This is a genomic window from Pseudomonas abietaniphila (assembly GCF_900100795.1).
GTDB lineage: Bacteria > Pseudomonadota > Gammaproteobacteria > Pseudomonadales > Pseudomonadaceae > Aquipseudomonas > Aquipseudomonas abietaniphila.
The window spans coordinates 172,027-284,756 of record NZ_FNCO01000006.1; the positions used below are offsets into that span (position 1 = coordinate 172,027).

The 112,730-nt window shown below is 58.5% G+C and carries 107 protein-coding genes and 3 pseudogenes (1 of these 110 running past the window's edge); 42 read left to right on the plus strand and 68 right to left on the minus strand.

What is annotated here, in order from left to right; all coding sequences use genetic code 11:
- Positions 1-359 carry the 3' portion of a SprT family zinc-dependent metalloprotease gene (locus BLS87_RS13580; protein WP_074753004.1) on the plus strand. 136 nt of this gene lie to the left of the window's left edge, so only the last 359 of its 495 coding nucleotides appear in the window; the start codon falls outside the window, past its left edge; it ends in the stop codon at positions 357-359.
- 3 nt (positions 360-362) lie between these two features.
- On the opposite strand, the gene BLS87_RS13585 is transcribed toward BLS87_RS13580, so the two are convergent.
- Both BLS87_RS13585 and BLS87_RS13590 read right to left on the minus strand, forming a co-directional pair.
- Positions 363-1,544, minus strand: a complete 1,182-nt coding sequence (locus tag BLS87_RS13585; protein ID WP_074753005.1) for a CaiB/BaiF CoA transferase family protein — start codon at positions 1,542-1,544, stop codon at positions 363-365.
- A gap of 258 nt (positions 1,545-1,802) precedes the next feature.
- Positions 1,803-3,137, minus strand: a complete 1,335-nt coding sequence (locus BLS87_RS13590) for a dicarboxylate/amino acid:cation symporter (RefSeq protein WP_074753006.1) — start codon at positions 3,135-3,137, stop codon at positions 1,803-1,805.
- A gap of 342 nt (positions 3,138-3,479) precedes the next feature.
- Here BLS87_RS13590 and BLS87_RS13595 point away from each other — a divergent pair, with 342 nt between their 5' ends.
- Complete coding sequence (locus BLS87_RS13595) at positions 3,480-4,478, plus strand: AraC family transcriptional regulator (protein ID WP_074753007.1); 999 nt, start codon at positions 3,480-3,482, stop codon at positions 4,476-4,478.
- A 40-nt stretch (positions 4,479-4,518) separates the two neighbouring features.
- Here BLS87_RS13595 and BLS87_RS13600 read toward each other — a convergent pair whose 3' ends face one another.
- The 3 genes from BLS87_RS13600 to BLS87_RS13610 are packed head-to-tail and all read right to left on the minus strand — an operon-like array spanning position 4,519 to position 6,848.
- Entirely contained in the window at positions 4,519-5,862 is a 1,344-nt protein-coding gene (locus BLS87_RS13600) for an ATP-binding protein (protein ID WP_074753008.1), read from the minus strand.
- Positions 5,859-6,536 carry a response regulator transcription factor gene (locus tag BLS87_RS13605; RefSeq protein ID WP_074753009.1) on the minus strand — a complete coding sequence of 226 codons (678 nt, stop codon included), beginning with the start codon at positions 6,534-6,536 and terminating at the stop codon, positions 5,859-5,861. The genes BLS87_RS13600 and BLS87_RS13605 overlap by 4 nt, the downstream gene beginning before the upstream one ends.
- 57 nt (positions 6,537-6,593) lie before the next feature.
- Entirely contained in the window at positions 6,594-6,848 is a 255-nt protein-coding gene (locus BLS87_RS13610; protein WP_074753010.1) for a hypothetical protein, read from the minus strand.
- 186 nt (positions 6,849-7,034) lie between these two features.
- Between BLS87_RS13610 and BLS87_RS13615 the strand changes: the two genes are divergently transcribed.
- A complete protein-coding gene (locus BLS87_RS13615) occupies positions 7,035-7,841 on the plus strand; it encodes a dienelactone hydrolase family protein (protein WP_074753011.1) in 807 nt (268 codons plus the stop codon).
- Positions 7,842-8,394: 553 nt separating this feature from the next.
- A complete protein-coding gene (locus BLS87_RS13620; RefSeq protein ID WP_208605162.1) occupies positions 8,395-9,120 on the plus strand; it encodes a 4'-phosphopantetheinyl transferase family protein in 726 nt (241 codons plus the stop codon).
- Positions 9,121-9,375: 255 nt separating this feature from the next.
- Here BLS87_RS13620 and fhuF read toward each other — a convergent pair whose 3' ends face one another.
- The 3 genes from fhuF to BLS87_RS13635 are packed head-to-tail and all read right to left on the minus strand — an operon-like array spanning position 9,376 to position 12,467.
- On the minus strand, positions 9,376-10,089 hold the full coding sequence (gene fhuF / locus BLS87_RS13625) for a siderophore-iron reductase FhuF (protein ID WP_074753013.1): 714 nt from the start codon (positions 10,087-10,089) through the stop codon (positions 9,376-9,378).
- Positions 10,086-11,726 carry an ATP-binding protein gene (locus tag BLS87_RS13630; protein WP_074753014.1) on the minus strand — a complete coding sequence of 547 codons (1,641 nt, stop codon included), beginning with the start codon at positions 11,724-11,726 and terminating at the stop codon, positions 10,086-10,088. Before BLS87_RS13630 ends, fhuF begins: the two co-directional genes overlap by 4 nt.
- Positions 11,727-11,729: 3 nt before the next feature.
- Positions 11,730-12,467 carry a response regulator gene (locus tag BLS87_RS13635; protein WP_074753015.1) on the minus strand — a complete coding sequence of 246 codons (738 nt, stop codon included), beginning with the start codon at positions 12,465-12,467 and terminating at the stop codon, positions 11,730-11,732.
- 910 nt (positions 12,468-13,377) lie between these two features.
- On the opposite strand from BLS87_RS13635, the gene BLS87_RS13645 reads away from it, so the two are divergent.
- The 6 genes and pseudogenes from BLS87_RS13645 (at position 13,378) to BLS87_RS13665 (ending at position 22,705) form a co-directional block, all read left to right on the plus strand.
- Positions 13,378-16,290, plus strand: a complete 2,913-nt coding sequence (locus tag BLS87_RS13645) for a ribonucleoside-diphosphate reductase subunit alpha (RefSeq protein ID WP_074753017.1) — start codon at positions 13,378-13,380, stop codon at positions 16,288-16,290.
- A 368-nt stretch (positions 16,291-16,658) separates the two neighbouring features.
- The gene (locus BLS87_RS33735; RefSeq protein ID WP_143024372.1) at positions 16,659-16,829 is read left to right on the plus strand and encodes a YhfG family protein; all 171 of its coding nucleotides are present in this window, start codon (positions 16,659-16,661) and stop codon (positions 16,827-16,829) included.
- Positions 16,826-17,382: pseudogene (locus BLS87_RS13650) on the plus strand (Fic/DOC family protein). Before BLS87_RS33735 ends, BLS87_RS13650 begins: the two are co-directional and overlap by 4 nt.
- 686 nt (positions 17,383-18,068) lie before the next feature.
- Positions 18,069-19,316: a ribonucleotide-diphosphate reductase subunit beta gene (locus BLS87_RS13655; RefSeq protein WP_074753018.1), complete on the plus strand. Its 1,248-nt coding sequence runs from the start codon at positions 18,069-18,071 to the stop codon at positions 19,314-19,316.
- A 163-nt stretch (positions 19,317-19,479) separates the two neighbouring features.
- The gene (locus BLS87_RS13660) at positions 19,480-21,651 is read left to right on the plus strand and encodes a sensor histidine kinase (RefSeq protein WP_074753019.1); all 2,172 of its coding nucleotides are present in this window, start codon (positions 19,480-19,482) and stop codon (positions 21,649-21,651) included.
- Positions 21,644-22,705 (plus strand): DNA-binding transcriptional response regulator, encoded by a 1,062-nt coding sequence (locus BLS87_RS13665; RefSeq protein WP_074753020.1) that lies wholly within the window; start codon positions 21,644-21,646, stop codon positions 22,703-22,705. Before BLS87_RS13660 ends, BLS87_RS13665 begins: the two co-directional genes overlap by 8 nt.
- A 157-nt stretch (positions 22,706-22,862) precedes the next feature.
- Here the strand turns inward: BLS87_RS13665 and BLS87_RS13670 are convergent, their stop codons facing one another.
- Positions 22,863-24,533 carry a DNA cytosine methyltransferase gene (locus BLS87_RS13670; RefSeq protein WP_425262220.1) on the minus strand — a complete coding sequence of 557 codons (1,671 nt, stop codon included), beginning with the start codon at positions 24,531-24,533 and terminating at the stop codon, positions 22,863-22,865.
- Position 24,534: 1 nt separating this feature from the next.
- On the opposite strand from BLS87_RS13670, the gene BLS87_RS13675 reads away from it, so the two are divergent.
- Positions 24,535-24,978 (plus strand): very short patch repair endonuclease, encoded by a 444-nt coding sequence (locus tag BLS87_RS13675; protein ID WP_341845432.1) that lies wholly within the window; start codon positions 24,535-24,537, stop codon positions 24,976-24,978.
- A gap of 30 nt (positions 24,979-25,008) precedes the next feature.
- Here BLS87_RS13675 and BLS87_RS13680 read toward each other — a convergent pair whose 3' ends face one another.
- The 5 genes from BLS87_RS13680 to BLS87_RS13700 are packed head-to-tail and all read right to left on the minus strand — an operon-like array spanning position 25,009 to position 32,440.
- Complete coding sequence (locus BLS87_RS13680; protein ID WP_074753022.1) at positions 25,009-25,923, minus strand: PD-(D/E)XK motif protein; 915 nt, start codon at positions 25,921-25,923, stop codon at positions 25,009-25,011.
- On the minus strand, positions 25,916-26,614 hold the full coding sequence (locus BLS87_RS13685) for a DUF6339 family protein (RefSeq protein ID WP_074753023.1): 699 nt from the start codon (positions 26,612-26,614) through the stop codon (positions 25,916-25,918). The genes BLS87_RS13680 and BLS87_RS13685 overlap by 8 nt, the downstream gene beginning before the upstream one ends.
- Positions 26,611-27,570 (minus strand): hypothetical protein, encoded by a 960-nt coding sequence (locus BLS87_RS13690; protein ID WP_143024373.1) that lies wholly within the window; start codon positions 27,568-27,570, stop codon positions 26,611-26,613. The genes BLS87_RS13685 and BLS87_RS13690 overlap by 4 nt, the downstream gene beginning before the upstream one ends.
- Complete coding sequence (locus BLS87_RS13695) at positions 27,567-29,612, minus strand: hypothetical protein (RefSeq protein WP_074753025.1); 2,046 nt, start codon at positions 29,610-29,612, stop codon at positions 27,567-27,569. Before BLS87_RS13695 ends, BLS87_RS13690 begins: the two co-directional genes overlap by 4 nt.
- A complete protein-coding gene (locus tag BLS87_RS13700; RefSeq protein WP_074753026.1) occupies positions 29,609-32,440 on the minus strand; it encodes a Z1 domain-containing protein in 2,832 nt (943 codons plus the stop codon). Before BLS87_RS13700 ends, BLS87_RS13695 begins: the two co-directional genes overlap by 4 nt.
- Positions 32,441-32,828: 388 nt before the next feature.
- Here BLS87_RS13700 and BLS87_RS33740 point away from each other — a divergent pair, with 388 nt between their 5' ends.
- From BLS87_RS33740 to BLS87_RS13710, 3 genes are all read left to right on the plus strand, one after another.
- On the plus strand, positions 32,829-33,074 hold the full coding sequence (locus BLS87_RS33740) for a BRO-N domain-containing protein (RefSeq protein WP_143024374.1): 246 nt from the start codon (positions 32,829-32,831) through the stop codon (positions 33,072-33,074).
- Positions 33,075-33,278: 204 nt separating this feature from the next.
- Positions 33,279-33,773: a type VI secretion system amidase effector protein Tae4 gene (locus tag BLS87_RS13705; protein ID WP_074753027.1), complete on the plus strand. Its 495-nt coding sequence runs from the start codon at positions 33,279-33,281 to the stop codon at positions 33,771-33,773.
- 65 nt (positions 33,774-33,838) lie between these two features.
- The gene (locus tag BLS87_RS13710) at positions 33,839-34,228 is read left to right on the plus strand and encodes a type VI secretion system amidase immunity protein Tai4 (protein ID WP_083370677.1); all 390 of its coding nucleotides are present in this window, start codon (positions 33,839-33,841) and stop codon (positions 34,226-34,228) included.
- A gap of 106 nt (positions 34,229-34,334) precedes the next feature.
- On the opposite strand, the gene BLS87_RS13715 is transcribed toward BLS87_RS13710, so the two are convergent.
- From BLS87_RS13715 to BLS87_RS13725, 3 genes are read right to left on the minus strand one after another with little or no spacing between them, the layout of a single operon-like run.
- Positions 34,335-34,574 carry a hypothetical protein gene (locus BLS87_RS13715; RefSeq protein ID WP_074753029.1) on the minus strand — a complete coding sequence of 80 codons (240 nt, stop codon included), beginning with the start codon at positions 34,572-34,574 and terminating at the stop codon, positions 34,335-34,337.
- Positions 34,575-34,578: 4 nt separating this feature from the next.
- A complete protein-coding gene (locus tag BLS87_RS13720; RefSeq protein WP_143024375.1) occupies positions 34,579-34,815 on the minus strand; it encodes a hypothetical protein in 237 nt (78 codons plus the stop codon).
- On the minus strand, positions 34,812-35,231 hold the full coding sequence (locus BLS87_RS13725; RefSeq protein WP_143024376.1) for a hypothetical protein: 420 nt from the start codon (positions 35,229-35,231) through the stop codon (positions 34,812-34,814). The genes BLS87_RS13720 and BLS87_RS13725 overlap by 4 nt, the downstream gene beginning before the upstream one ends.
- Before the next feature lie 439 nt (positions 35,232-35,670).
- Between BLS87_RS13725 and BLS87_RS13730 the strand changes: the two genes are divergently transcribed.
- Positions 35,671-36,609, plus strand: a complete 939-nt coding sequence (locus BLS87_RS13730) for a restriction endonuclease (RefSeq protein ID WP_074753178.1) — start codon at positions 35,671-35,673, stop codon at positions 36,607-36,609.
- A gap of 1 nt (position 36,610) precedes the next feature.
- Here BLS87_RS13730 and BLS87_RS13735 read toward each other — a convergent pair whose 3' ends face one another.
- Genes BLS87_RS13735 through BLS87_RS13745 form a run of 3 tightly spaced genes read right to left on the minus strand, consistent with a single transcriptional unit; the run spans position 36,611 to position 38,732 of the window.
- Entirely contained in the window at positions 36,611-37,288 is a 678-nt protein-coding gene (locus BLS87_RS13735; RefSeq protein WP_074753032.1) for a PP2C family protein-serine/threonine phosphatase, read from the minus strand.
- The gene (locus BLS87_RS13740; RefSeq protein ID WP_074753033.1) at positions 37,285-37,989 is read right to left on the minus strand and encodes a hypothetical protein; all 705 of its coding nucleotides are present in this window, start codon (positions 37,987-37,989) and stop codon (positions 37,285-37,287) included. Before BLS87_RS13740 ends, BLS87_RS13735 begins: the two co-directional genes overlap by 4 nt.
- Complete coding sequence (locus BLS87_RS13745) at positions 37,986-38,732, minus strand: MarR family transcriptional regulator (protein ID WP_074753034.1); 747 nt, start codon at positions 38,730-38,732, stop codon at positions 37,986-37,988. Before BLS87_RS13745 ends, BLS87_RS13740 begins: the two co-directional genes overlap by 4 nt.
- A 327-nt stretch (positions 38,733-39,059) precedes the next feature.
- Here BLS87_RS13745 and BLS87_RS13750 point away from each other — a divergent pair, with 327 nt between their 5' ends.
- Positions 39,060-39,284: a hypothetical protein gene (locus BLS87_RS13750; RefSeq protein ID WP_074753035.1), complete on the plus strand. Its 225-nt coding sequence runs from the start codon at positions 39,060-39,062 to the stop codon at positions 39,282-39,284.
- A gap of 556 nt (positions 39,285-39,840) precedes the next feature.
- Here the strand turns inward: BLS87_RS13750 and BLS87_RS33360 are convergent.
- Positions 39,841-40,035, minus strand: coding sequence for a hypothetical protein (locus BLS87_RS33360; RefSeq protein WP_143024377.1), 195 nt, complete (start codon positions 40,033-40,035; stop codon positions 39,841-39,843).
- Positions 40,036-40,039: 4 nt separating this feature from the next.
- On the opposite strand from BLS87_RS33360, the gene BLS87_RS13760 reads away from it, so the two are divergent.
- On the plus strand, positions 40,040-40,531 hold the full coding sequence (locus tag BLS87_RS13760; protein WP_143024378.1) for a DcrB/PsbP domain-containing protein: 492 nt from the start codon (positions 40,040-40,042) through the stop codon (positions 40,529-40,531).
- Between the two features lie 56 nt (positions 40,532-40,587).
- Here BLS87_RS13760 and BLS87_RS13765 read toward each other — a convergent pair whose 3' ends face one another.
- From BLS87_RS13765 to BLS87_RS13775, 3 genes are all read right to left on the minus strand, one after another.
- A complete protein-coding gene (locus BLS87_RS13765; RefSeq protein WP_208605163.1) occupies positions 40,588-40,941 on the minus strand; it encodes a DNA-binding protein in 354 nt (117 codons plus the stop codon).
- A gap of 74 nt (positions 40,942-41,015) precedes the next feature.
- Positions 41,016-41,612, minus strand: a complete 597-nt coding sequence (locus BLS87_RS13770) for a nucleotidyltransferase domain-containing protein (RefSeq protein ID WP_074753037.1) — start codon at positions 41,610-41,612, stop codon at positions 41,016-41,018.
- A gap of 71 nt (positions 41,613-41,683) precedes the next feature.
- Complete coding sequence (locus BLS87_RS13775; protein ID WP_074753038.1) at positions 41,684-42,319, minus strand: LysE family translocator; 636 nt, start codon at positions 42,317-42,319, stop codon at positions 41,684-41,686.
- A gap of 331 nt (positions 42,320-42,650) precedes the next feature.
- On the opposite strand from BLS87_RS13775, the gene BLS87_RS13780 reads away from it, so the two are divergent.
- Entirely contained in the window at positions 42,651-43,730 is a 1,080-nt protein-coding gene (locus BLS87_RS13780) for a diguanylate cyclase (protein WP_074753039.1), read from the plus strand.
- Between the two features lies 1 nt (position 43,731).
- On the opposite strand, the gene BLS87_RS13785 is transcribed toward BLS87_RS13780, so the two are convergent.
- From BLS87_RS13785 to BLS87_RS13855, 16 genes are all read right to left on the minus strand, one after another.
- Entirely contained in the window at positions 43,732-44,616 is an 885-nt protein-coding gene (locus BLS87_RS13785; protein ID WP_074753040.1) for a hypothetical protein, read from the minus strand.
- Between the two features lie 57 nt (positions 44,617-44,673).
- Positions 44,674-45,105 carry a hypothetical protein gene (locus BLS87_RS33745; protein WP_143024379.1) on the minus strand — a complete coding sequence of 144 codons (432 nt, stop codon included), beginning with the start codon at positions 45,103-45,105 and terminating at the stop codon, positions 44,674-44,676.
- 109 nt (positions 45,106-45,214) lie between these two features.
- A complete protein-coding gene (locus BLS87_RS13790) occupies positions 45,215-46,426 on the minus strand; it encodes an efflux RND transporter periplasmic adaptor subunit (protein ID WP_167362061.1) in 1,212 nt (403 codons plus the stop codon).
- 46 nt (positions 46,427-46,472) lie between these two features.
- Positions 46,473-47,939, minus strand: coding sequence for a TolC family protein (locus BLS87_RS13795; RefSeq protein WP_425262222.1), 1,467 nt, complete (start codon positions 47,937-47,939; stop codon positions 46,473-46,475).
- 83 nt (positions 47,940-48,022) lie between these two features.
- Positions 48,023-48,742 (minus strand): hypothetical protein, encoded by a 720-nt coding sequence (locus BLS87_RS13800; protein WP_074753042.1) that lies wholly within the window; start codon positions 48,740-48,742, stop codon positions 48,023-48,025.
- A gap of 60 nt (positions 48,743-48,802) precedes the next feature.
- Positions 48,803-50,011, minus strand: a complete 1,209-nt coding sequence (locus BLS87_RS13805) for an ABC transporter permease (protein WP_244165834.1) — start codon at positions 50,009-50,011, stop codon at positions 48,803-48,805.
- Positions 49,998-50,717, minus strand: coding sequence for an ABC transporter ATP-binding protein (locus tag BLS87_RS13810; RefSeq protein ID WP_074753044.1), 720 nt, complete (start codon positions 50,715-50,717; stop codon positions 49,998-50,000). Before BLS87_RS13810 ends, BLS87_RS13805 begins: the two co-directional genes overlap by 14 nt.
- Before the next feature lie 156 nt (positions 50,718-50,873).
- On the minus strand, positions 50,874-51,140 hold the full coding sequence (locus tag BLS87_RS13815; RefSeq protein WP_074753045.1) for a LuxR C-terminal-related transcriptional regulator: 267 nt from the start codon (positions 51,138-51,140) through the stop codon (positions 50,874-50,876).
- A gap of 423 nt (positions 51,141-51,563) precedes the next feature.
- The gene (locus tag BLS87_RS13820) at positions 51,564-52,034 is read right to left on the minus strand and encodes a VOC family protein (RefSeq protein WP_074753046.1); all 471 of its coding nucleotides are present in this window, start codon (positions 52,032-52,034) and stop codon (positions 51,564-51,566) included.
- A gap of 37 nt (positions 52,035-52,071) precedes the next feature.
- On the minus strand, positions 52,072-52,518 hold the full coding sequence (locus BLS87_RS13825) for a YybH family protein (RefSeq protein WP_074753047.1): 447 nt from the start codon (positions 52,516-52,518) through the stop codon (positions 52,072-52,074).
- Positions 52,515-52,907, minus strand: a complete 393-nt coding sequence (locus BLS87_RS13830) for a YciI family protein (RefSeq protein WP_074753180.1) — start codon at positions 52,905-52,907, stop codon at positions 52,515-52,517. Before BLS87_RS13830 ends, BLS87_RS13825 begins: the two co-directional genes overlap by 4 nt.
- A 164-nt stretch (positions 52,908-53,071) precedes the next feature.
- Entirely contained in the window at positions 53,072-54,343 is a 1,272-nt protein-coding gene (locus BLS87_RS13835; protein ID WP_074753048.1) for an RNA polymerase sigma factor, read from the minus strand.
- An 83-nt stretch (positions 54,344-54,426) separates the two neighbouring features.
- Positions 54,427-55,746, minus strand: coding sequence for an MFS transporter (locus BLS87_RS13840; protein WP_074753049.1), 1,320 nt, complete (start codon positions 55,744-55,746; stop codon positions 54,427-54,429).
- A gap of 110 nt (positions 55,747-55,856) precedes the next feature.
- Entirely contained in the window at positions 55,857-56,642 is a 786-nt protein-coding gene (locus BLS87_RS13845; protein WP_074753050.1) for a helix-turn-helix transcriptional regulator, read from the minus strand.
- A 69-nt stretch (positions 56,643-56,711) separates the two neighbouring features.
- Positions 56,712-57,197, minus strand: coding sequence for a GNAT family N-acetyltransferase (locus BLS87_RS13850; RefSeq protein WP_208605164.1), 486 nt, complete (start codon positions 57,195-57,197; stop codon positions 56,712-56,714).
- Positions 57,198-57,754: 557 nt separating this feature from the next.
- Positions 57,755-59,926 (minus strand): TonB-dependent siderophore receptor, encoded by a 2,172-nt coding sequence (locus BLS87_RS13855; protein WP_074753051.1) that lies wholly within the window; start codon positions 59,924-59,926, stop codon positions 57,755-57,757.
- Positions 59,927-60,101: 175 nt separating this feature from the next.
- Between BLS87_RS13855 and BLS87_RS13860 the strand changes: the two genes are divergently transcribed.
- A complete protein-coding gene (locus BLS87_RS13860) occupies positions 60,102-60,740 on the plus strand; it encodes a LysE family translocator (RefSeq protein WP_074753052.1) in 639 nt (212 codons plus the stop codon).
- A 323-nt stretch (positions 60,741-61,063) separates the two neighbouring features.
- Here the strand turns inward: BLS87_RS13860 and BLS87_RS13865 are convergent, their stop codons facing one another.
- Together BLS87_RS13865 and BLS87_RS13870 are read right to left on the minus strand one after the other, a co-directional pair.
- Positions 61,064-62,224, minus strand: a complete 1,161-nt coding sequence (locus BLS87_RS13865) for a PQQ-dependent sugar dehydrogenase (protein WP_074753053.1) — start codon at positions 62,222-62,224, stop codon at positions 61,064-61,066.
- 50 nt (positions 62,225-62,274) lie between these two features.
- On the minus strand, positions 62,275-62,625 hold the full coding sequence (locus tag BLS87_RS13870; RefSeq protein WP_074753054.1) for a hypothetical protein: 351 nt from the start codon (positions 62,623-62,625) through the stop codon (positions 62,275-62,277).
- Positions 62,626-62,836: 211 nt separating this feature from the next.
- Between BLS87_RS13870 and BLS87_RS13875 the strand changes: the two genes are divergently transcribed.
- From BLS87_RS13875 to BLS87_RS35210, 6 genes and pseudogenes are all read left to right on the plus strand, one after another.
- Positions 62,837-63,928 carry a DNA alkylation repair protein gene (locus tag BLS87_RS13875; protein ID WP_074753055.1) on the plus strand — a complete coding sequence of 364 codons (1,092 nt, stop codon included), beginning with the start codon at positions 62,837-62,839 and terminating at the stop codon, positions 63,926-63,928.
- Between the two features lie 99 nt (positions 63,929-64,027).
- Complete coding sequence (locus BLS87_RS13880) at positions 64,028-64,864, plus strand: AraC family transcriptional regulator (protein WP_074753056.1); 837 nt, start codon at positions 64,028-64,030, stop codon at positions 64,862-64,864.
- 54 nt (positions 64,865-64,918) lie between these two features.
- The gene (locus tag BLS87_RS13885; RefSeq protein WP_074753057.1) at positions 64,919-65,521 is read left to right on the plus strand and encodes a LysE family translocator; all 603 of its coding nucleotides are present in this window, start codon (positions 64,919-64,921) and stop codon (positions 65,519-65,521) included.
- A gap of 179 nt (positions 65,522-65,700) precedes the next feature.
- Positions 65,701-66,702, plus strand: coding sequence for a diaminopimelate epimerase (locus tag BLS87_RS13890; RefSeq protein WP_074753058.1), 1,002 nt, complete (start codon positions 65,701-65,703; stop codon positions 66,700-66,702).
- Positions 66,703-67,182: 480 nt separating this feature from the next.
- Positions 67,183-67,962, plus strand: a pseudogene (locus tag BLS87_RS35205) (PAS domain-containing protein); the annotation flags it as partial.
- Positions 67,963-68,064: 102 nt separating this feature from the next.
- Positions 68,065-68,502: pseudogene (locus BLS87_RS35210) on the plus strand (methyl-accepting chemotaxis protein); the annotation flags it as partial.
- A gap of 134 nt (positions 68,503-68,636) precedes the next feature.
- On the opposite strand, the gene BLS87_RS13900 reads toward BLS87_RS35210, so the two are convergent.
- The 7 genes from BLS87_RS13900 to BLS87_RS13930 form a co-directional block, all read right to left on the minus strand.
- A complete protein-coding gene (locus tag BLS87_RS13900; protein WP_074753060.1) occupies positions 68,637-69,074 on the minus strand; it encodes a nucleoside deaminase in 438 nt (145 codons plus the stop codon).
- 58 nt (positions 69,075-69,132) lie between these two features.
- Complete coding sequence (locus BLS87_RS13905; protein ID WP_074753061.1) at positions 69,133-69,651, minus strand: hypothetical protein; 519 nt, start codon at positions 69,649-69,651, stop codon at positions 69,133-69,135.
- Between the two features lie 106 nt (positions 69,652-69,757).
- On the minus strand, positions 69,758-70,306 hold the full coding sequence (locus tag BLS87_RS13910) for a GNAT family N-acetyltransferase (protein ID WP_074753062.1): 549 nt from the start codon (positions 70,304-70,306) through the stop codon (positions 69,758-69,760).
- A gap of 527 nt (positions 70,307-70,833) precedes the next feature.
- Complete coding sequence (locus BLS87_RS13915) at positions 70,834-71,847, minus strand: ABC transporter substrate-binding protein (protein WP_074753063.1); 1,014 nt, start codon at positions 71,845-71,847, stop codon at positions 70,834-70,836.
- Between the two features lie 60 nt (positions 71,848-71,907).
- On the minus strand, positions 71,908-72,417 hold the full coding sequence (locus BLS87_RS13920; RefSeq protein WP_074753064.1) for a sigma-70 family RNA polymerase sigma factor: 510 nt from the start codon (positions 72,415-72,417) through the stop codon (positions 71,908-71,910).
- A 98-nt stretch (positions 72,418-72,515) separates the two neighbouring features.
- A complete protein-coding gene (locus BLS87_RS13925; RefSeq protein WP_074753065.1) occupies positions 72,516-73,292 on the minus strand; it encodes a phosphate/phosphite/phosphonate ABC transporter substrate-binding protein in 777 nt (258 codons plus the stop codon).
- Positions 73,293-73,307: 15 nt separating this feature from the next.
- Complete coding sequence (locus BLS87_RS13930; protein WP_074753066.1) at positions 73,308-74,249, minus strand: fatty acid desaturase; 942 nt, start codon at positions 74,247-74,249, stop codon at positions 73,308-73,310.
- 119 nt (positions 74,250-74,368) lie between these two features.
- On the opposite strand from BLS87_RS13930, the gene BLS87_RS13935 reads away from it, so the two are divergent.
- The gene (locus tag BLS87_RS13935) at positions 74,369-74,770 is read left to right on the plus strand and encodes a GNAT family N-acetyltransferase (protein WP_074753067.1); all 402 of its coding nucleotides are present in this window, start codon (positions 74,369-74,371) and stop codon (positions 74,768-74,770) included.
- Positions 74,771-74,935: 165 nt separating this feature from the next.
- On the opposite strand, the gene def is transcribed toward BLS87_RS13935, so the two are convergent.
- The 3 genes from def to BLS87_RS13950 form a co-directional block, all read right to left on the minus strand.
- The gene (def, locus tag BLS87_RS13940; RefSeq protein ID WP_074753068.1) at positions 74,936-75,475 is read right to left on the minus strand and encodes a peptide deformylase; all 540 of its coding nucleotides are present in this window, start codon (positions 75,473-75,475) and stop codon (positions 74,936-74,938) included.
- A gap of 60 nt (positions 75,476-75,535) precedes the next feature.
- Positions 75,536-76,585 carry a YihY/virulence factor BrkB family protein gene (locus BLS87_RS13945; protein ID WP_083370681.1) on the minus strand — a complete coding sequence of 350 codons (1,050 nt, stop codon included), beginning with the start codon at positions 76,583-76,585 and terminating at the stop codon, positions 75,536-75,538.
- A gap of 243 nt (positions 76,586-76,828) precedes the next feature.
- Positions 76,829-77,020 (minus strand): CsbD family protein, encoded by a 192-nt coding sequence (locus BLS87_RS13950; protein WP_062391020.1) that lies wholly within the window; start codon positions 77,018-77,020, stop codon positions 76,829-76,831.
- Positions 77,021-77,271: 251 nt separating this feature from the next.
- Between BLS87_RS13950 and BLS87_RS13955 the strand changes: the two genes are divergently transcribed.
- Positions 77,272-77,652: a hypothetical protein gene (locus tag BLS87_RS13955; RefSeq protein ID WP_074753069.1), complete on the plus strand. Its 381-nt coding sequence runs from the start codon at positions 77,272-77,274 to the stop codon at positions 77,650-77,652.
- Between the two features lie 111 nt (positions 77,653-77,763).
- On the opposite strand, the gene BLS87_RS13960 is transcribed toward BLS87_RS13955, so the two are convergent.
- Together BLS87_RS13960 and BLS87_RS13965 are read right to left on the minus strand one after the other, a co-directional pair.
- Positions 77,764-78,165 carry a DUF2177 family protein gene (locus tag BLS87_RS13960; protein WP_074753070.1) on the minus strand — a complete coding sequence of 134 codons (402 nt, stop codon included), beginning with the start codon at positions 78,163-78,165 and terminating at the stop codon, positions 77,764-77,766.
- Positions 78,166-78,303: 138 nt separating this feature from the next.
- On the minus strand, positions 78,304-79,140 hold the full coding sequence (locus BLS87_RS13965) for a CvfB family protein (RefSeq protein WP_074753071.1): 837 nt from the start codon (positions 79,138-79,140) through the stop codon (positions 78,304-78,306).
- 380 nt (positions 79,141-79,520) lie between these two features.
- Here BLS87_RS13965 and BLS87_RS13970 point away from each other — a divergent pair, with 380 nt between their 5' ends.
- The 4 genes from BLS87_RS13970 to BLS87_RS13985 all read left to right on the plus strand — a co-directional run bounded on the left by BLS87_RS13970 (position 79,521) and on the right by BLS87_RS13985 (position 82,211).
- Positions 79,521-79,700, plus strand: coding sequence for a hypothetical protein (locus tag BLS87_RS13970; protein ID WP_037012170.1), 180 nt, complete (start codon positions 79,521-79,523; stop codon positions 79,698-79,700).
- A gap of 189 nt (positions 79,701-79,889) precedes the next feature.
- Positions 79,890-80,375, plus strand: a complete 486-nt coding sequence (locus BLS87_RS13975; protein WP_074753072.1) for a hypothetical protein — start codon at positions 79,890-79,892, stop codon at positions 80,373-80,375.
- A 159-nt stretch (positions 80,376-80,534) separates the two neighbouring features.
- Complete coding sequence (locus tag BLS87_RS13980; RefSeq protein WP_074753073.1) at positions 80,535-81,278, plus strand: TorF family putative porin; 744 nt, start codon at positions 80,535-80,537, stop codon at positions 81,276-81,278.
- A gap of 63 nt (positions 81,279-81,341) precedes the next feature.
- Positions 81,342-82,211, plus strand: coding sequence for a DUF6279 family lipoprotein (locus tag BLS87_RS13985; RefSeq protein WP_074753074.1), 870 nt, complete (start codon positions 81,342-81,344; stop codon positions 82,209-82,211).
- A 156-nt stretch (positions 82,212-82,367) separates the two neighbouring features.
- Here BLS87_RS13985 and BLS87_RS13990 read toward each other — a convergent pair whose 3' ends face one another.
- A complete protein-coding gene (locus tag BLS87_RS13990) occupies positions 82,368-82,778 on the minus strand; it encodes a transcriptional regulator (RefSeq protein ID WP_074753075.1) in 411 nt (136 codons plus the stop codon).
- 182 nt (positions 82,779-82,960) lie between these two features.
- Here BLS87_RS13990 and BLS87_RS13995 point away from each other — a divergent pair, with 182 nt between their 5' ends.
- On the plus strand, positions 82,961-83,236 hold the full coding sequence (locus BLS87_RS13995; RefSeq protein WP_074753076.1) for a hypothetical protein: 276 nt from the start codon (positions 82,961-82,963) through the stop codon (positions 83,234-83,236).
- Positions 83,237-83,334: 98 nt separating this feature from the next.
- Here BLS87_RS13995 and BLS87_RS14000 read toward each other — a convergent pair whose 3' ends face one another.
- Positions 83,335-84,687, minus strand: coding sequence for a DEAD/DEAH box helicase (locus BLS87_RS14000; RefSeq protein WP_074753077.1), 1,353 nt, complete (start codon positions 84,685-84,687; stop codon positions 83,335-83,337).
- Between the two features lie 178 nt (positions 84,688-84,865).
- Between BLS87_RS14000 and BLS87_RS14005 the strand changes: the two genes are divergently transcribed.
- Positions 84,866-86,137, plus strand: a complete 1,272-nt coding sequence (locus BLS87_RS14005) for a mechanosensitive ion channel family protein (RefSeq protein WP_074753078.1) — start codon at positions 84,866-84,868, stop codon at positions 86,135-86,137.
- Positions 86,138-86,215: 78 nt separating this feature from the next.
- On the opposite strand, the gene BLS87_RS14010 is transcribed toward BLS87_RS14005, so the two are convergent.
- Complete coding sequence (locus BLS87_RS14010) at positions 86,216-86,452, minus strand: hypothetical protein (RefSeq protein WP_074753079.1); 237 nt, start codon at positions 86,450-86,452, stop codon at positions 86,216-86,218.
- 421 nt (positions 86,453-86,873) lie between these two features.
- Positions 86,874-87,110 (minus strand): hypothetical protein, encoded by a 237-nt coding sequence (locus BLS87_RS14015; protein ID WP_074753080.1) that lies wholly within the window; start codon positions 87,108-87,110, stop codon positions 86,874-86,876.
- Positions 87,111-87,404: 294 nt separating this feature from the next.
- Here BLS87_RS14015 and BLS87_RS14020 point away from each other — a divergent pair, with 294 nt between their 5' ends.
- A complete protein-coding gene (locus tag BLS87_RS14020; protein ID WP_074753081.1) occupies positions 87,405-87,620 on the plus strand; it encodes a hypothetical protein in 216 nt (71 codons plus the stop codon).
- Between the two features lie 30 nt (positions 87,621-87,650).
- Here the strand turns inward: BLS87_RS14020 and BLS87_RS14025 are convergent, their stop codons facing one another.
- Together BLS87_RS14025 and BLS87_RS14030 are read right to left on the minus strand one after the other, a co-directional pair.
- Positions 87,651-88,250, minus strand: coding sequence for an FMN-dependent NADH-azoreductase (locus BLS87_RS14025; protein ID WP_074753082.1), 600 nt, complete (start codon positions 88,248-88,250; stop codon positions 87,651-87,653).
- Between the two features lie 161 nt (positions 88,251-88,411).
- A complete protein-coding gene (locus BLS87_RS14030; RefSeq protein ID WP_074753083.1) occupies positions 88,412-88,726 on the minus strand; it encodes a 3-phosphoglycerate kinase in 315 nt (104 codons plus the stop codon).
- Positions 88,727-88,776: 50 nt separating this feature from the next.
- Here BLS87_RS14030 and BLS87_RS14035 point away from each other — a divergent pair, with 50 nt between their 5' ends.
- From BLS87_RS14035 to BLS87_RS14050, 4 genes are all read left to right on the plus strand, one after another.
- Complete coding sequence (locus tag BLS87_RS14035) at positions 88,777-89,703, plus strand: LysR family transcriptional regulator (protein ID WP_074753084.1); 927 nt, start codon at positions 88,777-88,779, stop codon at positions 89,701-89,703.
- A gap of 167 nt (positions 89,704-89,870) precedes the next feature.
- Positions 89,871-90,653 carry an alpha/beta fold hydrolase gene (locus tag BLS87_RS14040; protein WP_074753085.1) on the plus strand — a complete coding sequence of 261 codons (783 nt, stop codon included), beginning with the start codon at positions 89,871-89,873 and terminating at the stop codon, positions 90,651-90,653.
- 263 nt (positions 90,654-90,916) lie between these two features.
- Positions 90,917-91,474 carry a peptidylprolyl isomerase gene (locus BLS87_RS14045; protein ID WP_074753086.1) on the plus strand — a complete coding sequence of 186 codons (558 nt, stop codon included), beginning with the start codon at positions 90,917-90,919 and terminating at the stop codon, positions 91,472-91,474.
- 165 nt (positions 91,475-91,639) lie between these two features.
- Positions 91,640-93,499, plus strand: coding sequence for an ABC transporter ATP-binding protein (locus tag BLS87_RS14050; protein WP_074753087.1), 1,860 nt, complete (start codon positions 91,640-91,642; stop codon positions 93,497-93,499).
- Between the two features lie 173 nt (positions 93,500-93,672).
- Here BLS87_RS14050 and BLS87_RS14055 read toward each other — a convergent pair whose 3' ends face one another.
- Positions 93,673-94,800 carry a GNAT family N-acetyltransferase gene (locus BLS87_RS14055; RefSeq protein ID WP_074753088.1) on the minus strand — a complete coding sequence of 376 codons (1,128 nt, stop codon included), beginning with the start codon at positions 94,798-94,800 and terminating at the stop codon, positions 93,673-93,675.
- Positions 94,801-95,080: 280 nt separating this feature from the next.
- On the opposite strand from BLS87_RS14055, the gene BLS87_RS14060 reads away from it, so the two are divergent.
- On the plus strand, positions 95,081-96,400 hold the full coding sequence (locus BLS87_RS14060; RefSeq protein WP_074753089.1) for a putative porin: 1,320 nt from the start codon (positions 95,081-95,083) through the stop codon (positions 96,398-96,400).
- A gap of 300 nt (positions 96,401-96,700) precedes the next feature.
- Here the strand turns inward: BLS87_RS14060 and BLS87_RS14065 are convergent, their stop codons facing one another.
- The 4 genes from BLS87_RS14065 to fadD2 form a co-directional block, all read right to left on the minus strand.
- Complete coding sequence (locus BLS87_RS14065) at positions 96,701-97,822, minus strand: beta-ketoacyl-ACP synthase III (protein ID WP_074753090.1); 1,122 nt, start codon at positions 97,820-97,822, stop codon at positions 96,701-96,703.
- A gap of 390 nt (positions 97,823-98,212) precedes the next feature.
- Positions 98,213-102,124, minus strand: coding sequence for an ATP-dependent RNA helicase HrpA (gene hrpA / locus BLS87_RS14070; RefSeq protein WP_074753091.1), 3,912 nt, complete (start codon positions 102,122-102,124; stop codon positions 98,213-98,215).
- Positions 102,125-102,375: 251 nt separating this feature from the next.
- Positions 102,376-104,073, minus strand: coding sequence for a long-chain-fatty-acid--CoA ligase FadD1 (gene fadD1, locus BLS87_RS14075; protein ID WP_074753092.1), 1,698 nt, complete (start codon positions 104,071-104,073; stop codon positions 102,376-102,378).
- Positions 104,074-104,485: 412 nt separating this feature from the next.
- Positions 104,486-106,174: a long-chain-fatty-acid--CoA ligase FadD2 gene (gene fadD2 / locus BLS87_RS14080; RefSeq protein ID WP_074753093.1), complete on the minus strand. Its 1,689-nt coding sequence runs from the start codon at positions 106,172-106,174 to the stop codon at positions 104,486-104,488.
- A 212-nt stretch (positions 106,175-106,386) separates the two neighbouring features.
- Here fadD2 and BLS87_RS14085 point away from each other — a divergent pair, with 212 nt between their 5' ends.
- Both BLS87_RS14085 and BLS87_RS14090 read left to right on the plus strand, forming a co-directional pair.
- Positions 106,387-107,331 (plus strand): alpha/beta hydrolase, encoded by a 945-nt coding sequence (locus BLS87_RS14085; RefSeq protein WP_074753094.1) that lies wholly within the window; start codon positions 106,387-106,389, stop codon positions 107,329-107,331.
- 58 nt (positions 107,332-107,389) lie between these two features.
- Entirely contained in the window at positions 107,390-107,860 is a 471-nt protein-coding gene (locus BLS87_RS14090) for a MaoC family dehydratase (RefSeq protein ID WP_074753095.1), read from the plus strand.
- 863 nt (positions 107,861-108,723) lie between these two features.
- Here the strand turns inward: BLS87_RS14090 and ccoM are convergent.
- The 3 genes from ccoM to BLS87_RS14095 all read right to left on the minus strand — a co-directional run bounded on the left by ccoM (position 108,724) and on the right by BLS87_RS14095 (position 109,578).
- A complete protein-coding gene (gene ccoM / locus BLS87_RS34930; RefSeq protein ID WP_279616213.1) occupies positions 108,724-108,843 on the minus strand; it encodes a cytochrome c oxidase subunit CcoM in 120 nt (39 codons plus the stop codon).
- Positions 108,844-108,975: 132 nt separating this feature from the next.
- A complete protein-coding gene (locus BLS87_RS34165) occupies positions 108,976-109,137 on the minus strand; it encodes a hypothetical protein (protein WP_167362062.1) in 162 nt (53 codons plus the stop codon).
- Positions 109,138-109,203: 66 nt separating this feature from the next.
- Positions 109,204-109,578 (minus strand): aspartate-semialdehyde dehydrogenase, encoded by a 375-nt coding sequence (locus BLS87_RS14095; protein WP_074753096.1) that lies wholly within the window; start codon positions 109,576-109,578, stop codon positions 109,204-109,206.
- Between the two features lie 206 nt (positions 109,579-109,784).
- On the opposite strand from BLS87_RS14095, the gene rapA reads away from it, so the two are divergent.
- On the plus strand, positions 109,785-112,631 hold the full coding sequence (gene rapA, locus BLS87_RS14100) for an RNA polymerase-associated protein RapA (RefSeq protein WP_074753097.1): 2,847 nt from the start codon (positions 109,785-109,787) through the stop codon (positions 112,629-112,631).
- The last annotated feature ends 99 nt before the right edge of the window (positions 112,632-112,730 follow it).

Below are 112,730 nucleotides of genomic sequence, written 5' to 3' on the forward strand. Positions count from 1 at the left end.
ACATGCTGCGCTTCAATCCGCAGCTGTACCGCGAAAACAGTGAAGACTTCCTGCGCCAGACCGTGGCCCATGAGGTCGCGCATCTGGTCGCCCATCAATTGTTCGGCGACACCATTGCGCCCCATGGCGAAGAGTGGCAATTGATCATGCGCGGCGTGTACGAACTGCCGCCCAACCGCTGCCATACCTATGAAATTCAGCGCCGCCGCGTGACCCGCTACATCTACCGCTGCCCGTGCCCGGAAAGCGATTTCCCGTTCTCCGTGCAGCGGCACAAGCTGGTGCGCAAGGGACGGCGGTATCTGTGCCGTCGCTGTCGGGAGATTCTGGTGTTCAGTGGTGAGACGCGGGTGGAGTAAACGTCATCCCACCGCTCCCGACTCCCGCAGCGCCGCAATTTGATCTGCACTGAAGCCCACCTCCCTCAACACCTGCTCACTGTGGGCGCCCGCCGCGACGCCGATATGCCGTGGCGGCGGCAAGCCCTCCGAGAACTTCAGTGGGCAGGCCATCTGCGGCTGCGCGCTGCCGTCGCCTCTCGGCACTTGGGTAACCACCGCCCGAGCCTGGAGTTGCGGATGCTCGACGGCTTCTGAAAAACTCAGCACCGGCTCAACACAGGCGTCGATCTTCGCGAAACAGGCGTCAAGTTCCTCAAAGCTGCGGCGTTCGAACTCGATGATCAGTTCCTGCTTCAAGGCCATCTGGTCCACCGATGCCGGCGACAGACCTCGTTTGGCCAGCTCAGGCCGGTCCAATGCCTCGCACAGCGCCTGCATGAACGCCGGCTCAAGGCTGCCCACCGAAAACCAGCGCCCGTCGCGGCTACGGTAGTAGTCGTAAAAGCTGCCGCCGTTGAGCATTTGGCCTTCGGGTTGCGGTTCGACGCCTGCCGCCAGCCAACCTGCCCCCGACAGGGCATTCAGGCTGAACGCGCAGTCGGTCATGCTGACGTCGACGTACTGGCCCAGCCCGGTCTGAGTGCGCGCCACCACGGCTGCCAGCAGGCCAATCACGCCGTGCAGCGAACCGCCCGCCACGTCGGCGACCTGCACCCCCAATGGCAACGGCCCGCTGTCCTTGCGCCCGGTGTGGCTGGCCAGCCCCGCCAGCGCCAGGTAATTGATGTCATGCCCGGCGCGCTCACGGTAAGGGCCTGTCTGGCCGTACCCGGAGATCGCCACGTAGATAAGCCTCGGATTGATCGCCTTCAGCGCTTCATAACCGATCCCCAGACGGTCCATCACGCCGGGACGAAACTGCTCCAGCACGATGTCGTATTCCGCGACCAGCCGTTTGACCACCTCGATTGCCCGAGGCTGTTTGAGGTCCAGCGCCAGACTGCGCTTGTTGCGGTTGAGGTAGGCGTGGCTGGCCGACACACCTCGGTCATGGGGAGGGAGGACGCGAAGCAGGTCAAGTCGGGTCGCTGATTCAATGCGCAACACCTCGGCGCCCATGTCCGCGAGTAACAGGGAAGCGAACGGGCCAGGCAACAGCGTGGAGAAATCGAGGACTTTGAGCGAAGACAGCGGACCTTGCATGCGACGGCTTCCCTGATGATCGGCGAATGGGATCAGAGTAGGCAGTGGCGCGGCATGGGGCAATGACGCAAGACGCCATCCGCTTTGACGCCGATCAGATAATCGCGGGCAAGCGCGCGCCTACAGAGAATTGCGGGCATCTGTGGGAGCGCGCTTGCCCGCGAGACGTCGGCTCAGGCGCTAAAAATTCCAGCCAACAAAAAGCCCGCCCGAGGTTTCCCTGGGGCGGGCTTTTCACATCAGCCTGAAGCTAACCGATTACGAACGACCCACTGGTGCAGGGCCTTCGGCCACGCCCAGATCATCTTCATAACGGGTTTCTTCGATGGCACGACCGCCAGAGGCCAGTTCGGCTTCCATTTGCGGAACGTCCAGCTCTTTCACCCACTTGGCGACAACCAGCGTTGCCACGGCGTTACCGACCAGGTTGGTCAGTGCGCGGGCTTCCGACATGAAGCGGTCGATACCCAGGATCAGCGCCAGACCGGCCACCGGCAGGTGACCCACGGCCGACAGCGTGGCCGCCAGCACGATGAAGCCCGAACCGGTAACGCCCGCAGCGCCCTTGGAGGACAGCAGCAGCACCAGCAGCAGAGTGATCTGGTGGGTGATGTCCATGTGGGTGTTGGTCGCCTGAGCGATGAACACCGCCGCCATGGTCAGGTAGATCGAGGTGCCGTCCAGGTTGAACGAGTAACCGGTCGGGATCACCAGACCCACGACGGATTTCTTGGCGCCCAAGCGCTCCATCTTGATCAGCATGCGTGGCAGCGCCGATTCAGACGACGAGGTACCCAGCACGATCAGCAGTTCTTCGCGGATGTACTTGATCAGCTTCAGGATGCTGAAACCGTGCGCGCGGGCGATGCTGCCCAGCACCAGCAGCACGAACAGCAGGCAGGTGATGTAGAAGCACAGCATCAGTTGACCCAGCTGCACCAGCGAGCTCACGCCATAAGCACCGATGGTGAAGGCCATGGCACCCAGCGCACCCAGCGGCGCCAGTTTCATGATCATGTTGATGATGTTGAACATGACATGGGCGAAGCGATCGATGAAGTCCAGGACCGGCTTGCCGTAGGAGCCCAGGCGGTGAAGCGCGAAACCGAAAATCACCGAGAACATCAGCACTTGCAGGATGTCGCCGTTGGCGAAGGCGCCGACGATGGTGTTCGGGATCACGTTCAGGATGAAGCCGATCACGCTCTGGTCTTTACCTGCGGTGACGTAGGCAGCGATTTTGGAGGCGTCGAGGGTGGAGACGTCGACGTTCATGCCGGCGCCCGGCTGAACAACGTTGACCACGACCAGGCCGATGAGCAGCGAGATGGTGGAGACGATTTCGAAGTACAGCAGCGCGTAGCCACCGGTCTTGCCCACGGATTTCATGTTCTGCATGCCAGCGATGCCGCTGACCACGGTGCAGAAAATGATGGGGGCGATGACCATTTTGATCAGTTTGATGAACCCGTCACCCATCGGTTTGAGGGCTTTACCCGCGTCGGGGTACCAGTGACCGATGGCAATACCGATGATGATGGCAACGATCACCTGGGCATACAGGGATTTGTAGATTGGCTGACGAGTCGTCATTGCAGTTTCCTCAAGAGCATCGCTTGCATCATTCCTGATGTCACGACGCCTAAAGTGCGAACCCACCTGCTCGGAGGGATTTGTTTTTGTCGAGCTGCGCGGAGCAGACCTCTGCGCCTTGTATCGCAAGCCCCGTGCCATTTATCGAAAATCCCCTGAAAGCCCCGAACGGCATGGACTGCTCAGTTAATACCCGCTAAAAACCCCCTGGCGCGATGGCGGATTTCCGCCCATTCTCGACAAATTATCCCTTCCATTGGCGGGTATCCGCCTTGCCCCTGTGTCCGGCCACTGCCTACCATTCGTCTACGCACCCGCATCGACGCACACAACGAGCCCTCCATGCGCCATCGAACCATCGCCAGCCATTTCGCCCGCGCCGTCCTGCACGGTGCGGCGCGGTATGGCCTCGATATCCAGCCGATTCTGGCGCAGGTCGGCCTTCAGCCAGAACTGTTGAGCGAGCCCAAAGCCCGTATCGCGCCAGAACAGTTCGCGCAGCTGATTCAGCGGGTGTGGCGGGCGCTGGACGACGAGTACATGGGGTTCGGGCTTGCGCCGAGCAAGCGCGGCACCTTCGCCATGATGTGCCACGCCTTGATTCACTGCCGCACGCTGGACAAGGCCTTGCAGCGCGGCTTCCTGTTTTACGGGCTGTTTCCCGACTCGCCGCGCCTGAGCCTGCAACGTGATGGCGATTGGGTGCGCCTGTGCCTGGACGACTCAAGCCTGCGCGACCCGATGCATTTCCTGAGCGAGTCGCTGTTGGTGATCTGGCATCGCCTCGCCAGTTGGCTGATCGGCCAGCGCATTCGTCTGGAGCAGGCGACCTTCGCTTACGCCAGGCCCGCCCACAGCGCCGAGTACGACTTGCTGTTCGATTGCCCGATGCAGTTCGAGGCGCCACAGACCGCGCTGACGTTTCACTCGCGTTACCTGCAGCTGCCGCTGTTGCAGGATGAACGCACGCTCAAGCGCTTCCTCGAACGCTCCCCCGCCGACCTGCTGTCCCGACCGGATGACGGCGACAGCCTGAGCAGCCAGTTGCGTCGGCTGCTCAGTCGCGATTGCAACCAGTGGCCGGACCTGGAAACCGTGGCCGACCATCTGCACATCAGCCCACAAACCCTGCGCCGCCATTTGCGCGACGAGGGCACGAGTTTTCAGGGCCTGAAGGATGAGCTGCGACGGGACATGGCGATTTATCACCTGGGACAGGCAAACCTGTCGCTACAGGAGATCGCCGAGCAGCTGGGGTTTTCAGAGCCGTCGGCGTTTCATCGGGCGTTCAAGAAGTGGACGGGGCTGACGCCGGGGGCGTATCGGGCGCAGGAGGTGTGATGCGACACGATCACCTGTAGGAGCGCGCTTCAGAACACCCTCAAATCGCAAACTGAATCCTGAACGCCGCGCCGCCCAGTTCCGAATCCCCAAGCGTCAGCTGCGCGCCGTAGCTTTCGATGATGTCCTTGACCACCGCCAGCCCGATGCCCTGCCCCGGATTTTTCTGGTCCAGCCGCTCGCCGCGCTCCAGAATCCGCGCGCGCTGGTCATGGGGCACGCCGGGGCCGTCGTCTTCGATGCACAATTCGTCGCCCATGATCGACGGCTGCCAGCGGACCCGCACTTCGCTCAGGCACAGGCGATAGGCGTTTTCCAGCAAGTTGCCGAGCATTTCCAGCAACGCGCCCTCCTCCATCTGCACCTGACAATCGTCCGGCAGATCGAGCACCACCTTCACCTGCTTGTCGCGGTAAACCTTCTCCAGCGTGTTGCACAGGCTCTCCACCACCGGCTTCAACGCCACGTGATGCCGCACCAGCCCACTCTTGCGCAGGCTGGCCCGCTGCAATTGATAGCCGATCTGCTGACTCATGCGTTCGATCTGCGATTGCAGAATGCGCGCTTGCTCCAGGTCTTCAGGGCGCTTGGCGATCTTCTCGCTGACACCCTGCAACACCGCCAACGGGGTTTTCAGGCTGTGCGCCAGATCGCCCAGGGAATCGCGGTAGCGAATGCGCTGTTCACGCTCGCTGCGCAACAGCCGGTTGAGCGAGCCGGTCAGGCGCAACAGTTCGCTGGGGTGTTTCTCGCTGAGCCCTTCCCGGGACCCGGCTTCCACCTGGTCCAGCTCCTGAGTCATGCCTTTGAGCGCACGCAAACCCCAGGTCAGGCCGACCCACAGCAAAATCAGCAGCACCAGCAACGCACCGCCGAAGCCCAGATAAAGCTTCTCGCGCAGGCCGGAAATGGTTTCCTGATACTCACGCACCGGCTGCAAGGCCACGATGCTGTACGCCGCGTTGCGCCCGCCAAGGAGTTTGATCTCCACGTCGTAAACGAAGAACTCTTCGCCGTTGGGCTGGCGAATCTTGGCGAACTCAGTACCCCGGCCGTCATAACGAGGCTGGTAATCGATGGCTTCATCCTCGGTCGCCCGGGAACGCCACACCAGCTTGCCGGCGCGGTTATAGATGTAGCCGAGCAAACGGCTGTCAGGGAGGCTGAATTGTTCGCCGGGGAGCAACGCCGGCATCAGCAGCCGATCGTCTTCAACCCGCGCGGCGGAGATCAGCGTGGTCACGTCCGAGGCCAGACGTTTTTCGATGGAGCTTTCAAGCGCCAGACTGAAGGCGCTTTGCAAGGCAGGCAGCATCAACAACATGAAAATGACCGCCAGGGTGGCGGCGGCCAGCATCAACCGTACGCGAAGCGAACGAATCATCGACAGCGCTCAGTGAACAGGTAGCCCAGACCGCGCACGGTGTCGATCGGCTTGAATCCGTCGGGACCTTCCAGCTTGCGACGCAACCGGCCGACCAGCACCTCGATCACGTTCGGATCGCGCTCGTCGTCGTCCGGGTACAACTGTTCCATCAAGCGCTCTTTGGGCACCACTTGCTGATGGTGGCGCATCAGGTATTCCAGAATCCGGTACTCATAGGCCGTCAGCGCCAGCGGCTGTTCATCCAGCGACGCCTGCTTGCGGTTGAGGTCCAGCAACAGCGGACCGGCCACGATCGTCGACTGGGTAAACCCGCTGGAGCGACGCAGCAAAGCGTTCATGCGCGCTTCGAGCTCTTCGAACTGAAACGGTTTGACCACGTAATCGTCGGCCCCGGCGGCCAGGCCTTCGACCTTGTCCTGCCAGTTGCCGCGGGCGGTCAGGATCAGAATCGGGAACGCCTTGTTCTGCGCACGCAGCTGACGAATCAAGTCCAGACCACCCATGCCTGGCAAGCCCAGATCAATGACCGCCAGATCGTGATTGAACTGGCCGGCCTGATACAACGCCTCCTCGGCATTGCCCACTGCCTCGACCACATGACCGCTTTCGGTCAGACGGGTCTGCAAGTGATGACGCAACAGGGCTTCATCTTCGACAACCAGCAGTTTCATGACGCTCTCCCGGGCACAGGCATACCTCTCGATGGGTGATCCTTGGACGCTGACGACTTACAACCGGTGGTAGACGGGCAAATAGCTGTCGGGGCTTTCAGTCAGGCTCGTCGACTGCGCAGCATACGCCGCGCTCATCGCGGGCGCCGCGTCAGACAGTTTAGCCGTGCTTGCCATCATTATTCCTGTCAGTTTTTTATGGCTTCTGGCGAAGTCGGTGCGCGACACATCGACATTACTCTCCGCCGCCTGAGTCGCGGCGCTGCCGCCCAGAAACGCCAAGGCCAGAAAAAACTTGTTGAAATTCAGCATGTGCAGGTCCTCCGGCGCCAGGCGCCTTGTTGGGTACGGGACCGAGAATACGCAGCAGGCGCTGAACCCCTCCTGAACGCGGTCTGAACCCGCGCTGAACATCCGGGCAATGGGCGAGTCGGAACCTGAACAGCACAATCGTCTAGGCTCAATGCCAGACGCGTCCCTCAACAGAAGGAGAACACCATGCGGCTGCTGATAGCGTTCACCCTCATGTGCCTTGCGAGCATCGCTCAAGCCGAGGTCAAAACCCGCACCCTCGATTACCAGAGCGCCGACGGCACCAAGCTGGTCGGCTACTACGCCTATGACGACGCGATCAAGGGCCCGAGACCCGGCATCGTGGTGGTTCACGAATGGTGGGGCCTGAACGACTATGCCAAGCGCCGCGCCCGCGATCTGGCTGCGCTGGGATACAGCGCCATGGCCATCGACATGTATGGCGAAGGCAAGAACACCGAACACCCGAAAGACGCCATGGCCTTCATGCAGGCCGCAACCGCCGACGCGGGCGCCTCGAAGAAGCGCTTCGATGCCGGCCTTGAGCAGTTGAAAAAACAGCCCGAGACCAACCCACAGAAACTCGCGGCCATCGGCTATTGCTTCGGTGGCGCCGTGGTACTGGACGCCGCACGACGGGGCGAACCGCTGGACGCCGTCGTGAGTTTCCACGGCGCCCTGACCACCAAGACCCCAGCGAAGGAAGGGGTGACCAAAACGCCGATGCTGATCGAGCACGGCAATGGCGACACCATGGTGACCGCCCAGAACGTCGCCGACTTCAAGAAGGAAATGGACGCTGCCAAGGCTGACTACAAGTTCGTCGGCATCGACGGCGCCAAACACGGCTTCACCAACCCCGACGCCGACAAACTGAGCCACGGCGACCATGGCGGGCCGGACATTGGCTACAACAAAGCGGCTGACATGAGCTCGTGGGCGGACATGAAGGCGTTTCTGAAAGAGCAGTTTGCGAAGAACTCGACGATGTAATCGCTACAGCCCTTTATAGGAGCGTGGCTTGGTGCGGGCCGCGCTTGGATGAATGCGGTGGGCCAGCGTTATCTATGGCGACTAAAGCACCGCATTCGCTGCCCTCGTAACCTCGGACGTCTCCTACAGGTATTGGCGGTGTTCCGGAAATCTGAGGCAGGCATCGAACCAGTGGGAGCCGGCTTGGTGCGGGCCGCGTTCGGACGAATGCGGTGGGTCTGCAACATCAATTTTGGCTGACCCACCGCATTCGTCCGGATTGCGGCCCATACCCTCGTAACCTCGGACGTCTCCTACAGGGTTCGCGGCGCTCCCAAGGCTTGAGCATGACGCCGATACTGTAGGAGCCGGCTTGCTGGCGAATGCGGTGGGTCAGCCGCATTGATGCTGAATGACACACCGCATTCGCTGCCCTCGTAACCTCGGACGTCTCCTACAGGGACCGAGTTGATGCATAAATCTGTGCACCGACCTCAGACCTGTGCCGGCTTGCTGGCGATGCGGTACACGCGGTCATTGATGATGACCCCATTCCCCCGGCAAAATGCCGCCCATGACCCACTCCCACGACCTCCCGCCCTGCTGCCCCACCCTCACCCCTCACTGGCCACTGCCCCAGACATTGGCGAATGTGGTGTTGGTCAGCAGCCCGTTCGACCCGCAGAAACTCGCCGACGGCGATTTTCAGCGTTGCCTGATCGAGCCGCCCGCGAGCATTCAGCGCTCGGTCGCCAAACGTCAGACGGAATTCCTGGCCGGTCGTCTGTGCGCCCGGGAAGCCATGCGCCGGCTCGACGGCCGTCTGCATGTGCCCTTGATCGGAGATGACCGCGCACCGGTCTGGCCGCAAGACCTGTGCGGCTCGATCACCCACAGCACCGGCTGGGCCGCCGCCATCGTGGCCAACAAGCAGCATTGGCGCGGGCTGGGCATGGATGTGGAACAGGTGATGAGCAGCGAACGCGCTTCGCGGCTGGCGGGTGAAATCCTCACGGCCGATGAACTGCAGCGCATGGCGGACGGGCCTGAACATCAGGTTGCGTTGCGGGTCACGCTGACCTTCTCGCTGAAAGAAGCGCTGTTCAAGGCGCTGTACCCCATCGTGCTCAAACGCTTCTATTTCGAAGACGCCGAGTTGCTGGAATGGTCGGAAACCGGCCATGCACAGCTGCGCTTGAAGATCGACCTGTCGCAGGAATGGCACAGCGGCAAGGTGCTGGATGCGCAGTTCAGCGTGCAGGGTGGGCAGTTGTTGAGTCTGGTGGCGATCGCGAACTGATCCAAAGCTTAAGGCCACCGCCAATCCCCCTGTGGGAGCGAGCGGGACCGAACGAATGCTGAGGGCCAGACACATCACCGCTGAATGACACTCCGCGTTCGTCAGCAAGCTGACTCCCACCGGTTTGATGCACAGCCAGCCATGGATGCATTGAACTCAGATCTGTGGGAGCGAATTCATTCGCGATTGGCCGGCAGGGTCGACATCTGCAGGTCGTCTGCCAGATGCTTCGCGAATGAATTCGCTCCCACAGATTTATTCCCGTGGTCCGACCCCGCGATGCAATGGACAATGCTCACACCGCCCCACCCACTCGACCCGATGACTCAAACAGCAACTGCGCCGCTGCCTGACCGACTGCCCGTCTTTCCCTTCTCTATAGGTAACCGCGTTGAACAGCGGATTGCGCTGCCCGTCCGGCCGTAGCCTTTCGCGCAACAACCCGTAACCGGGTGCCAGCGACACGTCGCTGACCGCCGCCAACTCACGCAGGCAGGTTTCCAGATAATCCCCGGCATTGCCCCACAGCACGCCGGGCGCAACATTGCCGTAGGTGCTCAAGCGCTCAATGACCTGCTGCAAATTGTCGAGCAGCGGGGCAAAACGCTCGAACGGATCATCGGAGTTCGACGCCTCAAAGGGCGCGCCCTCAAAACGCACGCCATCGAGAAATCCTCGCTCATGCAGCGCGAACGACACCTGATCGACGGCTAACGGCCAACTGACGCCATGCACCAGACTCGCCACCGTCACCGGCGCAATCAGCTGCATGGCGTAGTACTTCATCCATTGCGACACCAGCACCGGTTGCTGCTCGGGCATCAATTCCGCGCCGTACACCTGCAATAACAGGCGATCCAGCGTCTGCTCACGCAGCAACTCAACCAAGGGCACCACCGGGCGTGCCTGGTCGAGCACCAGGGTTTTCGCAACGTCGGCCAACGGCCCTTCAAATAAAGCCCGACTCACGCTTCACCTTGCTGACGCGGCCAGGCCAGGCTGAAACACGCGCCGCCCAGTGCCTGGCTGCGCCCGATCAGCGCCCGCCCGGCGTGCCAGTGAATGATGCGTCGCACGATCGACAACCCCAGACCATGCCCGCCCGACGCCCGTGTACGGCTGTCGTCCAGACGCATGAACGGCGTGAAGATGCGGTCCCAGGCGCCTTCCGGCACGCCGGGGCCGTCGTCTTCGACATCGATGCGGCAGCGCTCCTGACTCAACTGGTAACCCACCCGCACCTCGGATTCGGCATGACGCATCGCATTGCTGACCAGATTCTGTAGCGCCCGATGCAAATAGCGCGGTTCGGCTTCCACCCACGCCTCATTCCCTGGCGAGGCATCGTCACTGACAGCGATGCACTGTCCGCGCGTCACCTTCACATTGGCCCGCAGCGGCGACAGTTCGGCGATGACCTGATTGATCAAGGCGTCCAGGTCAATGCGCTGGAAGTTCAGGTTCGGCGAGCCCTGCTCAAGCCGCGCGTAGGTCAGCATCTCGTCCACTAGCTTGTCGAGGTCCTGAATGTCATTGTCCATGCCGACCATGTACTTGTGCCGCGCCTCCGGGGTGCTGGCGTCGGCGATCATCTCCAGGCCGAAACGCAGGCGCGCCACCGGCGTGCGCAATTCGTGGGACACCGCGCGCACCAGTTCACGCTGAATGGTCAGCGAGCGCTGCAGATGCTCGGCCATGCCGTTGAACGCCTGCGCCAGCCGCCCCACCGAGTCAGTGCCCGTGCTCGGCACGCGGGTTTCCAGGCTGCCCTGAGCGATCTGCGTCGCGGCGGCTTCCAGGCCGCGCAAGCGATGCTCCAGACGGCGCACCAGCAAATACACCACCAACCCGATCAGGCACAGGCCAAGGAAGGCAATCAGCACCAGTAATTCAGGTGGATAGAGGTTGAACTGGTACAGCGGGCCAATCTCCAGCACCCACGGGGTTTCACCCACGCCGGACAGCACGCGGATCGAGTCGCCGCCCTTGCCCAGCGCCATCACCGTGTCGCCTTCATCGATACGCCGACGCTGGTCATCGTCGACATCGACCTTATCCAGCGTAATCAGGTGCATGTCGAAGCCGAAACCCTTGCTCAGGCGCAGGGTTTCCAGCCTCACCGGCTGTTCATCGACGGGATAGCGCACCAGCTCATCGAGCAGCAGGAAAATCGTCGCGCGGGCCAGTTGTTCGCTGATCTGCTGCACTTCGCCGGTCAATAACACCGCGCTGCCCGGTTTGTCGGACGCGGCAGGCTCCACTTCACGAAACACCCGCGCGGCGTGAGGGCCGGTCTGTTCCACCACCACCTGGCCACGGCTCAGGCGATTGCGCGCGCCGCCGTCCAGATGCGCCTGCTCGGCGGTTTCCAGCGCCAGCGGAATGCCCAGCAAACGTTCCCACACCGCCAACGCCCGGGTGCGCTCAATGCTGTCCATCAATTTCAGGTTGTCGGCCATCAACGTGAAGGTGCCTTGCGCCAGATGCTCGCGGTACTGCTCGCCACGCACTTTGTTCGCCAGGTGCAATGTCAGCACGCCGAGCAGCGCCACCAGCACCAACACGCCGAGCATGCCGCCGTAGATCCGCAGGAAGATGGAATGCATGGGTCAGCCGTTGAGCATGAAGTTGTTCATGTCCCTGGCGGCTTCCGGCACAAAGAGATAGCCCTTGCTGCGCACGGTCTTGATCAGGCGTGGGTGAATCGGGTCATCGCCGATCCTGGGGCGGATTTTCGAGATGCGCACATCAATGGAGCGGTCCTGGCCGTCGTAGCCCACCCCTCTCAGCGCCGTGAAGATTTCTTCGCGGGACAGAATCCGGCCGGCATTGGCGACCAGCAGCCACAACAGGTCGAATTCGGCGCTGGTCAGGTCGATGCTCTTTTCATTGAGCCACGCCTCGCGCAACGCGTTATCCACCACCAGCGGACCGAACACCAGTCGACGCTGCTCCCGCGCTGGCGCCTCGGCCGCTTCGCTGCGCCTCAACAACGCATGAATACGCGCCAGCAGCACGCGCGGATGCACGGGTTTACAGACGAAATCATCGGCGCCCATGTCCAGCCCCTGAACCTGGTCGCTGTCGTCGGTGCGCGCGGTGAGCATCAGGATCGGGCCATCGTATCGATTGCGCACCTTGCGGCAAATGCTCAGACCGTCCTCGCCGGGCAGCATGAGGTCGAGAATCACCAGATCCGGCTGCTCCTCGATGATCCGCTGCGCCGCTTGCGCGCCATCACTCTCGACACCGACGCGCAGGCCGTTGCTCTCAAGGTAATCGCGGGTCAGTTCGGCGAGTCGTTGATCGTCCTCGACGATCAGCACCTGCCAGGGTTCTTGCTGCACGGTGCGTGTCTCCTGATGATTGTTCTTATTAATAGCAGCGCGGGATATCCATTGTAGGAGCGTGGCTTGTCCCGCGATCTGTTGCGCAGCAACAGTCAAACCGGAGAATGCGTTGTGTCAGACAACACCACTGGCCGGTTTTACGACCGGTTCCCGGCCGATCGCGGGACAAGCCACGCTCCTACAGGTACAGCGTTCAAAAGGTATAGCGTCGTTCAAGAGGTACAGTGTCGATCCGTCGCAATAGTACCCACTCGCCCAACATGACACACGACATGCCAAACCACCCGTCCGTCGCCCTTGCCAGCCCTATATTTTGTGATAGGGTTCGCGCCCGCAAAAAACCGGGAAATTGATTTTCACCCTCGAAAAAACACGCGCCGGCAGCTCATCCCAGTCCCCATGCGGCCTACACGCGATTTCGCCGTTTCGCACACAAATTACACACAGCTTTATCCACAGGTTGAGCCTGTCAGGAACGTTGCAATTGTTGTCCGAAACGCATTATCTTGTACCCCGTCGCTCGTGGAGACCCTACATGTAGGGGTTGGATCGAAAAACCAAACACAAGTGACCGAGAGATTTCAAGCACTTTTTCTCGCATCAAACGGGTTGAAATGCCCCGGTTTTACCGCCTGACCGCTCACACGCGAATGGCAGATACTCAGGCTTCATGATCTGCGCGTAACGGTACAAGTGTTGCAACATTAAATGTGCATTCTGCATCGAATTTTTACAGGGCGACGGGCTCAGAACCGCGCCCTTTTGGACTTCAAAGCCAGGGTCGGCCTCCTTCAGCCTTCCCATCCGTTTTGAAGTCATTGGACTGGCGTTTGTCAGTCAACTGCCTCAAGACGGAACGGTGGACGCCCCCAGCGTCCAAATAAACATAGAGAACGTGGAGACACCCATGCAAACAGACACAACTCGCGAGAATCCGCAGGCCATTGCGCCGCAGACAGGTGCGACCCAGCAGGACCTGTCCGCGACCGCACCGGGTCAGCTGCGCGTGATCAAGCGTAACGGCACCGTTGTTCCGTACACCGATGACAAGATCACCGTCGCCATCACCAAGGCTTTCCTCGCAGTTGAAGGCGGTACCGCCGCCGCGTCGTCGCGCATCCACGACACCGTTGCACGCCTGACCGAACAAGTCACCGCGACCTTCAAGCGTCGCATGCCGTCGGGCGGCACCATCCACATCGAAGAAATTCAGGATCAGGTAGAACTGGCGCTGATGCGCGCTGGCGAGCAAAAAGTGGCTCGCGACTACGTGATCTACCGTAACGACCGCTCCAAAGAGCGTGCCGGTCGTGGCGGCGAAGCCCCTGTGCAGGCTCACCCGTCGATCCGTATCACCGCCAAAGACGGCAGCCTCGCGCCGCTGGACATGGGCCGCCTGAACACCATCATCACAGAAGCGTGTGAAGGCCTGGCCGAGGTTGATGCCAACCTGATCCAGAACGAAACCCTGAAAAACCTGTACGACGGCGTTGCGCTGACCGACGTCAACACCGCGCTGGTGATGACCGCGCGTACCCTCGTGGAACGTGAGCCGAACTACTCGTTCGTGACCGCGCGCCTGCTGATGGACACCCTGCGTGCCGAAGGCCTGGGCTTCCTGAACGTTGCCGAAAGCGCCACTCACCACGAAATGGCCGACCTGTACGCCAAGGCACTGCCGGCCTACGTCGCCAAAGGTATCGAGTTCGAACTGCTGAACCCTGTGCTGGCCGAATTCGACCTGGAAAAACTGGGCAAGGCGATCAACCACGAGCGCGACCAGCAATTCACCTACCTGGGCCTGCAGACCCTGTACGACCGTTACTTCATCCACAAGGATGGCGTGCGTTTCGAACTGCCGCAGATCTTCTTCATGCGTGTGGCCATGGGCCTGGCAATCGAAGAGAAAGCCCGTGAAGACCGCGCCATCGAGTTCTACAACCTGTTGTCGTCCTTCGACTACATGGCCTCGACCCCGACACTGTTCAACGCCGGCACCCTGCGTCCACAGCTGTCGAGCTGCTACCTGACCACCGTTCCGGATGACCTGTCGGGCATTTACCACGCCATCCACGACAACGCCATGCTGTCCAAATTCGCAGGCGGTCTGGGCAACGACTGGACACCGGTTCGCGCGCTGGGCTCGTACATCAAGGGCACCAACGGCAAATCGCAGGGCGTTGTGCCGTTCCTGAAAGTGGTCAACGACACCGCTGTGGCAGTGAACCAGGGCGGCAAGCGCAAAGGCGCTGTCTGTGCCTACCTGGAAACCTGGCACATGGACATCGAAGAGTTCATCGAGCTGCGCAAGAACACCGGTGATGACCGTCGTCGTACCCACGACATGAACACCGCCAACTGGATCCCTGACCTGTTCATGAAGCGTGTCTTCGACGACGGCAAATGGACCCTGTTCTCGCCGTCCGAAGTGCCTGATCTGCACGACCTGACCGGTAAAGCCTTCGAAGAGCGCTACGAGTACTACGAAGCGCTGACCGAGTACCCAGGCAAGGTCAAGCTGTTCAAGACCATCCAGGCCAAAGACCTGTGGCGCAAGATGCTGTCCATGCTGTTTGAAACCGGCCACCCATGGCTGACCTTCAAAGACCCGTGCAACCTGCGTTCGCCGCAGCAGCACGTGGGCGTGGTTCACAGCTCGAACCTGTGCACCGAGATCACCTTGAACACCAACAAGGACGAGATCGCGGTCTGCAACCTGGGCTCGATCAACCTGCCGAACCACATCGTCAACGGCAAGCTGGACACCGACAAGCTCAAGCGCACCATCGACGTAGCCGTTCGCATGCTCGATAACGTCATCGACATCAACTACTACTCCGTGCCGCAAGCCAAGAACTCCAACTTCCGTCACCGTCCGGTCGGTCTGGGCATCATGGGCTTCCAGGACGCGCTGTACCTGCAGCACATCGCCTACGGTTCCGACGCGGCGGTGGAATTCGCCGACCGCTCGATGGAAGCCGTCAGCTACTACGCGATCCAGGCTTCCTGCGATCTGGCGGACGAGCGCGGTGCCTACGAGACGTTCCAGGGTTCGCTGTGGTCCAAAGGCATTCTGCCGTTGGATTCGCAACAGATCCTGATCGAAGCCCGTGGCCAGAAGTACATCGACGTCGACCTGGAAGAGACCCTGGACTGGGCGCCTGTGCGTGCTCGCGTTCAGAAAGGCATTCGTAACTCGAACATCATGGCCATCGCACCGACCGCGACCATCGCCAACATCACCGGCGTGTCGCAGTCGATCGAACCGACCTACCAGAACCTGTACGTGAAATCGAACCTCTCGGGCGAATTCACCGTGATCAACCCGTACCTGGTTCGCGACCTCAAGGCACGCGATCTGTGGGACTCGGTCATGATCAACGACCTGAAGTACTACGACGGTTCGGTACAACAGATCGAGCGCATCCCGCAGGAACTCAAAGACCTGTACGCCACTGCGTTCGAAGTGGACACCAAGTGGATCGTTGACGCCGCCAGCCGTCGTCAGAAGTGGATCGACCAGGCTCAGTCCCTGAACCTGTACATCGCAGGCGCTTCGGGCAAGAAACTGGACGTGACCTACCGCATGGCCTGGTACCGTGGTCTGAAAACCACCTACTACCTCCGTGCCCTGGCCGCGACCAGCACCGAGAAGTCGACCATCAACACCGGCAAGCTCAACGCCGTTTCCAGCGGCGGCCACGGCCCGGACGACTCGGCGATCACCGCCCCGCGTCCAGCCGAAGCAGCGCCAGCCGGTCCAGCGCCAGTGCCTAAAGCCTGCGCGATCGACGAGCCGGACTGCGAAGCCTGCCAGTAAGGCATACGCGCTCCTCTTGCAGGAGCGCGCTTGCCCGCGAAAGGGCCAGTCAATTCACGCAACATTGACGGCCCCAACGCAGCCCCTTTCGTAGCGGTCCGGCTTGCCGGCGACATCGCCCCCAAGCCGAACCGCTACAAACGGCCCTACACCGCAGACCTGTAGGCGTGAGCGTGCTCACGAAGAGGCCCGCACAATCACCAAAGATTGCCGCCAAAGCCTCCAGCTGAAGCTCAACCCGCTTCAGTCATAAAGAAACACCGAGGGCCACCCCTCACCTATTCATGTGCTTTGCGTGCAATGCCCAGCGACACCATCCCCCGCATCGAATCCGCTACAATTGCCTCATCGCAAAACGAGGCCTGTTTATGCCAACCCCCTCTCTCGAAGCCAAAAAGGCCTATTGCGCCAAAACGCGCAAATCCAACTACGCTGCCAGCCTGCGCCTGGAAGGTTTCCCCAGCACACCCGCTGATGCTGAACGGCCCCTCCCCAGTCGAGAAGAACTGTTGAACATCTACAGTGGCAAAAAGGCGTGACGCTCGACAAATACGGCACCGGCCAAGATCCCTATTGCTTTCCCGATACAGCGCTCCTGCGTAACCGTTTCGGAATCCATGACGAACAGATCCTGGCTGAAGCTGAACGCGCGCTGTCAGAAGTAGCAGCCGATTCCATCGACTTTGCACCGCCGCCCTACGATCTCGCCTACCTCCAGCAAATCATCACAGGCTGTTTTCAGACCTGTACGATTGGGCCGGCCAACTGCGCACCGTCGACATTTCCAAGAATGACACCCACTTCTGCGTCACCGGCCGCATCGAGCCCGAAGCCAACAAACTGTTCAAGATGCTTGCCGACGCCAACGGTTTTCAGGGCATGGACCGCGGCAATCTGATCAACGCCAGCGCGGAACTGTTCGGCGACCTGAACGTGGTTCATCCCTTCCGCGAAGGCAACGGCCGTGCACAACGCATCCTGTTCGAACACATCATCGTCAACGCAGGGTATGAAATCAGTTGGTGGCCGGTAGAGCCCGTCGAATGGATACAGGCCAATATCGACGCCGTGGGGTGTGATTATGAGGGGTAGTACGGCTGTCTGAGGGGTGTATGGGAAAACGATTGGAGTTGCGGCTTGATGAAGATGTTCGCTTGAAACATCCGAGTGTGAGCACCTTTTGTCAGGTCGATCTTCATCGAAATGAGGTGCGTGAGAACTCGCGCTTCCATGGACGTCAGGCTTCTTGGGCGTTTTCAGGCTCAAGCAGCATTCATCAGTCGTAGACCTGCGTCACAAACACCGAAACATGAAGAAATACGCAGTTTCATAAACACCATATCGTGTGTATTCTTACGCCTCAGACCACAACATAGACGATTCGCAATCAGTGAATCCGTAATAGGTCAAGAAGAACTCAGCGCGCTTTCATAATCTTGAGCTGCGGCTGAAAAATGATGGATAGCCGGGTCGCAACACTGACGTACGGAGCAAATTTCCGTATACTCGCGCCCCCCAATCAAGGACAACGCTATGACGACCTGCGCAGCCAAAGCCGACCGGATTTCCATGGTCATCACGCGTCTGCCGTGTCAGCGTTCTGCTCCTCTCCCGGAAGACGGCCCTCGCGCCTGACAGCCTGTACCGGACCCCAAACACACAGATTTCCGAGAGCCTTCTCTCGACCGCTGCATGCCCCGAATGTGTGGCAACAGCCAAACGACTACTCAAATCCACAGGCCGCTTAAAACCGGTCCTCAAGCAGGAGCCTCATCACCATGCTGAGCTGGGACGAATTCGACAAAGAAGACGCCGCTGAACCCGCCAAAGGCGCCAACGCAGGCCACGCTTCTGAAGCCGCCATGGACAAACTCGACAGCGCCGGTGGTGCTGCCGCGCTGGAAGCACGCGCTGCCAACGCCAACGACTCCGCCGCCGTGGCCCGCGCCAAGGCTGCCCTGAACAAACTCGACGTCGCCGAAGGTCTGGCCGAACTCGAAGGCTCCGCTGCCCGCGTTGCCGTCGACGAAAAGCGCATGATCAACTGCCGCGCCGACCTCAACCAACTCGTACCCTTCAAGTACGACTGGGCCTGGCAGAAGTACCTCGACGGCTGCGCAAACCACTGGATGCCGCAAGAAGTCAACATGACCGCCGACATCGCCGTATGGCGTAACCCGGAAGGCCTGACCGACGACGAACGCCGCATCGTCATGCGCAACCTCGGCTTCTTCTCCACCGCCGACTCCCTGGTTGCCAACAACCTCGCGCTGGCAGTGTATCGCCTCATCACCAACCCTGAATGCCGCCAGTACATCCTGCGCCAGGCCTTCGAGGAAGCGATCCACACCCACGCCTACCAGTACTGCATCGAATCGCTGGGCATGGACGAAGGCGAGATCTTCAACATGTACCACGAGATTCCGTCGGTCGCGAAGAAGGCCGCCTGGGGCCTCAAATACACCCGCGCCATCTCCGACCCGGAATTCAACACCGGCACCGTCGAGACCGACAAAGAACTGCTGCGCAACCTGATCGCCTACTACTGCGTTCTGGAAGGCATCTTCTTCTACTGCGGCTTCACCCAGATCCTCTCCATGGGCCGCCGCAACAAAATGACCGGCGTCGCAGAACAGTTCCAATACATCCTGCGCGACGAGTCCATGCACCTGAACTTCGGCATCGACGTGATCAACCAGATCAAAATCGAAAACCCGCACCTGTGGGACGCCGAACTGAAGGAAGAAGCCTCGCAGATGATCCTGCAAGGCACCCAGCTCGAGATCGAATACGCCCGCGACACCATGCCTCGCGGCGTACTGGGCATGAACGCAGCGATGATGGAGGACTACCTCAAATTCATCGCCAACCGTCGCCTGTCGCAGATTGGTCTGAAGGAAGAGTACCCAGGGACCACCAACCCGTTCCCTTGGATGAGCGAGATCATGGACTTGAAAAAGGAGAAGAACTTCTTTGAGACGCGAGTGATTGAGTATCAGACGGGTGGGGCGTTGAGCTGGGATTGATGTATTGAAACGCACCTAAAGCCCAGCTTACGCTGGGCTTTTTTTTGCGTGAACAATAAGAGCCACCGCGAACCAATCAAATTATTTGCATATAAAAAGTCAAAGATGGCAAAATAACATATGTGATGTGATCCAATCTCAAAACTTGTCAAAAGAAGGATTTATGGCGAAGATAAAACCTAGGGCTCGTATTGTAAGAACTATCGGAGACCAGCTAATCAGTGGCCCAGACGCCGCACTCATTGAGCTTGTAAAAAACGCCTATGACGCAGACTCCCAGTCAGTCACAATAAAAATAACTCCACCCGTATCGAATCACCAGCAAGGGGAGATTATCGTTAGCGATCAGGGACATGGTATGTCCTATTCAGACCTGCTAGATAAGTGGCTAGAGCCAGCTACGACAGATAAGGTTCATCGCAAGATTAGTCCTACCAAAAATAGAAAAATGCTCGGAGCCAAGGGTGTAGGCCGATTTGCTACAGCTAGACTCGGAAAAAGGCTTCAACTCTTCAGCACAACTATGTTTGACGGCGCACTTGAATCGTCGCTTATGATTGTAGACTGGGAGTGCTTTGAAAAGGTGAAGTATCTTGAGGATGTTGAAATAGACATCAAAAAGATAGCAACAGAGAAGAACACAGGCGTTAGACTAGTTATAAATGAACTCAATGACACTTGGACAAAAAGCCGACTAATCAACCTAATAAAAGAACTGAGAAGAATAGCCTCACCTATAAAATCACAAGATGAAAATTTCAAAATTTATCTTGACCTCTCAGACTTCAAGCCTTCTGAATGTGGTTTCAGCGGTGAAGAACTTCTCGTCAATCCATTTGAAAAAAACACCTTTGACACCATACAAGAAATAATACCCCTGACAATCGAAAACCTATTTCACTATTGTGTAGAAGGTAATTTTGACGAAAGTGGAGCGTTCAGAGGCACATTCATAAATAAACGTGGAGAGAATATAAAGCACGAGCTCCAGATGCCAGCAACCAAGTTAGATCCCGACGAGGATCCTTGCGGGCGAGTCGAAGTAAGACTTAATATTTATGATAGAGAGCCGGATGCTATCCAACAGCTGTTCTCCAACCTTGGATTTGGAGCACTGGGCAGAATGGAGTCTCGCAAGCTTCTCAATGAAAATATAGGTGTGGGCATTTACCGCGACGGTTTTAGGATCAGGCCTTATGGAGATGCGGAAACTGACTGGCTGGAAATGGAGCGTAAACGCGTACAAGACCCATCACGAAAGCTCGGCCTGAATCAACTTGCAGGTATAATTTCTATAAGTGATGAGACAGAATCCGGACTAGTAGAGCGAAGTAGCCGCGAAGGCCTAGAACATAATGGCTCATTTTTAAGACTAAAGCGTCAAATTTCAAATCTTCTAAGTCATGTCGAGGCGCTCAGACAAGACTTTAGAGAAAAAGCCGGATTAAGCAGAAAAAAACCAGGCGGGACGATCGATGTCCACAATACATCAGCATTGGAAGAAACGGCGAAAGCAATTTCCGAACTGCCAGATGCCTTTAGAGACAAGGTACAGAAAGCCTTTATAAAGGAAACAACAGCATTAAAGACAGCCATTGAAGATTTGGAAACCTATCAACAAGCATTGATTTCTCACTCTTCCCTAGGCCTAGTAATCACACAAGTTTTACATGATGGCCGTCACTTCCTGTCACATATAACTACCCGCTCGACAGAGTTAGCCAAGGACTCACCGCGCATTCTAGAGAATTCGAAATTTGGTGACTACATCCGCAAAAACTTGCCAGGAAGCGCTCAAGAAATTCTAAACTCTGCAACCGACCTAGCATCATTATTCAGCGCACTAAACCCAGTATCAGGGAAAAAGAAAGTTGCAGCCACAAAGCAAAATATCACAGCCACAATACATCGGTGCATCAAGCTCTTTGAAAAAGAATTAGCCACATCCAACATTGCTGTCGAATTTAGCCCAACCAGAGAAGATATCTTTTTCCTAGGTCATGACGGGGACTTGATGGCAGCAGTCCTAAATCTTATGGACAACGCAATCCATTGGCTATCCCTAGCGAACATTGATAACCGGCGGATATCAATACGAATTGAGGAACCGGAACAGTATATACAAATTATAATCTCGAACAACGGCCCTACTATCGACGCAAAATATATAGATAAACTTTTCGATGCTGGCTTTACTTTAAAACAGGGTGGATCAGGAATTGGTCTTGCTATAGCAAGAGAAGCGCTCAGGGCAAGCAAGGCCGATTTAGCATTCGATGACAGCGCAACTGAAACAAGCTTTATTATTGAAATGGTGAACGCCAAAAATGACTAAAAAAGAAACCCCGTCACTTAACATTCTAATAGTCGAAGATGAAGAAAAGCTCCTTGCAGAATGGGCTCGAGTCATCGAGCGCCACAATATGGATATCGAAAACATTGGCTACGAGATAACGTTCAGCACATCTAGTACTGTAGAAGCCACCCTGAAAACTTTAAAAAACGGTCATTTTGATGCTGTGGTAGTAGACTTGGGCCTGAAGCGTGACAATAATGAAATAAATGACGACGGCAACAAAATCGTTGAAACAATATTGAACAATCACCCCATTGGGGTGGTTATTTTTACGGGACAACCCCAACATGCTAACGTAGATTTTCCCAAAGCCCTGGTCCGAGTCATCGACAAGTCTGCTGGGCTCCCTACAGTAATCGAATGGTTATCTGAGAACAAAAGCCTATTCCTAGGAATTAAAGCAGCCGAATCAGTCTTTCGAGTTGAAACTGCAAAAGTATTCTTTAGTCAAATATGGAACAGATGGAAGTATTGGACCGAGGGAGCAGAAACATCGGGAACTGACATTTCAACTTCAGTTGCTCGTCATATTATGGCTCACGTGCATGATTCCCTACTAAGCGCCGACGGGGACTTCGCACATCCTGAAGAAGCATATTTTGTGCCTCCCCTAAAGTCGCGGCTTGATACAGGAGACATTGTAGAGATAGAAAACGAAAAATGGATTGTGGTCAGCCCAAGATGCGATCTTGCGAACCCTCAAAAAGTCGACACAATACTATTGGCAAAATGCCAAGATTTCACTTCGGAATGGGAAGCCGCTAACGACAAGGTGAGGAAAAAGCAGATACAGCATGATGGCTCACCTAAACAGCATTTTCTCTTTCCGCTACGGGATAACTCAGGTCACGCTCACGGACCTTGGATGGTACAATTTCACAACATAAAGAGCACTTCACGTGATTATGCCATCGAAAACTACCCTAGATGTCGATTTGCGTCTCTATCTCCCCTATATGTTCCGTCACTTGTAGAGCGCTTCGGCAGCTACTTCAGCCGGATCGGAACTCCTGGCTATTCGGCTGCGCAATAATAGAAATGGGGCTGCATTAGTAATATGAACAGCCCCTGTTCAAAATGAGTAAAACGCATATAGATTGTGAAAATGAGTCGCAGCTAGCCTGCTTGAAATTCCAGAAACACATCCTCTAAATTTTTACCACTACAGCCAACTACAAATACAGGCCTCGTTAAATAACTGGCTTTGATTTACAAACTATAGCGTATACAATCGAGGCTATTTTACTAGCGAGTAGTGGTGGTACAGCATTCCCAACTTGGTGAAACTGCTGTGTACGATTACCTTGAAAAAAATAATTATCAGGAAAAGTTTGCAGTCGTGCCGCTTCCCTGACTGTCAAGCTACGGCATTGCTTCGGGTCATAGTGAATAAAATAATGGCCATCTTTTGAAATATGGCTAGTCACCGTTGTCGCCGGAATCTGCTCCAACTGCACCCTGAAGCGATCACTAAACTTACCCGTCTCCCAATTCTTATGAGCCGGCGCAAGGCCCGATAGCCCGAACTGCTGATGCCCTTTAGGAGATACGTGATACGCGCGAGCATAGACACTCGCAAAAATATACCGACGAAGATCCGAGGCCATATGCCCACGTGCATCATGGTTTAGCCAATAATCAAGCTTCTCGTCTCGATACCACTGATCCAAATCTTCACTTCCAGTTTTTCCGTCTGATCCTTTGCGCAGGACTCGAATCCCTCCGACCTCCAAAGATGTCGACAACAGCGAGTCTCTCGCGATCTTCATCGCCGCGGCTAGTTTCGGCTCAGCCTTGGCATCAACCTCTGACTTGAGCCCATCCAAATGATTGGCAACCTCGCGATACCAAGCCAGGCGGTCATCACTCTGTTTGGTCAAACGACTTCTCAACTCTGGAAGCGTACCGATGACCTCTTTAGTGCTAATCTTTCTGACGACTTCAAGCAAGCTTCCATGCACGGGGATATTTCCATCCTCATCTAGGGCGATGCCCAAGAGGATGACTCGGTGCCTAGCTTGAGGAATGCCATGGTTTTCAGCTCTGATGATGAACCCACGCGGATCAACTTTGTTTACATCATCACCAGGGCCGAAAGACTGGTCACTCACCAACGAGCAAATTCGGTATTTGACTCCAGGCGAGGCATCCCCCAAAGCCTTATTTGGATCCGTGAGATCTTGCAGGATCTGAGAGAAAATGCTCTCGCCTGCGACCTTCGATGAAAGAATACCCTTCACGTTTTCCATCACGAAGACGGTCGGCTTTCGCTCCTTGATGATTCTCAAGTATTCCTTGTAGAGAAAATGACGATGATCATTTTCGGCGCTGTAGTCAGCTTTTCCCTTGTTTCGGGAACGACCGACGATCGAATAGGCTTGGCACGGTGGCCCACCAATCAGTACCCAAGGCCGGTCCTTCAGCCGTTTTTTGAGAGCTTCATCAAGCGCCAAATTGCCTTCTTTGGACCCTAGCGTGATGCATTTCGCCTCTTCATCCGCCTCATCCCACTGCGGCTTGCTCTCATTGCTATATGGGATGTCCCTCAGCCCGTTGCAGAAGTCGTAGTAATCGCATAACCGGGTGGGGTTTTTCTGTTTGAGCAGCCGAAAAAATGCTCTCAGCTTGAGCGTTTGCCTAGCCGAGGGGTCCATTTCTGCAGAAACCACAATTTCAAAACGGTTGCCATCACCGGATGACGAAAATCCTTCTCCAAGCCCACCGGGGCCAGCGAAGAGATCGACGATCTGGATCGGCTCCGAGAGCTCAACAGGGCAATCAACAGCAATTTCTCGGCCTAACGGCAAATTCATCTGGGGTTCAGTCATGGACATAGTCAGTAAAGAGGTCAGGTCTCGCATGATGGCCGCCATTCGTGGCAGCAACACATCTCCCGAGATGAAGGTCCGGAAGCTCTTGCACAAGCATGGCTTCAGGTATCGCCTGCATCCTCGTGAGCTTCCAGGTAAGCCAGATGTCGTACTACCGCGCTACAACGTCTGCATTTTCATTCACGGCTGCTTCTGGCATCGCCATCCAAGGTGCAGGTATGCCACAAACCCGCGTACTCGCGAAGAGTTCTGGCGCACGAAATTTGACCAGAACGTGAGGCGCGATCTCAGAAACAAGACAGCGCTACTCGAGCTAGGCTGGCGGGTCTTTGAGCTTTGGGAGTGCGGGATACGCAAGCCGGAGGTAGAGATGACATGGCTCTTGGAGGCCGTGCAGGATTTTAATCAAAAATGTATCTCGTGGCCCGAGTTTTCTACGCCCTCGCCCCGACTGAGTACTACTGTCGGACCGTAGGGCAGATGACCCGGTACAGGCAACCAGTTTCTATAGCCCTTGAGACGCCAAGCCAGAAAGATCAACCTTGTACTCCAACTGAACAACGCCTGCCGGCAGCGTCCCATCTACGAAACTTTCAGGTACGACTCTCGGAAAACTGCCATCAACTACATAGCATCTGGCCTCCAGCACGTTGTACTCTTCTTTCCGGGCAGAGCATCCTGCCTCCATTCCAAGCTGCTGGAGTCCGTTTTCAAGCATAGAGGCATCGATACCGAGTGTTACGAGGCGATCACAAACCAGATCGATCGACGTTCCATCATCGACAGGCTCAAACCTGAAATGAATCAATTGCAAAGGTTTGCCAGTCGAAGCGGCCAACTGAAACTGTCCGGAGATGTTGATCACTGAGCCGTACCGACTGATCGTCGATTTCACTTCATAATCACCCGTCGGAGTCTTGATATCGACCACGCCCCCGAAGGGACCACTCCATTCGACAATTGCCCCATTGATAACCAGCGCTTCTAGGGCCAACAGCTCAGCGAGCACGTCATAGCCATGCTTGTCGACCAGTGCGTTACCCAACAAGTGTCGCCACCGCTGCCACCATACCAGCGGGTCAGCCACAAGCGCTTCGCGTGTGGCAGTACCAGATACGACGGTCACCATGTGCTCGCAGATTATTCCGAACTCATTGCGCAGCCATCCCATGGATGACTCCAGTCTTAGGAAGTGTCTCTCTCGGCCCTCGACCACCCGCCTCAGCGTCCGAAGCCTAGCGCCAGCGAAGCCCTCTGAGACCTGCAATGATTCGGAGCACTCGACAGCAACTCCAAACTTGTCATCCTCCCGGAAGACCCATGCTGGATAGCCTGAAGGCATCTGCTTGATAGGTAGCATCCGACCACTCTGACCAAGGTTCGCAAAACCTCGTTGAATTTCTTTCAGCAAATCAGTCATGGTTGGCATTCCTAGCTATCGGCGGGCATCCCACGTCAGTGAATAGCGCATCGACGTATCCAGCCATACCGCCATGACACAACATAGGTTCCTTCAAAACGATCTGAGCCGTGTTGAGTTTCATGATTGCTCTGAACTGATCCTGAGAAGGCTTGCGCAACCTTCTGACCCTGAAAATCTGCCGCGTTAGGTCGATTCTGAATCCCCCCTTGCCTGGGCGTTCAACTAGTTGCACGACCGTATCTGTGGTCACATCTTCTAGTACTTTCTGGGTATTCTCCTCAGACTCCTGCCATGTCAAGTGAACAGTCCACCACAGCGCCCGTAGCCAGATTCGACTTCGCCCCACCCAGAAGCGCACTGGAGGTGCAGCTTCCCAACGGCTCTTCACTAGGTCCGGCAGAACGCGTAAGGAAAGAAAGCGCCACCAGCCATCGTCAGCTGCTGTTCGAATATCCATCCCGGCATCTCTCAAAAGCTTGTAGAGAGCGAGGCCCACTTTGATGTCGTAAACGCCAGGCCCTGACGCGTTGCTTCCTGCTGTGGAGTCATACAGCGGCACGATTCCAAGCATTTTGTTACGTAAATCCTCCATTTCCGGATTGAGTATGTCAGGGCGAAACTCGCCTTTTTTGACCATTGCGTCGAATTGGCGCTGCGAAAGTTTGAGATTCAATGTCGGGAACGTCATTCCAATGTCTCCAATTCCCGAACTCGACGATCAAGCCAGCATTGAGTGGATACGAACAACTCTGGCAGTGAGGCTGTATTCAAGCCACCCAATCTAATGAATGAACTCACGGCGTCAGCAATGCTTCCAACCCCGTCATCGGAATTCAGCACGCCCAGAAAGGTGTCGAACTGAGCCCCCATATCCTCTTTCACCTTGGATATTACTAAAGAAAGCCAAGCAGCGAACACCTGCCTCATCAAGGGCGACTGCTCTAGATTCAAGCCTCGCCGGTCACGAAGTTGATCGAAATGCGGGTGATTGTTGTTCAGTACAAGAGCAACGTAGTCGCTAGTGAATGGTTCATCCTGTGGATCGCTCCAGAATGCTTTTAACTCCCACAGTGGCCCGTTGGCACCTAGCGGCTCTTCCAGTACAGGGAAAAGCGAACCGTCGCCGTCAATAACAATTTCAATTGCTGATGCCAGCGGACCCAATCGCGCGCCTAGTTGATGCGCAAATCCGGGAACGAATGCGCCTTGATGCTGGCCCAGAAAGGCTTGGATCGATAAGAAACCGCTACCTCTGACTGTCCCAGGCTCTAGTTCGATATCTAATAAAACTGGCCCAATTTTATCTGAGGTTCTCATGGAAATAACCGGCCCAAGCGTTCTCCAGCAAGAGTCTGCGGATGTCCACTCCAGCGCAATCAACACCTCAGCATCAATTCCCGCCACACCGTCGGCGCCAAAAATAGCCTCCAAGAGCAGGGCCCGATCAGTCGAGCATTGAATCACCAAAGGGTGTTCGGCAGGGTTCCAGTCGCTATCCTTGCCTAAGGAAAATTGATCGCGACTCAACGGTAGCGCGCCCGGATCAAGGCCATCATGCGATCGAAATCCATAGCTTACTTGCGCTTCGTTTCCACGCCCCATTGGCGCATCCAGCATTCGATACAGTGGCAGGCGAGTGCTCACAACGCCGCTCCGTACTTATCTGAAATCCGTACATCAATCACCGGCCGCAACAACTTGCTCCCATCAGAATCAGCCATTCTCACGCGAAGGTCACCCTCCAGAACCAACCCCAGTTGCTCAACCGTGCCCTTAGGAAGGCTGATAACTATTCTTTCGGACGCTTCCTCGATCTTCACTGAAGCCGAGGCACTGCTGATGGTCGGTGACTGCAACTGAAATGGAAACGCGCCAAGCTTGCTTTCTGCCCATTTGGCAGGAGTGATCGGCCCAGCTTCAGAATCAACACAAAGGGTAATCTCCCTAGGTAAATCTGGCTGTACCATGCCCCATCTCAAGCGCCACTTCATGACGATGGTGGACGCTTCGTACCGTAGATCCAACACCTCCAAATCAGGAGAAGGTACCGCACTCCCCCTAGAGGCCGAGCCAACCGTTGAACGCCGAGATGCCTTGCCAAAGCGCCCATCACCACCAAACCCACGGTTGGGCAGCACAAGCTCGGCAAGTTTGCGCGACATCCGCATTGAAGGCTTGACAGTGATACTTGGCTGCGGTGGCACCCCGAACTCCTTCAAAGCCCTGCCGCACTGGGCACGAATCTTCTCAACAACTCTCCCACCGCTTATGTCCACCCAAGCGGCATGATCCGCACGCTCACAACTCCTCAAATATCCTTCGAGGCTCTGCACGGTCGAGCGTAATCCCCGAGCTTCCGATGGCTGAAGTTCCTGACTAGACTCCGGAAGAAACAGGGCCACAACATATCGGCCATCTACAAAGCCGGCAAACCCGCCAGCCCAGCCTCGCGAATCTATACTGTCCTCCCAGCAGATATTCATTCCTGGAGAGCGCATGAATGTCACGATCGGTCGATGGGGCGCAGCGCTGTCAACTTTGCCAAATATGCAGAGTTCCGGGTTAGGTGCGTTATCTGGGGCATCCATATGCAACTGGCTCGGAGTGATTGCCACGGCACGGAGTTCACCTGCCGAGCCATTGCCGACAAACTCATTACGTAACTGGATGGATCTGCAGAGCACGTCGTCATCTTTGACGCCCCTAGTTGCCAAGTAATCCCCAGCCTTAGGCACTTCCCCTACTGCCCGGTCGTACAAGCACTGACTCACTCGGAAGATCGGCAACATGTCCTCGCAGGCTATTTCCTTACCGTTAACCGATGCTTGCAGATACCTCCCTCCAGCGAAGAACGGGTTATCCAGCCGCGCGCTGAACCAGCGCTGGATCGCGACATTGACGTAATCTTCGTAACTACTGAACCACCACGGTGCGCGGGCGCTATCTTCATCGAATATTGGTAGAAGGTTGTCCTTGAGCAACGGGATTATAATTGCCGTTCCGGTTGAGCCACCTGTAAATGGCTGAGCACCCAATGCAGCGAGGATTTCATGAATGCGCTCGGGCGCCGTGATTGCTTGCTGGCAATCGCTTGCCCCCCACCAAGCGATGCCGGTCTGAGTCTTGAGCTGCAAGCGGTCGGGACGGCTTTCGTCTTCCACCAGTGAACCCACCAGCCGCTCTTCATATCCTTCAGCCGTCTTGATCCGACTGTAGTAAATGACCAGGCCAGCCCCCATACGGAAGTAACAGGTTTTCCCCAGCCCCCAAGAACCGCCAGCGCCATCGTCCGAGCGCGTTCGGCCGATCTCGAACACAAGCTTCAGGAAGTTGCCATGTTGGCCATTGGCTCCAACGCTATCGAAAGTCATCGGCCCCGTTAAACCCTCGGTCCCGGAATCGCGAATCTCAAGAAGCTTCGGAGTACGCGGATAGCGCTTCGAAAGCATTTGCAAGTTCAGTCCTTCACCAAACGTGGATGCAATAGCCTCAAGCGGATGTTCGCGAATGTGGAAATCTACCGAGACCGCGCTCCCCTTGTTACCGTTGCGCCCTGCATCGAGCGCATTCTGAACGGATTCGCGTACCAGAAGGTCCAGCAACGGTGTTTCTTCGTTCTGCAACGCGCGAAGTAGGAATGCACCGGATTCCTGCATGGGTTGGAGTGGCAGGCTGTAATAATTCATGGGTTAATCAAGCCTACCGTTTCTTCAAGACTCTCTTCCGCCCCTGAAAAGGTTTCCGGGACATGGACCGTCACGTGAGTGACGTAGTGTTTCTGCTTACCATGTGAGCCCGGCAGATAAAGGCTCAAGCCTACGATGTCTGCCTTCGCTTTGAGCGGTGCTCTTGCTCTACGTGGTGCTGCGGCAACTTTGGGTTCACGCGGTTTACTGTCCTTATCGATCAGATAAATCAGCAGTTGAGGTATTGTCCCAACCTCACCATCGCGACGAAGCCTCGCCACCGCTTCATTACTAAATCCTGCCTTAGGAATATCATCCTCTCCAAGTCCCCGAGCGTCCGCGAGTAGATCTCTCGGATCTCTCAGCGCACCGATTGAAACTCCCTCATCAGAACGTCTATCACCCAATCGGCTACGGTTGACTCGACCAACCGCCTTATCTGAAATCTCCCAGCGGTTGTCTGGCTTCGGCGCGCTGCCCGCCACTACCACGTTCCATTTCATGTAGCCGGCGTTCTGAGCGTGCTCACCAAGCCATTTCAGAAATGCTTCCATGTCTGAGAAGAACTGGTTTCCAGCATGAAATGACATGCTGGCGAGATAATCCGCAATCTGGTCAACATCAACATTTCGCCAGACAAGGCTATTAGCCCCCTTCATCTCGGACGGCTCGAGGTTGGCTCCTGCCGAACCGAGAAACTTCTCCGTCGAAGCTAAGTTGGCGCCAAGCACCTCAAACGCATCGTCGCCGTCATGGAAAACGGTTGTTTGCCGGCTGATACCTGAGAAATCGAATTCCGCCTTGATCGCTTGCTGCATCTTGTTCGCGCCTGTCGGACGAATCCAGGCAAGCCTCGAATGCACTCGGACGCGAGGCCCGAACTCTTCGGGCCTCGCGCCGCCATACATGAAACGCTGGAGATCGTCACGAAGCTCCTCTTCAGCCACTGTCATGAATTCGTACTTTTCCCTCGTGTCATCAGACATCCAGATGCGAGGTAACAATTCATAGCCTTTGCGGTAACCAAACCAGCGTCCCATTTGCATCAGGGAATCTGCTTGCGCGGAGCCACGCAGAAAAAAGGTGCTGACTAGATTTTCTATCGTCAATCCACGAGAAAGCGTCCCGCCACCAATGACGATGAAGGCAGTGCAGAAATCCAATTGTTGCTGTGAATCGGGATAGAACAGCCGACGAACTTCGTTCTCATTAGTCACCCCGTTATTCGCACAGTTGTCGACGCACACGTGAATACCGCGGTGATACCTGCGCTCAAATTGTTCGTCCAGCTGGATAGCCGTCACCGTGTCGAGAAGCGTGCGTATTTCTGCGAAAAAACTCTCGAAGGCAGGCAGCTCATGGAGCTCTGACAACCGCCCATACTTGGGGAAACGCTCGGAAAACTGCGCGACGTTCAGATCTGATGAAATCTTGTCCCACACAGGCTTCAAAGTAGCTATCAGTTGGTCATCTCTCAACTGTGCCCACGCCTCAAGCGCTGCCTGGACCGCGTCGCTCATGGCTTCGTGGTGAAGCTGCCTTGCACTCGTATGGATTAACATACTCACAGGCTTCGCTGCTCCAGATAAACGCATAACAGCAACGCAGCACAGGTACCAGATTAAGCTTTCCCTTAACGCGTGGGGGAGTGCGAGCGCTTCACCGCTGTGAAGACTGCCAACCTGCTCCAGGTCTTGGTCCGAGACCTCACGAATGATACCCAGAGGCTCCATCTCATTTTCTGGATAACCGAAAATCTGCACAGGCCCGAAATGTTCGTCTGCTTGCGGCAGGGCAGCGATGAAATCACTTGGATACAGGGTATCTCCTGGTCCTTCATTGAGAAAGTTAGCGGCAGGTGTGGCGGTGAAGGCGACATAGTTAACACTTTGCAGCGGCAACTTGGTCAACTGGAGAATAAGGCCGTTGATGACCGTACGTTCTGCCGTTGAAACGTCATTAGAGTTGATCCCTGCCTGATCAGCCTCATCGTCAATCACCACGAGCCGCATCTGTGCCATCCCAAGCTTATGCGCCTCGACCCAAGCGATCAGATGTCTCAGGCGAGCAGGATTTTTCAAACAAACAACAAGATGCCGGTCTCTGCGGCCAGCATCAAACTGCATGTCCTGGGCTCGCGCTCCGTAGGGGCTGTTCCGCGACGGATGCTCAATCGACTTCCAACTGAGATTACCGTCATGCTGAAACAAGTCGCCAATCAAGCGCCTGCTGGTTTGTACTCGTAGGTTTTCGAGGGTTCCAGTGAGCACTACGAACAGGTTCCAGCGGTAATCGGCTGCCATGGAAATCAGGCCAGCCATATTGGCTGTCTTGCCGGACTGAACATGCCCGACCACAAGCCCTTTTACGGCTGATCGGTCTTTTGTGTTCTGGCGAAGATGCTTGAGGATCCGCAACGCTGAAGCTTGAATATTGTCGACTGAAGCTTCCTTCCAGCCTTGCGCGACAAGATGCTTTCTGTATAGCTGCCAAGCACTGCGCGTGTCCTGCGGTACAGCCAATCCCGGATCAGCCTCTTCAGGACCGACAACGATCAATGGCCTGCCAGCAGCGACAGAGTGTTGTTCCGCTCGTTCCTTATGACGAACGATCTCTTTCCACCGCTCGAAACGCTCTTCCGGGCTTTCGCCAAGCGATGGCCAGTCAGACATTTCCTCTTGTGAGACGAGCCACTCATTAGCCGTTTCGAGTGATTCTCCTTTTCGGCCAAGCATGGCTACAAATTCCCAACTCCTACCTTGCGCACGCCATTCATCAATAAAAGCGCGGCATTTGTCATACGCTGGGTCAATGCTGTAATCAACCATTAGTATCCCTACTGTTCGGAGAAAGACTCGGAGCAGGAAATGAAAAAATCCAAGTCAGGGATGGAAATAGTGGCATAGCGCTGGCAACCTTGCAAAAAACCATTATCAGGCTTCTGCGACTTATAGCCTTGCGGCCTTGCCACATAACCCTACTTTCCCAAGCGCCTAAGAAACGCAGACAAAAAAGTACAAAGCAGCGGCAGTTGTGTTCCCGACAGATGCAGTATTTTAGGCCTACGTCCTCCGGCTGCGCTTCCCAAAATCTCAGCTAATTCGGGAGTAGTCTAATAGACCGGTGAGGGGAATGCGTCCCGCTCGTTTACTACTTTGGGGTTTCTTAGCTTCCGAAACCCTTAGCCATGAAAGGTCATCAAGAAGATATACGGACATGGACAAGTCCGCCTCTCCCACCCCTTTCCACCGCCAACCGTCCCCTACGCACTTTCCTCCTGGATTCCGGAGTCTGATTCTGCCCCGTGATCTTGGCCGGCTCATGGGCTGGCTGCTGAACGAGCGCACAACGCGCAAGCTGGATGCGGATCAGCATATGGTGGTGACGCTGGTCGATGGGCAGGGTGAGGAAGAGGCATTGGTGATGAGCGAATCGGCGGTGTATGCGCTGATGAAGGGATAGCGCCAGAATCGATCAGCCCTTGTTTGAGCTTTTTGCAGTTTGCTCTCTCGCTGCAACGTCGTGTTAGCGCTCAAACCACGATTATGTAGGAATGATGCTTGGCTATAGGTAGGGCGAATCCGGATTTTTTTGAAGACGGTTGGGCATTCAAAAACGCTGGTAGGGTCGCGACTTTCAAGTCAAAACCCAAATCAAGGATGTGGAATGAACCGGCCGCTATTCAGTTTCGCTTGGTCTGCTTCGCAGCGCATATACGATCCTTCTAATTCCGGCGCCAAGGTTGCCAAAATCATTGGGGGCTTCGTTGAGAAAAACATCAACAACCCTGACCCGGCGCAGCGCTGGAGCAATACCTGCGCTGTTCGTATGAGCTACATATTCAATGAGGCTGGGCTGGTCATTCCCGCTATTGCCGGGCAAACCGTCTCTGGCGCGGACAAACGACAGTATTTTTTCCGCGTTAGAAACCTGATTACCTTTTTGCGTCAACGATGGGGTGAGCCGGACGTTGTGCAGTATCCGCCTTCGGGAGAGTTCTCCGGTAGGAGAGGCGTGATCCTTTTTGAGGTTTCGGGCTGGTCTGATGCGCAAGGCCATGCGACGTTGTTCGATGGAGGTCGATGCTACGACCAGTGCTACTTCAACTCACCCGAATCGCACTACCGGACTGATCGAGCCAATTTCTGGAGTTTGCCGTGAATTTGCACTTATCTCCCTCTCTCGCCTTTTCAAGCGCTTTCGTATTTTTGTCGCTTTGCTGCTCGATGGCAGGCGCAGTTGATTCTCCACAAGCTGGCGCCCGTACCAACGCGCAGAACTTCAAAGACATGGTGCTGGCCACTTGCGTAGCGAATGCCTACAAAGGCGACAAACCTGCAGCCACTGATGCGGGGAGCAGCGTCAGTGCGTTACGGGATTGGACTGAGTACGACCTGGAGAAGGCGCCTGATGAGATCAAGCGCTTGGTGGATGAGTATCTGGCGAAGGACTATCAGAATCCGTTGGTTGAGGCGGAAATCAAGGGCGTTCGTTTCGATCTGTTGAAGTGCCTGGATCTGTATCACAGCGATGAGTTGGACAGCCAGGTCGAGCGCTTGGTTATTGATCCCGTGAAGACCTACCGGCAAGACAGCCCATCGTCTGCGCAGCCCTAGCCCATTCGCTGAGTGTGGCGGAACATTGGTCGGTGTTATGGCAGTCCGTCGGGCTGTGCCGGGGTGCGAGAGCAACGCAAGCCTACGGGCAGTCCCTTCTTATGCCCTACCAGTAATAGTCTTTGTATTTTTCACAGTTGAAGAACAGTTCGAGACCTATAACCCACGCGACGACAAAGCCCCAGATGAAGAAGTCGTCGATGTGTGTGTCGAGGGTGAAGGTTGCTGTGGCACCGACGATGATGAGGGCGAGGCCAGTCCATTTGCGGGGGCGTTTGTGTATGAGTTTGCGGTTGAGCACGAAGTAGGCGGTGTAGGAGAGGAATATCCCCAAGATGAAGAGCATGGGATCAGTCCTCTTCCTTCGTGAATTGATCGCGGGCAGAGAACAGGCTGTAGCCAGAATTGAACAGCATTAGAAGCGCTGCGAACAGTTCGTGACTTTTATCGAAGAGCTTGAAAAAGGCAATAACGCCGGTGGTCAGCATCATCAACCCCAACCACTTCCGCCAGAATCTCGGTTTGAGTTTGTAGATGAGCGCTAGGCTGATGGTCATACCCAGACCAACGATCATGGGCACTGTCACTGAGCGCCTCCTGTGTTTTTGATGAGCATGGTCCGCGATGAATGCTGTTGGCCGATACCGCCTTCCACCCATGCTTGAACCGCGACGATGACGTCACCGGCGTGTCGCGTATCGAGCGCAAACTTAAGAGAAAATCCCGACGCAGCTCCGGTCGCTTTCCTCTGCCAGGGCTTCAGTACCGGAAATGCCTTTCCTATGATGCCGGCTGTCGCGAGCGCTAAAGCGTCGTTCTGATCATTGAACAATTGCGCTTGATCCCGCGTTAATGGCCTCGATACTGCGACGACCATTTCACACGGCCGCTTTTGCGCGAGCATGCGGTCGTAGGTTTCGGTGATGAAGTCTTGGACTCGCCAGTAGTCGCATCCAGCGTCGCAGAAGTGCAGCGTTCGAAGTGCCAGGCGGTCTTCGGGCATGACGGTGAATCGTGTGACGGAGAAGTACACGCCGAAGTGGCCGCGGTAGTGAGTCCTTTCCTGTTTCACTGAATGCGTTCCGGGATGTAGGCGGACGCGGAGTTTGCGCGAGGAATCGGCGTTCAGGAATGTGGGTTGGGATGAAACAGACAAGACCTACCAGAAGCACGGATGAGTCCTACGAACGCCGAAATCAAAGCTTTTGGAAACACCCTGATCATTCTCGCTCTGGAGAGCTGAGCGTAACCTTCTCTCTGCGCTACGGATCGTCCCCACGCTCAGGGGTGAGGCGGCTTAAAGACTTTTCGTTTGCGTCCGACTTATTTGGGGTATCGAGATTACGATCGCTGCCGTCGGCAAGCCGGACTGCTACGGCGTGGATTTTGCGGCATATGTTGACTTACTTTTCCCCTCACGGATTACGAAACAGACCACGGACATGGCTAAGAAAACCTCTGCTCTTGAAGGCTTCATCTACCTCGCCAGCAAGCTCCCTTGGTGGGTTTGTCTTGCCCTCGCAATTGCATCGGGGCTTTATCTGCATTCGGTCGCCAGCACACCGATGCCGACCACGGTCGATGTGCGGCATATGGATACGGTACTGACGACGTCGGCGTTTCGGGGAATGGCGACGTTTGGACAGTTCTTTGTGCCGCTGATCTTTATCGGCGGCGCGGTTGCTTCGATCTTCAAGCGCCGAAAACGCCGACATCTTCTGGATTCAGTCACCACGCCCGGAGGCAATACGCTGCTGAGCATCAGCTGGCATGACTTTGAACTGCTGGTCGGTGAGGCGTTGCGGCGCCGGGGTTATGCCGTGCAGGAAACGGGTGCTAACGGGCCAGATGGCGGTATGGATCTGATTGCACGAAAGGACGGCGAGACGTACCTGGTGCAGTGCAAGCAGTGGCGTTCGGTGCAGGTGGGTGTGCCGGTGGTGCGTGAGTTGTATGGGGCGATGGCGGCTGAGGGCGCTGTCGGCGGTTTCGTGGTGACCAGTGGGACGTTTACCCAACCGGCGCGGGCGTTTGCGTCGGGGCGCAATGTGCAGTTGGTGGATGGCGCGGTGTTAAGGCAGTGGATTGCGGAGATGAAGAAACCGGGTCCGCGGCCGACGGTTGAGGTGGTTGCAGAGCGGGTTGAGCAGCCAGTGGTTGCGCCGGATATTAAAGCCCCCGTGGTGAAAGATAGGGTTCCGCAGGCAGTGCCTGAGGTGAAGGTTGAGCCCAAGGCGCCGGCCTGCCCGTTCTGTAAAAAACCGATGGTGACGAAGCTGGCACGAACTGGGAAGAACGCTGGCGGGAATTTCTGGGGCTGCGTGGATTATCCGAAGTGTCGGGGGATTCGGCCGATTTTTGCGGCGATGAAGGTGCGGTGAATCAACTGTGCAGTCTCAGGTCGATCCAGGTCAGGTCATCTTCCGCCCCCGGAGACTCTGATTCAGGGAAGGCCAGTAAAGTTGCCTGATGGACGTCGCTCAACTCCGCCCAGAAACCATCTGTGGCCAGAATAATCCTGGCATCGGGCTCGTTCTGTTGGCTCATGGTGTCCGGCTCGGGCTTTCTACCAACGCGCAAGCTTCGAGTCAGACGATGCCGCCCGCGATCTGACGCTATATCGCTGTGTGTTCGGTTCCGCCGCCAGTTCGCCATGCAATGTGGAGAATTCAGCCATTCAATTTGCCCTCCGGCTCGCACAAGACCCGCGCAGCAGTCGCCCTCATACGCGAGCGTCAGCACCTCATTTTCAATGAGTGCTACTAGATAACTTGCCGAACCTTGGCACGGGTCGGTGAATAACTCAGCATGTGTGTCATTCAGCATCGTTTCGAGGTATTGGGCGGCCGTTTCGAGGGTGGCGCCTTCGCTATGTGCGCGCCCTTTTTCATAATGAGCGATGACATGGCGCACAAATGCCTCGGCCAATAGCGTGCTGTGGGGCCTCGAAGTGCCATCAGCAATGACGAACAACCCTGTGGAGCCTTCATACGAAGCACCTACATGGTCACTGGTCACTTCGCATTTGCGTCCCTGGATGGAGCGTGTGAAGTGGATCATGAGAGGTCAGCCAGCGCCTTGAAGCGGTCGAAGATCAATTTCCCGCGCCCAGGGTTGGCTCTTACCGAACTTGAACTCTCGATGGCATACGACGCCGTTTTCAGCCCCACTAATTCGAGCATTCCCTGAGCGATATACGACCGCAGCTCGGGCTCCGCCAGCCTGACCTCATTCAGCAACTCTTCACGCCCGTCCACCAAAACTAGAATGTCCTCGAAGTCCTTGTGATACGCGGTTCCGCACCCTCGCCCTCTGAACGCTTCCAGCTTCGTCGCCAGGAAATAGGTTGGCTTGAAGATCTGAATCCTGTGTCCGCCTGGAAGCTGAAATTGCTCAGCTTGCGCCAAGCCATCCACGAACCACCGATTCGCATAGCCCAATATTTCAGGAATCGATGGCATGACATCGACGATCAGCTCGTGGAATCGGAATCTGCAGGTGTAATCGCTGTCTTCCCGGGTGATCTTGAAGCCCTTGGTCGCCAGCCGCTCGGTGAGAGCCTTCCAGTCCGCTATCCCCGCGAGTTCGATCACCAGATCGACGTCTTCGGTATAACGGATGTCATCCAGTACGGCATCATCCGTGCAAAGCAGCCATGTCGTGGCCCCACCCACGAAAGCAACTTCCTTAAGAAGCTCCTCCCCCAAACCGTCCGCCACGTGGCCGAGCATGTCGAAATTGTGATTCGCCGCCTCGCTCATATCCTCATCCCTGCTTTCAATAGTTTGACTGCTACGGCCGTTTCCCTCGGCCCGCCGAGTCGAATAGCATCAACCAGAGCCAGATAGTGATACAAGGTTCGATCCTGTTTCACCGCATGAGCGACGGTTTTGTAAAGAGGCTCGACGGCCTGTCCTTTTTCTTTTCCGTGAGGATCCGGCCAGACGATGATCTGATTACCGGCACTTTTCAGGTGTTTCGTGAGTACAGGCGAGGCAAAACCCGTCGGAATGCCTCTCGTCAATGCGCCCGGTTTCACAGGGAAAAAGTATTTCAGTGCGTATTCGGTGATATTAAGCAGCTCATCCCGATTCACCTTGGGCAAGGAGGTCTGGTAGTCGCTCGTCAACAACCCAGCCGTGCGGCAACGGTTGATCGAATTTGAAATCTCGCTTTTGCTGATCCCTAGTGAATCTGACAGAGACCTGAGGGAATAGCTGTCGGACCAGCGCTCAGGTACAGGCGAAACCTGCTCATCGTTCCCCTCCCATCCTGTCCATTCGGCCGATACAGCCTCCCCTAGACGGTTGATGGTGCTAACAAGATCTTCCGGCTCCGCTGAAACAGCCGTAAACCGAGAGCCCGTTGTGAAGCGACGATCCAGTAAATCAATCTCCGAAAGATTGCCGAAAAGGCTGTTCCCCCCAGGCCCTTCCGGTCTCATCTCCTCCTGCGCATGGAGGCTCGCCATTTTGAACAGAAGCAATACGTCCTGGCCCTTCATATTGACCGACCTCCAGAGTGTCCACATTCCATGAAACGTGGACACATGACGCTTGGTTTTTTTAGCCTTGTCAAGGAAGGATCTGAGCGAACTGCCGCGGAGCTGTTCGACGCACGAGCCTGCCACCAGGAAGCTCAACCTGTACTCAGCATTCTAGAAAGCAATCAAAAGCAGACAGGATGAATCTGCACGGTTAATTAATTCCCACCTCTGTACATAACATTTTCGCTAACCAATATTTACCCGGGTTTCATTTGATCCGTGAGGCCATGGTTCTTAAAGTGGCCTCACCTAATCGAACTTGCACGAGCAAGAAGGTTTATTCAGATGTTCAAATCCATTGGTATTGCCAGCGCTCTTATTGTTTCTTTGTTCTTAACGGCACCTTTTGCAATGGCGGAAGAGTCGCCAGCGTTTGTTGCCCGTAATGATGTGATTCATGCAAACCTGGAGCAGTACGAGGAAGCCCTCACCGCCCAGGCGAGGGAACAGAGCAGGAATCAGCAAGCCTCAACCTATAACCCTCAAGCGGAGAATGCCAAGCACACCTGACCTGTACGCCGTTTCAGCCTCTGTCCGTTTCACGTTGTTGTTTCATCCAGTTCCGCGTTGCTCCCGACGTGGGGTCTCAAAGCTCCAAACTTCAGCCGCTGTCCCCAGCGGCTTTTTTTTGAGCGCGAGAAAGTTGAAACAGTATGAGAAGTAATGAGCGCTTCTCTATCAAGCCACTGTCATTCACCAATACAGTCTGCGAGGAATAGTTAACAGTGAACGACTCTTTCAGACACAGCGCGTTATTCATTGCGATGGCGGCAACGCTGTCGACGACAGCGCCGAACCTGAACAAGGGCAACCTGTAAGGCGTCCGGCGAAACCAACCGTCACCGAGATGCACGGCGTCTGAATGTTGGACATGAACCTATCTACGGCTTCTCTGCGTCAGGCAAAATGCCGACCCTCTGTAGGAATTGGCTTTTAACGAGGTAGGAATGCGCTCGCTCAATCTGAAAACTGTCGTGGTCAGTGGTGTTCTGGCTCTGTGCCTGGGCATGACCGGTGCGCAGGCGGCGACTGACACTGCGCAGCCCGCCACCTCGACCAAAACCACTCAGTCGTCCAAGACCTCGAAGACCTCAACCCCTTCGAAGACCGCCAAAACCTCGAAGACGTCCACAACGTCAAAAACCGCCAAAAGCTCAAAGACATCAAAAACCTCAAAGACGACCAAGACCTCCGCGACCTCCAAGACGTCCAAAACCTCGAAGACATCGAAGACGTCGAAGTCCGCCAAGACCGTGCCCAAGCCCGTGCCCGCGCCATCCGCGACGCAGCAGGTCACGATGCTTGGCGGCAAGTACGTTTTCGCCCTGCCGAAAGATTACGTCGAAGGGCCGATGGAAGAGATTGACGACAAGGCCCGCGCCGCTGGCGTCACCGGTTCGCTGTACATGAACAAACCTGAGAAACGCGTGGTGATCGTGACCGAAACACCGTTGCCGGATGGGCAGAACGCTCCGTCCAACGACTCCCAGACCCTGGACAACATCATCGCGGAGACCCTCGTCCAGCAGCAGTCCAGCTACAAGGACTTCAGCAAGCTGGGCGAGAAAAAGATCGTCCGCCAAGGCCTCGATCTGCGCCAGCTCGACATTTCCGGCAGCGTTGAAGGCGGCAAGGTGCTGAGCACCACCATTGCCGCGATCTCAGGCAATCGCACTGCCGTGGTTAACGTGATTTCGCTGGAAAAAGACGTCAAATCGCATGAAGCGCTGGTGAACAGCTTGACGGGCGGCAGGTGAGGGTTGCTGCTTTTTTGGCAGCGATTGCAGCCTTAAAAGCAGCGTAAAATCGAGCGTTATTGGTTACTTTTCATCCAGACCGTTATGTCATTCATGAGGGCTCGGGCCTGGTCTAGAGCGTCTTGCGCCATCGATTCGCTTACGGGATCGCCGGAGTAATCGCTGAGATTGCGCTGTTTACGCAGCCCATCCAGGGTAATCATCCGAGTCCTCTCCAAACCAATCGTCAACGGTAATGTCTGGATCATCGTCTGGTGATGCCCGGGTTTGCTGGTTAATGTGCGAAAGCCGTTCGCCTGCAATACAGCGTTGGCGGCTTGCATGATCGACTTGTACGCCATGTCGAACCGCCCCTCAGAACTCATTCCCGGAAGCTGCGCGTCTTCAAGACTTCTCTTCGCGACCGCCATGAGTCGCTCTACATTTCCAACATCTTTGGGAATGCTTTCCAAGCCCTGCCAAGCAGGTTATCCAGTGTCATTGCTCACTCCATGTGATGGGTCAGATTGTCCTCCGAACCTATGACGAACATCTTAGGCTTGGCCATCAGATCGCGCACGAAGCCACCTTGCTCTGTTAACAATTGGAACCACTCTTGCTGTTGGTACTGCTTTGGATTGATCTCCCGTCCCACGCGGTCCTGCAATGAATACAGGTGCGTCACCAGCTCGCTAAAACCGACGTTGCCGATGACCATCAGATCAATATCACTTTCGGAGGTCGCTCTGCCGTTCGCCATCGAGCCGAACACGAATGCGCAGGCAATTCGATCTGACAACGGAGCGAGCGCTTGAGCCAGTGCTTCGACCACCCCGTCGGTCTTGAGCAAGATGCTGACGAGCTCGGGGAAAATAGGGCATTGCCGGTTCGCCCGATACTGCACCTGGTTGCCGACACGCTCCTTTAGCAGCACCCCCACCTCTACCATTTTGGTCAGCTCGCGACTCAGCGTTCCGGACAGGGTGTCAGTCAGTCGTGCAATTTCTCGCAGGTGATATTGCGTTTCAGGGTGCAGCAATAGCAGTGCCAGCACTTTTCTGCGGTACTCAGAGAACAGAAATGTAGACAGCACGTTAATCACCTGACTGCTGCTTTAAAGGCAGCAATTGAAGCCTTAAAAGCATCACTTTTCAAGCTTGGCACCCACGCCCCTCACCTACGCCCCTCCACCGCCATCCGTACTGCAAATCCAAACAACACCGTTCCCATCAGATAGCGCTGAACGTTGGCCCAAGTCGGCTTGGTGGAGAGGAAGACTGCGATCGAGCCTGCGGCCATGGCGACCATCGCGTTCACGGTCAGGCTGACGCCGATCTGCGCGCTGCCCAGCACCAGCGACTGGCTGAGGACGCTGGTGCCGTTGCCGACCGTGATGAACTGCGGCAGCAGTGACAGGTAGAGCACCGCGACTTTCGGGTTGAACAGGTTGGTCATCAAGCCCATGAGGAACAGTTGTTTGGGGCTGTCCTGCGGCAGGTTTTTGACCTGAAAAGGCGAGCGGCCGCCCGGTTTGACGGCTTGCCAGGCGAGGTAGAGCAGGTACAGGGCGCCCGCGATGCGCAAGGTGTCGTAGGCGTAGGGCACGGCCATGACCAGGCCGGTGATGCCGAATGCGGCGCAGAGCATATAGAAGATGAAACCGATGCCGACGCCGCCAAGGGAGATCAGACCGGCCTTGCGACCTTGTGAGATGGATCGCGAAATCACGTAAATCATGTTCGGCCCCGGTGTCAGGACCATTCCGAGTGAGATGAGGGCAAAGGCAACGAGGTTGGCGAGTTCTGGCATGAGGAGGTCCGGCGGCAGGTTCGGAGAGCCGGCGAACGGCGCTCGGCGGGTCGCGCCATTGCATCGCACCACCGGCAGCCATAAAAGACACAGATCACGGAAAAATCGACCCTGACAGATGAGCTGCCCGGTGGTGTACCCACCAATACCGACTACGCTTGGCGCATTCGACTGGGCGCTCGGGGCTGAACAGAGCGACAGCCGGTGTCGATTATTTGGTTAATAGTGGCAAATGGCTCTTCCCAGCATCCAGCAGGCAAGCGACACTCTGAATCGTTGGTGTGGCCGATGTTTCAGTCGGGATGCGGCGTCATGAACCCGGTGAAGAGCTATGAACACCTCACGTCATAAAGGTCTCTCGTTTGCTCGGCGAATGTACGTGCCGCGCACGGTCGGGCTGGGCATCGGCTTCTTCACGGTCGCCGCCGCGCTGTACCCTTCACACCCACCTGCGTGGGTATGGGTCGCGCTGGTTCTGCACGGATACGGCTGGTCACACATGGCGTACCTGCTGGCCAAACACTCAAAAAAGCCCTACGCGGCCGAGCGCCGTAACCTTATTTACGATTCGCTGTTAGGCGGATTCTGGGCCGGGGCAATGGGCCTCAATCCCTTGCCTACGGTCACGGCGCTGTCGATGCTGGCGATGAATAACATTGCGGCGGGCGGCCCACGATTGTTTCTGGTTGGCTGCGGGGCGCAAATAGCCGGCGCGCTGGTGGGCTGGTTCATGCTCCTGCCGGCACTGTTTCCGGCGATCACCCAAGTGCAGGTGTACGCCTGCCTGCCGATGCTGGTGATTTACCCGATGGCGATCGGCCTGGTCTGCTATCGCGTGGCGGTGCAATTGTCCAAAAGCAAGAAAGCACTGGAAAAGCTCAGCACCACAGACAGCCTGACCGGCCTCATGAACCACGGCGCATGGAAAGACCTGCTGACCGTCGAGTTCAACAACTGCCAGACCCTGAACCGGCAGAACAGCGTGGCGCTGATCGACATCGATCATTTCAAGACCATCAACGACACGTACGGCCACATCATCGGCGACAACGTGCTCAAACAACTGAGCGGCGTCCTTACCGCCGGCCTGCGCGAAACCGATCTGGCGGGTCGCTACGGGGGCGACGAATTCTGCGTGATCCTCCCCGACACCACACTGGCCCAGGCAACCGATATTCTCGAACGCTTGCGGCGCACGGTCCACGAGCACACCCACTCAGCCCTCCCCGACCTGAAGCTCAGCCTGAGTATCGGCATCGCGCCCTACGCCTCGCACCTCACCGACGCGGGCATGTGGCTGCATGAAGCCGACATGGCGCTGTACGACGCCAAGAGCACCGGGCGAAACCGAGTGACCTCGGCCAAGCCCGGTGTGAGGGCGTGTGAGACATTGAGTCCGGAGCTTGAGTGAGTCAGCATCGGAGACGAGCGATCATGTCAAAGAGTGTAGGGATACCGCTTTTTTGCAGGTACTTCTGAATGACTTGTCGCAAAGTGGTTGATAGATCCTGAGGGATGTTTACGTAGCCTAACGGGTCCGGCTTTTGGGAGGCTTTACCAATATCCGTTTTTGATCCATTCGCGATTCGCCTGGATGTACAAATGTCGTACACCTCCTTGGAAACATGCTTGATGTAATTTTTCTCGCCGCGCTGAAAATGAGAAAAGCGATTGCCTAAGTCAGTGACCGTCGCGCCCACGTCCGAAAATCGGTTCACGACCTGCTCAAGAAAATCGAAGTTGAGGGTGCTCATCGGACTATAAGCAACATCGAGCGCAAATCGCAAAAAGCCTTTGTCAAACCCCGTACTTTTGATGCCTTCTCCGGCCATGATGCGGTTCGCCGTGGCAGCGGCCTTCTCATTGAACGTGTAAGTCACTTCATGCCCCTCCATGTCGAATCGCATAAGGGGTCGTTGAGGCAAAACTTCTTTTCCATTATCGGCTCGGCGGTAATGGGCAATCCCCCCAGCAAGATCATCGACGTACGCGAGATCGATACCTTCGCCCTGTGCAAACTCATAGACACTGCCCAGAAGCTCTCGATCACCTTGAGTCAGAAAGTACGTGGGAAACATCGAATCCAGCCCAGGCGCATAGTGGACAACCGCAGGTTCAAGAACATGCCCCTCAAACAGCCGCGCCATAACGAAGGCTTTGCCGCTGATGGAGACAGGAGACGCCGGTGCTGCCCCGGAGCTCGTTGCTTCCGGAGTAGGTCTGGAAGTGCTGAGCCGCTCCTTATTCGATACGGGTAGAGGTACGGCGGGATTTTGTTCCGATGTGGAAATGCGCATAACGACTCCCTGAAAAAACGAGTGCCCGTCCTCGCACTCCGAGGACGGGCTATTCGATTAATAACTAATATTAAATCGCACCGTATCCTGCCCAGAGGGCTGACTATTTCGGGCGCTTCCTGCGGTGGTAGTGTGTCGAATATTTACACCAGCACCTGGATAGAAAGACTCGTCATTAAAGTCGTAACTAACGCCATAAGAGTTAGGGGCAATAGGAACACATCGAGTGCCTGCCCCATAAGTACGGAAGCACAGTTCTACAGCTTCACCAATGCTTCGCGGATAACCTGTGGTACTCCATTCAATCGAATCAATTTTAGCGATGGTCTGGCCCTGCATATCCCGAGAGCCGATAGTATAAACAGAAAGGCCCGTCCCTCCTGGTAGCACGATTCTATTGGGTGTATCAACTTTAGTGACGGACGCCTGGCCTGCCATCCCCGACACCGACACGAACAACAATGCAAACGGCAATAACTTTTTATTCATGAATAATTTCCAAAATTTTTATTTTACAGGCAAAGGAAACCCTTTAAGCGAAGCTCAATAAAAAACTCCAAGCCTATTTATTACGGGTGAAAAACTTCCACGCGAATAACTAATTCATACTCACCTCCCTTCTTACAAAACCGGCTTCCAAGCCAAACACTTCAACGCCTTGTGCGGTCGTTTTGCCCAAGGTGACGGAACGACGCACACCGGGTTGATCTAAAGCAGGTCGATGAAACACATAGTGCTTGCCGCCCTCTTCGCCGATTGCATCAGCAGGCAGCACCACGGCGTCGGGGTTCTGGTAGCTGAGAATCGACAGGCGGGCGCTCATACCCAAACGCAATCCAGAGGCGCTTGGCGGCTCATGCGCCGCCATCGCGACGGTGACGTGATAGGACGCGCCATCGCCGTGCAGGTCGGAGCCGACAGCGTGTGCGCCGACCGAGCTGATGGTGCCGCGCAACGCGCCTTCAAAGCCGTCACCGCTGATATCGACAGCCATGCCCTCCCGCAGCTGGTTGATGTCCATCTCATCGACTTTGGCGATCACGCTCAGGTGTTCGACGCTGGCAATGCCGAACAATGCCTGCCCTTGGTTCAAGCGCACGCCGGGTTCGACCGGCTTGTCAGCACTGCCCGAAGGGCCTTGCGGCAGGCGCACGATGATGCCTGCGAACGGTGCCCGAACTTCGCCACGCTGCGCCAAAACCAGCAATGACTCATGGCGCGCACGAGCGTTGGCCAGTTGCATGTCGGCGATTTGTCGATGCTCGCCTTGCCCGCGCTTGCTTGTCTGGAGCAACTCGGCCTGAGCGGCCTTCACATCGAGACGCTGGGTGTTCAACTGCTGCTCGAGACTGTCGACCTCCATCCGCGGGACGATGCCTTGCTCCAGCAATCCCTGGGTTTCGACAAGCTTGCGTCGGGTGTCGGCCAGCCCCAGCTGGCTGCTGCTCAATGCCCTGCGCGCTCGCGCCATTTCCTCTCCATCAGCCCAGTTTACAAGCGCATTCACTGCGCTTTCGGCTTTGAGACGTTCGGCCAACGCGTCGCGAATCTGCATGCCCAGCAGGTCGGTGTTGAGTCTGAGCAGCAATTGCCCCCTGGCCACTCGTTGGTCGTCGGAAAACAGTTTTTCCTCGACGGTCCCCTCGAAGGGCGCGCTCAGGGTGATCGATGAAGCGGGCACAATTCGCCCGATCAGGCCGATCCTGTGTTCGAGCGGTGCCGCCACGACCGGCAGCCAGCCGCGATCCGAAGCAGGTTCAGAGGACGTGGTCAATCCCGTGAACGCAACGGCGCCGAACATAAGGATCATCAGGGGGATCCCAATGAAAAACACCCCGGACCTGAAACGAGACCGATCAGTCATTGAGGGCGATCTCCCAGCTGTCCAGCGTCGTGCCCAGGCGTTCATCCAACTGAGTCTGTGCATTGAGGTAGGCGATCAGCGCGTTGAGCACAGCATTCTCCGAGCGCCGCAAATCCTCTTCGAAACTGAGCACCTGGAAGTTGCTGGTGCGACCGGCCTGCAGCTTCTGTTGCTCCACGGCCAGTTTCCGCTGTGACAGGCTGCGGCTGCGCAAGGCGATCTCGTACTGCCGCCAGTGTGCCTGCAAGGTACGGATAGCATCGCCAACCTCACGCTCCAGCGATTGCTGTGCTTCAGCGTGCAGAAGGTCCTGACTGTCCACCGCGACCTGAGCGCTGACCAGCCGTTGACGCTGCCCGGGATCGCCGATAGGAACCTCAAGCTGCACCCCGGCATAGGTGCTCCAGCGTCGGTCGACGCCGCGTTTCGCGTCGGAGGACCAGGCATCACGAGCCTGCTCCGCGCCTGCGACCAGTGAGAGATCCCACAACTGCTGGCTTTTTGCGACCAGCAGATCGACCTCTGCGAGCTCTAGCGCAATACGCTGTTGAAGGAAGCCGGGCTGCCGCTGGCGCGCGATCTCGAGCGCCTGATCCCGGTCGATCTCGACAGAGGTGGCGGTCAGCTCTTCGCTGGCACGCAGTGGCGTTGAAAGATCGAGCGCCAGCAATTGCAATAAAGCCCGGCGGCTGGACGCCAGATGATGAGCAGCCTGCTCCGCGTTGAGCTCCTGATACGCAAGGTCCGCTTCGTTCTGAAGACGGTCCACACGCGCCATGCGCCCTGCTGCAATCAGTGCATCGTTGACCTTCAATTGCTCGCGGGATCGCCCAAGTGCATCGCTGACGATACGCAATTGCTCCTGCGCCTTGAGCAACTCGCGGTAAGCGGAAACGATCTGCGTGACGCTTTGCGCCACAGACGCCTGTAAGCCAAGCCGATGGCTGTGCTCGCTTAACCGGGCTCGACGCCGAGGCGCAGTGACGACGTCGTGCCCGGCGTTTCTCAACAATGGCTGAATGACTTCGAACGTCAATCCGCGTTGCTGTTTGTGACCGCCTTTTTGCGCCTGATTGAAACGCTGCGCCCAAGACAAGCTGAACATCGTGCCCCATTCGTTGTTCAGCGTGACCTTGGGCGCTACGCTCAGTTCACGCCCACGGTCATGGGAGCTCCGCTGCTCGCGGTGCTGGCTGCCCAGCACCAGCCTGGGCGAGAAAAACGCCTCCGCCACCTGTAAGTCGAATTTCTGCGCCACACGTTGCAGATAAGAACGACGAATGTCCCGGTTGCGGCGCAAGCCCAGCGCCACTGCATCGGCAAGGCTCACGTTCACACTCGTTGCCTGCGCTGCACGCGGCATTGAAGGCTGATGGGCCATGGTCGGCCGACTAGCCGCCGACAGCGGCGCGGTATCACCTCGTGCCTGTCCCACGGCCACTGCATTCATCAACACCATCAACGGTGCAGCGCATCCCAGCCAGCGCACCGAGCGAGGATGACGGACTGCGGACGATCCGGATGACTTGCCAGCCATCGTGTTCACAGCAATGGGTCTATCGGGCTTTGTATCTGCTTGAGGAGATCGAGTGGCGTGACCGTTTCAAGCAGCGTCACCAGGCTTTCCTCAAGCTTCAGTGGACCGTACAGCCCCTCTTCACGCTCCAGGTGAGCCAACTGTACCTCTCGGTAAGCACCGGGATAGATGCTCTGTTCAATGGGCAGCAGACGATCGAAATGCTCCAGCAACCCTTGAAAAACAATGCGCCGCTCCACCACGCCGCGCGTGGTCGCGATCAGTTTTATAAAGAACTCTGAATCACCCTGGCGCATGGCTTCATAGGCTGCGTATCGCTCGACGAGCGTGTAGGCACCCGACTCATCGAAAATGACGCAGCAAAGCGCTTCGCGTGTACGCCCGTTGAACGGGTTGTGCGCTGCAACACGGCGGTTGCTCTGGGCAAGCGCAAAGGCAACGGCGAGCTCAGCCTCTTGCCGCCGCCGTGCGCTGCCGAGACGAGTCAGGTCATCCAGTGAAGGCGCCTGCCGCCCCAACCGCTCGATTTCGGCGCAAAACGTGGCAAACAACCCTTGCGGGCCGAACCACTTTCGATGGATGGCTTGAAGCTGATCCCTGGACATTGCGCCTTGGCGGTCCAGCAATCGCCGGAAATCACGGGTTAATTCCCTATTACCCTGTTCTTGCGCATGTCGCGGCGTGTCTTTCGCCCTGTCGCCTTGAATTGAGCTGTATGCAGTCATTTTTATCGTTCCTTGTTGTTTTCAATTTATTGTTTGGGCATCACTGCACCGAACGGTCCATTAGTCATCCCGAAGCGCGGTAGCTGGAGAAAGGCGCGCAGCCACCACGGCGGGGTAGCTGCCAAAAAACAGTCCGATCAGCAGCGAACTGCCAACGCCCAGCAACAGCGCGTCGAAGGACAGGCTCAAAGGCCAGCCACTGCACCGGGAGAAGCCCCACGCGACGACGCTGCCCAAGAGCGCGCCTGACAAGGCGCCCACCACGGAAAGATGCGAGGCTTCCAGCAAAAACAGGGCGCGAATATCGCGAGGACGGGCGCCTAGCGCCATGCGCACGCCAATCTCTCGCCGACGCTCACGAACACTCATCAGCATCACGTTCATCACCCCGACACCCGCAACGATGAGGGAGATGCCCCCCAACCCCGCCAGTAACCAGGCAAAGGTTTGCGCCTGATGCTTGAGGCTTTCAATCAGTTGTCGAGGGATCTGCACCGCCACGTCACGACCGCCCAGTTGCGCGCTCAGGCGCGCTTCAAGGGAATCCGCCACCGATTGCAGGTCTGCCTGTGGCGACGCCCTGGCCACGACATTGCCGATGCGAGCCGTTGACGACAGCCGCCTCATGCCAGGTGCCGGAATAAACACCGACGAATCCACGGACACCGGGATCAGGGGGTTATGGGGTTTGGGCGCCAGCACACCGATGACCTGATATTGGTAATCACCCATCGTCAGCAGGTCCCCCGGATGCGCTGCACGGCCTGAAACGGTGAGGGATTTCGCAACCTCTGCGCCCAGCACAACGACCAACGCGTGGCCGTCCATCGGCGAAAGGAAACGTCCGGAAGCAGGATGCAGGTCGATGATCATCGCCAGCGCGGCCGTGGTCCCGATCACTGAAGCGTCGTAACGGACACCCTGACGACCGATACGTGTGCCGTACTGACTGACCGAAGTAATGTGCATGAGATGCGGAACCGAATGCATCAATGCCGGCGTGTCCACGGTTTGGGGCAACAACATTTTGCGCCCGGAAAAACCAGGAAAATTCGCCACCAGCGTCTCCGTGCCCATGCCCTTGAACGTGCGCATCGTGTCCTCGGAGGCGCTTCGTCCGATGTCCAGCAGTGCGACCACAGAAGCACTGCCTACAACGATTCCCAGCAACGCCAGCCAGGACCGCTGCCCCATCGAGCGCAAATTTTCCAACGACTCGGCCCAGTGCATCCGCCACCTGCGGCACGCCGCGAACTCAAGCGGTGACATGCTCGACACGCTCTTGAAGCCGACCCTCGGTGACCTCGATCCTACGGGCAAAACGCTGCACCAGGCTCGCATCATGGGTGACCATGACCAGTGTGACCCGATGGTGATGGTTGAGCCCCAGCAACAGCTCGAGAATGTCGTTGGCGCAATGCTGGTCGAGATTGCCGGTGGGCTCGTCGGCCAGAATCAACGTCGGTTTTCCGACCAGTGCCCTGGCAATCGCCACGCGCTGGCGCTGGCCGCCCGACAGGTCGGCGGGCCGGTGTTGTGCACGATGAGCCAAACCCACCGCCTGCAAGTGTTCTGCAGCCAGCGCCCGCGCCGCGTCACGGGTGTGATTGCGGTAAAGAAGCGGTAACGCGACGTTGTCCAACGCGCTCAATCGCGGCAATAAATTAAAGGACTGGAAAATGAACCCCAGGTAACGATTGCGCCACTGCGCAAGGCTGTCTGCGGAGGCGGTCATGACATCGTGGCCGAAAAACTCAACCTGCCCACCTGCCGGACGCTCGAGCAGCCCCAGGATATTCAGCAGCGTGCTTTTGCCTGACCCGGATGCGCCGACCACTGCACAGGTGTCGCCCCGGTGGAGGGTAAAGTCGACCGAGTCGAGACCACACACGGCCGAAGCACGCTGAGCGTAATGCTGATGGACGCCTCTCAATTTAAACAAAGCCGATAAACAATCACCCGACACTTCACCCATAGCCACTCCCTGGCACCCGCCTCGTAAAACGCATTATTAATATTCGATCAACTACTTTTCACACACGCACAGAGTCACTCCCGAAAAACCATTCCCGAGGCACAATCCATTCTCACAAAAACGAAAAACTCAGAGCGCTTATTATGCGCATATCAATCAGCGATACAATCCGTCAAATGTAGGGGGTGTGGGTGTTTTTTTCTTACGGGATGACGCGACGTGTAATGCCAAGAGTTGTGCGCGATTCTTTACCTCGTTCTTCTTCAAAAGCGCCGACACATGGTCGCGAGCCGTGTAATCGCTGATGCCCAGCTGCTGGGCGATGTCCTTGTTGGTGTAGCCCAATAACACCAGTTGCAGCACCTCACACTCCCGTGGTGTGGCCCGGGTTAATCGTTTCCGCTTGCGCTCTTGTCCCAGCATTGCCGTGTACCGACCTCGATTAGTTATCTGCCGTGGCTTAAACAACCATCGGCTTCGGAAGATTTTTATTGAGATTATCTTCGTGTTTTTTTGACGTATTAATACCAAGAGCTCACAAGGTTAATATGAGCACCTAAAGAAGTAATTATTCCTACAGCAATGAAAGAAACTTCACAGGGCCAGTCTTACAAATAGGACGATCGCGCACACAACGTCACCTGCGAACGATAAGTTCACGTGATCATGGGCTGGATAGTTGTATAGACAGGAACGATATACGTCGCAAATGATAATTACAATCATCTGTTACAAATGAGCTGTCGGTGCATCAGGCAGGGTGTGGGCCGCGGCGGGAATGCAGCCACGGCCTGCGCCCGAAAAAGCGCGGACCGTGGGATCGGAACGGATGTGTCTGACAGGGTTTCAGGACGCCGGCTGGCCAAACATCTCCATCGCACGCTCGCGAATCTCATCCGGCGAAAGGTCTTCCTTGTGCGTGCCAATGAACCAGAGGTGCCCGAACGGATCGCGTACGCTGCCACTGCGATCCCCGTAAAACATGTCCTGCACCTCGGTCACGACGCTGGCGCCCGCCTCCACTGCGCGCTTGAACTGTTCGTCGACATCGGGCACGTACAGGTGCATCGCGAACGAGGTCTTGCTGCCCGGTGGCGGGCTGACAAATCCGCCTTGATCACAGGGCTCGGCCAGCATCAGCCGTGAATCGCCGATCTGCAGTTCGGCGTGGCCGACGCGCCCGCCGGGGGCGTCCAGACGAAACATTTCCTGGGCACCGAAGGCTTTCTTGTAAAACTCGATGGCCTCGGCTGCGGGTGAAACACCCATGTAGACGGTCAGGCTGTGCTGACCTTCGGGGATCGGTTTAACGCTCATGACAGGTCTCCTCTAGCGTGTCTTATCGGATCAGGTATCAGGGCTGAAGGTCGAACAGCGCCTTGCTGGTCGCCATGTCAAAGGGCGCGGAAAAGTGTTCGTGGACGGCCTTCCAGCCGTCGGAGGTTTTGCGGTAGCCCGCCGTGGCGCGCATCCAGGACGACTTCACCTCGCCCTGCTCGTCTGTGCCGCCGCACTTGTTTAGCCAGTGCGCGAATGCGACGTCGCCGTCGGCGTGAATCGTCAACTGATGGGTTTCGAACAACATCGCGCCCTCACACATGCCCAGACAGAACGCCCAGTGCTGGCGGTAGGCATCCGCGCCCTTGAATTGCAGCTGGATGATCGCGTCGTAGGCCACGATGTCGGGCGCGTAGTAACGCATGATCGCGTCGAGATCCTTGTCGCGGACCGCTGCGCACCAGCGCTCCAGCAGCGCCTGAATCTGTTGCGGGTCGGTACTGACAGGGGATGACTGGCTCATGACTGACCTCCCGCGGCAAGGGCCGGCGTTGGTTGTTCGTCGTGCTGCAGGTTCAACGTCCTCACGGGGCGTACTTCCACACTGCCGACCCGTGCGGCCGGAATGTGCGCCGCGACCTGTAAGGCCTCGTTCAGGTCGCGCGCCTCGATCAGGTAGAAGCCCGCAAGCTGCTCTTTGGTTTCGGCGAAAGGACCGTCGGTGATCGACACTTTGCCGTTGCGCATTCTGACGGTGGTCGCGGTTTCCACCGACTCCAGCGGTTCGGCGGCGAGCATGCGGCCGCTGGCCTGCACGGACTGCGCGTACGCCAGGCACTCGTCATCCCGAGGGCTGTCCGGGTGCGAATGCAGGGTGTGCTCGTTGCTGTAGATCAGACACAGGTATTTCATGACGACCTCCATCAGGCGCGTAAAGCCGCCCTCAATGAATGTATGGCTCATGACGCTGGACTGCTCAGGGGTATTGTCTGCCCTGTTACAGAGCTAGTCGTTTGACGATCAGGCAGATCGACATCGGTGAACACGTTTTTCCTGCGGCTGACCAACGGTCATGCTTAAGTCGGCAGATCGTTCAGGCAGCGCTGCAGAAACCGTCGATCTACGCCCTGTTGTGCCAGTCCGATGGCCTTGAGGTAAGCGATGCGGGCGTCGTCATAACGCCCAAGCCTGCGGCACATATCAGCGCGCGCGGCCCACGCCAGGTGGTAACCCTCTAGTTCGCCACTGGCCAGCAATGCATCCACCCGCGTCAACGCCACTTCAGGGCCCTGCACCATCGCCAAGGCAACGGCCCGGTTGAGTTGCACCACGGCCGAATCGTTGAAACGCAGCAACACGTCATACAGCCCGACGATCTGCGGCCAGTCGGTGTCTTCGGCCCGGCGGGCCTGTGCATGCACCGCGGCAATGGCGGCTTGCACGCTGTAGGCCCCGCCCCTGCCGGAACGCAGCGCCTGTTCCACCAACCCTTCCCCCTCCTTGATCAACGGGCGGTGCCACAGGCTTCGGTCCTGCTGATCGAGCATCACCGGTTCGCCGTCGGAGGACAGCCGCGCTGGACGCCGGGACTCGACCAACAGCATCAAACCGAGTAAACCCGCGACTTCAGGTTCTGGCAGCAGATCGAGCAACAGGCGACCCAACCGAATGGCCTCAGCTGACAGATCGCTGCGGGTCAAATGCTCACCGGACGACGCGAAATAGCCTTCGTTGAACACCAGATAAATCACCCGCAGCACCGCCTCCAGCCGTTCGGGCAACTCGCTGTGGGTGGGCACTTCGTAGGGGATGTGCGCGTCGCGAATCTTGTTCTTGGCGCGCACGATGCGCTGGGCAACGGTCGATGGGGTGATGAGAAAGGCGCGGGCAATTTCTTCGGTCGTGAGGTCGCACACTTCACGCAAGGTCAGTGCGACCTGGGCATCGGGGCTCAAGGCCGGGTGACAACAGACGAAGATCAACCGCAGTCGGTCATCCTCCACGCTGTCGAGGTCGGCGCGATCATCGTGCAACTGGTCTTCGAGTTGGTGCGCCAGCTCGCTGAGGGAGGCGTCGAAACGCGCGCGACGACGCAGGCTGTCGATGGCCTTGAAGCGGCCCGCCGACACCAGCCAGGCGCGCGGGTTGTCGGGCATTCCCGCGTGCGGCCATTGCTCGACGGCCGCGATGAAGGCGTCCTGCAACGCCTCTTCGGCCCGTTCAAAATTGCCCAGCAGACGAATCAGGGTGGCGAGGACACGCCGCGACTCCTGACGATAGAGGTTATCGACATGCGCACGAATGACTGCCGTGGTGCCGAGATCGTTCTTATTAGGGTTGTCGCTCATGCCCACACTCGCCGACGACTGTTCCGATAGTGGTCGGCCAAGCGTAGTAGGGGATCGGGCGTCGCTCAACGACGCCCCGACGGTCAGTGACCGCAGTGCGCCGCTGCGGTGTCGTCCACCTGCATGCCTTTGCGCAGGCCGAAGAACAGCGCGGTCATCAGCCCCACTGCGCCCATGATCACGCAGTAGCCCACGCACACCCACGGGCTCCACGGCATCAGTGCGATCAGCGCCAGCGGCGTGGTGCTGGCCCACAGCGCGTAACTGATGTTGTAGGTCAACGAGATGCCCGACACGCGAATCGTCGCCGGGAACAGTCCGACCATGACTGACGGCACGACGCCGACGATGCCACAGGCCAGCCCCGCCAACGCGTACGCCAGACTGATCGGCAACCACTGAATCACCAGACTGGCGTACAACAGGCCGACGCCGAGCGGCAGCAGCAGGCTGTACAGGATCACGCCGCGCCAGGCACCGATGCGGTCCACCAGCATGCCCGCCAGCACACACCCGATATTGAGAAAGACAATGCCGACGCTGCTCAGCGCAAACGTGTCGCTGGCGCTCATGCCGAATCGCTGCTGCATGACGGTTGGCGTGATCACCACCAGGGTGACGACCGCCGAAGTCAGCACGCAGGTCAGCAACGCCGCCGGCAGCAAAGACTGGCGATGCCCGCGCACGACGGCGCGCAACGGCAGCTCGGTCATGCCTTCGCGTTGCGCGTGCAACGCCATGAACACCGGCGTTTCGCTCAGCCAGCGACGCAACCAGACGCCGATCACGCCAAAGACCCCGCCCAGCAGAAACGGGATGCGCCAGGCGAAATCGAGGATTTCCGCGTGGCTGTACACGTTTGCCAGCCAGGTCGCGGTCAGCGCACCGATCAGGTAACCGAAGGTCAGGCCCGCTTGCAGCACACCCAGGGCGTAGCCGCGATGACCTTTGGGCGCGTGTTCGGCGACGAACACCCAGGCGCTCGGCACTTCACCGCCCACCGCCGCGCCTTGCAGGATGCGCAGCGCCAGCAGGATCAACGGCGCCCAGTAGCCGATGTCGGCGTAGGTCGGCATGACGCCAATCAGCAGACACGGCAACGCCATCATCAGGATGCTCAGGCTGAACACCCGTTTGCGGCCCAGTTTGTCGGCAAAGTGCGCCATCAGGATGCCGCCCAGCGGGCGCGCCAGATACCCGGTGACGAAGATCCCGAAGCTTTGCAGCAAGCGCAGCCACTCGGGCATTTCCGGCGGAAAGAACAGCTGGCTGAGGGTCAGCGCGAAGAACACGAAGATGATGAAATCGTAGATTTCCAGCGCCCCGCCCAATGCCGCCAGGCCCAGGGTCTTATAGTCGCCCCGGCTGATCGGTTGTGGACGTGGTCGAAGAATGGCTGTCATGAAAGACCCCATTTGGCAGGTGAGAACGGCAGTTAGGTGCGACAAAGGCGCGCAGGATAACAAAGCTGGCGACAGGAGGGTGGCTGGCAGACCACTGGACTTGCGTCACTTCACACGGCATACACGCCGGGGGTCATGCCGAACTGCGCGCTGAAGGCACTGATAAACGTACTGACGCTGTCGTAACCCAACCGCTGGGCCACGCGATTGACGTTGTCCCCCTGTGAGAGCAGTTCCAGCGCCCGCTTCATCCGCGCGAGGATGCGCCACTGCATGAGCGACATGCCGGTTTCGGCCCGAAAATGGCGGGTCAGGCCGCGTCGGGACATGCCCACGCGACGTGCCCAGTCGTCCAGGCTCAATTTGTTGGCCGGGTCGGCGACGATAGTCAGGGTCATGCCGACCAGGTGCGGACTGCTGGGCATGGGCAGGAATAACGGCGTTGCCGGGGAGATCTTCAGTTCATCGAACAGCACATCGAGTTGGCGATGCTGGGGCGCGGTGAACTCAGCCGGGCGTTCACGGCCGGCATCGTTGCCCCAGGCGGCAATGCGCTCGAGCAAGGCGCTGGACAGCGCAGTCATGTCGAACACCGTGGGCGTGACGGGAAACAACGGGCACATGTCGGGACGCAGGTAGATCATCCAGCCCTTCGCCGCCTCATGCACGCGCGCGGCATGGGCAACACCCGGCGGAATCCAGCCGATGTGCCGCGCGGGGACCACCCAACTGCCGGTGTCCAGCTCAGCCGTGATCACGCCCTGCCTGACCGCCCATAACTGCCCTTCGCGATACCGGTGCAACGTGTCATCACTGCCCGACTGCAACGGCTCGGCGTTGATCAGCAGCGGGCGTCCATCCTGGATACGGCGTTGCAACGGGTACTCTGCTGGCATGGCCCGGTTTCCCTGTTGAGAGGCCAGCCGACGGTACCAAGCCAACGTGATCGCCGCAAACCCGTTCGATCAATGCACGGAGTCCGCAGGCATCGCCCGCTCCATGTACAGGCTGCGCAGGGTGATCCCGCTCGGGTGTTGATAGGCTTCGTCGCGGACCGCCACAAAGCCCATGGCCCGGTAGAAGTCGGCGGCGTTGAGCGAAGAATAGAGATACAGCCGGGAGAAATGCTCTTCGATGGCCATGGCTTCAAGCCCTTCCATCAATCGCTTGCCGATGCCTTTGCCCGCCTGGGCGGGTTCGACGAACAGCGCGATCAACTCGCCGCTCTGCCGGTCCAGAATCCCGTAGCCGAGCCGCTGACCGTCTTCCTCCGCGACCAGCGCGCAGCGGGTGGCGAACAACCGCAGATAGGATTCCGGCGGCGGTGATTCGCTCCAGATCCCGATCTGCTCGGGGGAATAGTGGCTCGCGCAGAGCTGCCGCACCGCGCGCGTACGCAGCGACCACAGCAGAGGAATCTCAGGGACATCGCCCGTTCTCAGTTCAATCATCTTGCCGCTCCAGCCCTCAAAAACGCACGGACAGCCGTGTCCGCGTACTGCCATTGGCTCAGGGCGACAGGATGCGCTTTTGAGCTCATGGGTGAAAGGTGCGGGCGCGTTTGGACGAATGCGGTGGGTCTGCAACATCAATGGTGGATGACCGACCGCATTCGCTGCCCTCGTAACCTCGGACGTCTCCCACAGGGACCGGGTTGATGCATGAGCCTGTGTCCTACCTCAGACCTGTGGGAGCCGGCTTGCTGGCGAATGCGATGGGTCTGCAACATCAATGTTGAATGACCGACCGCATTCGCTGCCCTCGTAACCTCGGACGTCTCCCACAGGGACCGGGTTCCTACCTCAGACCTGTGGGAGCCGGCTTGCTGGCGAATGCGGTGGGTCTGCAACATCAATGGTGGATGAGCGACCGCATTCGCTGCCCTCGTAACCTCGGACGTCTCCTACAGGGACCGGGTTGATGCATGAGCCTGTGTCCAGGTCGAAGACCTGTGAGAGCCGGCCTGCAGCAAGCCGACCCCAACCCTTCAACAATGCAGGGTTGTTGCCTAGAAACTCACCGTCGCTGACAAACGTGCCGTGCGTGGCGCGCCGAGGAAGATGTAGTCGTCGCCCAGGTATTCACCGACGTCGCGCCAGTAGCGTTTGTCGAACAGGTTATCGACGGTCAGGCGGAACACCGTGTCATAGCCTTCCAGCTTCGTGCTGTACCGACTGCCTGCGTTGAACACGGTGTAGTCGTCGACCTTCACCGAGCCTTCGCGGTTGGCGTATTTGCTGGCGCTGTATTGCATGCCGCCCAACAACGCCAGCCCCGGAATCGGCAGGCTGTAGTCGGCGGACAGGCTGCCGCGATACTTCGGCACGTTGATCGCCTGGTGGTCTTCATAGGCCGCTGTGCCGCTGTCTTCTACCCGCGCACGAATCGCCGCGACACTGGCGGCGATTTGCAGTTGTGAGGTCAGCCAGCCATTGGCGCTCAGCTCCAGACCGGTGTTTTTCTGCTGGCCCTGCTGGACGAAGGTGAGGCTGCCGTCGTCGTTGGGTCTGGAGTATTGATAGGCCTGACGCGTCTGGAACACCGCAGCGGTGAAGCTCATGCGGCGCCAGTCGTACTTCATGCCTGCCTCCAGCTGGCGAGAGAGCGTCGGTGCCAGAATCTCGCCCACGTTGGTGTCGAACACCGACGCCGTGCCACCCAGCGACAAGCCTTTGCTGTAGCTGGTGTAAAGCGAAACGTTGTCGATCGGCTTGTAGATCAGCGCTGCCTGCGGCAGGAAGATCGAGCGTTGGGTGTGACGATTGTCGCTGCCGTCTTCGTTGTACGCTTTCTCGTCCAGACGCACCTGACGCCCGCCAATCACGGTCTGCCATTGATCGTTAAAGCGGATGCGGTCAGTGGCGAACAACCCGTACTGACGGCTGTCCAGTCGCCGCTCGGTATGACCCACTGGCAGATCGGACGGCGCGAAGGCGTCCGGCGTCTCATGGATGTTGCCCGAACCAACGTATTCGCTGAAATACGGACGGGTGTCGACCGTGCGGCGGAACGCGCTGGTGCCGAAGGTCAGCTCGTGTTTAAGCCAGCCCGTGTCGAACAGGCCGGTCATCGCCGCCTCGACTTCATCGTTGCGTCGGGTGTCGTCAGGGCTGCGGAAGTCGTAGATGTCATACCCGCCGTCGGGCGTGAAATGCCCGGTGACCGGTGTGCTTGGGCAATCGGCCTGGTAATAGCAGCCGTACGCGAACGAACTGTAATCGTCGATCACCACGCGACTGCGAGAAGCGCTCAGGCTGGCTTTCCAGTCATCGCTGAAGCGGTACTCATAGCGGCCGTTCATGTTGAGCGAATCAATGCCCACCGGGTCCGACCCGCTCTGATAACCCAGCAATTTGCGGGGCGAGGCATCGTGCGGCAGCGCGGTGCCGCCGAGCAACTGATAGCCCGGCACCGAGCGCTGCTCTTTGGTCTGGTACTCGACGTCCAGTTGCAGGGTCGATTGCTCATTGATGTTCCAGTCGAACGCCAGCGATGCAAAATCGCGCTTGCCATCGGCGTGATCAACGTAGGAACGAATGTCTTCGTGGGCGACGTTGGCGCGCAGGCCGAACTGTTTCTCGCTGCCGAACCAGCCGCCGACGTCGGTGGCGATGTAGCGCTCGCCATGTTCGTTGGTCGACACGGTCACCGAGCGCACGTCTTCCGGGCGTTTGGTCTTGTAATTGACCACGCCAGAAGGCTCCGAAACGCCGCTTTGCAGACCGGACAGCCCCTTGAGCAGCTCGACCTGCTCCTTGTTTTCCAGCGCGACGTTCTGTTCGCCGGTGATGCTGCGGCCGTTGATGCGATAGCTGTTGGCGGCGTTGAGCGAGAACCCGCGCACCACGAAGTTTTCGTAGTAACCGACCGGCGCATAACTGTCGCCCACCGAAGCATCGTTGCGCAGCACATCGCTGAGCAGTTTGGCCTGCTCGTTCTTGAGCCTCTCTTCGCTGAACACCGAGATCGAGGCAGGCGTGTCGAGTAGCGGCGCTTCGCTGAAGCCACCCACCGACGCGCTGCTGGACTGGTAGCTCGACGGCTGCTCACCCGACACCCTCACTGCCTCCAGGGTCAGCGGCTCGGCTTCCTGCGCGGCCAGCCAGGGCGAGGCAAACGCAATGCTCAGCGGCAACAGGCGTCGCGAGAAGCCTGCGGCGGGTCGGTGTGGGGTGGTCATCAGGGGTGAAGCTCCAGGCGGGATTTTTTGTCGGCGCCTCTTTTACGTTCTGCGCCGATTTTTTACAACCTCGACACACCCCCGATAAATGCAGGAAACATCTCGCCGCTTGCCCCTCGAAAAACAGGCGGCGGCTCATCTACACTCCAGCGCTCACCTTTCAGGAAGTCTTCCGATGACGCCCTCGCTGCTCATGGCCGTGCTCGCTTCAGGATTTATCTACGCCATTTCTCCGGGCCCCGGCGTGCTGGCGGTGTTCGGCATCGGCGCGTCGAAAGGGCGCCGAGCTGGCGCCGCGTTTCTTTGCGGGCATCTGTTGGGGGATGTGATCTGGTGCAGCACGGCGCTGGCCGCGATCATTGGCGCCAGGGTCATCGGCACCACGGCGTTCGACGTGCTCGGCCTCATCAGCGGAATGTTTCTGTTCTGGCTCGGCTGGCGCGCGATTCGCGCCAAGCGCAGCAACGAAGACGAGCCAAAAGCGCCAGGCCGTCATCCGTTCTGGCACGGGATCATGTTCGGCCTGACCAACCCGAAAGCCTATCCGGTGGCGGTCGCCACCTTCACGGCCCTGCTCTCCAGCCGCGCCGACATGCTCAACTGGTCGATGCTGCCGCTGTTGATTCTGGTCAGCACCCTGGGCGGAATCGCGGCCTACGGCATCATCATCGGCGTCGTCGGCGCCCGCCACGTACGCACGGTGTATCAACGCCACGAGCTGACGATCACCCGCCTGTGCGGGGTGATGTTCATCGGCTTCGCGATCAATGCCTTGATGCACGCAGTGCCGAGCCTGCTGCCGCGCAAGCCTTGATAAGCAGCCAGCAGGATGTCGATGCGCGTGAGGCTGGCGTCAACGCAAGGCACGCTGCAGCATCTTGGGGGAGCGAATTCATTCGCGAGACGTCCGTAAGGTCGACACAGCACCTTCGCCTGAACGATTTTTCGCGAATGAATTCGCTCCCACAATGCGGCATCAAACCGTCAGGACGTCAAACCATCCGGGTGGCAGCAGCTCTGCGGTGACCCGGGAGCGCTTGCCCACGAAGACTTGTGTACATCCGACATCAATGTGTGAACCCTTGGTTCGTCTTCGCGGGCAAGCGCGCTCCTACACAGGCACTGCGTTCCGTGGGCTTACTGCGCCAACCCCACTTTCAGCAATTTGCCATTGTCCTCGTCGGTGAGCACGTACAGGTAACCATCGGGCCCCTGGCGTACATCACGGATGCGCGATTTCAGTTCGCCCAGCAGGCGCTCTTCATGCACCACCTTGTCGTCTTTAAGCTCCAGGCGGATCAACACCTGAGCCGATAGCGCGCCGATGAACACGTTGTGGTCCCACTGCTTGAATGTGTCCGAGCTGTAGAACGTCATGCCGCTGATGCCCGGGGACTTTTCCCAGACGTGGAACGGATTTTTCACACCGTCGACGATCTTGCCTTTGGACTCGGAAATCGGCTGGCCGCTGTAGTCGATGCCGAAGGTCGAGATCGGCCAGCCGTAATTCGCGCCACGCTCGATGATGTTGATTTCGTCACCGCCCATGGGCCCGTGTTCGTTGGTCCACAGGGTCCCGGTCCACGGATTGAGCGCCGCGCCCTGCTGGTTGCGATGGCCGTAGCTCCAGATCTCCGGACGCACGTTTTTCTGACCGACGAAGGGGTTGTCCTTGGGCACGGTGCCGTCGGGGTACAGGCGCACGACCTTGCCTTGCAGCTTGTCGAGGTCCTGCGCGGTCGGGCGATTGTTGTTTTCGCCGAGCGCAATGAACATGTAGCCATCACGGTCGAAAACGATGCGCGAACCGAAGTGATTGCCCACCGACAATTTTGGTTGCTGCTGGAAGATCCGTGTGAAGCCTTCCAGCCGGGTCATGTCATCCGACAGCCGCCCGCGCCCTGCGGCGGTTCCGCCGGTTTTGCCGTCGCTGCCGGCTTCGGCGTACGTCAGGTACACCATGCGGTCCTTGGCAAAGTCCGGCGACAGCTCGACGTCCAGCAGACCGCCCTGCCCTTGCACCCAGACTTGTGGCACACCCGAGATCGGTGCCGACAGTTTGCCGTCAGGGCCTACGCGCCGCAGGTTACCGGTGCGTTCGGTCACGAGCATGCCTTTGTTGTCGGGCAAAAACGCCACGGCCCACGGGTGCTGCAAACCGCCGACCACCTCGTCCACGGTCAGCGTCCCTTCCTCACTCTGGTAAGTGGCGGCGAGGCTCTGGAACGACAGGCTGAGCAATGCCGAAGCACACAGGCTGGCGAGCAGGGTCTTGCGGATCGTCGGTTTACGCAACATAGGCGGTTCCTTTTGGCGAAAAAATGGACTCTGGCTGTCGTGTTGCCGGTTCAGTTGCTGCGGCGTTCGGTGCCGCTTGAAGGTCGCGAAGCGGGTTGTCTTGAAGGGTAGCCGTTACCGATGCCGCCGTTTTCCAGCGTGGGCGGACGTGGCTGGGTCGGCCCGAGATTGGGCCCGCGCATCGTGGGGGAAATGGACTGCGTGCCTTGGCGGCTATTGGGATTGGCCCGGCGTATGGCGCCGTTGTCGCTATTGCTCGGACGGTTGGGGTAGCTCGCCGAAGCCAGCAACTGCGGGGAAAGCGTGACAGCTGAACGCACGCTGTCGTGCGCCTGCGCTGCGTTGAGACTGAGCGCGCCGCAGAACGAGACAAGCGCGAGGTGTCGCAGAAAACTGTTCATCATTTACCTTCTGAAGAATGGGTAACGATTCCGGTCTTTGATGGCGATCAGGCGCTTAGGTTCGCGCTGTGAGGGTGGATGAGCAACGTGTAGGACGATTCGCTTTGTAACAAGAATAGTCGAGCAGCCGTCCGGAAAAACGGCTGCCCCGCGCTTATCTGGCCGACGATTGTGTACTCTGCGTGCACTCACTTTTTGTCAGAGCGCCTTCATGTCCGACTCCCCCGCCCTCAAGGAAATCTTCAACCGCGACCGCTTGCAGCACATCGCCGATGAAACGTGGGCGGTGTACCCGGCGTTTGATCGCAACGGGTTCATGGCCCGGGCGTCGCAGGGCCTGGACGGGCTGTCGGTGATGCAACGCCTGAACCGGGTCAGCCAGAGCCTGCATGCTGACTTGCCTGAGGACTACGCCGTCGCACTGGAGATTCTGTACGCACTGGCACCGCGGCTGAACAGCGCGTTCGTCAGCATGATTCTGCCGGAGTACGTTGCGTTGTTTGGCCAGGACAACTTTGCGCGGTCCATGGATGCACTGAAGTTCTTCACCTCGTTTGGCTCATCGGAGTTTGCCGTCCGGCACTTTCTGCGCAAAGACTTTGCGCGGGCCATCGAGGTGATGCACGGCTGGTCACTGGATGAAAATCCGCACGTTCGGCGGCTGGCCAGCGAAGGCTGTCGGCCGCGATTGCCGTGGTCGTTCCGGCTGGAGAACCTGATGGTCGATCCGACGCCGGTGCTCGACATCCTCGATAACCTCAAGGCCGATGACAGCCTCTACGTGCGCAAATCGGTGGCGAACCATTTCAACGACATCACCAAGGACAACCCCGAGTGGGTGCTCGACCAACTGGAAGGCTGGTCGCTGGACAACCCCAACAGCGCGTGGATTGCCCGCCATGCGTTGCGCTCGCTGATCAAGCAAGGCAATGTCCGGGCGCTGACGTTGATGGGCGCAGGCCAGAAAGCGCAAGTCACGCTGGAAAACCTTAAAGTGACGCCCGACGTGATCAGTCTGGGCGACAGGATCAACCTGTCGTTCACGCTGAAGTCGACCTCCGACAAGGCGCAGCGCCTGATCGTCGATTACACAGTCCATTACGTGAAGAAATCCGGCGGCACCTCCGCGAAGGTGTTCAAGCTCAAGACGTTTGAGCTCGGTGCCGGTGAGTCGGTCAACATCAGTCGCGAGCAGCAGGTGCGCAACTTCACCACCCGGGTGCATTACGCCGGTCGCCATGAGGTCGATGTTTTGATCAACGGCGAGTGCCTGGGCCGCAGCGGTTTTGATTTGAACGCGTGACTCGACGCTGGTCGGTTGCTGCACAAATCTTCCAGACCCGGCGTTAGTCTGCACGGTAACGTAGATCAGCCTGATGCAACGCCTGTCACGAGGAACCCCATGCCCGAACGCCACTGGATCGATCTCAAGCAGGACGCGACGTCCGGCATTGAGACGATGCGCGCGCATTTCGAGGGGCATGCGTACGATCCGCACTGGCATGACACTTACCTGGTAGGCATCACCGAGCAAGGCCTGCAGCAGTTCAATTGCCGTCGACAGCAGCACAACAGCACACCCGGCAAGGTGTTCCTGCTCGAACCGGGCGATATCCATGACGGCAACGCTCCGCACGCCGACGGTTTCACCTACCGTACGCTTTACCTGGACCCGCACTGGCTGGACCGTGAGCTGCACGCCCAGTTCGAGGAAGCGCCGCACAACGCGCAACTGGGTTTCGCCGCGACCCTCGCGGACGACAGCCGTCTGGCGATCGCCACTGCCAACGCCTTCGAAGCCCTGCACAACGATGAACTGCGCATCGTGCGACAGACCGCGTTGGACAATCTGCTGTCGAACCTCACCCGCCACTTACACTGGCGTGCCCTGATCAGCCCCGATCCGCGCCTGCCGCTGGTGGCGCAGCGCGCACGGGATTACCTGCACAGTCATCTGCATCAGGACATCGGCCTGGACGATCTGGCGGCGGTGACCGGTGTGGACCGTTTTCGCCTGAGTCGCGCGTTCAAGGCGGCGTTCGGTCTGGCGCCGCACGCCTATCTGATCCAACTGCGCCTGGCCCGCGCCCGGCGTCTGCTGGCCCGCGGCGAACTGCCCGTCACGGTCGCGGCCGCGCTGGGGTTTGCCGACCAGAGCCACCTTGGCCGCTGGTTCCAGCGTGCCTACCGGATGACGCCTGCCGACTACCGCAGACGCTGCTCAATTCTTCCAGACTGACACCTGCCTGCGCCGCGATCATCTCTGCATGTTCACTGCCTGCCGAGACGTCCCATGCACACCTTTCTGCCGTTCCTGCTGTTCGCTTTCGTGGCTTCCATCACGCCCGGCCCGACCAACATTCTGGTGCTGACCAACAGCTCGCGGTATGGCCTGCTGCGCACGGCACCCATCGTATTGGGCGCCTGTGGCGGGGCGGCGTTGCTGGTGCTGATGGTGGGGACCGGGCTGGGCGATGTGCTGGCGCGTCACCTGCAGGTCCAGACGTTCATGTCGTGGATCGGCATCGCCTGGCTGACCTGGCTCGCGTGGCAGATCTTCAGTGCGCCGGCCGAAGCGGTCGATCCTTCTCAGGCGAAAAGCGGCCCACGGCTGGGGCTTTGGGGGGCGGCCAGCCTGCAACTGGTCAACCCGAAAACCTGGATGATGGCGCTGGCAGTGGTCAGCGTGTTCGCCGGCACCGACGCCGACCGCCTGTTAAGGGTGGCGTGGTTGTCGCTGATGTTCTTCCTGGTGTCGATCCCGTGCATGAGCGCCTGGGCGTATCTGGGTGTCAGCGCGGCGAAGTTTTGCCGCTCGGCACAGAGCATGAAGCGGTTCAATCAGGCCATGGCGGTGCTGTTGCTGGTGTCTGCGTGGTTGACGTTGGTGGTGTGAGCGACGGCGCTCATTGATCATCTGATCCGGGTTGACGCGGAGCATCAGTGGCTGCATTACCACGCGGAGCGTGGGCAAGATCAACCTGTGGGTCCGAGGCTCGTCAAAGAGATGGGTTCAAACCAGGATGCAAAGCCTGATTTAATACCGGTTTTCTACCTGCTGCCCCGGACCCCGCCATGGCCCCTGTCTACGACGCACGCGGCAATATCTACGCCGTGATTTCTCCGGATGCCTTGCGCGCATTGGGCATCGACGTCCCCGCATCCGCCGCCGACGCCGCGCTGACCCGGCAAGCCTGGACCGCCAGCGCCGTTGCGGCCATTTGCGACTGGCCCGAAGGTCAACGCCCTGCCGGCAGCAAAACGCATCGATCGGACGGCTTGCTGGTCGGGCCGTTTCAGGACGCGGCGCCCTTCGACGTGCTGATCGTCAACACCGACGGCACCCTCGCCGAACGCAGCGGCAACGGTTTGACCATCTTCGCCCAGTCGTTGACCGACGCTCGCCGCTCCTTGAGTGACGAAGGCTTCACCCTGAGGGTTCATCACGACAACGACGACTCGGCCAGCCCGGTCCCGACTGACGTCGTCCCGGCTGTGATCGACGGTGTTTCAGGGTTCTGGCTGGACATCGGCACACCGGGTTTCGGTGCGGCGGCAGTCGGCGCGAAGGGTTCGGGCGTAAGCGACACCACACTCCATCAGCACCCGGTCAACAGGGTGGAGCGTCTGGCCCGATTGCATCCCGACTGGCAGACCAGCGTGTTTGTCCGGGTCGGTAATCCACACTGCGTGACGCTGGTCGGCGACGCGGCCTCGCTCCCGGAATTTGCACACCTGCACCAACAGCCGCTGAACGATGCACTGACCCGAGTCGCGTTTGCCGCCGGAGCCTTGGGCGAAGGCGATCCGTGCGCCGCCGGCATCAACCTGCAATGGGCGGCGAAGGCTGCACCGAACCGCATCCTGGCCCGTGTCTTCGAGCGCGGCGAAGGGCCGACGGCGTCTTCCGGCACCAGCGCCAGCGCGGTTGCTTCTGCTGCGTGGCTATGCGGGTGGGTTCAGGCAGGTCTTGTGGAAGTGGTCATGCCCGGCGGGACGGCGCCGGTCCGCCTGATTGAACAGGACGGACGATTGCAGCAGGTTCAGCTGTTCGGCGCGGCACACCTTCAGCACTGAAGTGCGCAAGACTGACATTTCGGGCCATAGCGCTGTCTTCGTCACAGACAGCGCATGTCGTTTTTGATGTTTTGCGAACACCCACGCAAATGAGTGTGAAATTGCCACTACAGAGATTGCATCTGTCTTGCCCTTGTCTATGATCTGATCATTCGCCGCCGCACTCGAACAGAAGAGCGCGCGTGCGGCGTTAGTCACCGACAATGGAAGTCAGGCGCCCCTTATGGATTTCCCGGCACACTTCGCTCATCCGCAACCATTTATCGCTTCGACAACCATCAGACGATCGGCCCGTCTGTTGTCGAAACGCCCGTACCCGCTCTGCCACACTGCATTGAGCACTTTGCGCCACTGCACCCTGCCAACCGATGTCATACCGCCATGACTCAAGCTCGCCTTTAAACAGTCGACTCTTGTAACAGCCCATCAAGGAAGACGGTCACTTTGACCGCGCTTCGCAATCAGTGAGGTAGGTGGCAGATGTTCAATTCACACCGCAAAGCCGTCGAAGCCGAATTGCAGGTCTCCACCGCTGCTTTGTGCCAATCGAAGGCCAAGCTGGCGGCGATCAGCCGTTCGATGGCGATGATCGAGTTCTCGCCCGACGGCATCATCCTGGATGCCAACGAAAAGTTCTGCCTCGCCATGGGCTACCAGCCCGGCGAACTGGCGGGCAAACATCACCGCATCTTTTGCGAAAAAGCGTTCTGCGACAGCGAAGCGTACGGCAAATTATGGCGTGATCTGGCCCGGGGTGAACCCCTGTGCGGGACGTTCATGCGCCTGGATAAATCAGGGCGCGAGATCTGGCTGGAAGCGAGTTACATGCCGGTCTTCGACACTGACGGCAAGGTACAGAGCGTGATCAAGGTCGCCGCCGACATCACCGTTCGCTCGCAGAGGGATCACGAAAACCAGAGCATGATCGATGCGATCAGTCGCTCCATGGCAATGATTGAATTCAGCCCGGACGGCCGGATCATGACCGCTAACGAGAACTTCCTGAAGACCATGCATTACTCGCTTAGCGAGGTCGTCGGCCAGCACCACAGTCTGTTCTGCACGCGAGCTGAAGTCGAGTCGCCGTCCTACAAGGCATTCTGGGCGTCGCTCAACCGCGGCGAATACCACTCTCATCGCTTCGAGCGGGTGAACAAACTGGGCGAGACGGTTTACCTGGAAGCCACCTACAACCCGTTATTCGATGCCAAAGGCCGTTTGTACAAAGTGGTGAAGTTCGCCAGTGACATCACCGAGCAAGTGACGGTGCAGCGTTGTGCCGCCACCACCGCCCACGACACGTCGGTGCGCACCGACGCCTGCGCACAGAAAGGCTCCAGCGTGGTGCAGCAAACGGTGGAAGTGATCGAGCAGATTTCCGTCGACCTCAACGAAGCGGCCCGCAGTATTGATGCCGTGAACAAACAGTCGGAAATCATCGCGACCATCGTGCAGACCATTCGCGGGATTGCCGACCAAACCAACCTGCTGGCCCTCAACGCCGCCATCGAGGCCGCGCGCGCAGGCGAACATGGACGCGGTTTCGCGGTGGTTGCCGACGAAGTGCGAGGCTTGGCAGCGCGAACCAGCAAGGCCACGGTCGAAATCGTCGACGTGGTCAGGCAGAACAACGAACTGGCGAAAAGTGCGGTGTCGAGCATGCAATCCAGCCTGAGCCGAACGGGCACCGGGGTGGAACTCGCCAACGAGGCCGGCGAGGTGATCCTGGAGATTCAGCAAGGCTCACGGCATGTGGTAGACGCGATCAGCCAGTTCAACTCAACGTTGCGGATTGATTAAGCGTCGATAAACACAACCACTGTGGGAGCGAATTCATTCGCGAGAGGCAGGTATACACGACACACCTCTATCGTCTGAACCACCGCATCGCGAATGAATTCGCTCCCACGGAACCTGAGCCAATATTTCAGGGGTTACTCCCCGATGTCCTCATTCCACAGCTCGGGCTTGTCGGCGATGAACTGCTTCATCAGGCCGATGCAGGTCGCGTTGTGCAGCACGTCCACCTGCACACCGCGCGAGCGCAGCAGGTCTTCTTCGCCCATGAACGTCTGGTTTTCACCGACGATGATCTTGCGAATGCCGTACAGCAGGATGGCGCCGCTGCACATTGCGCAGGGAGAAAGCGTGGTGTACAGCGTGGCTTCGCGGTAGACCTTCGCGGGCTGGCGGCCAGCGTTCTCGAAGGCGTCCATCTCACCGTGCTTGATCGCACTGCCTTCCTGAACCCGGCGGTTATGCCCGCGGCCGATGATCTTGCCGTCGTGCACGATCACCGAACCAATGGGAATCCCGCCCTCGGCCAATCCCTTCTGCGCTTCTTCAATGGCGGCCTGCATGAATGGGTCCATGGTCTCTCCTTCCCGTTGGTTCACAAAATTCAGCCCCGAATCCACGGGGCGTGCGGCGCTAAGGCTTGGCTTTTTTCAGCGCATTGTCCAGTGCCGTGGACACATAGACCTTGAGCAGCTCGCTGGAGCGGCCCTTCATGTCCATGCCGACGTCACGTTGTTTGCTGCGAAATTTATTCGCGATGTCCTGCGGGGGATCACCGACGTTGAGCGCGGTGAGTTCTTCAGGCGTAAACGATGCTGCATAGGCCGCCGCCAGGTTGCGGTCCCACTCTTGCTGATACTGAGGCTGCAAATACTGCAGCTCCTCCTGAACGATTTCCTGGGCCTTGGTACGCCCCACGGTCTCGACGATCGTGGTGAACGTCACGGTGCGCGACGCCACCTGATAGCCCAGCCAGCCGAGGCTCTCACCCAAATGCCGATCCTGCACGAACGCAAGCGCGCTGGGCGGAACCGGCGGGACCGGAGCGGCTTCGGCGGCCAGTGCAAAACCGGGCGCCTCCAGCAGCAGGCTCAGCAGTAGCCCTGCTGCCACATTCAACATCATCAACGCAGTCGATCTGCGATATCCCATGTCCTCTCCCCGGCGACTTTATCTGTGTGATCAACTCATTGACTGCGGGTGACGCTAGCAGTTGAGCAACGGTTTGCCACTCGGCGAGGCGGACAACGCGTGGCCATCAACCTCTCACGGAAGGCCGCGCCGACCATTGCTGCGCATTCATGCGGTAGATCCTGACGCCCTGCCGGTGGTACTGACTGTGGATGTAGCCACTGAACCCCAGCTTCTGGATGACGTTGACCGACGCGACATTGGCGGGCTGGACAATGGCGATCAGCGAATCGATGCCCACGGTGTCGAAACCATGGGCCAGCGCTCCCCGTGCCGCTTCGGTGCCCAGTCCCTTGCCCCAGAACCCTGACGCCAGCCGGTAGCCGATCTCGATTTCATCGGCGTCGTCCACGCGCTCTGCATTCAGACCGCAGAATCCGGCCAAGGTTGATGTCGACGTGTCCACCACCGCCCACGGCCCGAAACCGTGTTGACGATAGGACAGCCGACACCAGTCGATGAACTCACGCGTCGCCTGTTCCGACAACACGCCGCGCACGGAGTGACGCATGACCTGGGCATCACCCAGAATCTGCGCCAGAGCTGGAGTGTCGTCAGGTGTGAGCTCGCGAAGGATCAGGCGTTCGGTGTTAACGGAGGGGATAGGCGTGTTCATGATGGCGGGTCTCACGGTTGATCGAATGACCAGCCATGAGCATGGCGCAGGCCGAGGCGAGTCGCCAGTTTAAAGGTTCGCGGTGATCCTGCCCTCACACTGAACCTGTAGGAGCTGCCGGAGGTTACGACGGTGGCGAATGCGGTGGGACAGGTACATCGTCGCTGACCGACACACCTCATTCGCTGCCCTCGTAACCTCGGACGTCTCCTACACGTATGGCGTCGCACGTACCCTGTGATGGCGTCGCACATACCCTGTGGGAGCTGCCAGAGGTTACGACGGTGGCGAATGCGGTGGGACAGGTACATCGTCGCTGACCGACACACCCCATTCGCTGCCCTCGTAACCTCGGACGTCTCCTACACGTATGGCGTCGCAAGTACCCTGTGATGGCGTCGCACATACCCTGTGGGAGCTGCCGGAGGTTACGACGGTGGCGAATGCTTTATGCCTGACACAGCGCTTTCGCTACCTGCGTAACCTCACACCGCACCTCGCAGCGTGTGGGGTGGCCTGAAAACCGGTTACAGCCCCGCCGTCACCTTCTTCGCCACATCGGCCGGGACCCACGCGGTCCAGATTTCCGGGTGATCTTTCAAAAAGCTTTTCGCCACGGCAGAGGGCTCCAGACGCTTCTCGCTCATTTCACCCAGCGTTTTGTTCAACTGGTCGATCGGCAGGTCCACCTTCTGGAAAAAACTCACCAGCTCCGGGTACTGCTTGTGAAACGGTTCCGACACGCCGATTGCCAGATGCGCAGCCAGTGAGCTGGAGCCGATCGGGTTGGGGTTGCTGGCGTCGGCCAGGGTTTTCCAGGCGGCTTCGTTAAACGGCGGCTCTTGCAGCTTGATCAGCTTGAAGCGACCCAGAAGCGGCGTCGGCGACCAGTAGTAGAACAACACCGGCTTGCCCCGGCGGATGGACGAAGCGATCTCGGCGTCCAGCGCCGCGCCCGAGCCTGTGCGGAAGTTCACGTAACTGTCGTTGAGCTTGTAGGCCTTGAGTTTCTGCGTGTTGACGATTTCCGAGGTCCAGCCGCTCGGGCTGTTGAGGAAGCGCCCTTTGTCCGGCGACTCAGGGTCCTTGAACACGTCTTTGTATTTAGGCAGGTCGGACACCGACTTCAGGTCCGGCGCCAACGGTTTGATGCCTTTCTCCGGGTCGCCCTTGATCACGAACTCCGGCACCCACCAGCCCTCGGTCGCGCCTTTGACGATATCCCCCAGGCCGTAGACCTTGCCTTCGGCCTCAGCCTTGACCCACGCCGGGCTGCGTCCGGCCCACTCTTCTCCGATCACCTGAATGTCGTTCTTGGCCAGCGCGGCCTCAAGGCTCACGGTGCTGCCGGGCAGTTTGTCGGTCGGATAGCCATAACCCTTCTCGACGATGGTGCGCAGGATTTCGGTGATCAGGCTGCCGCTTTCCCACGTGATGTCGCCAAAGAGAATCGGCGCCGTTTTTTCCGCACTGTGGGCTGCACCGGACAACGCGGACAATGCCAGCAGCGAAGCGCCGAGCAGGTGTTTGATCGAGGTCATTGTGGTCTCTCGTGGCTCAAGAATAGAAAAGGCTCAGTTGTGTTTAGCACAGCACACGCTTCATTCCAGACAAGCGCGCAGGCAACAGGTTTCAGCTTTATCGATGTAGTCGCTGACCGAGCGCGCTGAAATGCCCAGGCACTGCGAAATCTCAGGGTAGGTCATGCCGCTGCCACGGGAGAGCACGAAGGTCGTTCTGACCTTGGCGGGCAGGCGATTGAGTCGGCGGTCCAGACGATCAAGGAGTTGCAGGGCGGCGGTCAGGCTTTCAGGCGACGGCGCGTCATCGCACTCTTCCCACGACAGCGCATCGAGGTAATGTCGCTCCAGATCCCGCCGGCGCCAGCGCTGGTAAATCAGCCGCTTGGCGATGGTGGTGAGCAAGGCGCGAGGCTGTCGAATGGGGACGACGTTGGGTGAAGCCAACAGTTGAAGGAAGGTTTCGGACGCGATGTCTTCAACGCATTCACGCGAATCCAGATGACGCCGCAGACGGTCGCACAGCCAGGCGTAATGAAGCTCGAAGAGCTCGCTGAGGGTTTGGCGATGGGAGACGTCGGCACCGGACATGAGGGCTTCCCTTGGCATGGATGATAGTTCTGTCCGGCAGTCCGGTGGCGCCATGCTAACAAGGGCTTTTATGCAGTAAAAATATTTAAAAGCGATTCTTATAGCTCGAAATCGAATACCCCAGCCTCACACTCGTACTGCAGCAGCAGTTCGTAATCCGCCTCGGTTGCGGGTATCACCTCATCAATCGCCAATACTCGGGCGACATCTGGCAGGTCTTTCAGGGCCTGGTTCATTGCATGCCGAATCGCCTCTGCATCGCCCCCGAGGCGGGTGATGTAGGGCAGACACGGACCCTGTGCGGTACGGCCGATGACCTTGATGCCCGCCACTTCTTCACTCGCCTCTCTGGCCAAATAATCGAACGTTACGCTGTCGATGGCCGCCAGATCGCCCCTTCCCGCCTTGATCTCGGCGAGGCTGTTGCGGTGTCCGCCGGTCAATGACACGTGCGCGAAGAAGCGTCCGTCCGGTTGCAGAGGCGCCAAAGCGTGGCGGAACAGGTTCATGCCTGAGTTTGAATCGCGGGAATTGAGCAGGCCGTGACTGCCACGAAAGTCTTCAAGTTGCTGACGAGGGTCGTCGGATCGCGCCACGAGCAAGCTGCAATGATTGCCGCCAGCACTGTTGGGCAAGCGATAGACCGGGCGACCGACCACCTGCACCTGGCCGCGCAACGCGGTCATCAACGGGTAACCGCAGGTTTGCGTGATCAGCAATGACGGGGACAGCCACAGCTGCTTGAGGTCCAGCCCTTGCGCCTCCAGACGCTCTGCCGACAGCAACTCGAGGACCCGCGTCAGCCACGCCTCCTGGGCGGTCTGCACCCGTGGCGGCGCGACGTACATCCGTAATTCGGCGAAACCCTGAGACATGTTCGAGCACCGGCACTAGGTATGAGGATGTTGAGGACTGTCGATGGGACAAAAGCTGTAGCGCCGAAACAGTTCAGCATACCCAGGCACCAGAAAACCACCGCTGCGTGCCAGCCATTGCTCACGCCGCGCGCGATAAACGGCCGGGATGTGATACCAGGCCAACCCCGGCAAGTCGTGATGCACCAGGTGCAAATTGAGGTTGAGGAACAACCACCGCCACGGCCACGACGCCTCGTTGATCACCGTGCGCTGCTCCGGATGCTCGCTGGGGCGATGCTCGTAGTACGAGCGTACCATCGAGATCGCCAGCGCGGGCACGGTGATCAGCAGCAGGTAATGCAGGCTAGAAAAAACGCTGTAGCGCGCGATGAAGGCAAACATCAGGATCAGGAAAACCCCGTGGGTGGACCACATCCACCAGGCTTGGCGTTCGCCCTTCAGAAGCCGCCGGGACTCTCCCCTGATCAGGCTGCCAAGCGCCAGCGGCACGCCAAATACCAGACGTCCCGGCGGTGTTTTGTCGAGCCAGCGCAGCACGCGCATCACAGGGCCGGTTTTCTGCCACTTCAACTGGCTGAGGTAGCGGCTTTCCGGGTCGAGTCCCGGCAGGGTCAGGTCTTCATCCCGGTGATGCTGCAGGTGCGTGTCGCGGTACAGCGTGTACGGGTACCAGACCGCGAACGGTGCGTAGCCCAGCAGCTTGTTCAGCCATAGGTGGCGAGTGGGATGACCATGAAGCAGTTCGTGCTGCAGCGACATCCACAGCACCGTCAACGGAATCATCAGCGTCGTGGTGGGCCAGGTACCGAGCCGTGGGCTCAGCAATAACAGGGTTGGCCAGGCGATGTAGACCCCGATCAGCAATGTCCACGTCGGCCACTCCGTGCGGCCGGTGAACTGCGTGCGCAGATGGACGATGTCATCACGCTGGGCGTCATCAAGGTAGTGAGGCATTGCGGGTTCCTGCGTGCTGGCTGCTAACCCTCTGTGCAACGACGCAGGAAAATCTTGTAGATCGATTGGTTATGACGGTAGAACGTAAGCCCGAATGCCCAGCCTGAACCCGGTCCGTCATGCAGTATTACCCCGTCCCCGATCTTCAACGCCCGCTGGTGGACAAGTTCTACCGCGCGCATCGCTCGTCCATGCGGGGCAAGGGCGAGGCAACGCTGTGGGTCGCGAAGGACGGCGAGATCGTGGGCGCGCTGAACCTGACGCCCATGGCCGGTGGGCACTGGCTGACAGGCGTGTTCGTGGCGCCGTCCCGGCGCAGAGCGGGTGTCGCCGGGCACATGATCAATGCGGCGCTCGGCGAGATGGAAGGTCCGGTCTGGTTATTCTGTGACCCTGAACTCAGCGGGTTTTATCAGCGCCTCGGGTTTGTCGCGACAGAACACCTGCCGGCCGAACTGACCGGTCGCCTGATGCGCTATCGGCAGACCAAAACCTTGATCGCGTTGGTCCATCAACGCTGACCCGGCTTAGATCCGTTTGCGCACTCGACCGAACCAAATGTGTGATCCACCGCTGAATCCCGCGTGCTAGCCTCGCCCATCACCTTTTGCCATTGATGTAGCGCGTGTGCGGCCTTGGCTGCCGGCGGCAGAACGAGTCCCGCAACTCAAACGCTCGCGCCCTCTTCAATCGTCCGCATTCGGGTCCATGTCGGGGAACAGCACTTCGGTGAAACCAAAGCGGCTGAAGTCGGTAATGCGTGACGGGTACAGACGGCCGATCAAATGATCGCATTCGTGCTGAACCACGCGCGCATGAAACCCCCGGGCGATGCGTTGAATGGCCTTGCCGTCCGGGTCGAACCCTTCGTAGCGGATGTGCTCGTAACGCTCCACCACGCCACGAAGGCCTGGTACCGACAGACAACCTTCCCAGCCCTCTTCGAGCGTCGGTTCAAGCGGCGTGATCAGCGGGTTGAGGAGAATGGTCTGCGGCACGGCTTCCGCTTCCGGGTAACGCTCACTGCGCTCGAATCCGAAAATCACCAGTTGCAGGTCAACGCCGATCTGTGGCGCGGCCAACCCGACGCCGCCGACACTGCGCATGGTTTCGAACATGTCGTCGATCAGGGTTTTCAGCTCATCGGAACCGAACATCGACTTCGGCACAGGCGGCGCGACGCGCAGCAGGCGTTCGTCACCCATCTTGAGAATTTCACGAATCATGGAAGGACCTTTTGAAGGGACGGATGCGCCGTACAGACGCGCATCCTGCCACAGTATCGATCAGGTTTTGTCGGTCTTGAGTGGATGCAGATGCGGGTCGTAATCGTGGTCATGACTCTGATCGCCGTGATCACTGTGGTGGTCGATGTAGTCCCGACTGTGATCGCGCCCCAACCCTGACACATGCTTTTTCTGACCCGCTGGCACCTCGGTGCCCGGCTCGGCGTCGACACCGCCGTCACCAGCGACCTTCTCGCCCTTGTCCTTGCCCTCTTGGGACATATGCTCGATCACCGCATTCATCTCCGCGCCCAACAGCAGCACCGATGCGGAAATGTAGAAATACAGCAGCAGCACGATGATCGCACCGATGCTGCCGTACATCGCGTCGTAGTTGGCGAAGGTTTTCACGTACCAGGCGAACGCCAGCGAGGCGACGATCCAGACCACGACGGCCAGCACCGAGCCGGGTGTGATGAAGCGAAATTCCTGCTCAACATCGGGCATGACGTAATACATCATCGCCACCGAAACCATCAGCAGCAGGATGATCACCGGCCAGCGCAGGATGGTCCACAGGGTCACGATGAAATCTTCCATGCCGATCTGCGCCGCCAGCCAGCCCATGACTTGAGGGCCCAGGACCATGAGCGCTGCGGCCGCCAGCAGCATGCCAGCAAAGGCGATCGTGTATAGCACGGACAAGGGAAGACGCTTCCACACCGGACGCTCTTCGACCACGTCATAGGCGGCATTCATCGCGCTCATCATCAGGCGCACACCGGCCGACGCACTCCAGAGCGCGATGACGATACCAATCGACAGCAAGCCGCCCTTGGATTGCTGGAGCTGATCGATGACCGGGTTGACCTGGTCCAGCGCCTGCGGCGGCAGCACCAGTTCGGACTGCAGACGCAGCCAGCTGAAGAAGTCAGGCAGGTGAAGGAAGCCGATCAGGGCGATCAGGAACAGCAAAAAAGGAAACAGCGAGAACAACGTCTGATAGGCCAACGCCGAGGCGTACGTCGACATCTCGTCGTCGAGAAACTCTTTGACCGTTCTGACCAGCACCGTTCTGAAACGTAGCTGGCGCAAATCCGGGAATATCATGGCGTCTCCTTTCGCGACGTAGACGTATCTGAAGCACATTTACCTATACGAGCGGGCAAACGCTTTGAAATTCCGTATGCCCGCCACACCGGGCCGGCTTTTTACATTGAGTTAAGCACTTTTGCCATGGCCGACACGTTTCCAACCATTTTTGGCCGGACACAATAACGGCCATCACTGGATGGCCGCTAGAGGTCACGCTGTGCTCGCCAGAGGTGCCTTACACCTCAAGCGCCCAGGCCATCAGGCCTTGTCGACGCCTTTTTTGACGGCATCTTTGGTCTTGCCGACCGCTTGCTGCGCTTCGCCTTTGAGCTCTTGTGCCTTGCCTTCCGCACGCAGTTTGTCGTTGTCAGTCATTTTGCCGACACCTTGCTTGACGTTGCCCGCTGCTTCGTTGGCCATGCCTTTGACTTTATCGCCCGTGCTGCTCATAAGAATTCTCCAGGGTAATAATCGGTGTCATAACCTCGACGTAAAGATTGACTGGCGGCTGTTCCCGAGAGTTTCAAATATTTTTCGAGCGGTGAGGGGGCAGGTGTAACGGCGCTTTTCATCGCACGGCTGCCTCGCACCGACAGTTTTGGCTTTATGTTTGCCCGACAACCTCGGAGAATGCGCGGCCGAGCCGGACGGTGCCTATCATGCACCCACGGGTTCAACAGATTCTGATCCACAGGAACGCTATGAAAATCGACAAGCAGCAAGCCATTGCGCGTCGCAATGAGCAACTGGGTGGCGCCGTACTGGGCACCAATAACACCCACTTCGCCGTTCTGGACCCCAAGCGCAACATCTGGTGGTTCGACCTGCCCGTGAGCCGTCTCGCGGTGGGCCAGTACGAATGGCTGCACCTGCTGCTGCACACGCCAAGCACCGACGAATTGATTCACTTGAAAGTGACCACCAAGTTCCTGCGCGAGCAGAAAGACGGCGTGGTCATTCGCAATGAAGGCAAACGCAAATCGACCGTCAGCCTGGAGCTGTCGGCAGACAAGGATTCGTACCTCAAGGACATGCGCCCGAACGGCGCGAACCTGAGCTTTGCGGCGTTTGTGCAGAAATAGCCTTCCGCAAAGTCTGTAGGAGCGCGCTTGCCCGCGAACAAGAGGGGCTGCATCCAATTCGCCGGATGACACGACGCAATCGCGGGCAAGCGCGCTCCTACACAGGGCTCATCAACCGAGCTTGCGGCTCACCCAATACCCCACCGCCCCCGCCACACCCGATGCAAACGTCCCCCACGCCCAGTCCACCAGTGCGAGTTGCGAAGGCCAGCCCTGCAAGGTCGCCCAATTGGTGAGGTCGTAGGTGCCGTAAGCCATCAGCCCCAACAGCGCGCTGTAGCCTGCCGCATATCGCAGGCTTGCACGCCCGACGCCCGGCAATACGCCGATCAGCACGATGCCGACGATATAGATCAGGTAAAACAGTACCGCTGGGAAGATCACCGGTCGCGCCAGCATCAGAGGCCCGAGCCAGTCGCGGTAGGTCGGCCCCATCAGCACGCCCAACCAAAGACCGTCGAGCACCAGGAACGCAAGAAGCGTCGGCAGATAAGCGCTGAGAAATCGTTTCATGAAAAAAGCCCCGAAGTCCGCATGGTCGCGTACCGGAAGGCACGCTCAAGGCTGTGACCCTGCGTCATCGCCGATAGCTGCAAAAAGCGTTGCACTTTTTACCCGGCGATAACGCTGGCTCAGGTCAAATCAGGTCCGTCACACCAACTCGATACGGTCGGCATGAATCACAATCTGCCCCTGCTTGTACAACGCGCCAATGGCCTTCTTGAAGTTGCCCTTGCTGACGCCGAACAGGTTGCTGATCACGGCCGGGTCGCTCTTGTCGCTCACCGGCAACACGCCGTTGTTCTCACGCAACTTGCCGAGGATCTTGGCGTTAAGGCTGCTGGACAGTTGTTCGCCCACCGGCTGCAGGCTCAGGCTGATGTTGCCGTCGCTGCGCACTTCCTTGATGAAGCCCTTTTCCTGTTTGCCCGAACGCAGGAACTTGAACACTTCGTTCTTGTGGATCAGGCCCCAATGCTTGTTGTTGATGATGGCCTTGAAGCCCATCGCGGTTTCTTCCGCCACCAACAAGTCCACTTCCTGACCGACCGTGTAGTTGGCCGGCACCTTGTCCAGATAGCGGTCCAGGCGCGTGGTCGCGGTGATGCGGCGGGTGTGCTTGTCGAGGTAGACATGCACCACGCAGTAATCACCGGCTTTCAGCGGACGCTTTTCTTCGGAGTAAGGCAGCAGCAGGTCCTTGGGCAAACCCCAGTCGAGGAAGATGCCGATGCTGTTGACTTCGACCACTTTAAGACTGGCGAACTCGCCCACCTGAACTTTCGGTTTTTCAGTGGTGGCAATTAACTTGTCGTCGCTGTCCAGATAAATAAAGACGTTGAGCCAGTCTTCATCTTCGCTGGGAATATCTTTGGGGATATAACGATTGGGCAGCAATATTTCGCCGTCCTGCGCCCCGTCCAGATATAAACCGAAGTTCGTGTGTTTTACCACTTGCAAACTGTTGTAACGCCCGACTAAAGCCATGTCCAGATACCCTCAATGCGTGGGCGGCATTCTACCCGAGTTTGCCGTCGGGTTGCCGCTCGCGCGCACGCCGTTTTCAAGCACTGTCTGGATGCCTTGAAAATCAAGGCTTTGGTGAACGCTCAACCTTCAGGACAGCTGTACGAAGGGCCATTCGTCAGGTGACACGGCGGATATACAAAGATATTTTCAGGCAATTTCGACCACCGAGGGCGCAGCCGTTGGCAATTAAAACAGGCATTTAGCCGGGATTTTTGCGAAATGATTTGCGTCTTCAGGATAAATCGGTCTATGGTCCGCACGGATATTTACCAAGCAATTCTCCTCACATTCCGATAAGATGGCCGGCCGTATTAATTTTATATAGGTCAATAGCAGCCATGCGTGTAAAAGCATCCAACTCGAAAGCCAAGCCAGCTCCTGCCGTTGAGACCAGCGATTCGATCAACGCACAAATTGCGGCTTTCCTGAAATCCGGTGGCGAGATTCAACAGATCGCCAAAGGCGTCAGCGGCCAGACCTTCGGCCCTTCGAAACAGATCTCCCTCGGTAAAAAGTAAATCTTTCTCCGCCTGCGCGGTCGACATCCAGGCGCTTTGATCACAAAGCGCCAGGTCCATCGCCCCTTCGCTCCATCAAAGCTCTGCTTTACTGTCTGCTGATAGACCCTCGTCCCAGTCTCGTGCTGGCGTGTCGACAGATCAGACAGGACGATGCCCTGATCACTGGACGTCTTTGCGGAAACCGATATGAAAAAATGGATGTTCTTCGGCGCCTTGCTTTGTCTTGGCCTGGGCGGTTGTGCAACACACGGGTGTGACACCTCGGCGCCAGGCAGCCCATGCCGGGCGGACTATCTGCTTTATCAGAACGACATGCTTCAGGCCAAACTGCTGATCAATGAGCGGCGTGAAGAGAACTACGAGCTGGCCAGTGCCCTGCTCAAACGCGCAGCGAAGCAAGACGCCACCGGAGAGGCCGAGTTTTATCAGGCGGTGCTGCTGATTCGGCTCGGCGCCGATGAACATCAGGTCAACGACATGCTGAAAGAATCGGCAGATCGCAAGTATCCGTTGGCCATCGCCCTGCTCGCCGAGCGGACCGCCACGCGGGATCAGGAAAAAGCACTGATCTACCGATCGCAGTACGACGAACTGGACGTCGCCAAGAGCGGCTATCCCTCGTTTGCGCAGGCGCTGATCGTGGTCAACAAGCTGGTCGCGCGCAACAAGTGATCGCAAGGTTCACATTTTCTGTGATGAATCGACCAGCGGTCGATTCATCACCGCATTCGCCGGTATGCTTGCGGGGCTCTAGCTCGCGGTTCTTATCCGGCCTCCGCCTGACGATATGACACCTTGGATCCACTCCTCTGAAACTGAAAGGAGTGACGCATGCCTTATGCTCGCTGTTTTTCGCGTTATACCGGCGCCGTGCTTGCCTGCGCCGTGGCGGTGCACCAGCCTGCCCATGCTCAAGTGATAGAGCGCGAACTGGGCGACTTCAGCCTCAAACTCGGCACGACGCCGAGCCGCTCGATGGCTCAGGGTCTGGTGACGCCGGGCAATGGTGACTCTGCCTTCCATGGCGGGCTGGACCTGACCCACGACAGCGGTTTCTACTTCGGTCAGTGGTCGCCCAGTGCTGGTCTTTCGCCGGACACCAACCTTGAGGTCGACTCCTACATGGGCTTCAAAAAGCCCTTCGACAAAACCTTGGGCTATGAGCTTGGCGTCATCCGCTACAGCTACCCCAACACCGATCAGATCGACAGTCACGAGCTGTACGCAGGCTTCCGCATTTTCGACAGCCGCATCGGCACTGCGGTGAGTACTGACGCAGGGCGCCAGGACAGCACCCTGTTCCTGGACCTGGGCGGCCTGCCGTACCTGGGGCTGGACGTACGCATGCAATACGGCAACCACCAACTCGACTCGCCGACCTTCATCGACGGCGGTGGCGCTATCAGCGCCTACAACGATTGGTCCTTTAACATCTCGCGCCCCTGGCTCGGTATGGACATGAACCTGATGTACAGCGGCTCCAGCCTCACGGGCGCCGATTGCAGTGCCTACAGCGGGCACAACAGCCAGTGCGAAAGCGCGGTGACGCTGAAGGTCGTGCGCTCGTTTTTCTGATGGGCTGAACTGGCATGACATCGCTGGCTCTATAACTGGGAGACAAACCGGCAAGGAGCTGTCATGCGCAACGTGTTAAGGACCTGCACCTCACTGTGGCTTGGATTGCTGTTGATCACCGGCTGCAGCCAGATAGGCCTCACGTACCGGCATCTGGATCTGATCATTCCGTGGTCGCTCAACGACTACCTGGACCTGGACGCCACCCAGAAGGACTGGCTCAACGAACGCCTCAAAGAGCACCTCAGCTGGCACTGCAGCACGCAGATTCCCGATTACCTGACGTGGCTCGATCGTCTGCAGGGCATGGTTGAAACCAATAAAGTCAACGAGGCCCAGCTCAAGGCGCGCACGGCCGAAGCACGACAGGCCATCGCCACCATTTCCCAGGAAATCACCCCGTCCGCCGTCGAATTGCTGCGCCAGCTGGATGACCAGCAAGTGGCGGAGATGGAAGCTGCGTTCGCCAAAGACATGCGCAAACATGAGGCCGATTTCGTCGACCAACCACTGGATCGGCAAGTCAGCGATCGCGCCCAACGCATGGAAAAACGCCTGAGCCCGTGGATTGGCAAACTGAGTCCGGCCCAGAAAGACCGGGTGATGCAATGGTCGACCTCACTGGGCGAACAGAATCGCTTGTGGACCGATAACCGCGCGCACTGGCAGTCGTTGCTGGTGGACGCCGTCAAACAGCGACAGCAACCGGGTTTCGATCAGAAGATTGCGAAGCTGTTGCAGGATCGCCAGACCTTCTGGACCCCGGAGTATCGTCAGGCGTATGACCATACCGAACAGGCGGCGATTTCGCTGATCACCGACCTGGTGGCACAGAGCTCGCCGGAACAGCGCCAAAAGCTGCTGGAAAAGATCGCAGACGTTCGAAAGGACTTCACGAACCTGAGCTGCTTGAAGGGGCTTAAGAAAGCGTAAAGCGGGACGCCTCCCTACAGGACTGAGGTCTGGACACAATTGCGTGCATCAACCTGTTCCGCGTAGGAGACGTCCGAGGTTACGAGGGCAGCGAAGGCGGCGTGTCATTCACCGTTTGAAGTGCTGACCTGACGCATTCGTCAGGACCAGCCTCGATCAAGCCACTTGCGCTTTGGACGACACCTCATCAAACGTATCCGGATCCAGCGCATCGGCTTGTTCATCCAGCACCTGCCGTGGGTGGTCATTGCCGGGGATGCTGCTGTCGATCATCGCCAGCAAGCTTGAGCCACGAGGGGTCAGCACGAAGTTTTCGCCATTGCCGCCCTCCTCTTGCGGCCTCGACTCAATGAACCCGCGCTTGAACAACAACGCTTCAAGGTCCGCGGCCTCCATTTTCAGGGTGTCCAGATTGCCCGTGCTCTCGCCCTCGGCCGCTTTCGCAGCGGCATGTTCTTCGGCGTATTTGCGAGGAACGAAAGGCTTATCGGCGCTGTTCTGGACTTCATGCAACAGGCGCTCGATCAAGTCCCAGTCATAGCGTGTGTTGTCGGATTCAGCAGACATAGTCCAACCTCCAGGAAGGAAAGGGGTGACCCGTGACGTCCGGTCTTCGGGCTTCACGCTCTTGAGGTGTGACCGGCCGCAACGCCGCCCGTTCAGCCCACGGGCCCAGCGGTCGAATGATGAACTTTTGCCTCGCACACGCCCTCCATTTCAATAAGCCCGCAATGGATACAGAGGCAATCATGAAAACCCTGATGAGCATCACCGCAGCCGTGACGCTGCTGGCGGCGTTACCGGTCTGGGCTTGCACGCCTGAGGAGGCGCAGGCCAAACGGGAACAGCTGGCGCAAGAGGTGCAGAAACTGACCCAACAGAACCCCGCGAAGGCGAAGGAGTTGAATCAGGAGATCAAGGACATGCAACTGGAAACCGCCAGCAAGGACCTGCCGGACAAATGCCAGCTGATCGATCAGCGGTTGAAGGAGATGGATGAAGCGGCGAGGAAGGCAGAAGGCTAGATCAAACTGACTGATGTAGGAGCGCGCTTGCGGCAGGCCTGATTAATCGTTGCCCACTGACAGAATGCAATCGCGGGCAAGCGCGCTCCTACACGTCTTTATTCCGAGACAGGCGGACGGATGACGCGCTTCTTCAGCGGTGCCAGACCATCCTGGCTCACCAACGGATCGGCCTTCGGACGGTTCACCGTCTTGCGTTTGGTCGGGCCCTTGGCGGCGGTTTTCTTCTTGTCGCCCTTCTTGTCACCTTTGCCGTCGGCCTTTTTCTTCTTCACACCTACGGCTTTGCCGGATGCCTTGACCTTCTTCGGCCCGGTGTAGGTGCCTTTGACTTCCTTGATGGTACGGCGCTCGAACTTCTGCTTGAGGTAGCGCTCGATGCTGGACATCAGGTTCCAGTCACCGTGGGTGATCAGGGAGATCGCCAGACCTTCGCCGCCCGCACGGCCGGTACGACCGATGCGGTGAACGTAGTCATCGCCGGTGCGCGGCATGTCGAAGTTGATGACCATGTCCAGACCATCAACGTCCAGGCCACGGGCCGCGACATCAGTGGCCACCAGGATCTTCACGCCGCCCTGCTTCAAGCGATCGATCGCCAGCTTGCGGTCCTTCTGGTCCTTGTCGCCGTGCAGGACGAACGCCTTGTACTCCAGCGCAACCAGACGGCCATAGATGCGGTCGGCCATGGCGCGAGTGTTGGTGAAGATAATGGCTTTCTGGTAGGTCTCGTTGGCCAGCAGCCAGTTCAACACTTGTTCTTTGTGAACGTTATGGTCGGCGGTGATGATCTGCTGGCGCGTACCGGCGGCCAGCTCGCTGACGCTGTTGACCTGCAGGTGCTGTGGATCTTTCAGCACCTTGGCGATCATTTCGCGCAGGCCCGAACCACCGGTGGTGGCGGAGAACAGCATGGTCTGCTGACGATTGGCACACTCGCCGGCCAGACGCTCGACGTCTTCGGCGAACCCCATGTCCAGCATGCGGTCGGCTTCATCGAGCACCAGCAATTCAACCTGCTTGAGGTCCAGGTTGCCGGCGTTCAGTTGTTCCAGCAAACGGCCGGGCGTGCCGATCAGGATGTCGGGCACCTTGCGCAGCATGGCGGCCTGAACCTTGAAGTCTTCGCCACCGGTGATCAGACCGGCCTTGATGAAGGTGAACTGGGAAAACCGCTCGACTTCCTTGAGGGTCTGTTGCGCCAGCTCACGGGTCGGCAGCAGGATCACCGCGCGAATGTCGACGCGAACCTTGGCCGGGCCCATTAGGCGATTGAGCATCGGTAATACGAAAGCGGCAGTCTTGCCACTGCCGGTCTGTGCCGTCACCCGCAGATCGCGTCCTTCCAGCGCCAGCGGAATGGCCGCTGTTTGCACAGGCGTAGGCTCGAGGAAATTGAGTTCGGCCACGGCTTTGAGCAGGCGTTCGTGCAGGGCGAATTGGGAGAACACGGGTGTTACCTCGGCGGAATACAAAAAAACAGTCGCATAGGTTACCGGTTTAAGCCGTGTTCGCCGAGTCTCTTTACCTCAAAGGGCCTATTTTGTTACGGGATTTACCCTGTGCAGCTTTCACTGGCGCAACAATGCTCTAATCGCGCCCCCTTTTTCATCAGGAGATCATGTGCCCATGGACACTCACTCACTCTGGCTGCGTGCCCAGGAACTCTGGGCCCTGCTCGAACACCAGCCGATGCTGCGCACGACCCTGGGTTTGCTGATCTTGCTGGTCGCCGCATTCGCCCTCGGGCGTCTGGTGCGTTTCATCGTTCTGTCCGCCATGAAGGCGCTCGGTCGTCAGCCGGCGCTGTTCTGGCTCAACGATTTTTTGCACAACAAAGTGTTTCACCGTCTGGCGCAGGTGACGCCGTCGCTGGTGATCCAGTTCGGGCTGAACCTGGTGCCCGAGCTGAACCCGGCCGCCAGCCATGTGCTGGGGAATGTCGCGCTGGCGTTCACCATCCTGTTCATGATGCTCACCGTCGGCGCACTGCTCAACGCCCTGCTCGACATCTACGCCCGCACCGAGCACGCCCGAACCCGCTCGATCAAGGGTTACGTCCAGCTGGCGAAGATGATCTTGTATGTGTTCGCCGCGATCATCATCGTCGCCACCCTGATTGACCGTTCGCCGCTGTTGTTACTGTCGGGCCTGGGTGCAATGTCCGCGGTGATCCTGTTGGTGTACAAGGACACGCTGCTGTCGTTCGTTGCCAGCGTGCAGTTGACCAGCAACGACATGCTGCGGGTGGGCGACTGGATCGAAATGCCTCAGGTCGGCGCCGACGGTGATGTGGTGGACATCACGCTGCACACGGTCAAGGTGCAGAATTTCGACAAGACGATAGTCTCCATCCCCACATGGCGCCTGATGTCCGAGTCGTTCAAGAACTGGCGCGGGATGCAGGCGTCAGGCGGGCGCCGGATCAAGCGCGCCCTGTTCATCGATGCCAGCGGCGTGCGGTTTATCGCCGAAGCCGAAGAGCAGAAGCTGACGCAGGTGCGACTGCTCACCGATTATCTGGGCCGCAAGAAAGCAGAGCTCAAGGCGTGGAACGAAGCGCAGGGCAATGTCGCCGAGCTCTCGGCCAACCGTCGTCGAATCACCAACATCGGCACCTTTCGCGCCTACGCGCTGGCGTACCTGAAGAGTCATCCGGACATTCATCCCGACATGACGTGCATGGTGCGTCAGATGGAAGCGACCGCGCAGGGCGTTCCGCTGGAAATCTACTGTTTCACCCGCACCACCAGTTGGGCCGACTACGAACGGATTCAGGGAGATATCTTCGATTACCTGTTGGCGGTGTTGCCGGAGTTTGGTCTAAGCCTGTATCAACAACCGAGTGGGACGGACATGCGGGTAGGGTTGGCGAGGTCGTCGAAAGACAGTGTCGCCTGACCGTTATTGTACGCAAACAAAAAGCCCGGCATCTGCCGGGCTTTTGCTGTGCGTTCAGGTCAGACCGAACTTGGCACGTTATTCGTAACGCTGATAGCTCGAACCGAACTCTTTGCGATTTTGCGCAACGATCACGGTGCTGGAAGATTTGCTGTCGAAAGGTTTAACCGCATCTTTACTGGCGACTTTGCTGTCCAGAACAGTGGCGCTGGAAGCATCGACGATAGCGCGCTGATACGTTTTTTCAGGACTGGCAAACGCCGAACCTGCAGCCAGAATGGAAAGTGCGAAACCGAAGGCGATGGACTTTTTCATGATTTAGATCTCCGCAGAACTGTTGGTAAGTTGGGTAATTCGTTTCGTTGGAGCTAAGTTAATGGTTGGCGGCGGTAATGAAAAACCACCCGTTGAAATATTCAACATCAGCGTCACTGATATCAGGCACCCGCTGCTCTAGCTCAATGATTTCGGGACGTTCAAGCCACAGCGAAACAGATTCGGGATTGCACAATACGGTTTACAGCAGGCGTATCGAGCAGCATTTCTCGGGGGTCGGGGCTACGTCTCGCGAATAAATTCGCTCCTACAGTGTTTCGATACACGGGTCGTAATATCGGCACTGTCGGCACGCGCTATTGTTATGGGTAACAGCCGTCCGGACGTTTTTCCCAGACAGCAAAAAGCCCGGCATTTGCCGGGCTTTGAGTGTGCGCTCAGTTAAGACTGAGCTGGCACATTACTCGTAACGCTGATAACTCGAACCGAACTCTTTGCGGTTCTCAGCCACGATGACAGTGCTGGACGATTTGCTGTCGAATGGTTTAACTGCATCTTTACTGGCGACTTTGCTGTCCAGAACAGTAGCGCTGGAAGCATCTACGAGCGCGCGCTGAGTTGTTTTCTCTGGACTGGCGAAAGCAGAACCGGCAGCCAGGATGGACAGTGCGAAACCGAAGGCGATTGATTTTTTCATGATTAAGATCTCCGCAGAACTATTAAGTAAGTTTGGTATTCGGTAAGTCGGTGATTCGTTTCGTTGGAGCCAATCTATTCGGTTGGCCGGCACATGAAAAACCAAGCTTGGGAATATCAAACATCACTCTCGATGATGCAGTCGTGCGGGGTGTCTAGCTCAAGGATTTCGGCGTTTTAACCCGTGTTTGGCGAGGCGCTCGACGGCTGATTCGGACGGAAAAACGTGATCAGTGAAGCGCATGAGTAGCTCGATTCGAAGCTTTCGAATCCGCTGACTGCTGTAGGAGCGCGCTTGCCCGCGATTGGCCGGTGCATTCAATACATCTATGTGGCGGTAACAATTATCGCGGGCAAGCGCGCTTCTACAGACAGCGTGCGCATCCAGCAGGCAATAAAAAACCCGATGACCCGGCGCAAGGTGGCGGGTCTATCGGGCGATGCACTCAGGAGCGTTTCAAGTGCCAAGGGAGAGTCGATGAACGCGAGAATGATCACGCGCCGGGATTAACGGACGATTAAGCCCCGGCGCTTCGGACCCTCAGGCCACTTGAGCGAGCTTGGCAACCGCCTGATTCAGGCCCTTCTCGGAGAAGTCGCCGCCCATGTTCAGGCCTTCAGCGTGAATGAACGTGACGTCGTGGATGCCGACAAAACCCAGTACCTGACGCAGGTACGGTTCCTGGTGGTCCGACGGGCTGCCGGCATAGATGCCACCGCGCGCGGTGAGGACGTAGGCGCGCTTGCCGGTCAGCAGGCCTTGAGGGCCCGTGTCGCCATATTTGAAGGTCACACCGGCGCGCAGCACGTGGTCGAACCAGGATTTCAGCGTGCTGGGAATCGCGAAGTTGTACATCGGGGCAGCCAGCACCACGACATCGGCGGCAACCAGCTCGTCAGTCAGCTCATTGGAGCGATCCAGTGCGGCCTGCTCAACCGGGCTGCGCTGACCTGCTGGCTTCATCCAGCCACCCAGCAGATCGATGTCCAGATGCGGGACCTGCTTGACCGCAAGATCACGCACGGTGATCTGGTCGGCAGGATGGGCCGCGCGCCATTGGCTGATGAATTGCTGAGTCAGTTGACGGGACACGGAGTCTTGCTGACGGGCGCTGCTTTCGATGATCAGGACGCGAGACATGGGGTGGGGGCCTCCAGCGAAATGGATGTAGATGAGTTCGATGGAGTGAAGGTTAAACGTGACTATATCGATTAAAAAGCGTAAAAAACTGCTTCTAAACATCTAATAATTTGTTTCATCGACAGAAGAACATTAGTCTCTTCTGTCACCTGATGGGCGAATTATTGCGGTTCACAGCTGAGCTTGATCCGCAGCTTGACGATCTCGCGGCTGAATTTGACGGTGACGTTACTGGTGCTTTTTGGGGCGATTTGCACACGACGCGTGCGCGGCGCCTCCGGGCCGTTGCTGAAGACCACCGTGCACTTGGCCGGAACATCGCCATAGTTGTTCACCGTGATATTGCCGATGTCGTAAGCGGTGTCATGGCTGTTGTAGTCGATTTGCACGCCGTTGATGTGCTTTTCCACATCGATCGGGTAGGCAAAGGCGCTCAGGGGCAGCATCGTCAGCAGCACACAACAGAATTTTTTCATACGGCAGTCCTCATTATTGGACTGCCAGCTTAGGACAACAGGAGCGAAAGATGAAAGCGCCCCGCGTGACCCTTGATCAATGGCGCACATTGCAGGCCGTGGTCGACCATGGCGGCTTTGCCCAGGCAGCCGAAGCCCTGCACCGCTCGCAGTCTTCGGTGAGCTACACCGTGGCCAGAATGCAGGACCAGTTGGGCGTGCCATTGCTGCGCATCGATGGCCGCAAGGCCGTATTGACCGAGGCCGGTGAGGTGCTGCTGCGTCGCTCGCGTCAATTGGTGAAAAACGCCAGTCAACTGGAGGACCTCGCCCATCACATGGAACAGGGCTGGGAAGCCGAGGTTAGACTGGTCGTCGACGCGGCTTATCCCAACGCCCGGTTGGTCCGCGCGTTGACCGCGTTCATGCCACAGAGCCGCGGCTGCCGGGTGCGCTTGCGTGAGGAAGTGTTGTCCGGCGTTGAAGAGGTCTTGCTCGAAGGCGTGGCGGACCTGGCGATCAGCGGATTCAATATCCCTGGCTATCTGGGCACCGAGATGAGCTCGGTGGAGTTTGTGGCGGTCGCCCACCCGGAGCACTCGCTTCACCAGATGCAACGCGAATTGACCTTTCAGGACCTGGAAAGCCAGTTGCAGGTGGTGATTCGTGACTCGGGCCGCAATCAGCCCCGGGACGTCGGCTGGCTGGGTTCCGAACAACGCTGGACCGTGGGCAGCCTGGCGACCGCGGCGACCTTTGTGAGCAGCGGTCTGGGTTTCGCCTGGCTGCCTCTGCACATGATCGAGCGCGAGATCAAAGAAGGCGTGCTGAAGATTCTGCCGCTGGACAAGGGTGGCAGTCGGCGTCCGACCTTCTACCTTTATTCCAGCAAGGACAAACCGCTGGGACCTGCTACCCAGATTCTCATCGAGCTGATACAGACATTCGACACCGCACCGCTGGATGCCGCATTCGCGGCGCCGCAGCAGGCGGTTTGAGGCCGCACGACCCGATGTACACAGGATGACTGTGGGAGCGAATTCATTCGCGAATGGCCGGTACATCCGACGCACGTCTATTGTCTGTACCGACCTCTCGCGAATGAATTCGCTCCCACAGGGGGCTCGTGCGCTCGGAAACCTCAGCCAGCACAAGGATGTAAACGATGCCCTACTTCGACCACGAAGGCTGTTCACTGCATTACGAAACGTACGGCCATGGCAGCCCGGTGTTGCTGGTCCACGGCCTGGGTTCGAGTGCTCAGGACTGGGAATACCAGATCCCTGCCCTCGCGGCGCATTATCAAGTGATCGTCGTCGACGTGCGCGGCCACGGGCGATCGGACAAACCCCGTGAGCGCTACAGCATTCCCGGCTTCAGCGCCGACATCGAGGCGCTGCTGGAGCATCTGCAACCGGGGCCGGTGCATCTGGTAGGCCTGTCCATGGGCGGCATGATCGGCTTTCAACTGGCAGTCGATCAGCCGCAATTGCTCAAGAGCCTGACCATCGTCAACAGCGCGCCTGAAGTGAAAATCAAACGCTTCGACGACTTCAAACAGTTCGCCAAACGCTGGTTGCTGGCCCGGGTGTTCAGCATGGAAACCATCGGCAAGGGCCTGGGCAAGAACCTGTTTCCCAAACCTGAGCAAGCGGACTTGCGAAACAAGATCGCCAGGCGCTGGGCGCAAAACGACAAACGCGCGTACCTGGCGAGTTTCAATGCGATTGTGGGATGGGGTGTGCAGGAGAAGCTTGCGCGAATAGTCTGCCCGGCATTGATTGTCACCGCCGATCACGACTACACGCCGGTTGCGCTGAAACAGGCTTACACCCGGCTGATTGCGAACGCAGAACTGATCGTCATCGAAGACTCCAGGCACGCCACACCGCTGGACCAGCCAGAAGCGTTCAATCGGGTGCTGCTGAGATTCCTTGGCGACCATTGAAAATCGTCAGCAAGCAAGTCCCCAACGGTCCGTGCAACGACACAAAACCTGTAGGAGACGTCGGAGGTTACGACGGCAGCGATTGCGTCAGGTCAGGCGCAGAGAACGTTCCTGGCATCACGCAATCGCCAGCAAGCCGGCGTCTGTACACTGAGCAGCGGCCGTACCGTTTGTGTGAACCGACCCCTGTCAAAATCGCCCCAAACGTGCTTCCCTTATGGCCTGTTTTTCGCAGTCGAAATCACTTTCAGGACATCTGCCCCATGCTGAAAAAAATCGCCCTCTCCGCCGCTGCCGTGCTGTTCGCCTCCAATCTGATGGCAGCCCCTGCTCCTCATGTGGTGCTGGACACCAGCCTCGGCCAGATTGAAATCGAACTGAACCAGGACAAGGCACCGATCAGCACTAAAAACTTCCTGACCTACGCCAACGAAAACTTCTACACCAACACCATCTTCCACCGCGTGATCCCGGGCTTCATGGTCCAGGGCGGCGGGTTCACGGCGCAGATGATGCAAAAGCCGACGGACGACCCGATCAAGAACGAAGCCGACAACGGCCTTCATAACGTGCGCGGGACCATCGCCATGGCGCGCACGTCTGATGTGAACTCGGCCACCAGCCAGTTCTTCATCAACGTCAAGGACAACGACATGCTCGACCACGGTGTGCGCGACTTCGGTTACGCCGTATTTGGCAAAGTGGTCAAAGGCATGGATGTCGTGGACACCATCGTCAACTCCCAGACGGCTAACAAAGGCGGCATGCAGAACGTGCCGGTCGACCCGATTCTGATCAAGTCGGTCAAAGTCGTGAACTAAGCTGATCAGGTGCAGGAAAGCCGGGCACTTGCCCGGCTTTTTACTTTTAGAAGCCAACAACGTGAATCAGTGCGAGCAATCGCGCCTTCACGCGGTCAGAACAAGGGACATTTTTTTCGGTCCCGCCACAAAGGAGAGCCCGCCCAAGCGTGGGCGTCATAGCCAATGCTCTATCGTCGTTTCGAAAAACTGATCGATATCTTCCGCGATGCGCCCACCGCCGCCCCACCCAACCAGGTCATGGCGTTCTACATCTATTACCTGCGCCAGGTCTGGCCCAGCTTCGTCGCCTTGCTCGTGGTCGGTCTGATCGGCGCGCTGATCGAGGTGTCGCTGTTCAGCTACCTGAGCCGCATCATCGACCTGGCGCAAGGCACTCCGAACCCCAACTTTTTCAGTGACCATGCCCTGGAGCTGACCTGGATGGTGGTCGTCGCCCTGGTCCTGCGGCCGATCTTCGTGGCCCTGCACGACCTGCTGGTGCACCAGACGATCAGCCCGGGCATGACCAGCATGATCAACTGGCAGAACCACAGCTACGTGCTCAAGCAGAGCGTGAATTTTTTCCAGAACGATTTCGCCGGGCGTATTGCCCAGCGCATCGTGCAGACCGGTAACGCCCTGCGCGACTCGGCGGTGCAGACGGTGGATGCCATGTGGCACGTGCTGATCTACTCGATCGGTGCGTTGGTGCTGTTTGCCGAAGCCGACTGGCGCCTGATGATTCCGCTGCTGAGCTGGATTCTCGGCTTCATTCTGGCGCTCTGGTATTTCGTGCCACGGGTGAAGGCGCGTTCGGTGGTCTCCTCCGATGCCCGCTCCAAACTGATGGGCCGCATCGTTGACGGCTACACCAACATCACCACCCTCAAGCTGTTCGCCCACACCAGCTCCGAGCAGCAATATGCCCGCGAAGCGATCAGTGAGCAGACCGAGAAGACCCAGCTCGCCGGCCGCGTCATCACCGAGATGGACACCGTGATCACCACGTTGAACGGAATCCTGATCGTCTGGACCACCGGCCTTGCCCTGTGGCTGTGGACCCAGTCGATGATTTCCGTCGGCGCGATTGCGCTGGCGACCGGCTTGGTGATCCGTATCGTCAACATGTCCGGCTGGATCATGTGGGTGGTCAACGGCATCTTCGAAAACATCGGCATGGTGCAGGACGGCCTGCAAAGTATTTCCCAACCGGTGGGCGTCACCGATCGCGACGCCGCGCCGAAGCTGTTGGTCAGCCGCGGCGAGGTGAAATTCGAGAACCTGGCGTTTCAATACGGCAAGGGCAAAGGCGTGATTCACGGCCTGAACCTGGACATCAAGCCGGGCGAAAAAATTGGTCTGATCGGACCTTCCGGCGCCGGCAAATCAACGCTGGTGAATCTCTTGTTGCGCCTGTACGACGTGCAAGGCGGCCGGATTCTGATCGACGATCAGGACATCGCCCACGTCGCCCAGGAAAGCCTGCGTTCGCACATCGGCATGATCACCCAGGACACGTCGCTGTTGCACCGCTCGATCCGCGACAACCTGTTGTACGGCAGGCCGAACGCCACCGAGGCCGAGTTGTGGGAAGCCATGCGCAAAGCCCGGGCCGACGGGTTCATTCCGCAGCTGACGGACTCCGAAGGCCGCACCGGCCTGGACGCGCATGTCGGGGAACGCGGCGTGAAGCTGTCCGGTGGTCAGCGCCAGCGGATCGCGATTACCCGCGTACTGCTCAAGGACGCGCCGATCCTGATTATGGACGAGGCGACCTCGGCGCTGGACTCGGAAGTGGAAGCTGCGATTCAGGAAAGCCTGGAAACCCTGATGGAGGGCAAGACGGTGATCGCCATTGCTCACCGACTCTCGACCATTGCGCGAATGGACCGGCTGATCGTGCTGGAGGACGGCCGTATCGCCGAGAGCGGCACCCACGCCGAACTGCTCGCGCACAAAGGGCTGTATGCGCGGCTATGGGCGCATCAGACCGGCGGGTTTGTCGGGGTGGAAGATTTCCCTGTGGCACCGCAGTCGTTGTAGACCTGTGATGGCTGGCCAGAAATCTCCGGCCAGCCGACAGCCCTGTAGCAGCCGGTTGGGCGCGGGCGGCGTTCCGACGAATGCGGTGGGTCAGTCATTATCAATGTGTATGACCCACCGCATTCGCCAGCAAGCCGGCTCCTACAACCGGTAGGTGCCGCTTCCGGTTATTCTCACTCGACCTGCCGATACGGCAGCGCCGCGCGCGCTTCCTCGGCGTACGCCAGAATCCCCGCCCGCTCCTGATTCAGGAAGTCCGCCACGGCCTCGCGCAGGCCGGGATGGGCCAGGTAGTGCCAGGAATGGGTGATCACCGGCTCGAACCCACGAATCAATTTGTGCTCGCCCTGCGCGCCGGCGTCGAAGCGTTTGAAGCCGTTGGCGATGGCGTAGTCCATGCCTTGATAGAAACAGGTCTCGAAGTGCAATCGGTCGAACTCGGCCAGGCAGCCCCAGTAGCGCCCGTAGAAACTGTCGCCACCGATCAGGCTGAAGGCCATCGCCACTGGCCGAGCGCCTTTTCTGGCGAGCACCACACGGATCGCTTCAGGCATGCGCTCGGCAACCAGGCTGAAGAACGCCCGCGTCAGGTACGGCGCCTGTCCGCGAATCTCGTAGGTGTTGGAATAGCAGGCATACACGAAATCCCACTGAGCCTGACTCAGCTCGTACCCTTGCAGCCATTCGAATTCAAACCCCTGCCCCGCCACTTGCTCGCGTTCTTTGCGCATCTGTTTGCGCTTACGCGAACTCAACGCATCAAGGAAATCCTGAAAATCCCGGTAGCCGCGATTCTGCCAGTGGTACTGACACCCGATGCGCTGCAACCAGCCCGGTTGCTCGGCCAGCAGCGTATCGGCCACGGGGTCGGTGAAGTTGACGTGGACGCTGGAGAGCGTTTCAGCCTCGGCATACCCCGGCAGACAGGCCAGTAACTCGCGGCCATCCTCCGGTGTCCTCGCCAGCAATCGCGGTCCACTGACGGGGCTAAACGGAACGGCAATCAACAGCTTCGGATAGTAGGCGATCCCCGCGCGGCGACAGGCATCGGCCCAGCCATGATCGAACACGTACTCACCGTAGGAATGCCACTTGCGATAGGCCGGCAATGCCGCCATCAGCCGGTCGTTTTCGTAATGCAGCAAATGCTCGGCACGCCAGCCGGAACGCGGTCCCAGACTGCCGCTGTCTTCCATCGCACTGAGGAAGCCATGACGCAGAAAGGGCGAGTCGCCAGGAATGAGCGCGTCCCACTCTTCGGGCTTCAGGTCCGACAGTGCATCCAAACGGTGTAACGACATCGCCTCCTCCCATCCCCTCGCCAACGTTTGCGCAGTATCACCTATCGGACACGTTTGCACATGAAATTTGCGCTGACAGCGCTCTAGTCCGCGGGTTCCAGATTTTTTTCACATGTCATCGACATGCCATCACATAGCCATCCCCCTGTCATAAACGGCCGTAATACTGGCGCCTGTTTTTAGAGCCCCCTGTTCTAAAAACCAGACTTCTTTTCCGTCCGCCTTCGGTCGGTTGTTCCCTGGATGGCTTTGTCATCCCTTCTCATCTACGGAGATTGATATGCGTCTTGCTTCCACTAAAACTGCGGCAGCCCTGTGTGGCGGTCTGTTGCTGGCCATGAGCGTTCCGGCCAGCGCCGCAGTCGACGCGAAACTGCTCGACATGCTCAAGGCCAACGGCTCGATCTCGCCAGCCCAGTACGCCGAACTGCAATCGGAGCTCGCCAAGGATCAGCAGGCTCAGCAACAAGCCCAGAAGGCGACAGCCGACCAGATCGCCGCCGCGACCACCGCCAAGTCTTCCGAACTGTCGGCCTTCGAACAGAAAGTCGCATGGGCCGCCAAGACCCAATTCAAAGGCGACGTTCGTGTTCGCCAGGAAACGGTCAAGATCGACGACCAGAACAACAGCCAGGACAAGAACCGTCAACGTATCCGTGTACGTCTGGGCGCTTACACCGACATCAACCCTCAGGTCAGCACCGGCATCCGCATCGCCACCGGTGGCGACAACAAGGCCAACTCCACCAACGTCGACCAGAACGACTACTTCACCAAGAAAGACCTGTGGCTGGATCAGGGTTACATCGACTACCACCCGACCGCCATTCAGAACCTGCACGTTATCGGCGGCAAGATGGCCCAGCCGTGGGTCAGCGAAGGCGACGTGATCTGGGACAACGACATCAACCCGGAAGGTCTGGCCGCCACTTACAGCGTGCCGGTCACCAAAGGTTTCGAGTTGTTCGGCAGCGCCGGTACCTACACCCTCAAGGACAACATCAGCGGCGACGGTACGCAGTTCAAGAACGACCTGCGCCTGAATGCTGCCCAGTTGGGTACGCGTATCGCGATCACCGACAACGTGAAGGCAACCGTCGGCGGTTCGGTGTACCAGTACCAGAACTCCAACGACTGTAACCCGGCCGCTGCAAGCACCAGCACCACGTTCTGCGGCTTGAGCATCAACGGCAACAACACCACCGACTTCCGCCTGTACGAAGGCTTCGGCCAACTCGACCTGACCGGCATGGTCGTTCCGGTCAGCCTGTACGGTCAGTACGTGGTCAACAGCGCTACCGACAGCAATCAGGACACCGCCTGGCTGACCGGTGTGAAGACCAAGGTGTTTGGTTTCGGTCTGGACTACAACTACCGCGATACTCAGCGTAACGCCGTGGTTGGCGCGTTCACCGACTCCGACTTCGCCAACGGCACCACCGGTTCGCGCGGCCACAAGCTGAGCGTCTCGTACGATGTCGACAAGAACTTCACCCTCGGCGCGACGTACTTCCTGACCAAGGCAGACTTCGCCTTCGCCAACGCCCCGCGTGACGAAGACGCGAATACGCTGCAGCTGGACGTGGTTGCGAAGTTCTAAGAGCAGAAAGCGTCACGTTACAGCCTCAGACGGCAAGCTCCCGCCGCCTGAGGCCGCTCCAGACTTCAGCCCGGAGCTGGCCTGTCGGATCCCCATCATCCGTTCCGACAGGTCAGCTTCGGGCTGCTTTTATTTCCGGCCCACCCACAATGATCATCTGCCGAACACAAATACTGTGGAAGCGAATTCATTCGCGATTGGCCGGCACATCCAACCCACTTTTGTCGAATCTACCGGCCTCTCGCGAATGAATTCGCTCCCACAGGTTGAGATCCTGGTCAGCTCATAAGCAGAGCGTGATCACTTCTTGCGCAGAATCACACTGCCGATCGAATACCCCGCACCGAACGAGCTCAATACACCCAGCGCGCCGCTTGGCAGATCGTCCTGGTAGGAGTGAAAGGCAATGACCGAACCGGCAGAGCTGGTGTTGGCATAGCTGTCGAGAATCACCGGGGCTTCTTCGACCGAGGCGTCGCGGCCCAGGAGCTTTTTCACGATCAAGTGGTTCATGCTCAGGTTGGCCTGATGCAGCCAGAAGCGCTTCACGTCGCTGACGTTCAGGCTGTTCTCTTCCAGATGCACACCCACCAGTTCCGCCACCATCGGGCAAACGTCGCGGAACACCTTGCGGCCTTCCTGCACGAACAGCTTGTCCGCCTTGCCCTCGCCTTCTTCCGCCGTGCGGTTGAGGAAACCGAAGTTGTTGCGGATGTTGTTTGAGAAGGTGGTCAGCAGCTTGGTGCTGACGATGTCGAACTGGTGCTCGGAGGTCGCCAGGTCGGCGCGTTCGACCACGACCGCCGTGGCGGCATCGCCGAAGATGAAGTGACTGTCGCGGTCACGGAAATTCAGGTGCGCCGTGCAGATTTCCGGGCTGATCACCAACAGAGCGCGAGCCTGACCCAGCTTGACGCTGTTGCAGGCGGTCTGAATGCCGAAGGTGGCCGAGGAACAGGCGACGTTCATGTCGAAACCGAAACCCTGAACACCGAGCGCCAACTGAATCTCGATAGAGATCGCAGGGTACGCACGTTGCAGGTTGGAACAGGCGACGATTACGCCGTCGATGTCGGCGGCGGTTTTACCCGCGCGCTGCAAAGCTTGTTCGGCGGCCGCGACGCCCATCTGGCAGAGGATTGACCACTCGTCGTTGGAGCGCTCAGGCAAACGGGGCTTCATGCGTTGCGGGTCGAGGATGCCGTCCTTGTCCATGACGAAGCGGCTCTTGATGCCGCTGGCTTTCTCGATGAAGGCGGCGCTGGACTCGGTCAGTGCCTGAACCTCGCCGGCTTCGATGGCGGCAGCGTTGTCGGCATTGAATTGCGCGACATAGGCGTTGAAAGAATGCACCAGCTCATCGTTGGAAATGCTGTTGGCCGGGGTGTAGAGCCCTGTGCCACTGATCACGACGTCGTACACGGTCGTTCCTCTCTTATTGACGGCAGCAGGCAAAGGGCCTGCGTAAGCACGGTGCTGGCTGTTTTTCTGGAACGACAGTACCAATGCAACGATAAATTTCCCGTAGACGGGCGTGGACCTTGTGAGCGCTTCGAGCTTTTAAGCCGCGAAGTTTGCCATATCGGCCGGGATTTGGCGCTATCGGGCTGCTGGAATGCACACTCTCGGGCTCCACCCTCATCAACCCTGTGGGAGCGAATTCATTCGCGAAAAATAGTTCGGCCGCCAAAGAGGCGTCGGCTGTACCGGCCAATCGCGAATGAATTCGCTCCCACAGGGGTTCGGGGTTCGGGGTTCAGGGTTCAGGGATCGAAGTTCCGGCCCAGACAGTCAAGCCGCAGGTCGAGGGCATCAGCCCTCGACCTGACTCCACTGCTTGTTCAGGCGCTTGTCGGAAATCGGCACCTTGGTCCCCAGTTGCTGGGCGAACAGCGACACGCGGTATTCCTCCAGCCACCAGCGGTAGACCACCAGTTCGTCATCGCGCTTGCCTTCCTGCGCGTGCTTGTCGGCGCGGGTCTGGTATTGCGCCCAGAGGTTGCCCAGTTCAATGCTCCAGACCCGGTCTTTCTGCACTTGGCTGCCCAGCTTCTCAAGCCGCAACTCGATGGCCTTCAGGTAGCGCGGCAACTCCTTGAGCCACTGCGCCGGGGTCTCGCGCACGAATCCGGGGTACACCAGCTTGCCCAACTGCCCTTTGATGTCATTCAGGGCGACGGCCTGGGCCAGATCGATCTTGCCCTTGAAGCGTTTTTGCAGGCCGTGCCAGAGCTTGAGGATCTCCAGCGTCAGTCTCGCCAGACGCTCGGCGTGCTCGGTCAGACTGCCCCGCTTGCGCTCGGCCAGCGACAGGAGGCCTGCGCCATCACGCGGCAAGCTGGCTTCGCCTTCCAGAATGCAGGTGTCCAGGCTCGCCAGCAGGATGTCCTCGATCAGCGCATCGACCCGGCCCATGTCGCGGTACAGCAACGCCAATTCCGTCTGACCCGGCAATTTGCTGCGCAGGAACTTCGCAGGTTCTGCCAGTTGTTGCAGCAACAGACGCTGCAAGGCACGGCGATGTTGATACTCGGCTTCGGTCTGCGTCGAGAAGCGCCCTTCCTTGACCGTGCCGCCCTCTTCCACCAGCGCCGGATACACCGTCATCGAGAGGCCGGCGATCTTCTGTTGCGTCTTTTCCGCGACCGCCGCAAAGCCCTTGGCTTCTACCGGTTGCTGGCTCTTTTCGGTTTGCGGCACAGCCAGTGCGGCCTGTCCGGCTTCGGCAAAGCGCGCCGTCAGCTCATCCAGATCGCGGCCTTCGCCCAGGAACTTGCCGTTGGCGTCGACCACCTCAAGGTTCATCTTCAGGTGATTTTCCACCTGTTGCGCCGCCTCGGCCCACGCCTCGTCGGTGACGCGCGCGCCGGTCATGCGCAGCAACTCGCGCCCCAACGCCTGAGGCAACGAACCGTCAGCGAACACCATGCGCTGCAAGGCCGCCTTGACGAAGTCCGGCACCGGCACGAAGTTCTTGCGCAAGGCTTTAGGCAGGTTACGCACCAGGGCCACGCATTTGGTTTCCAGCAGGCCCGGCACCAGCCACTCCAGACGCTCGGCCGGCAATGACAGCAACAACGGCGCAGGCACGCGCAGGGTCACCCCGTCACGCGGGTGATTGGGTTCGAAGTGATAGGTCAACGGCAAGGTCAGTTCGCCTAACCGCAACGTGTCCGGGTATTGATTGGCCGTGACCTCGCTGGCTTCACGGGCAAGGACATCTTCCTCGCGCATGATCAGCAACTGCGGGTTCTTCTGGCTTTCCATCCGGTACCAGGCGTCGAACGTCGCGGTCTGATGAATCTCGGCCGGCAGGCGCTCGTCGTAGAAACGGAACAGGGTTTCTTCGTCCGCCAGAATGTCGCGACGCCGGGCCTTGGCTTCCAGTTCGTCGAGCTCTTCCAGCAACCTGGCGTTGGCGCTCAGGCACTTGGCGCGCGACTGAATCTCGCCACGCACCAGGCCTTCACGGATGAAGAACTCCCTCGAGACGACAGGGTCGATCGGGCCGAAATGCACCGGGCGGCGCCCGACCACGATCAGCCCGAACAGGGTGATCTGTTCGAAGGCCACGACCTGACCACGCTTCTTCTCCCAATGCGGTTCGAAGTGGTTCTTCTTGACCAGATGCCCGGCCAGCGGCTCGATCCAGTCGGGTTCGATCTTCGCCACCATGCGCGCATACAGCTTGGTGGTTTCGACCAGCTCAGCGGCCATGATCCACTGCGGGCGCTTTCTGCCCAGCCCGGAAGACGGATGCACCCAGAAACGCCGCTGACGCGCGCCGAGGTAGTCGCCCTCTTCGGTTTTCTGTCCGATCTGACTGAGCAGACCGGAGAGCACCGCCTTGTGGAATTTCGGGAAGTCGGCCGGCTCTTTGTTGACCGTCAGCTGCAGGTCACGACAGATCAGGCTCAATTGACGATGGGAGTCGCGCCACTCGCGCAGACGCAGGTAGTTGAGGAAGTTGCGACGGCACCAGTTGCGTAACGGACTGGCCGTCAGCGCCTGGCGCTGCTCCTCGAAACCGCGCCACAGATTGACCAGCCCGGCGAAGTCCGAGTCCTGATCTTTCCATTGCGCGTGCGCCTGATCGGCAGCCTGCTGACGCTCCGGCGGACGCTCGCGCGGGTCTTGAATCGACATGGCGCTGGCGACGATCAGCACTTCCTGCAGGCTGCCCTGTTTGGCCGCTTCCAGCAGCATGCGGCCCATGCGCGGGTCCACCGGCAAGCGCGCCAACTGGCGACCCAGCGGGGTCAGCTGGTTCTCGCGGTTGACCGCCGAGAGTTCCTGCAACAGGTTGAACCCGTCGCTGATCGCCTTGCCGTCCGGCGGTTCGATAAACGGGAAGTCGGTGATCTCGCCCAGACGCAGGTGCAGCATCTGCAGAATCACCGCCGCCAGGTTGGTGCGCAGGATTTCCGGATCGGTGAACTCAGGGCGCGAGAGGAAATCCTCTTCGCTGTACAGCCGCACACATAAACCCGGCTCGACCCGCCCGCATCGGCCTTTACGCTGGTTGGCACTGGCCTGAGAGACGGCTTCGATCGGCAGACGCTGAACCTTGGCCCGATAGCTGTAGCGGCTGATGCGCGCAGTGCCGGTGTCGATCACATAGCGGATGCCCGGCACGGTCAGCGAGGTTTCAGCGACGTTGGTCGCCAGCACCACCCGACGGCCCGGATGCGACTGGAAAATCCGCTGCTGTTCAGCCGGCGACAGCCGTGCGTACAACGGCAGGATTTCAGTGTGTTTGAGCTGAGCCTTGCGCAGCATTTCGGCGGCGTCACGGATCTCGCGCTCACCCGGCAGGAACACCAGCACATCGCCGGGCGACTTGCGTTCGCTACGTTCAAACGCTGCCAACTCATCGAGGGTCGCGAGAATGGCCTGATCGACGGTCAGGTCGTCTTCGACGCTGTTGCCCTCTTCGTCCTGCTCAGAGGTCAGCGGGCGATACCAAGTGTCCACCGGAAAGGTCCGGCCCGAGACTTCAATTACGGGCGCCTTGTCGAAGTGCTCGGAGAAGCGCTCAAGGTCGATGGTCGCCGAAGTGATGATGACTTTCAGATCAGGGCGGCGCGGCAGCAGGGTTTTCAGGTAACCCAGCAGGAAGTCGATGTTCAGGCTGCGTTCGTGGGCTTCGTCGACGATGATCGTGTCGTAACGCTCAAGAAAACGGTCATGCTGGGTCTCGGCCAGCAGGATGCCGTCGGTCATCAGCTTGATCAGGGTGTTGCTGTCGCTCTGGTCCTCGAAACGGACCTGATAACCGACCAGTGCTCCGAGCGGCGTACCGATCTCTTCGGCGACCCGGCTGGCGACACTGCGCGCAGCGATTCGGCGCGGCTGGGTGTGGCCGATCAGACCGTGCTGGCCACGACCGATTTCCAGGCAGATTTTCGGTAACTGGGTGGTTTTACCCGAACCCGTCTCACCGGCGATGATCAGCACCTGATGCTTGAGCAACGCCTCCTTGATCTCATCGCGCTTGGCGGCAATCGGCAGGTTTTCGTCGTAACGAATGGTCGGCACGCTTTGCTTGCGGCTCACGGCTTGCGCGCACGACGTCTGGACACGCTCAACCCATTGCGCAAGCTTCGCCTCGTCAGGCTTCTTGCGCAGTTCGTGCAACTGGCGACGCAGGCGATGACGATCACTGATCATCGCGTGGTCGAGGCTTTTATACAGTTGGTCGATGGCGGTCGATTCGTCGGTCATCAGGGCGCGAAGTCTTTTCTATCTGAATGCAGGGCGCGGATTGTCGCAGATTTATCCACGATCATGCACAACCCTGTGGGAGCGAGCTTGCTCGCGAAGGCTGTATGTCTGGCGCAGCAGGTGTGTCGGATGTAACAGCCTCTTCGTGAGCAAGCTCACTCCCACAGATGCCGTGTGATCAGCGAAGTCTGCGCCCTTCCTTAAAACAACAAACCCCGCACGCTGGCGAGGTCTGTGGTCTTGCCGCTGACTTACGCGGGCTTCTTCAGCGCCAACTTTTTCAGCTCTTCGTCACGCAACTCGCGGCGCAGGATCTTGCCGACGTTGGTGGTCGGCAGCGCGTCGCGGAACTCCACGCTGCGCGGGACTTTGTAGGCGGTGACGTTGGCGCGCATGTGCTCCATGACCTGCTCCTTGGCCAGCGTCGCACCCGGCTTCACGACCACGAAGATCTTGATCGCCTCGCCTGACTTCTCGTCCGGCACGCCAATGGCGGCGCACTGCAACACACCCGGCAGGGTCGCCAGCACGTCTTCCAGCTCGTTCGGATAGACGTTGAAGCCCGACACCAGAATCATGTCTTTCTTGCGATCCACGATGCGCATGTAGCCGTCTGGCTGGATCACCGCGATATCACCCGTCTTCAACCAGCCTTCGGCGTCGAGCATTTCATCGGTGGCTTCCTGACGCTGCCAGTAACCCTTCATCACCTGAGGGCCTTTGACGCACAGCTCGCCGACTTCACCGAGCGGCAACTCTTCGCCCGCGTCGTTGATGGTCTTGCACAGCGTCGAGGGCACGGGAATGCCGATGGTGCCCATCTGGATTTTCTGGATCGGGTTGACCGTCGCCACCGGGCTGGTTTCGGTCATGCCGTACCCTTCGCAGATGGAGCAACCGGTCACGTCTTTCCAGCGTTCGGCGGCGGCTTGCTGCAGCGCCATGCCGCCCGACAGGGTGACTTTGAGCGAGGAGAAATCCAGGTTGCGGAAGTCGGCGTTGTTGCACAGCGCCACGAACAGCGTGTTCAGGCCGACAAAGCCGCTGAACTTCCACTTCGACAACTCCTTGACCATCGCCGACAGGTCGCGCGGGTTGCTGATCAGGATGTTGTGGTTGCCGATCAACATCATCGACATGCAGTGAAAGGTGAAGGCGTAGATGTGATACAGCGGCAGCGGTGTGATCAGGATCTCCGTGCCCTCATTGAGGTTGGAACCCATCAGCGCCTTGCACTGCAGCATGTTGGCGATCAGGTTACGGTGGGTCAGCATGGCACCCTTGGCCACGCCTGTCGTGCCGCCGGTGTATTGCAGGACCGCGACGTCGCTGCCTTTCGGCGAGGCATCGTTGACCGCCTTGCCGTGCCCCATCGCCAGCACGTCGTTGAACTTGACGGCTTTGGGCAGATGAAACGGCGGCACCATCTTTTTCACGTACTTGATGACGCTGTTGACCAGCAGGCGCTTGAGCGGCGGGAGCAGGTCGGCGACTTCGGTGACGATAACGTGCTTGACGCCAGTCTTGGGCACGACCTTCTCGGCCAGGTGCGCCATGTTCGCCAGGCAGACCAGCGCCTTGGCACCGGAGTCGTTGAATTGATGTTCCATTTCCCGCGCGGTGTACAGCGGGTTGGTGTTGACCACGATCAGGCCCGCGCGAATGGCGCCAAACACGGCGATCGGGTACTGCAGCACGTTGGGCAACTGCACGGCGATGCGGTCGCCCGGTTGCAGGTCGGTGTGCTGCTGAAGGTAGGCGGCAAACGCACCGGACAGCTCATACATCTCACCGTACGTGAGTGTCTTGCCCAGATTGCTGAACGCAGGTTTGTTGGCGAAACGCTCGCAGGACTGTTTCAATACCGCCTGAACGTTTGGATACTCGTCCGGATCGATATCGGCAGCAATGCCAGACGGATATTTATCCTTCCAGAAGTTTTCGATCATGGAAGCCGACTCCTCAGCGACAGCGTTTCTACACACCGCTTAATGCGATGATTTCTTGTGTTTGAATGATGTAGCCACAGCTTTCTGCGTATCGACAGGACAAAAAGCGGGCCGAGCGTAGCAGCTTTGCCAGAGGCCGCCTAGAGCCAATAGCGGCCCGAACAGTCACAAAAATGACTCTTGAACGCTTAAACGTCACGTTTAGAGCAATGAACCTAAATGTCGGAAAATGCCCAACAATTGTAGGCGCGCGCTTGCCCGCGAAGGCGTCAGCACATCCGACACGATTATTGACCCACGCACAGCATTCGCGGGCAAACGCGCTCCTGCACAGGTCTCATGTGTCCCATAAAAAACGGCGTGTTTCTCAACACGCCGTTTCTGTTTATAGCCCCGTCACGTTATAGCCCCTTCACGCGGTGTCGCGCAGCTCTCTTCGCAGGATCTTGCCCACGGGCGTCATGGGCAACGACTCACGCAGCACGATCTGCTTGGGGATCTTGTAGCCGGTGAAGTTCTCTTTGCAATACGCCTTGAGTTCTTCGCAGGTCAGGCTCGGATCTCGCGGCACCACGAACAGTTTCACCGCTTCACCCGAGCGCTCGTCCGGCACGCCGATCACTGCGCAGTTGGCGACTTTCGGATGACGCGAGACGACGTCCTCGATCTCGTTGGGGTAAACGTTGAAGCCCGAGACGATGATGAGGTCTTTCTTGCGGTCAACGATGCGAATGAAACCGTCCGGATCAATGACCGCAATGTCCCCGGTCTTGAGCCAGCCTTCGCTGTCCAGGACTTCAGCGGTGGCATCGGGCTTGTGCCAATAGCCGAGCATGATCTGCGGCCCCTTCAGGCACAGCTCACCGCGCTCGCCCACGGGCAACTCAACGCCTTCATCGTCGATGACCTTGGCCGTGGTCCCCGGCACCGGCATACCGACCGTGCCCAGTTTCGACAGGTTGCCGTACGGGTTGGCCGTGGCGACCGGCGAGGTTTCGGTGAGGCCGTAGCCTTCCACAATCGGACATCCCGTGAGCTGCAACCAGCGTTCGGCCGTGGCTTTCACCAAGGCAGTGCCGCCGGAGTTGGTCAAGCGCAGGCTGGAGAAATCCAGCGTCTTGAAGTCCGGATGATCCATCAATGCAACGAACAACGTGTTGAGGCCGAGCATCGCGGAGAATTTCCACTTTTTCAGCTCTTTGATGAAGCCGCCGATGTCACGAGGATTGGTGATCAACAGGTTGTGGTTGCCGCTGACCATCATGCACATGCAATTACAGGTGAAGGCATAGATGTGATACATCGGCAGCGGCGCGACCATGATCTCGCTGCCTTGCCTGAAGATCGGCAAACCGTCCGGACCGTGCTGGAGCATGCAGGCGTAGACCTGTTGCATGTTGGCAACCAGGTTGCCGTGGGTCAGCATCGCGCCTTTTGGCGAACCGGTGGTGCCGCCGGTGTATTGCAGAACGGCGATGTCTTCCAGGTCCAACTGAACGCGTTGCAGGTGATCGCCCCGCCCCAGTTTGAGCACGCTCTTGAAGGCCACGGCCTGCGGCAGGTCGTACTCGGGCACCATCTTCTTGACCTTCTCGACGACCGTGTTGATCAGCCAGCCTTTGGCGGCGGACTGCATGTCGCCCATCTTCACTTCGATGAGGTACTGAATGTCGGTGTCTGGCAGCACTTCCTGAACGTTCTTGCCGAAGACGTTCAGGTACACCAGCGCGCGGGCGCCGGAATCCTTGAACTGATGGCGCATTTCACGGGCGGTGTACAGCGGGTTGGTGTTGACCACGATCAACCCTGCGCGCATCGCACCGAATACCGCGATGGGGTACTGGATCAGGTTGGGCATCTGAACGGCGATGCGGTCGCCGGGCTTGAGTTCGGTCTGCTGCTGCAGGTAACCGGCGAACGCCGCCGAGTGTCGCTCCAGCTCTGCGTAGGTCAGGGTCACGCCCATGTTGCTGTAGGCCGGACGGTCCGCATACTTCTTGCAACTGCGCTCGAACACCTCCACCACGGATTTGTAAGCGTGCAGGTCCACCTCAGAGAGGACGCCTGCCGGGCGTTTGTCGTTCCAGAAATCAGGTTGCATGTTCTTTTTATCCTCTTACCTGAGAGTGCTGGCCCCGCGATGAAGCAGGTGCTTGCCGGACGTTAGCAGCTGCCACCAGGAAGGCAAATCGTCATCAATGACGTGAATCTTGCGGGTGATCAGGCTGCCATCTGACAAGCGCTATACACTGCAATCAGGCGACCGACAGAGCGCTATTTCAAGACAAATCTTTACAGGGCCAGGGAAACGCCATGAAACACGATGCTTTTTGGCTGGACGCCAGTGATCACACTCGCCTGTACGTCAACGCATGGATGCCGCTGACCAGCCCGCGGGCCGTGGTGATGCTGTCTCATGGCATGGCTGAGCACAGTGGCCGCTATGCCCGCCTGGGCGCAGCGCTGACCGACGCCGGCTTTGCCTTGTACGCCCATGACCAGCGCGGTCATGGCCGTACCGCTGCCAACGGCGTGCTCGGTCACTACGCCGACCGGGATGGCTGGAACACCGTGGTGGGCGATCTGGCCAGCCTCAGCGCCTCGATCGGCCAGCGTCATCCGGACGTCCCCGTCTTTTTACTGGGACACAGCATGGGCAGCTACATTGCTCAGGCGTACCTGTTGCACCACAGCGCCAGCGTTCAGGGTGCGGTGCTCAGCGGCTCGAATTTTCAGCCCGTGTCGCTCTACCGCAGCGCCGCCGTGATCGCCCGCCTGGAACGCTGGCGGCAAGGCGCTAGAGGGCGCAGCGCGATCATCGAGTTCCTGTCGTTCGGCTCGTTCAATAAAGCCTTCAAACCCGTGCGCACGCCGTTCGACTGGCTTAGTCGCGATCAGGAAGAAGTCGATAAATACGTCAACGACCCGCTCTGCGGCTTTCGTTGCACCAATCAGTTCTGGCTGGACATGCTCGGCGGGCTGCAACAGATCAGCAAGAAATCCAACCTGGCGCAGATCGATAAGAGCCTGCCGCTCCTGATCATCGGCGGCGAATGTGATCCGGTGAGCGAAGGCAAACGTCTCAAGGATCTGGCAGGTGCGCTGACGGACACCGATCACGCGCTCGTGACGCTGAAGCTATACCCGCAGGCGCGGCATGAAATCCTCAACGAAACCAACCGCGAGGAAGTCACTCATGATTTACTCGCCTGGCTCGAGCAGGCGCTGAGCGAACCACGACCGCGCCGAACCGAATGACCTGTCGGGATTTCAGCTCTTTTATTCACTTTTCATTTTCATGTCACAGGACAGCAACATGACCGAAGTCACCAACACGCCGTACGAAGCCCTTGAAGTCGGCCAGACCGCCAGCTACAGCAAGACGGTCGAAGAACGCCATATCCAGCTGTTTGCCGAGATGTCCGGCGACCGTAACCCGGTGCATCTGGATGCGGAGTTCGCGGCCAAGAGCATGTTCAAGGATCGGATCGCTCACGGCATGTTCAGTGGCGCGTTGATCAGTGCCGCCGTGGCCTGCGAGCTGCCTGGGCCGGGGACGATTTATCTGGGTCAGCAGATGAGCTTTCAGAAGCCGGTGAAGATTGGCGATACATTGACGGTGCGTTTGGAGATTCTGGAAAAACTGCCGAAGTTTCGGGTGCGGATCGCGACACGGGTTTTTAACCAGAACGATGAGTTGGTGGTGGATGGCGAGGCCGAGATTCTGGCGCCGCGTAAGGTGCAGACGGTGAGTCTGGCTGAGTTGCCGACGATTACGGTTGGCTGATTTTTTGTTGCGCTGATCGTGTTCTGCCTAACGGCAGAAGCGTTCCGCCTTCGGCGGGTTACTTGATAACCCCAAGTAACCAAGGTCAGGCTCCCGGTTGGGCCCGACTTCGTCGGGTTCCTTCTCTCCGGCGACGCTCCGTGGGCGCGCCGCCTGCGTTCACCCTGCACCCAAGTCGCGTTTGGTGGTGCCTGAACCGTCGCGTACAAGGGCAACGCGGGCTGGAGCTAACGCTCCTCGCTTTCTTGGTTCGTGCATCCATTTCCCGCATTCCACTCTCCACTGTAGGAGCGCGCTTGCCCGCGATCTACCGCGCAGCGGTAGCAAAACCAGGCGACTCAATCATGCCTGACACACCGCATGCACAGGGTTTGCTGCCGGTTCCCGGCAGATCGCGGGCAAGCGCGCTCCTACGCCTTCGGCAGAATCAAAAGCACAGCGGATATCCATGACTTGTGTTGCGACTGCCTTTGCTTTTGATTTTCCTGCCTCGTCAGTCCAGACACCACAAATCGCGACTTGGGTGCAGGCCAAACGCAGACGGCGCGGAGTGGGTCGAGCGGCATGGATGCCGCGAGAGCGCCGTCAGGACATGGATGTCCGTTCGGCGCGGGCCGACGGAGCGTCGTCGGAGTGCGGGAATCCGACGAAGTCGGACCCAACCAGGAGCAAAGCGTTTTTGGTAACTTTTGTCGCTTTTACAAAAGTGACCCGCTGTAAGAGCGGAACCGTAATCCGCGCCACCAAAAACAAGGGATATACACCCGACCTGAACGCCTCTACGCCAACCAAAAAAAACGCACAAAAAAATGGGCAACCGAAGTTGCCCAAAATGCCTTGCGTGCTCTTTTTATAAGAAAGACTCAGCCCTTGCCGCCTTTGTGGCTCGAGTCTCTCCAGATGAACAATCCCAAGCCTGCAAAAAAGCTCAGCATCAACATCACCGTCATCACACCGGCTATCACCGCATGATCGAGAAACATAAGCGCCCCTCCTGCCGTAACCCTGTTCGATGGGTGCAGATTAACCAGAGGCGAAAAAGAGAGTGTTGACCCAGGTCAATGCCGCTGCGCATGACCGCGCAGCGGATCGACGGGAACAATAAGAAAGGAGGTCTAGCGTTTTTTCGGCTTGCTCTTCGGCTTTTTCTTGCCCTTGCCCAGCGGCATCGCCTGCTCGAAGGCCTGACGCACTTCGTTGAGCCGTTTGTCATTGAGGTCGTGAACACGCTTGGCGCGCTCGACACTCAGGTCTACCAGTTTTTCGTCATCGCTCATGGCGTGCTGCTCTCGAATGCCCAATGGCGACAATAATGCGTAATCCCGGCGGCGCTGACCAGCACCTCAGACTTTCAAATCCACCCACAAGCCCTGGCGCGGCTCGTCATCGATGATCGGCACGACCGGGACGGTGTTGTCGGCGTTCAGATAATCCCCGGGCATGGCCGGGCCCGCGTGCTGAGGCTCGTTCGGGGTGTCTTCAGCCAGATCGGGATGACGATCGGCGGTGCGGCGGTCACGCCGACGCCTTTGCTGTCGGCGCTGTTCTTCGCGCAGCAGCAACAGGGCCTGCTCGGGATCGCGCTCGCCCATGTTGATTGTGCTTTCGCTGGAGCTCGGCTGCACGGGCGTAACGGGCGGAATGTCCGGGGTGGGCTTGACCGGGTCCTGCTGCGCAGTCACGGGGGCTGCACTCAAGGGAATCAGCGGTGGCAGCATGGTAATGGTCTCCTGTTATCAAGCTGTCGGCTGCCGTTTCGTCGACTTGAGCCGTTGGAAGAGGAAGTTTGGACTATGTTTTTCGCAACAAGTGCTAGCCCACAGCCACAAACCCAATAAATACGGGCGTTTTTACATTGTGGCTTTGGCCTGGGCGGCTTGTTCCGTTACCATAGTCGGCTTTTTCAAGGCGGGAGTCAGGCAGCATGGCGCAGCAGTATCAACCGGGGCAACGCTGGATTAGCGACAGCGAAGCCGAGCTGGGTTTAGGCACCGTTCTGGCACAGGACGGCCGCTTGTTGACCGTGCTCTATCCGGCCACTGGCGACACCCGCCAGTATGCTTTGCGCAATGCGCCGCTGACGCGGGTGCGCTTCTCGCCGGGTGACACGATCACCCACTTCGAGAACTGGAAAATGACCGTGCGCGAAGTCGACGACGTCGACGGCCTGCTGGTCTATCACGGTCTCAACGCGCAGAACCAGCCGGTGACCCTGCCGGAAACCCAACTGTCGAATTTCATTCAGTTCCGCCTGGCCAGCGATCGCCTGTTCGCCGGTCAGATCGACCCGCTGGCCTGGTTCTCGCTGCGCTACCACACGCTGGAGCACACCAGCCGTCAGCTGCAATCCTCGCTGTGGGGCTTGGGCGGTGTGCGTGCCCAACCGATCGCGCACCAGTTGCACATCGCCCGTGAAGTGGCCGACCGTATCGCGCCGCGTGTTTTGCTGGCCGACGAAGTGGGCTTGGGCAAGACCATCGAAGCCGGTCTGGTGATTCACCGCCAACTGTTGTCAGGCCGCGCCAGCCGCGTGCTGATCCTGGTTCCCGAAAACCTGCAGCACCAGTGGCTGGTGGAAATGCGCCGCCGTTTCAACCTGCAGGTGGCGCTGTTCGACGCCGAGCGCTTCATCGAAAGCGATGCCAGCAACCCGTTCGAAGACACCCAGCTGGCCCTGGTGTCGCTGGAGTGGCTGGTCGATGACGAGAAGGCGCAGGATGCGCTGTTCGCCGCCGGCTGGGACCTGCTGGTCGTCGACGAAGCCCACCACCTGGTCTGGCATGAAGAAAAGGCCAGCCCGGAGTACTCGCTGGTCGAGCAACTGGCCGAAGTGATTCCTGGCGTGCTGCTGCTCACCGCAACGCCGGAGCAACTGGGACAGGACAGCCACTTCGCCCGTCTGCGCCTGCTCGACCCGAACCGTTTCCACGACCTGCACGCGTTCCGCGCCGAGAGCGAAAACTATCGCCCGGTCGCCGAAGCCGTTCAGGAACTGCTCGATCAAGGCCGCCTCTCGCCGAAAGCGCACAAGACCATTCACGGTTTCCTGGGTGCCGAAGGCGAAGCACTGCTGGGCGCCGTGGCCGATGGCGACACCGAAGCCAGCGCGCGTCTGATTCGCGAACTTTTGGACCGTCACGGCACCGGCCGCGTGCTGTTCCGCAACACCCGTGCCGCCGTGCAGGGTTTCCCGGAGCGCAAGCTGCACCCTTATCCACTGCCGTGCCCGGCCGAATACCTCGAATTGCCGATGGGCGAACACGCCGACTTGTACCCGGAAGTCAGCTTCCAGGCCCAGGGCGAAACCAGCGAGGAAGAACGCTGGTGGCGTTTCGACCCGCGCGTCGACTGGCTGATCGACACCCTGAAGATGCTCAAACGCGTCAAAGTGCTGGTGATCTGCGCCCACGCCGAAACGGCCATGGACCTGGAAGACGCACTGCGCGTGCGCTCCGGCATCCCGGCCACCGTGTTCCACGAAGGCATGAACATCCTGGAACGTGACCGCGCCGCCGCTTACTTCGCTGATGAAGAGTTCGGCGCACAGGTACTGATCTGTTCGGAAATCGGCAGCGAAGGCCGCAACTTCCAGTTCTCCCATCATCTGGTGTTGTTCGACCTGCCTGCGCACCCGGACTTGCTGGAACAGCGTATCGGCCGTCTGGACCGTATCGGCCAGAAACACATCATCGAACTGCACGTGCCCTATCTGGAAACAAGCCCGCAAGAGCGCCTGTTCCAGTGGTATCACGAAGCGCTCAACGCGTTCCTCAACACCTGCCCGACCGGCAACGCGCTGCAACATCAGTTCGGCCCGCGCCTGCTGCCGCTGCTCGAAGGCGGCGATGATGACGACTGGACAGCACTGGTCAGCGAAGCGCGTGCCGAGCGCGAGCGTCTGGAAAGCGAGCTGCACACCGGCCGCGACCGCCTGCTGGAACTCAACTCAGGCGGCGCCGGTGAAGGCGAAGCCCTGGTCGAGGCCATCCTTGAGCAGGACGATCAGTTCACCCTGCCGATCTACATGGAAACCCTGTTCGACGCCTTCGGCATCGACAGCGAAGACCATTCGGAAAACGCCCTGATCCTCAAGCCGAGCGAGAAGATGCTCGACGCCAGCTTCCCGCTGGGTGACGACGAAGGCGTGACCATTACCTACGACCGCAACCAGGCGCTGTCCCGCGAAGACATGCAGTTCATCACCTGGGAACACCCGATGGTGCAAGGCGGCATGGACCTGGTGCTGTCCGGCTCGATGGGCAACACCGCCGTCGCGCTGATCAAGAACAAGGCGCTGAAACCCGGCACCGTGCTGCTTGAGCTGCTGTACGTCAGTGAAGTGGTCGCCCCGCGTTCGCTGCAACTGGGTCGTTACCTGCCACCGGCCGCCCTGCGCTGCCTGCTGGACGGCAACGGCAACGACCTGTCGGGCCGTGTCTCGTTCACCACCCTGAACGATCAGCTGGAAAGCGTTCCGCGTGCCAGCGCCAACAAGTTCATCCAGGCCCAGCGTGACGTGCTCAACCCGCAAATCACCGCCGCCGAAAGCAAGATCGCCCCGAAACACGCCGAACGCGTGGCAGAGGCACAGCGTCGGCTGGCCGCTGACACCGACGAAGAGCTGGCACGTCTGACCGCCCTGCAAGCGGTCAACCCAACCGTTCGTGATAGCGAACTGACTGCCTTGCGCGAGCAGCGTGAGCAGGGTCTGGCGATGCTGGACAAAGCGGCGCTGCGGCTGGAAGCGATTCGGGTGTTGGTCGCGGGTTAAACCGCTTCGCCGCAGATGAAGCGGCGAATACCAATATGTAGGAGCGTGGTTTGTCCCGCGATCTGCTGCGAAGCAGCAGTAAAAACCGGACACCTTGGC

What these genes read in the sequence shown, in the direction of transcription:
- BLS87_RS13585 (WP_074753005.1), bottom strand. Translation starts at nt 1,544, where the DNA reads ATGCAAGGTCCGCTGTCTTCGCTCAAAGTCCTCGATTTCTCCACGCTG.
- BLS87_RS13590 (WP_074753006.1), bottom strand. Translation starts at nt 3,137, where the DNA reads ATGACGACTCGTCAGCCAATCTACAAATCCCTGTATGCCCAGGTGATC.
- BLS87_RS13595 (WP_074753007.1), top strand. Translation starts at nt 3,480, where the DNA reads ATGCGCCATCGAACCATCGCCAGCCATTTCGCCCGCGCCGTCCTGCAC.
- BLS87_RS13600 (WP_074753008.1), bottom strand. Translation starts at nt 5,862, where the DNA reads ATGATTCGTTCGCTTCGCGTACGGTTGATGCTGGCCGCCGCCACCCTG.
- BLS87_RS13605 (WP_074753009.1), bottom strand. Translation starts at nt 6,536, where the DNA reads ATGAAACTGCTGGTTGTCGAAGATGAAGCCCTGTTGCGTCATCACTTG.
- BLS87_RS13610 (WP_074753010.1), bottom strand. Translation starts at nt 6,848, where the DNA reads ATGCTGAATTTCAACAAGTTTTTTCTGGCCTTGGCGTTTCTGGGCGGC.
- BLS87_RS13615 (WP_074753011.1), top strand. Translation starts at nt 7,035, where the DNA reads ATGCGGCTGCTGATAGCGTTCACCCTCATGTGCCTTGCGAGCATCGCT.
- BLS87_RS13620 (WP_208605162.1), top strand. Translation starts at nt 8,395, where the DNA reads ATGACCCACTCCCACGACCTCCCGCCCTGCTGCCCCACCCTCACCCCT.
- BLS87_RS13630 (WP_074753014.1), bottom strand. Translation starts at nt 11,726, where the DNA reads ATGCATTCCATCTTCCTGCGGATCTACGGCGGCATGCTCGGCGTGTTG.
- BLS87_RS13645 (WP_074753017.1), top strand. Translation starts at nt 13,378, where the DNA reads ATGCAAACAGACACAACTCGCGAGAATCCGCAGGCCATTGCGCCGCAG.
- BLS87_RS33735 (WP_143024372.1), top strand. Translation starts at nt 16,659, where the DNA reads ATGCCAACCCCCTCTCTCGAAGCCAAAAAGGCCTATTGCGCCAAAACG.
- BLS87_RS13655 (WP_074753018.1), top strand. Translation starts at nt 18,069, where the DNA reads ATGCTGAGCTGGGACGAATTCGACAAAGAAGACGCCGCTGAACCCGCC.
- BLS87_RS13660 (WP_074753019.1), top strand. Translation starts at nt 19,480, where the DNA reads ATGGCGAAGATAAAACCTAGGGCTCGTATTGTAAGAACTATCGGAGAC.
- BLS87_RS13665 (WP_074753020.1), top strand. Translation starts at nt 21,644, where the DNA reads ATGACTAAAAAAGAAACCCCGTCACTTAACATTCTAATAGTCGAAGAT.
- BLS87_RS13670 (WP_425262220.1), bottom strand. Translation starts at nt 24,533, where the DNA reads ATGCGAGACCTGACCTCTTTACTGACTATGTCCATGACTGAACCCCAG.
- BLS87_RS13675 (WP_341845432.1), top strand. Translation starts at nt 24,535, where the DNA reads ATGGCCGCCATTCGTGGCAGCAACACATCTCCCGAGATGAAGGTCCGG.
- BLS87_RS13680 (WP_074753022.1), bottom strand. Translation starts at nt 25,923, where the DNA reads ATGACTGATTTGCTGAAAGAAATTCAACGAGGTTTTGCGAACCTTGGT.
- BLS87_RS13685 (WP_074753023.1), bottom strand. Translation starts at nt 26,614, where the DNA reads ATGACGTTCCCGACATTGAATCTCAAACTTTCGCAGCGCCAATTCGAC.
- BLS87_RS13695 (WP_074753025.1), bottom strand. Translation starts at nt 29,612, where the DNA reads ATGAATTATTACAGCCTGCCACTCCAACCCATGCAGGAATCCGGTGCA.
- BLS87_RS13700 (WP_074753026.1), bottom strand. Translation starts at nt 32,440, where the DNA reads ATGGTTGATTACAGCATTGACCCAGCGTATGACAAATGCCGCGCTTTT.
- BLS87_RS33740 (WP_143024374.1), top strand. Translation starts at nt 32,829, where the DNA reads ATGGACAAGTCCGCCTCTCCCACCCCTTTCCACCGCCAACCGTCCCCT.
- BLS87_RS13705 (WP_074753027.1), top strand. Translation starts at nt 33,279, where the DNA reads ATGAACCGGCCGCTATTCAGTTTCGCTTGGTCTGCTTCGCAGCGCATA.
- BLS87_RS13710 (WP_083370677.1), top strand. Translation starts at nt 33,839, where the DNA reads ATGGCAGGCGCAGTTGATTCTCCACAAGCTGGCGCCCGTACCAACGCG.
- BLS87_RS13715 (WP_074753029.1), bottom strand. Translation starts at nt 34,574, where the DNA reads ATGCTCTTCATCTTGGGGATATTCCTCTCCTACACCGCCTACTTCGTG.
- BLS87_RS13725 (WP_143024376.1), bottom strand. Translation starts at nt 35,231, where the DNA reads ATGCCCGAAGACCGCCTGGCACTTCGAACGCTGCACTTCTGCGACGCT.
- BLS87_RS13730 (WP_074753178.1), top strand. Translation starts at nt 35,671, where the DNA reads ATGGCTAAGAAAACCTCTGCTCTTGAAGGCTTCATCTACCTCGCCAGC.
- BLS87_RS13735 (WP_074753032.1), bottom strand. Translation starts at nt 37,288, where the DNA reads ATGATCCACTTCACACGCTCCATCCAGGGACGCAAATGCGAAGTGACC.
- BLS87_RS13740 (WP_074753033.1), bottom strand. Translation starts at nt 37,989, where the DNA reads ATGAGCGAGGCGGCGAATCACAATTTCGACATGCTCGGCCACGTGGCG.
- BLS87_RS13745 (WP_074753034.1), bottom strand. Translation starts at nt 38,732, where the DNA reads ATGAAGGGCCAGGACGTATTGCTTCTGTTCAAAATGGCGAGCCTCCAT.
- BLS87_RS13750 (WP_074753035.1), top strand. Translation starts at nt 39,060, where the DNA reads ATGTTCAAATCCATTGGTATTGCCAGCGCTCTTATTGTTTCTTTGTTC.
- BLS87_RS13765 (WP_208605163.1), bottom strand. Translation starts at nt 40,941, where the DNA reads ATGGCGGTCGCGAAGAGAAGTCTTGAAGACGCGCAGCTTCCGGGAATG.
- BLS87_RS13775 (WP_074753038.1), bottom strand. Translation starts at nt 42,319, where the DNA reads ATGCCAGAACTCGCCAACCTCGTTGCCTTTGCCCTCATCTCACTCGGA.
- BLS87_RS13780 (WP_074753039.1), top strand. Translation starts at nt 42,651, where the DNA reads ATGAACACCTCACGTCATAAAGGTCTCTCGTTTGCTCGGCGAATGTAC.
- BLS87_RS13785 (WP_074753040.1), bottom strand. Translation starts at nt 44,616, where the DNA reads ATGCGCATTTCCACATCGGAACAAAATCCCGCCGTACCTCTACCCGTA.
- BLS87_RS33745 (WP_143024379.1), bottom strand. Translation starts at nt 45,105, where the DNA reads ATGAATAAAAAGTTATTGCCGTTTGCATTGTTGTTCGTGTCGGTGTCG.
- BLS87_RS13790 (WP_167362061.1), bottom strand. Translation starts at nt 46,426, where the DNA reads ATGATCCTTATGTTCGGCGCCGTTGCGTTCACGGGATTGACCACGTCC.
- BLS87_RS13795 (WP_425262222.1), bottom strand. Translation starts at nt 47,939, where the DNA reads ATGGTGTTGATGAATGCAGTGGCCGTGGGACAGGCACGAGGTGATACC.
- BLS87_RS13800 (WP_074753042.1), bottom strand. Translation starts at nt 48,742, where the DNA reads ATGACTGCATACAGCTCAATTCAAGGCGACAGGGCGAAAGACACGCCG.
- BLS87_RS13805 (WP_244165834.1), bottom strand. Translation starts at nt 50,011, where the DNA reads ATGTCACCGCTTGAGTTCGCGGCGTGCCGCAGGTGGCGGATGCACTGG.
- BLS87_RS13810 (WP_074753044.1), bottom strand. Translation starts at nt 50,717, where the DNA reads ATGGGTGAAGTGTCGGGTGATTGTTTATCGGCTTTGTTTAAATTGAGA.
- BLS87_RS13815 (WP_074753045.1), bottom strand. Translation starts at nt 51,140, where the DNA reads ATGCTGGGACAAGAGCGCAAGCGGAAACGATTAACCCGGGCCACACCA.
- BLS87_RS13820 (WP_074753046.1), bottom strand. Translation starts at nt 52,034, where the DNA reads ATGAGCGTTAAACCGATCCCCGAAGGTCAGCACAGCCTGACCGTCTAC.
- BLS87_RS13825 (WP_074753047.1), bottom strand. Translation starts at nt 52,518, where the DNA reads ATGAGCCAGTCATCCCCTGTCAGTACCGACCCGCAACAGATTCAGGCG.
- BLS87_RS13830 (WP_074753180.1), bottom strand. Translation starts at nt 52,907, where the DNA reads ATGAAATACCTGTGTCTGATCTACAGCAACGAGCACACCCTGCATTCG.
- BLS87_RS13835 (WP_074753048.1), bottom strand. Translation starts at nt 54,343, where the DNA reads ATGAGCGACAACCCTAATAAGAACGATCTCGGCACCACGGCAGTCATT.
- BLS87_RS13840 (WP_074753049.1), bottom strand. Translation starts at nt 55,746, where the DNA reads ATGACAGCCATTCTTCGACCACGTCCACAACCGATCAGCCGGGGCGAC.
- BLS87_RS13845 (WP_074753050.1), bottom strand. Translation starts at nt 56,642, where the DNA reads ATGCCAGCAGAGTACCCGTTGCAACGCCGTATCCAGGATGGACGCCCG.
- BLS87_RS13850 (WP_208605164.1), bottom strand. Translation starts at nt 57,197, where the DNA reads ATGATTGAACTGAGAACGGGCGATGTCCCTGAGATTCCTCTGCTGTGG.
- BLS87_RS13855 (WP_074753051.1), bottom strand. Translation starts at nt 59,926, where the DNA reads ATGACCACCCCACACCGACCCGCCGCAGGCTTCTCGCGACGCCTGTTG.
- BLS87_RS13860 (WP_074753052.1), top strand. Translation starts at nt 60,102, where the DNA reads ATGACGCCCTCGCTGCTCATGGCCGTGCTCGCTTCAGGATTTATCTAC.
- BLS87_RS13865 (WP_074753053.1), bottom strand. Translation starts at nt 62,224, where the DNA reads ATGTTGCGTAAACCGACGATCCGCAAGACCCTGCTCGCCAGCCTGTGT.
- BLS87_RS13870 (WP_074753054.1), bottom strand. Translation starts at nt 62,625, where the DNA reads ATGAACAGTTTTCTGCGACACCTCGCGCTTGTCTCGTTCTGCGGCGCG.
- BLS87_RS13875 (WP_074753055.1), top strand. Translation starts at nt 62,837, where the DNA reads ATGTCCGACTCCCCCGCCCTCAAGGAAATCTTCAACCGCGACCGCTTG.
- BLS87_RS13880 (WP_074753056.1), top strand. Translation starts at nt 64,028, where the DNA reads ATGCCCGAACGCCACTGGATCGATCTCAAGCAGGACGCGACGTCCGGC.
- BLS87_RS13885 (WP_074753057.1), top strand. Translation starts at nt 64,919, where the DNA reads ATGCACACCTTTCTGCCGTTCCTGCTGTTCGCTTTCGTGGCTTCCATC.
- BLS87_RS13890 (WP_074753058.1), top strand. Translation starts at nt 65,701, where the DNA reads ATGGCCCCTGTCTACGACGCACGCGGCAATATCTACGCCGTGATTTCT.
- BLS87_RS13900 (WP_074753060.1), bottom strand. Translation starts at nt 69,074, where the DNA reads ATGGACCCATTCATGCAGGCCGCCATTGAAGAAGCGCAGAAGGGATTG.
- BLS87_RS13905 (WP_074753061.1), bottom strand. Translation starts at nt 69,651, where the DNA reads ATGGGATATCGCAGATCGACTGCGTTGATGATGTTGAATGTGGCAGCA.
- BLS87_RS13910 (WP_074753062.1), bottom strand. Translation starts at nt 70,306, where the DNA reads ATGAACACGCCTATCCCCTCCGTTAACACCGAACGCCTGATCCTTCGC.
- BLS87_RS13915 (WP_074753063.1), bottom strand. Translation starts at nt 71,847, where the DNA reads ATGACCTCGATCAAACACCTGCTCGGCGCTTCGCTGCTGGCATTGTCC.
- BLS87_RS13920 (WP_074753064.1), bottom strand. Translation starts at nt 72,417, where the DNA reads ATGTCCGGTGCCGACGTCTCCCATCGCCAAACCCTCAGCGAGCTCTTC.
- BLS87_RS13925 (WP_074753065.1), bottom strand. Translation starts at nt 73,292, where the DNA reads ATGTCTCAGGGTTTCGCCGAATTACGGATGTACGTCGCGCCGCCACGG.
- BLS87_RS13930 (WP_074753066.1), bottom strand. Translation starts at nt 74,249, where the DNA reads ATGCCTCACTACCTTGATGACGCCCAGCGTGATGACATCGTCCATCTG.
- BLS87_RS13935 (WP_074753067.1), top strand. Translation starts at nt 74,369, where the DNA reads ATGCAGTATTACCCCGTCCCCGATCTTCAACGCCCGCTGGTGGACAAG.
- def (WP_074753068.1), bottom strand. Translation starts at nt 75,475, where the DNA reads ATGATTCGTGAAATTCTCAAGATGGGTGACGAACGCCTGCTGCGCGTC.
- BLS87_RS13945 (WP_083370681.1), bottom strand. Translation starts at nt 76,585, where the DNA reads ATGATATTCCCGGATTTGCGCCAGCTACGTTTCAGAACGGTGCTGGTC.
- BLS87_RS13950 (WP_062391020.1), bottom strand. Translation starts at nt 77,020, where the DNA reads ATGAGCAGCACGGGCGATAAAGTCAAAGGCATGGCCAACGAAGCAGCG.
- BLS87_RS13955 (WP_074753069.1), top strand. Translation starts at nt 77,272, where the DNA reads ATGAAAATCGACAAGCAGCAAGCCATTGCGCGTCGCAATGAGCAACTG.
- BLS87_RS13960 (WP_074753070.1), bottom strand. Translation starts at nt 78,165, where the DNA reads ATGAAACGATTTCTCAGCGCTTATCTGCCGACGCTTCTTGCGTTCCTG.
- BLS87_RS13965 (WP_074753071.1), bottom strand. Translation starts at nt 79,140, where the DNA reads ATGGCTTTAGTCGGGCGTTACAACAGTTTGCAAGTGGTAAAACACACG.
- BLS87_RS13970 (WP_037012170.1), top strand. Translation starts at nt 79,521, where the DNA reads ATGCGTGTAAAAGCATCCAACTCGAAAGCCAAGCCAGCTCCTGCCGTT.
- BLS87_RS13975 (WP_074753072.1), top strand. Translation starts at nt 79,890, where the DNA reads ATGAAAAAATGGATGTTCTTCGGCGCCTTGCTTTGTCTTGGCCTGGGC.
- BLS87_RS13980 (WP_074753073.1), top strand. Translation starts at nt 80,535, where the DNA reads ATGCCTTATGCTCGCTGTTTTTCGCGTTATACCGGCGCCGTGCTTGCC.
- BLS87_RS13985 (WP_074753074.1), top strand. Translation starts at nt 81,342, where the DNA reads ATGCGCAACGTGTTAAGGACCTGCACCTCACTGTGGCTTGGATTGCTG.
- BLS87_RS13990 (WP_074753075.1), bottom strand. Translation starts at nt 82,778, where the DNA reads ATGTCTGCTGAATCCGACAACACACGCTATGACTGGGACTTGATCGAG.
- BLS87_RS13995 (WP_074753076.1), top strand. Translation starts at nt 82,961, where the DNA reads ATGAAAACCCTGATGAGCATCACCGCAGCCGTGACGCTGCTGGCGGCG.
- BLS87_RS14005 (WP_074753078.1), top strand. Translation starts at nt 84,866, where the DNA reads ATGGACACTCACTCACTCTGGCTGCGTGCCCAGGAACTCTGGGCCCTG.
- BLS87_RS14010 (WP_074753079.1), bottom strand. Translation starts at nt 86,452, where the DNA reads ATGAAAAAGTCCATCGCCTTCGGTTTCGCACTTTCCATTCTGGCTGCA.
- BLS87_RS14015 (WP_074753080.1), bottom strand. Translation starts at nt 87,110, where the DNA reads ATGAAAAAATCAATCGCCTTCGGTTTCGCACTGTCCATCCTGGCTGCC.
- BLS87_RS14025 (WP_074753082.1), bottom strand. Translation starts at nt 88,250, where the DNA reads ATGTCTCGCGTCCTGATCATCGAAAGCAGCGCCCGTCAGCAAGACTCC.
- BLS87_RS14030 (WP_074753083.1), bottom strand. Translation starts at nt 88,726, where the DNA reads ATGAAAAAATTCTGTTGTGTGCTGCTGACGATGCTGCCCCTGAGCGCC.
- BLS87_RS14035 (WP_074753084.1), top strand. Translation starts at nt 88,777, where the DNA reads ATGAAAGCGCCCCGCGTGACCCTTGATCAATGGCGCACATTGCAGGCC.
- BLS87_RS14040 (WP_074753085.1), top strand. Translation starts at nt 89,871, where the DNA reads ATGCCCTACTTCGACCACGAAGGCTGTTCACTGCATTACGAAACGTAC.
- BLS87_RS14045 (WP_074753086.1), top strand. Translation starts at nt 90,917, where the DNA reads ATGCTGAAAAAAATCGCCCTCTCCGCCGCTGCCGTGCTGTTCGCCTCC.
- BLS87_RS14050 (WP_074753087.1), top strand. Translation starts at nt 91,640, where the DNA reads ATGCTCTATCGTCGTTTCGAAAAACTGATCGATATCTTCCGCGATGCG.
- BLS87_RS14055 (WP_074753088.1), bottom strand. Translation starts at nt 94,800, where the DNA reads ATGTCGTTACACCGTTTGGATGCACTGTCGGACCTGAAGCCCGAAGAG.
- BLS87_RS14060 (WP_074753089.1), top strand. Translation starts at nt 95,081, where the DNA reads ATGCGTCTTGCTTCCACTAAAACTGCGGCAGCCCTGTGTGGCGGTCTG.
- hrpA (WP_074753091.1), bottom strand. Translation starts at nt 102,124, where the DNA reads ATGACCGACGAATCGACCGCCATCGACCAACTGTATAAAAGCCTCGAC.
- fadD1 (WP_074753092.1), bottom strand. Translation starts at nt 104,073, where the DNA reads ATGATCGAAAACTTCTGGAAGGATAAATATCCGTCTGGCATTGCTGCC.
- fadD2 (WP_074753093.1), bottom strand. Translation starts at nt 106,174, where the DNA reads ATGCAACCTGATTTCTGGAACGACAAACGCCCGGCAGGCGTCCTCTCT.
- BLS87_RS14085 (WP_074753094.1), top strand. Translation starts at nt 106,387, where the DNA reads ATGAAACACGATGCTTTTTGGCTGGACGCCAGTGATCACACTCGCCTG.
- BLS87_RS14090 (WP_074753095.1), top strand. Translation starts at nt 107,390, where the DNA reads ATGACCGAAGTCACCAACACGCCGTACGAAGCCCTTGAAGTCGGCCAG.
- ccoM (WP_279616213.1), bottom strand. Translation starts at nt 108,843, where the DNA reads ATGTTTCTCGATCATGCGGTGATAGCCGGTGTGATGACGGTGATGTTG.
- BLS87_RS34165 (WP_167362062.1), bottom strand. Translation starts at nt 109,137, where the DNA reads ATGAGCGATGACGAAAAACTGGTAGACCTGAGTGTCGAGCGCGCCAAG.
- BLS87_RS14095 (WP_074753096.1), bottom strand. Translation starts at nt 109,578, where the DNA reads ATGCTGCCACCGCTGATTCCCTTGAGTGCAGCCCCCGTGACTGCGCAG.
- rapA (WP_074753097.1), top strand. Translation starts at nt 109,785, where the DNA reads ATGGCGCAGCAGTATCAACCGGGGCAACGCTGGATTAGCGACAGCGAA.